This is a genomic window from Cryobacterium sp. TMT4-31 (assembly GCF_004403385.1).
Lineage (GTDB): Bacteria > Actinomycetota > Actinomycetes > Actinomycetales > Microbacteriaceae > Cryobacterium > Cryobacterium zongtaii.
This window is the reverse complement of record NZ_SOGI01000027.1, coordinates 1-92,430: the sequence shown is the minus strand read 5'-3', so window position 1 is coordinate 92,430 and position 92,430 is coordinate 1. Positions and strand designations below refer to the sequence as shown.

Annotated in this window: 84 protein-coding genes; 56 read left to right on the top strand and 28 right to left on the bottom strand. The window is 68.5% G+C overall.

What is annotated here, in order from left to right:
• Positions 1 to 498: FHA domain-containing protein (locus E3T19_RS18895; protein ID WP_166788807.1), on the top strand; the 498-nt coding region annotated here is incomplete at its 5' end.
• On the opposite strand, the gene E3T19_RS06130 is transcribed toward E3T19_RS18895, so the two are convergent.
• A complete protein-coding gene (locus tag E3T19_RS06130; protein WP_166788806.1) occupies positions 495 to 2,168 on the bottom strand; it encodes an MFS transporter in 1,674 nt (557 codons plus the stop codon). The genes E3T19_RS18895 and E3T19_RS06130 overlap by 4 nt on opposite strands.
• 252 nt (positions 2,169 to 2,420) lie before the next feature.
• On the opposite strand from E3T19_RS06130, the gene leuC reads away from it, so the two are divergent.
• From leuC to E3T19_RS06100, 6 genes are all read left to right on the top strand, one after another.
• A complete protein-coding gene (gene leuC / locus E3T19_RS06125) occupies positions 2,421 to 3,923 on the top strand; it encodes a 3-isopropylmalate dehydratase large subunit (RefSeq protein ID WP_134408351.1) in 1,503 nt (500 codons plus the stop codon).
• A gap of 11 nt (positions 3,924 to 3,934) precedes the next feature.
• Complete coding sequence (gene leuD / locus E3T19_RS06120) at positions 3,935 to 4,543, top strand: 3-isopropylmalate dehydratase small subunit (RefSeq protein ID WP_088456509.1); 609 nt, start codon at positions 3,935 to 3,937, stop codon at positions 4,541 to 4,543.
• An 89-nt stretch (positions 4,544 to 4,632) separates the two neighbouring features.
• Positions 4,633 to 5,955, top strand: coding sequence for a UDP-N-acetylglucosamine 1-carboxyvinyltransferase (gene murA / locus E3T19_RS06115; protein ID WP_165787962.1), 1,323 nt, complete (start codon positions 4,633 to 4,635; stop codon positions 5,953 to 5,955).
• A gap of 7 nt (positions 5,956 to 5,962) precedes the next feature.
• Positions 5,963 to 6,775 (top strand): lysophospholipid acyltransferase family protein, encoded by an 813-nt coding sequence (locus E3T19_RS06110; protein ID WP_370289979.1) that lies wholly within the window; start codon positions 5,963 to 5,965, stop codon positions 6,773 to 6,775.
• A complete protein-coding gene (locus tag E3T19_RS06105; RefSeq protein WP_088456508.1) occupies positions 6,765 to 7,892 on the top strand; it encodes an NAD(P)H-dependent glycerol-3-phosphate dehydrogenase in 1,128 nt (375 codons plus the stop codon). Before E3T19_RS06110 ends, E3T19_RS06105 begins: the two co-directional genes overlap by 11 nt.
• Positions 7,795 to 8,922 carry a D-alanine--D-alanine ligase family protein gene (locus E3T19_RS06100; RefSeq protein WP_134408350.1) on the top strand — a complete coding sequence of 376 codons (1,128 nt, stop codon included), beginning with the start codon at positions 7,795 to 7,797 and terminating at the stop codon, positions 8,920 to 8,922. Before E3T19_RS06105 ends, E3T19_RS06100 begins: the two co-directional genes overlap by 98 nt.
• Before the next feature lie 203 nt (positions 8,923 to 9,125).
• Here E3T19_RS06100 and E3T19_RS06095 read toward each other — a convergent pair whose 3' ends face one another.
• Entirely contained in the window at positions 9,126 to 9,656 is a 531-nt protein-coding gene (locus E3T19_RS06095) for a DUF3515 domain-containing protein (RefSeq protein ID WP_103460009.1), read from the bottom strand.
• A gap of 24 nt (positions 9,657 to 9,680) precedes the next feature.
• Here E3T19_RS06095 and thiL point away from each other — a divergent pair, with 24 nt between their 5' ends.
• The gene (gene thiL, locus E3T19_RS06090) at positions 9,681 to 10,670 is read left to right on the top strand and encodes a thiamine-phosphate kinase (protein WP_134408349.1); all 990 of its coding nucleotides are present in this window, start codon (positions 9,681 to 9,683) and stop codon (positions 10,668 to 10,670) included.
• A gap of 26 nt (positions 10,671 to 10,696) precedes the next feature.
• On the opposite strand, the gene E3T19_RS06085 is transcribed toward thiL, so the two are convergent.
• Both E3T19_RS06085 and rsmD read right to left on the bottom strand, forming a co-directional pair.
• Entirely contained in the window at positions 10,697 to 11,275 is a 579-nt protein-coding gene (locus E3T19_RS06085; protein WP_241980042.1) for a flavodoxin domain-containing protein, read from the bottom strand.
• A 53-nt stretch (positions 11,276 to 11,328) separates the two neighbouring features.
• Positions 11,329 to 11,904, bottom strand: a complete 576-nt coding sequence (gene rsmD, locus E3T19_RS06080; protein WP_088456504.1) for a 16S rRNA (guanine(966)-N(2))-methyltransferase RsmD — start codon at positions 11,902 to 11,904, stop codon at positions 11,329 to 11,331.
• 84 nt (positions 11,905 to 11,988) lie between these two features.
• On the opposite strand from rsmD, the gene E3T19_RS06075 reads away from it, so the two are divergent.
• The 9 genes from E3T19_RS06075 to mutM all read left to right on the top strand — a co-directional run bounded on the left by E3T19_RS06075 (position 11,989) and on the right by mutM (position 22,205).
• Complete coding sequence (locus E3T19_RS06075; protein ID WP_134408348.1) at positions 11,989 to 14,226, top strand: ATP-dependent DNA helicase RecG; 2,238 nt, start codon at positions 11,989 to 11,991, stop codon at positions 14,224 to 14,226.
• 85 nt (positions 14,227 to 14,311) lie between these two features.
• Positions 14,312 to 14,800, top strand: coding sequence for a pantetheine-phosphate adenylyltransferase (gene coaD, locus E3T19_RS06070; protein ID WP_088456502.1), 489 nt, complete (start codon positions 14,312 to 14,314; stop codon positions 14,798 to 14,800).
• Between the two features lie 140 nt (positions 14,801 to 14,940).
• A complete protein-coding gene (locus tag E3T19_RS06065) occupies positions 14,941 to 15,876 on the top strand; it encodes an AAA family ATPase (RefSeq protein ID WP_370028266.1) in 936 nt (311 codons plus the stop codon).
• A 36-nt stretch (positions 15,877 to 15,912) separates the two neighbouring features.
• Positions 15,913 to 17,328, top strand: coding sequence for a DUF58 domain-containing protein (locus tag E3T19_RS06060; protein ID WP_134408347.1), 1,416 nt, complete (start codon positions 15,913 to 15,915; stop codon positions 17,326 to 17,328).
• Complete coding sequence (locus tag E3T19_RS06055; protein ID WP_133160245.1) at positions 17,325 to 19,625, top strand: DUF3488 and transglutaminase-like domain-containing protein; 2,301 nt, start codon at positions 17,325 to 17,327, stop codon at positions 19,623 to 19,625. The genes E3T19_RS06060 and E3T19_RS06055 overlap by 4 nt, the downstream gene beginning before the upstream one ends.
• Before the next feature lie 11 nt (positions 19,626 to 19,636).
• On the top strand, positions 19,637 to 20,209 hold the full coding sequence (locus tag E3T19_RS06050; RefSeq protein ID WP_370291435.1) for a DUF177 domain-containing protein: 573 nt from the start codon (positions 19,637 to 19,639) through the stop codon (positions 20,207 to 20,209).
• Positions 20,210 to 20,211: 2 nt separating this feature from the next.
• Positions 20,212 to 20,415, top strand: a complete 204-nt coding sequence (gene rpmF, locus E3T19_RS06045; protein WP_066596228.1) for a 50S ribosomal protein L32 — start codon at positions 20,212 to 20,214, stop codon at positions 20,413 to 20,415.
• Between the two features lie 134 nt (positions 20,416 to 20,549).
• Positions 20,550 to 21,227 (top strand): ribonuclease III, encoded by a 678-nt coding sequence (rnc, locus tag E3T19_RS06040; RefSeq protein WP_088456498.1) that lies wholly within the window; start codon positions 20,550 to 20,552, stop codon positions 21,225 to 21,227.
• 3 nt (positions 21,228 to 21,230) lie between these two features.
• Positions 21,231 to 22,205 carry a bifunctional DNA-formamidopyrimidine glycosylase/DNA-(apurinic or apyrimidinic site) lyase gene (gene mutM / locus E3T19_RS06035; protein ID WP_134408346.1) on the top strand — a complete coding sequence of 325 codons (975 nt, stop codon included), beginning with the start codon at positions 21,231 to 21,233 and terminating at the stop codon, positions 22,203 to 22,205.
• Here the strand turns inward: mutM and E3T19_RS19550 are convergent.
• On the bottom strand, positions 22,156 to 23,277 hold the full coding sequence (locus tag E3T19_RS19550) for a GNAT family N-acetyltransferase (protein WP_134408345.1): 1,122 nt from the start codon (positions 23,275 to 23,277) through the stop codon (positions 22,156 to 22,158). The genes mutM and E3T19_RS19550 overlap by 50 nt on opposite strands.
• Positions 23,278 to 23,412: 135 nt before the next feature.
• Here E3T19_RS19550 and smc point away from each other — a divergent pair, with 135 nt between their 5' ends.
• Positions 23,413 to 26,952 carry a chromosome segregation protein SMC gene (gene smc, locus E3T19_RS06025; protein ID WP_134408344.1) on the top strand — a complete coding sequence of 1,180 codons (3,540 nt, stop codon included), beginning with the start codon at positions 23,413 to 23,415 and terminating at the stop codon, positions 26,950 to 26,952.
• Positions 26,953 to 26,979: 27 nt separating this feature from the next.
• On the opposite strand, the gene E3T19_RS06020 is transcribed toward smc, so the two are convergent.
• The 11 genes from E3T19_RS06020 to E3T19_RS05970 form a co-directional block, all read right to left on the bottom strand.
• Positions 26,980 to 28,392, bottom strand: coding sequence for an FAD-binding oxidoreductase (locus tag E3T19_RS06020; RefSeq protein ID WP_088456494.1), 1,413 nt, complete (start codon positions 28,390 to 28,392; stop codon positions 26,980 to 26,982).
• Positions 28,393 to 28,506: 114 nt separating this feature from the next.
• Complete coding sequence (locus tag E3T19_RS06015; RefSeq protein ID WP_240632196.1) at positions 28,507 to 29,499, bottom strand: NAD(P)/FAD-dependent oxidoreductase; 993 nt, start codon at positions 29,497 to 29,499, stop codon at positions 28,507 to 28,509.
• Positions 29,492 to 29,821 carry a ferredoxin gene (gene fdxA, locus E3T19_RS06010; RefSeq protein ID WP_088456492.1) on the bottom strand — a complete coding sequence of 110 codons (330 nt, stop codon included), beginning with the start codon at positions 29,819 to 29,821 and terminating at the stop codon, positions 29,492 to 29,494. The genes E3T19_RS06015 and fdxA overlap by 8 nt, the downstream gene beginning before the upstream one ends.
• On the bottom strand, positions 29,818 to 31,224 hold the full coding sequence (locus tag E3T19_RS06005) for an FAD-dependent oxidoreductase (RefSeq protein WP_088456491.1): 1,407 nt from the start codon (positions 31,222 to 31,224) through the stop codon (positions 29,818 to 29,820). The genes fdxA and E3T19_RS06005 overlap by 4 nt, the downstream gene beginning before the upstream one ends.
• A 71-nt stretch (positions 31,225 to 31,295) precedes the next feature.
• Positions 31,296 to 32,216 (bottom strand): ABC transporter permease, encoded by a 921-nt coding sequence (locus tag E3T19_RS06000; protein WP_088456490.1) that lies wholly within the window; start codon positions 32,214 to 32,216, stop codon positions 31,296 to 31,298.
• Positions 32,206 to 32,946 (bottom strand): ABC transporter ATP-binding protein, encoded by a 741-nt coding sequence (locus E3T19_RS05995; RefSeq protein ID WP_198414946.1) that lies wholly within the window; start codon positions 32,944 to 32,946, stop codon positions 32,206 to 32,208. The genes E3T19_RS06000 and E3T19_RS05995 overlap by 11 nt, the downstream gene beginning before the upstream one ends.
• Positions 32,947 to 32,999: 53 nt before the next feature.
• Positions 33,000 to 34,073, bottom strand: coding sequence for an ABC transporter substrate-binding protein (locus E3T19_RS05990; RefSeq protein WP_134408342.1), 1,074 nt, complete (start codon positions 34,071 to 34,073; stop codon positions 33,000 to 33,002).
• Positions 34,070 to 35,443 (bottom strand): sulfate adenylyltransferase subunit 1, encoded by a 1,374-nt coding sequence (locus E3T19_RS05985; protein ID WP_088456487.1) that lies wholly within the window; start codon positions 35,441 to 35,443, stop codon positions 34,070 to 34,072. Before E3T19_RS05985 ends, E3T19_RS05990 begins: the two co-directional genes overlap by 4 nt.
• On the bottom strand, positions 35,443 to 36,414 hold the full coding sequence (cysD, locus tag E3T19_RS05980) for a sulfate adenylyltransferase subunit CysD (RefSeq protein ID WP_134408341.1): 972 nt from the start codon (positions 36,412 to 36,414) through the stop codon (positions 35,443 to 35,445). Before cysD ends, E3T19_RS05985 begins: the two co-directional genes overlap by 1 nt.
• Positions 36,396 to 37,121: a phosphoadenylyl-sulfate reductase gene (locus E3T19_RS05975; RefSeq protein ID WP_088456485.1), complete on the bottom strand. Its 726-nt coding sequence runs from the start codon at positions 37,119 to 37,121 to the stop codon at positions 36,396 to 36,398. Before E3T19_RS05975 ends, cysD begins: the two co-directional genes overlap by 19 nt.
• Complete coding sequence (locus E3T19_RS05970; RefSeq protein WP_134408340.1) at positions 37,118 to 38,920, bottom strand: nitrite/sulfite reductase; 1,803 nt, start codon at positions 38,918 to 38,920, stop codon at positions 37,118 to 37,120. The genes E3T19_RS05975 and E3T19_RS05970 overlap by 4 nt, the downstream gene beginning before the upstream one ends.
• A 141-nt stretch (positions 38,921 to 39,061) precedes the next feature.
• Between E3T19_RS05970 and ftsY the strand changes: the two genes are divergently transcribed.
• Positions 39,062 to 39,937 carry a signal recognition particle-docking protein FtsY gene (gene ftsY, locus E3T19_RS05965; RefSeq protein WP_088456483.1) on the top strand — a complete coding sequence of 292 codons (876 nt, stop codon included), beginning with the start codon at positions 39,062 to 39,064 and terminating at the stop codon, positions 39,935 to 39,937.
• Positions 39,938 to 39,947: 10 nt separating this feature from the next.
• Positions 39,948 to 40,454, top strand: coding sequence for a DUF2004 domain-containing protein (locus E3T19_RS05960; RefSeq protein WP_088456482.1), 507 nt, complete (start codon positions 39,948 to 39,950; stop codon positions 40,452 to 40,454).
• Positions 40,455 to 40,527: 73 nt separating this feature from the next.
• On the opposite strand, the gene E3T19_RS05955 is transcribed toward E3T19_RS05960, so the two are convergent.
• Entirely contained in the window at positions 40,528 to 42,039 is a 1,512-nt protein-coding gene (locus E3T19_RS05955) for an MFS transporter (RefSeq protein WP_134408339.1), read from the bottom strand.
• 48 nt (positions 42,040 to 42,087) lie between these two features.
• Between E3T19_RS05955 and E3T19_RS05950 the strand changes: the two genes are divergently transcribed.
• From E3T19_RS05950 to E3T19_RS05940, 3 genes are all read left to right on the top strand, one after another.
• On the top strand, positions 42,088 to 42,696 hold the full coding sequence (locus tag E3T19_RS05950; RefSeq protein WP_088456480.1) for a TetR family transcriptional regulator: 609 nt from the start codon (positions 42,088 to 42,090) through the stop codon (positions 42,694 to 42,696).
• A 12-nt stretch (positions 42,697 to 42,708) separates the two neighbouring features.
• The gene (ffh, locus tag E3T19_RS05945; protein WP_088456479.1) at positions 42,709 to 44,274 is read left to right on the top strand and encodes a signal recognition particle protein; all 1,566 of its coding nucleotides are present in this window, start codon (positions 42,709 to 42,711) and stop codon (positions 44,272 to 44,274) included.
• 63 nt (positions 44,275 to 44,337) lie between these two features.
• Positions 44,338 to 45,126: an LLM class F420-dependent oxidoreductase gene (locus E3T19_RS05940; protein ID WP_134408338.1), complete on the top strand. Its 789-nt coding sequence runs from the start codon at positions 44,338 to 44,340 to the stop codon at positions 45,124 to 45,126.
• Between the two features lie 34 nt (positions 45,127 to 45,160).
• On the opposite strand, the gene E3T19_RS05935 is transcribed toward E3T19_RS05940, so the two are convergent.
• Both E3T19_RS05935 and E3T19_RS05930 read right to left on the bottom strand, forming a co-directional pair.
• Positions 45,161 to 46,717 (bottom strand): HNH endonuclease signature motif containing protein, encoded by a 1,557-nt coding sequence (locus E3T19_RS05935; RefSeq protein ID WP_134408337.1) that lies wholly within the window; start codon positions 46,715 to 46,717, stop codon positions 45,161 to 45,163.
• Positions 46,718 to 46,814: 97 nt separating this feature from the next.
• On the bottom strand, positions 46,815 to 48,020 hold the full coding sequence (locus E3T19_RS05930) for a glutamate--cysteine ligase (RefSeq protein WP_370028126.1): 1,206 nt from the start codon (positions 48,018 to 48,020) through the stop codon (positions 46,815 to 46,817).
• A gap of 282 nt (positions 48,021 to 48,302) precedes the next feature.
• On the opposite strand from E3T19_RS05930, the gene rpsP reads away from it, so the two are divergent.
• The 11 genes from rpsP (at position 48,303) to E3T19_RS05875 (ending at position 55,618) form a co-directional block, all read left to right on the top strand.
• Entirely contained in the window at positions 48,303 to 48,719 is a 417-nt protein-coding gene (gene rpsP, locus E3T19_RS05925) for a 30S ribosomal protein S16 (RefSeq protein WP_103432055.1), read from the top strand.
• A 2-nt stretch (positions 48,720 to 48,721) separates the two neighbouring features.
• Positions 48,722 to 48,958 carry an RNA-binding protein gene (locus E3T19_RS05920; RefSeq protein ID WP_088456475.1) on the top strand — a complete coding sequence of 79 codons (237 nt, stop codon included), beginning with the start codon at positions 48,722 to 48,724 and terminating at the stop codon, positions 48,956 to 48,958.
• Between the two features lie 21 nt (positions 48,959 to 48,979).
• Positions 48,980 to 49,642, top strand: coding sequence for a ribosome maturation factor RimM (gene rimM, locus E3T19_RS05915; protein ID WP_134408336.1), 663 nt, complete (start codon positions 48,980 to 48,982; stop codon positions 49,640 to 49,642).
• Between the two features lie 94 nt (positions 49,643 to 49,736).
• Complete coding sequence (locus E3T19_RS05910; RefSeq protein ID WP_088456473.1) at positions 49,737 to 50,594, top strand: formate/nitrite transporter family protein; 858 nt, start codon at positions 49,737 to 49,739, stop codon at positions 50,592 to 50,594.
• A gap of 10 nt (positions 50,595 to 50,604) precedes the next feature.
• Positions 50,605 to 51,387 carry a tRNA (guanosine(37)-N1)-methyltransferase TrmD gene (gene trmD, locus E3T19_RS05905; RefSeq protein WP_134408335.1) on the top strand — a complete coding sequence of 261 codons (783 nt, stop codon included), beginning with the start codon at positions 50,605 to 50,607 and terminating at the stop codon, positions 51,385 to 51,387.
• A gap of 10 nt (positions 51,388 to 51,397) precedes the next feature.
• The gene (locus E3T19_RS05900) at positions 51,398 to 51,955 is read left to right on the top strand and encodes an MFS transporter (RefSeq protein WP_088456471.1); all 558 of its coding nucleotides are present in this window, start codon (positions 51,398 to 51,400) and stop codon (positions 51,953 to 51,955) included.
• A gap of 204 nt (positions 51,956 to 52,159) precedes the next feature.
• Positions 52,160 to 52,504: a 50S ribosomal protein L19 gene (rplS, locus tag E3T19_RS05895; RefSeq protein WP_088456470.1), complete on the top strand. Its 345-nt coding sequence runs from the start codon at positions 52,160 to 52,162 to the stop codon at positions 52,502 to 52,504.
• A gap of 111 nt (positions 52,505 to 52,615) precedes the next feature.
• Positions 52,616 to 53,362 carry a signal peptidase I gene (gene lepB / locus E3T19_RS05890; protein WP_088456469.1) on the top strand — a complete coding sequence of 249 codons (747 nt, stop codon included), beginning with the start codon at positions 52,616 to 52,618 and terminating at the stop codon, positions 53,360 to 53,362.
• Between the two features lie 34 nt (positions 53,363 to 53,396).
• Positions 53,397 to 54,041: a ribonuclease HII gene (locus E3T19_RS05885; protein WP_134408355.1), complete on the top strand. Its 645-nt coding sequence runs from the start codon at positions 53,397 to 53,399 to the stop codon at positions 54,039 to 54,041.
• A 25-nt stretch (positions 54,042 to 54,066) separates the two neighbouring features.
• A complete protein-coding gene (locus E3T19_RS05880) occupies positions 54,067 to 54,390 on the top strand; it encodes a DUF2469 family protein (RefSeq protein ID WP_066596196.1) in 324 nt (107 codons plus the stop codon).
• Positions 54,391 to 54,427: 37 nt separating this feature from the next.
• Positions 54,428 to 55,618: a dipeptidase gene (locus tag E3T19_RS05875; protein WP_134408334.1), complete on the top strand. Its 1,191-nt coding sequence runs from the start codon at positions 54,428 to 54,430 to the stop codon at positions 55,616 to 55,618.
• A gap of 20 nt (positions 55,619 to 55,638) precedes the next feature.
• Here E3T19_RS05875 and E3T19_RS05870 read toward each other — a convergent pair whose 3' ends face one another.
• A complete protein-coding gene (locus tag E3T19_RS05870; protein WP_134408333.1) occupies positions 55,639 to 56,082 on the bottom strand; it encodes a nitroreductase/quinone reductase family protein in 444 nt (147 codons plus the stop codon).
• A 117-nt stretch (positions 56,083 to 56,199) separates the two neighbouring features.
• Here E3T19_RS05870 and E3T19_RS05865 point away from each other — a divergent pair, with 117 nt between their 5' ends.
• The 4 genes from E3T19_RS05865 (at position 56,200) to dprA (ending at position 60,078) form a co-directional block, all read left to right on the top strand.
• Entirely contained in the window at positions 56,200 to 56,724 is a 525-nt protein-coding gene (locus E3T19_RS05865) for a DUF1269 domain-containing protein (RefSeq protein WP_088456467.1), read from the top strand.
• A 140-nt stretch (positions 56,725 to 56,864) separates the two neighbouring features.
• Positions 56,865 to 57,221, top strand: coding sequence for a YraN family protein (locus E3T19_RS05860; protein WP_103479632.1), 357 nt, complete (start codon positions 56,865 to 56,867; stop codon positions 57,219 to 57,221).
• A complete protein-coding gene (locus E3T19_RS05855; protein WP_134408332.1) occupies positions 57,221 to 58,756 on the top strand; it encodes a YifB family Mg chelatase-like AAA ATPase in 1,536 nt (511 codons plus the stop codon). Before E3T19_RS05860 ends, E3T19_RS05855 begins: the two co-directional genes overlap by 1 nt.
• On the top strand, positions 58,753 to 60,078 hold the full coding sequence (gene dprA / locus E3T19_RS05850) for a DNA-processing protein DprA (protein ID WP_088456465.1): 1,326 nt from the start codon (positions 58,753 to 58,755) through the stop codon (positions 60,076 to 60,078). Before E3T19_RS05855 ends, dprA begins: the two co-directional genes overlap by 4 nt.
• 103 nt (positions 60,079 to 60,181) lie before the next feature.
• Here dprA and E3T19_RS05845 read toward each other — a convergent pair whose 3' ends face one another.
• A complete protein-coding gene (locus E3T19_RS05845) occupies positions 60,182 to 60,898 on the bottom strand; it encodes a hypothetical protein (protein WP_134408331.1) in 717 nt (238 codons plus the stop codon).
• A gap of 215 nt (positions 60,899 to 61,113) precedes the next feature.
• Between E3T19_RS05845 and E3T19_RS05840 the strand changes: the two genes are divergently transcribed.
• Together E3T19_RS05840 and E3T19_RS05835 are read left to right on the top strand one after the other, a co-directional pair.
• Positions 61,114 to 62,052 (top strand): phosphodiesterase, encoded by a 939-nt coding sequence (locus tag E3T19_RS05840; RefSeq protein ID WP_088456463.1) that lies wholly within the window; start codon positions 61,114 to 61,116, stop codon positions 62,050 to 62,052.
• Positions 62,053 to 62,164: 112 nt separating this feature from the next.
• The gene (locus E3T19_RS05835) at positions 62,165 to 63,136 is read left to right on the top strand and encodes a tyrosine recombinase XerC (protein WP_088456462.1); all 972 of its coding nucleotides are present in this window, start codon (positions 62,165 to 62,167) and stop codon (positions 63,134 to 63,136) included.
• 24 nt (positions 63,137 to 63,160) lie between these two features.
• On the opposite strand, the gene E3T19_RS05830 is transcribed toward E3T19_RS05835, so the two are convergent.
• Positions 63,161 to 63,886, bottom strand: a complete 726-nt coding sequence (locus tag E3T19_RS05830; RefSeq protein ID WP_134408330.1) for a M23 family metallopeptidase — start codon at positions 63,884 to 63,886, stop codon at positions 63,161 to 63,163.
• A 324-nt stretch (positions 63,887 to 64,210) separates the two neighbouring features.
• Between E3T19_RS05830 and rpsB the strand changes: the two genes are divergently transcribed.
• The 9 genes from rpsB (at position 64,211) to E3T19_RS05785 (ending at position 71,032) form a co-directional block, all read left to right on the top strand.
• Complete coding sequence (rpsB, locus tag E3T19_RS05825) at positions 64,211 to 65,137, top strand: 30S ribosomal protein S2 (protein ID WP_088456460.1); 927 nt, start codon at positions 64,211 to 64,213, stop codon at positions 65,135 to 65,137.
• Positions 65,138 to 65,148: 11 nt separating this feature from the next.
• On the top strand, positions 65,149 to 65,976 hold the full coding sequence (tsf, locus tag E3T19_RS05820) for a translation elongation factor Ts (protein WP_088456459.1): 828 nt from the start codon (positions 65,149 to 65,151) through the stop codon (positions 65,974 to 65,976).
• Between the two features lie 191 nt (positions 65,977 to 66,167).
• A complete protein-coding gene (pyrH, locus tag E3T19_RS05815) occupies positions 66,168 to 66,884 on the top strand; it encodes a UMP kinase (RefSeq protein WP_088456458.1) in 717 nt (238 codons plus the stop codon).
• A 31-nt stretch (positions 66,885 to 66,915) separates the two neighbouring features.
• Positions 66,916 to 67,470 (top strand): ribosome recycling factor, encoded by a 555-nt coding sequence (gene frr / locus E3T19_RS05810; RefSeq protein ID WP_088456457.1) that lies wholly within the window; start codon positions 66,916 to 66,918, stop codon positions 67,468 to 67,470.
• Between the two features lie 14 nt (positions 67,471 to 67,484).
• Entirely contained in the window at positions 67,485 to 68,465 is a 981-nt protein-coding gene (locus E3T19_RS05805) for a phosphatidate cytidylyltransferase (protein WP_088456456.1), read from the top strand.
• A gap of 46 nt (positions 68,466 to 68,511) precedes the next feature.
• Entirely contained in the window at positions 68,512 to 69,060 is a 549-nt protein-coding gene (locus tag E3T19_RS05800; RefSeq protein ID WP_240632194.1) for a DivIVA domain-containing protein, read from the top strand.
• 57 nt (positions 69,061 to 69,117) lie between these two features.
• Positions 69,118 to 69,876, top strand: a complete 759-nt coding sequence (locus E3T19_RS05795; RefSeq protein WP_240632193.1) for a lytic transglycosylase domain-containing protein — start codon at positions 69,118 to 69,120, stop codon at positions 69,874 to 69,876.
• A gap of 55 nt (positions 69,877 to 69,931) precedes the next feature.
• Complete coding sequence (locus E3T19_RS05790) at positions 69,932 to 70,231, top strand: hypothetical protein (RefSeq protein WP_088456454.1); 300 nt, start codon at positions 69,932 to 69,934, stop codon at positions 70,229 to 70,231.
• A 72-nt stretch (positions 70,232 to 70,303) separates the two neighbouring features.
• Entirely contained in the window at positions 70,304 to 71,032 is a 729-nt protein-coding gene (locus E3T19_RS05785) for an alpha/beta hydrolase (protein ID WP_088456453.1), read from the top strand.
• 104 nt (positions 71,033 to 71,136) lie between these two features.
• Here the strand turns inward: E3T19_RS05785 and E3T19_RS05780 are convergent, their stop codons facing one another.
• Complete coding sequence (locus tag E3T19_RS05780; RefSeq protein WP_088456452.1) at positions 71,137 to 72,186, bottom strand: AI-2E family transporter; 1,050 nt, start codon at positions 72,184 to 72,186, stop codon at positions 71,137 to 71,139.
• A 28-nt stretch (positions 72,187 to 72,214) separates the two neighbouring features.
• On the bottom strand, positions 72,215 to 73,828 hold the full coding sequence (locus tag E3T19_RS05775; protein ID WP_088456451.1) for a hypothetical protein: 1,614 nt from the start codon (positions 73,826 to 73,828) through the stop codon (positions 72,215 to 72,217).
• 269 nt (positions 73,829 to 74,097) lie between these two features.
• Here E3T19_RS05775 and E3T19_RS05770 point away from each other — a divergent pair, with 269 nt between their 5' ends.
• On the top strand, positions 74,098 to 75,906 hold the full coding sequence (locus tag E3T19_RS05770) for a hypothetical protein (RefSeq protein ID WP_134408329.1): 1,809 nt from the start codon (positions 74,098 to 74,100) through the stop codon (positions 75,904 to 75,906).
• Positions 75,903 to 76,868 carry a tetratricopeptide repeat protein gene (locus E3T19_RS05765; RefSeq protein WP_134408328.1) on the top strand — a complete coding sequence of 322 codons (966 nt, stop codon included), beginning with the start codon at positions 75,903 to 75,905 and terminating at the stop codon, positions 76,866 to 76,868. Before E3T19_RS05770 ends, E3T19_RS05765 begins: the two co-directional genes overlap by 4 nt.
• A gap of 83 nt (positions 76,869 to 76,951) precedes the next feature.
• Here E3T19_RS05765 and glgB read toward each other — a convergent pair whose 3' ends face one another.
• Both glgB and E3T19_RS05755 read right to left on the bottom strand, forming a co-directional pair.
• On the bottom strand, positions 76,952 to 79,168 hold the full coding sequence (glgB, locus tag E3T19_RS05760; RefSeq protein ID WP_134408327.1) for a 1,4-alpha-glucan branching protein GlgB: 2,217 nt from the start codon (positions 79,166 to 79,168) through the stop codon (positions 76,952 to 76,954).
• Positions 79,165 to 81,243, bottom strand: a complete 2,079-nt coding sequence (locus E3T19_RS05755; protein WP_174776705.1) for a maltotransferase domain-containing protein — start codon at positions 81,241 to 81,243, stop codon at positions 79,165 to 79,167. Before E3T19_RS05755 ends, glgB begins: the two co-directional genes overlap by 4 nt.
• Before the next feature lie 94 nt (positions 81,244 to 81,337).
• Between E3T19_RS05755 and glgP the strand changes: the two genes are divergently transcribed.
• Positions 81,338 to 83,926: an alpha-glucan family phosphorylase gene (gene glgP / locus E3T19_RS05750; RefSeq protein ID WP_088456447.1), complete on the top strand. Its 2,589-nt coding sequence runs from the start codon at positions 81,338 to 81,340 to the stop codon at positions 83,924 to 83,926.
• 22 nt (positions 83,927 to 83,948) lie between these two features.
• Here glgP and ybaK read toward each other — a convergent pair whose 3' ends face one another.
• Positions 83,949 to 84,440 carry a Cys-tRNA(Pro) deacylase gene (gene ybaK / locus E3T19_RS05745; protein ID WP_134408326.1) on the bottom strand — a complete coding sequence of 164 codons (492 nt, stop codon included), beginning with the start codon at positions 84,438 to 84,440 and terminating at the stop codon, positions 83,949 to 83,951.
• The gene (gene glgX / locus E3T19_RS05740) at positions 84,437 to 86,494 is read right to left on the bottom strand and encodes a glycogen debranching protein GlgX (protein WP_088456445.1); all 2,058 of its coding nucleotides are present in this window, start codon (positions 86,492 to 86,494) and stop codon (positions 84,437 to 84,439) included. The genes ybaK and glgX overlap by 4 nt, the downstream gene beginning before the upstream one ends.
• Positions 86,495 to 86,583: 89 nt before the next feature.
• Here glgX and E3T19_RS05735 point away from each other — a divergent pair, with 89 nt between their 5' ends.
• The 4 genes from E3T19_RS05735 to E3T19_RS05720 all read left to right on the top strand — a co-directional run bounded on the left by E3T19_RS05735 (position 86,584) and on the right by E3T19_RS05720 (position 92,413).
• Positions 86,584 to 87,807 (top strand): cysteine desulfurase family protein, encoded by a 1,224-nt coding sequence (locus tag E3T19_RS05735; protein WP_134408325.1) that lies wholly within the window; start codon positions 86,584 to 86,586, stop codon positions 87,805 to 87,807.
• Positions 87,808 to 87,810: 3 nt separating this feature from the next.
• On the top strand, positions 87,811 to 89,007 hold the full coding sequence (mnmA, locus tag E3T19_RS05730) for a tRNA 2-thiouridine(34) synthase MnmA (RefSeq protein ID WP_198415727.1): 1,197 nt from the start codon (positions 87,811 to 87,813) through the stop codon (positions 89,005 to 89,007).
• Positions 89,000 to 91,321, top strand: a complete 2,322-nt coding sequence (ligA, locus tag E3T19_RS05725; protein WP_134408324.1) for an NAD-dependent DNA ligase LigA — start codon at positions 89,000 to 89,002, stop codon at positions 91,319 to 91,321. Before mnmA ends, ligA begins: the two co-directional genes overlap by 8 nt.
• Before the next feature lie 87 nt (positions 91,322 to 91,408).
• A complete protein-coding gene (locus E3T19_RS05720; RefSeq protein ID WP_088456441.1) occupies positions 91,409 to 92,413 on the top strand; it encodes an NAD-dependent epimerase/dehydratase family protein in 1,005 nt (334 codons plus the stop codon).
• Positions 92,414 to 92,430: the final 17 nt, after the last annotated feature.

Below are 92,430 nucleotides of genomic sequence, written 5' to 3'. Positions count from 1 at the left end.
ACGGTGGGAGCCGCCCCGCTGGCCGGTGCCCCCGCGGTCGCGCCGCCGGGGGCCGCGCCGGTGCTGTCCATCCCCGCGTTTGTTCCCACGTTCCCCGGCTCGCCGCCGCCGCGCACTCCGCTGCCCGCGGTCGCTCCGCAGCGCGCGGCTGCCTCGCAGGCCGCATCCGTCTGGCAGCTCACCCTTGCCGACGGCCAGATCATTCCGGTGACGGGCTCGCTCGTGCTGGGCCGCGACCCGGCCCCGGTCACCCGCCGGGCCGCGACGATGGTCAGCGTGATCGACCCGGCCCGGTCGGTGTCGAAGTCGCACGCCCTCGTCGAGCTGGTCGACGGGGAGCTGTGGGTCACCGACCTGCACTCCACCAACGGCGTCAGTGTCGGCGACGTGCACGGCGAACGCACTCCCGTGAATCCGGGCGTCCGCACCGCGATGGGCGCCGGCGTCAGCCTCTCCCTCGGTGAATTCGCGGTGCAGGTGTCGCGGCCCGACGCCTAGGGCTGTCCGGCTGTGCTGTCCGTGCTCGAGCCGGTTCCGCCAGGGCCCGTGCTCGAAAGCGGCGGAGTCTTGGGCAGCCGCAGTGCAGCAGCTAAGCCGAGCAGTCCGGCGAGGGCCAGGCCGGCGTAGACCACGGTGAGCGCCGTCTGCCGGGCCTCGGCGTTGATCTCGATGATCTCGGCCTGTTGGTCGGCGGGCAGCTCCGCGACGGCGTTGCCGAGCTGCGCGTCGCTGATGATCTGAGCCTTCTCGGTGACCGCGGTGTCCAACTGGGACTGTTCGGAGGAGGAGAAGACCGGACTCTCGTCGATCAGGCTTGTCGCCGTCAGGACGAACACCGACAGGATGAGCGCCCCGGCCAGGGACGTGCCCAGGGATGCGCCGATGTTCTGGGAGGTGTTGATGACCCCGGACGTTTCGTTGGAACGCTGCGGTTTCACCGACGACATGATCAGGTTCTGATTCTGGGAAGCGATGGTGCCCGCACCGAAACCGACCAGCGCCAGCCCCAGGATGAACTCGGTGCCGCTCGTCGCATCCCTGGCCAGCACCCCCATAGCCGCCGCGCCGAGCACGATGATGGCGAAGCCGGCGAGGATCACCGAGCGCGGCGCGAACCGGCGGCTGAACACCCGCCCGCTCACCGCCGCCGACAGGAGGACGGCCAGGGACAGCGGCAGCAGGGTGAGCCCGCTCTGGATCGCCGAGTAATTCAGTTCCATCTGCACGTAGAGGGAGAGTGCGAAGATCGCACCGGTCAGAACGAGGTACTGCAGCAGCTGCACGGCCGACCCCGACGAGACGGCGCGGATGCCGAAAAGGTTCAGGTCCAGGAGCGTGTCGTGGTGGTGGCGATCCCGGCTTCGTTCCACCAGGACGAAGACGAGGAGGAACACCAGGCCGATCGACACGAGGATGACCGTCGGTGAGATCTGGCCGGCGGTGAGCACGACCTGACCGAAGATCTCAACGTCAACGCGACTGATGAACAGGCCGTAGGCTGAGGCCATCACGATGCCCAGAACCGCAGTGATGAGTCCGGCGGAGCTGAGGATGAACCCCGGCCAGTCGAAGCGGGGTTTCCGGCCCAGGAAGGGCGCATCCTTGATGATTTTCAGCTGGGTGAAGATGAACAGCGCCACGAGCAGTTCGCTGGCGAAGGCCAACCGCCAGGAGAGGTACGACGTGAACAGGCCCCCGATGATCGGGCCGATCCCCGCGGCGATCCCCGCGATGGCGGCGAAGCCGGCGTAGGCCTTCGCCCGGGCGGGGCCGGCGGCGAAGTTCGACACGATCAGCGACATCATGGCCGGGAGCATCATGGCCGCGCCCAGCCCCTCGAGGAATGACCAGCCCAGGATGAACACGGTCAGCGTGGGGGAGAGCGCGGTGATGGTCGTGCCGACCGAGTACACGCTGAGGCCGATCACGAAGGCGCGCTTGCGGCCGATGATGTCGCCCACCTTGGCGCCGGCGATCATGAAGGCGGCCATCACCAGGGTGTACAGCGTGATGGCGTTCTGGATGCCGGTGACCGTCGTGTCAAAATCCTCCACGAGGGTCGACAGCGACACGTTCATGAACGTGGAGTCGACGACGATGATGAACTGGGCCAGCAGGATCACGATGAGCACCCTGCCAGTGGTCTTCGGAGCGGTCACGGTCGTCATGCGCACACCATACGTCGACCGTCCCCCACGGCCATGGCCCGCCGACATCCGTGAACCGTGAGAAGCCCACCAGGATGCGCGATTTTTAGGGGCACAGCTCACAGTTCGCGGACTTTAAAGCGCGTGTTAGCCTGAGGTGTGCTGCAACGTCGACTTCTTCTTCTGTGCCGCGACGAGTCTCGTATCTAACAGGCCCACTCGTCGCGGAGTTTGTCGTTGGCTGACCACCGTTCCCGAGGAAGACGCACGAACATGACTAACGCAGTGATCACCGATCCACCCACGCCGGACATCCGCCCCCGCACGCTGGCCGAGAAGGTGTGGGACAAACACCTGGTAGCCAAGGGCGAGAACGGCACCCCGGACCTCATCTACATCGACCTGCACCTCGTGCACGAGGTCACCAGCCCCCAGGCCTTCGACGGCCTGCGCCTGGCCGGTCGCCCGGTTCGCCGGCCCGACCTGACGATCGCGACCGAGGACCACAACACGCCGACCCTGGCGATCGACCGGCCCATCGCCGATCTCACCAGCCGCACCCAGATCGAAACGCTGCGCCGCAACTGCGCCGAGTTCGGCATCCGCCTGCACTCCCTGGGCGATATCGAACAGGGCATCGTGCACGTCGTCGGCCCGCAGCTGGGCCTGACCCAGCCGGGCATCACGGTCGTCTGCGGCGACTCGCACACCTCCACCCACGGGGCCTTCGGCGCCATGGCGCTGGGCATCGGCACCAGCGAGGTGGAGCACGTCATGGCCACCCAGACGCTGCCGCTCAAGCCGTTCAAGACCATGGCCATCACCGTCGACGGCACCCTGCGTCCCGGCGTCACCGCCAAGGACATCATCCTCGCCGTGATCGCCAGGATCGGCACCGGCGGCGGCCAGGGCTACGTGCTCGAATACCGTGGCAGCGCCATCCGCGCGCTCTCCATGGAGGGCCGCATGACGATCTGCAACATGTCGATCGAGGCCGGCGCCCGTGCCGGTATGGTCGCGCCGGACGCCACCACCTACGCCTACCTCAAGGGCCGCGCCCACGCGCCGGCCGACACCGATTGGGACGACGCCGTCGCGTACTGGGACACGCTGGCCACCGACGAGGGCGCCACCTTCGACGCCGAGGTGATCCTCGACGCCGACACCCTCGAACCGTTCGTGACCTGGGGCACCAACCCCGGCCAGGGCGTCTCGCTCAGCGACACCGTGCCCAACCCAGCCGAGATCGCCGACGCCAACGAGCGCAGCGCCGCCGAACGCGCCCTCGAATACATGGACCTGGCCGCCGGCACCGCGATGAAGGACATCCGCGTCGACACCGTGTTCCTCGGCTCCTGCACCAACAGCCGGGTCGAAGACTTGCGCGCCGCCGCCGAGATCATCAAGGGCAAGTCCATTGCCGACGGCGTGCGGATGCTCGTGGTGCCCGGGTCCGCCCGCGTGCGGATCGAGGCCGAAGCGGAAGGCCTCGACCAGATCTTCCTCGCGTTCGGCGCCGAATGGCGTTTCGCCGGCTGCTCGATGTGTCTGGGCATGAACCCGGACCAGCTGGCTCCGGGGGAGCGCTGCGCCTCCACCAGCAACCGCAACTTCGAAGGACGGCAGGGCAAGGGCGGACGCACCCACCTGGTCTCCCCGCTGGTGGCCGCGGCCACCGCCATCCGCGGCACCCTCTCAAGCCCGTGGGACCTCGTCCAGGACGGCACGCTCGGCCACGAGGCCGTTCCCGCCGTTTTCGTCCCCGCCAGCGTCTAGGAGCAGTCGTCATGCAGAAATTCACCACCGTCACCGGTGTCGCCGTTCCCATGCGCCGCTCGAACGTCGACACCGACCAGATCATCCCCGCAGTGTTCCTCAAGCGCGTCACCAAGACCGGATTCGAAGACGCCCTCTTCTACGGTTGGCGGCAGGATCCTGAGTTCATTCTCAACCAACCCGCCTACCAGAGCCCTAAGGTCCTGGTAGTCGGCGCCGACTTCGGCACCGGATCTTCGCGTGAACACGCCGTCTGGGCGCTGCGCGATTTCGGCTTCGATGTGGTGCTGAGCCCCCGATTCGGCGACATTTTCCGGGGCAACTCGGGCAAGCAGGGCCTACTGGCCGGCCAGATCAGTGAGGACGACGCCGAGACCCTCTGGGGGATCCTCGAGGCGAACCCCGGAATAGAACTGACCGTGGATCTGGTTGCCTCTACTGCCAGTGTCGGCGACCTCACAGTCTCATTCGAGGTCGACGAATACACTAGATGGCGACTGCTGGAAGGCCTGGACGACATCGGCCTGACCCTGCGCGACGAAGCGCGAATCGCAGAATTCGAATCCCACCGGGAGCCCTGGCGCCCCCGCACTCTCCCCGCAAGGCAGGTAAATTTGTGATCATCCTCGGCGAAAACAATCAGGTCCGCGAAAACGTTCAAGAGAATGCAGAGCGCGGAAACGCGCAGAGTCACGGAGCCAATGTAGGCCTGGTCGGCGACAAGATCACCATCCGCGGCGGCCGCCCCCTGGTCGGTCGCATCGAGGTCAAGGGTGCCAAGAACCTGGTCACCAAGGCCATGGTTGCCGCACTCCTCGGCGAAACCCCGAGCATCCTGCGTGACGTGCCGAACATCAGCGACGTACGCATCGTGCGCGGCCTGCTCGAGGCCCACGGCGTCAAGGTGACCGAGGGCGACGAGCCCGGCAGCCTGCAGCTGGACCCGGTGGACGTGGAGAGCGCGCACTACGCCGACATCGACGCCCACGCCGGCTCCTCTCGCATCCCGATCCTGTTCTGCGGCCCGCTGCTGCACCGCCTCGGCGAAGCTTTCATCCCCGACCTCGGCGGCTGCCGCATCGGCGACCGCCCCATCGACTACCACCTTGAGGTGCTGCGCAAGTTCGGCGCCGTCGTCGAGAAGCAGGAGAGCGGCATTCGCATGTCGGCGCCGAACGGCCTCAAGGGCACCAAGGTGGAGCTGCCGTACCCGAGCGTGGGCGCCACCGAGCAGGTGCTGCTGACGGCCGTGCGTGCCGAGGGCATCACCGAGCTCAAGAACGCCGCGATCGAGCCCGAGATCATGGACCTCATCAACATCCTGCAGAAGATGGGCGCCATCATCACGGTCGACACCGACCGGGTCATCCGCATCGAGGGTGTCGACAGCCTGCAGGGCTACCAGCACCGCGCCCTGTTCGACCGCAACGAGGCCGCCAGCTGGGCCGCGGCCGCGCTGGCCACCGACGGTGACATCTTCGTCGGGGGCGCCAAGCAGGCCGAGATGCTCACCTTCCTCAACGTCTTCCGCAAGGTCGGCGGCGCGTTCGACATCCACGACGACGGCATCCGTTTCTACCACCCGGGCGGCGACCTCAAGCCCGTCATCATCGAGACGGATGTTCACCCCGGCTTCATGACCGACTGGCAGCAGCCGCTCGTGATCGCGCTCACCCACGCCCACGGCGTGTCGATCGTGCACGAAACCGTCTACGAGCAGCGCTTCGGCTTCGTCGACGCCCTGGTCGAGATGGGCGCCACCATCCAGATCCACCGCGAATGCCTCGGCGGGCACCCGTGCCGCTTCGGTCAGCGCAACTTCAACCACTCCGCCGTCATCGCCGGCCCGACCAAGCTGGTCGGCGCCGACATCGAGGTACCCGACCTGCGCGGTGGCTTCAGCCACCTCATCGCGGCCCTCACGGCCGAGGGAACCTCCACCGTGAGCAACGTGGGAATCATCAGCCGCGGGTACGAGAACTTCATCACCAAGCTGCGTCTGTTGGGGGCTGACTTCGATCTCGAAGGATAATGGCACCGTGCCAGATACAGACGTGCCAGATTCCAACGCGCCAGATTCCCCGTCGTTACCGGTGACGAAGTCCGGCCGGGTGCGCTCCGAGAAGAGCAAACCCTCGATTTTCTGGCTGCTTGCCGTGCTCGTGCTGCCGCCGATGAACCTGGCCGCGCGCTACAAGATCACCGACGGCCACAAGTTCCCCCGTGAGGGCGCGTTCGTTCTCTCGCCCAACCACTACAGCGAGATCGACCCGATCGTGATGGGCATGGTCAGCTGGAAGCTCGGCCGGCTGCCGCGGTTCCTGGCCAAGGCGTCGCTCTTCAAGCTGCCCGTTGCCGGCTGGCTGCTGAAGAAGTCCGGGCAGATTCCGGTGCAGCGTGGCGGTTCGGTGCGCGGCAGCGAGCCCGTCAAGGCCGCCCGTCGGCTCGTCGAACGCGGCCAGATGGTGGTCGTGTACCCGGAGGGGTCCCTCACCCGCGATCCGGGCATGTGGCCCATGCGCGGCAAGAGCGGCGCCGTGCGGATCGCCCTGGAGCAGGGCATCCCCATCGTGCCGGCGGCGCACTGGGGCACCCAGCAGCTCATGGAGCGGTACTCCAAGAAGCTGCACCTGTTCCCGCGCAAGACCATCCTGGTCAAGATTGGCGACCCGCTCGACCTGGCCGAGTTCCGCGGCCGCAACCTCGATACGGCGACGCTGAACGAGGCGACCGCCGTGGTGATGGACGCCATCACCGCCCTGCTCGAGGACCTCCGCAACGAGACCGCACCGGCCAAGCGCTGGAACCCCTCTGAGCACGATCAGAAAGAGACCGGCCGTTTTGAAGCCTAAAGTCCAGCCAGGCACCCGCGTTGCCGTTCTCGGCGCCGGAAGCTGGGGCACCACGTTCGCGAAAATCCTCACCGACGGCGGAGCGGATGTGGTGCTCTGGGCCCGCCGCCCCGAGCTGGCGAAGGAGATCACCGAGGGCCGCCGCAACAGCGACTACCTGCCCGGCATCAACCTGCCCGTGGGCCTCCGCGCCACGTCCAGGCTCGATCTGGCCCTCGCCGGCGCCGATCAGGTCTTCGTCTCCGTGCCCAGCCAGTCCCTGCGCGAGAACCTCATCCAGGCCGAACCGTTCCTGGCGCCCAACGCCATCATCGTGTCGCTGATGAAGGGCGTCGAACGCTCCTCGGGTCTGCGGATGAGCGAGATCATCGAGCAGGTCCTGCCGATCGACCCGGCCCGCATCGCCGCGATCTCCGGGCCCAACCTCGCCCTGGAGATCGCCAAGGAGCAGCCCACGGCCGCCGTGGTGTCCTCGTCGAACCTGGATACCGCGCACGCCGTGGCCCTGTTGGCCACCACGAAGTACTTCAGGTCGTACGTGAACACCGACGTCATCGGCACCGAGTTCGGCGGCGTGCTCAAGAACCTCATCGCCGTGGCGATCGGCATCGTGGACGGCGTCGGCTACGGCGAGAACACCAAGGCGTCGATCATCACCCGCGGGCTCGTGGAGATGACGGACTTCGCCGTGGCCTACGGCGCCCAGCCGGAGACCCTCGCGGGTCTGGCGGGCCTCGGCGACCTCATCGCGACCTGCCAGTCCCCGCTGTCCCGCAACAACACCGCCGGCCGGCTGCTCGGCCAGGGCTACAGCTACAACGACGTCATCGCGCAGATGCAGCAGACCACAGAGGGACTCGCATCCGTGAGCCCGATCCTCGAGTTGGCGCGTGCCAAGGGTGTCGACATGCCCATCGTCGAACAGGTACGCCAGGTGCTGGCGGGTACGCTGAAGCCGCGGGATATTGCGCCGCACCTCACGACTGACTCCGGCGCACCGCAGGGTGAAAGGACCATTGATGACGGACAAGCTCACGGTAGCGCTGCTGTTTGGGGGGCGTTCAAGCGAACATTCGATCAGCTGCGCCACAGCGGGCGGGGTACTGGCCGCAATTGACCGGAACCGCTACACGGTCATCCCGGTAGGCATCACCCGCGACGGCACCTTCGTGCTCGAAGACGACGATCCGACCAAGTTCGCGCTGACCGCCGCCGCCCTGCCCGAGGTCACCGACAACGGGACCCGGGTGCTCTGGCCCGACAGCGCGCGTAGCCGCGAACTCATCGTCGTGGACGACTCCGGCCGCCGGAGCCTCGGCCCGATCGACCTGGTGTTCCCGATCCTGCACGGACCATACGGCGAAGACGGCACCGTGCAGGGGATGCTCGAACTCGTCGACCTGCCGTTCGTCGGCTCCGGTGTGCTCGCGTCAGCGTTGGGCATGGACAAGCACTTCACCAAGACCGTTCTGCAGCACTCAGGGCTGGCCGTGGCCCCCTGGCGAACCATCACCGCGGACGACTGGGCCGACGCGCCGGGGTCGGCTTACGCCGCCCTGGAGGAGCTGGGGCTGCCCGCCTTCGTGAAGCCGGCCAGAGCCGGCTCCAGCGTCGGCGTGAGCCGGGTCGCCAACTCCGACCAGCTGGCCGAGGCGATGGCCGTGGCGCTGGCCGAGGACGACAAGGTGCTCATCGAGGCGGGCCTGGTGGGCCGCGAGCTCGAGGTCGCCGTGCTGCAGGGGCGCCCCGGCGAACCGGCGCATGCCTCCGTTGCCGGTGAGGTCGTCGTCACCGGCCGCGACTTCTACGACTTCGCCGCCAAGTACCTCGACGCTGCGGGCATCGAACTGCTCTGCCCGGCGGACCTCGCCCCGGCGGACCTGGCCGAGATGCAGGACATCGCGGTGCGGGCGTTCGAGGCCATCGACGCCGGCGGCCTGGCCAGGGTGGACTTCTTCCTCACCGCCGACGGCTGGGTGATCAACGAGATCAACACCATGCCGGGCTTCACCCCCATCTCGATGTTCCCCAGCTGCTGGCTGGCCAGCGGGTACACCTACCCGCAGCTGATCGACGAGCTCATCGAGGTGGCCCTGGCCCGGGCAGCGCACAAGCGCCGCCGCACCTCCGCCGTCGTCACCGAGTAACGCAGACGCCGCCACCACTTGCCGTGAAACGCCCCCTTCAGCTGCTTTGAAGGGGGCGTTTGCCGTGAGTCGATGGGTGCGCCCTCCACGACTTTCCGCAGGATTCCCCTTCAGCTGCCCTGAAGGGGGTATTTCCGGCAACTCGATGAGGGGCGCGCGGGCCCGGGCACGGCATCCGCGGCCTCCGCGCGGCGGAGCCCTCCTCAGGGCGCAGGCGTCTCGCTGGGCAGGGTCACGTCGTCGGCGCTGAGGCACTGCTTCGAGGCGGGAACGTTCGCGACGGCCGCGGCGAGGTCGACCAGGGTGGTCGATCCGCTGACCAGCTCGGAGTCGAGGTAGACCTCCGTGGCCGGTTCACGCCCATAGGTGGTGTACCGGTACATGGGCGCCTCACTGTCATCCTCGATCCAGTCGACTCCGTTGATGCTCACGCACGGCAGCGTGGTGGGTCCGGGCACCTCGACGCCGCAGGTGAGCAGCACCGCGCTGGGGTCACCCCAGGCGCCGGTGGCCTGAGCGTTCGTCTCCCGCTCGGGCTGGTCGGCCACGGTCGTCGGCAGGCGCACGATGATGTCGGCGCAGGCGGGGTTCTCCGCATCCGCTGCCGGTTGCATCGGAACCGCGGCGGCACACCCTGTGAGCACAACGGCGGAGGCCGCGAGCAGCAGCGCTGTCGCGGCGCGGACACCGGTGCTGTGGCGGAGCCGGCGAGAGAGGGTGAACTGGAGAGTCATCACATTCAGGTTACCGTTTGAAGCATGACCAATGCTCCCGACCAGACCCTGGCTGACCTCAGCGAGGGCGAGGTGCTCGCCCGCATCTTCCCGCGGCTGCCGCACGCCGACACCGAGTTGCTCGGACCCGGTGACGACGCCGCCGTGCTCTCCGCGGCCGACGGCCGGTTCGTCGTCACCTGCGACATGATGATCCAGGGCCCGGACTTCAGGCTGGCCTGGTCGACGCCGCACGACCTGGGCTGGAAGGCCGCCGCCACGAACCTGTCCGATGTCGCCGCGATGGGCGCGAGGCCCACAGCGCTCGTGGTGGCCATCGCCGCTCCGCCGTCCACACCGATCTCGGTCATCCTCGGCATCGCCGACGGGTTGCGCGACGGCTGTGAAGCGTTGGCTCCGGGCTGCGGGGTCGTGGGCGGTGACCTGTCCGCCTCCGACGCCCTCACTCTCTCGATCACGGCCTTCGGCGACCTCGAGGGTCGGGCGCCCGTGCTGCGTTCCGGTGCCCGGCCGGGGGACATCGTTGCCCACGCTGGACGTCTGGGTGACGCCGGCATCGGCCTCGGGCTGCTGTTCCGCTTCGGGGTGGACGCCGACGGAGTGCCGAGCCGCGCGGCCGCCGATGCCCTCAAGCTGCGCGAGCCCCGGTTCGTCGAGGCGCAACTGGCGCCGGTACCGCCGATCCGGTTGGGCGCTGTCGCGGCGGCCGCCGGAGCGACGGCCATGCTCGACGTGTCCGACGGGCTGGCTATCGATGCGGGCCGGCTCGCGCGGGCCAGCGGCGCCGGCGTCGATTTTGATTCAGCGGCGCTCGGCGACCAGCGGGAGCTGGCCCTGGGCGGGGGAGAGGACCACGGCCTGCTGGCCATCTTCCCGCCCACCGCGGAGCTCCCCGTCGGATTCCGGCGCCTCGGCACCGTCACCGGCGAGTCCGGGATCGTGCTCGTGGACGGTGAGCCGCACACCCAGGGCGGTTGGGACCCGTACCGCGGCTGGGACGGCGCCACCACCTGAGGCACCCTCCCCAACGATGAGCCGGCTCAGGCGGGCGTGACCAGGGCGCGGGCGATCTCCCTCGCCCAGGCTTCGATCTCCGGCCAGTCGCGGAAGTCGCCGGCCGGGATCTTCTCGGCCGCGCCGGGGAACTTTCGAATCACCCTGTGCCCCAGGCTGAGCACATCCGGATCGATGGCTCCGAAGAACACCCGGTGACCGACCGGCCGCACGCTGTTGGTGAAATCGGCGATCTCCGCGGGCACGGTGCTCTCCCGCACATCGGTGCCGTCGGCATCCGTGGTCGCCGATCCGAGCGGGCCGCTGCTGAACAGCCAGACCCGGTGTTCGAGAAGGGTGGGCTGGTAGCGGTGCACGAAGGTCGTGGCATCTTTGAGCCAGTGACCCATGTACACGGCGCTGCCCACCACGAAGGCGTCGAAACCCGCCACATCCTCCGCGTGCGGGGGCTGTGCGGCATCGTAGACGCGGGCGTCCAGGCCGGCGAGGCCGAGTTCGGCGCCGATCCGTTCGGCGATGCCCAGGGTGGCGCCGTACTGGCTGGCACAAACAACCGCTACACGCACAGCGTCGACCTTTCGAATGCGGTGGACGACGGTGCCCACACATCAACCGTAGGCGCAAAAATCCGTTCTGACCAGCCCTCTTCAGGGGTTTCCTACACCGGGCCGGCCACCCCGGCGTACCAGAGGGTGGTGTCGCCGTAGTTCTTGCGGCGTTCCACGACGAGGCCGGGTCCCCAGGTGGGTTCCGGCGACCGGGACGAGCGTTCCACCACCACGAGGGCGTCCGGGTCCAGCAGCGGCGCCAGGGCGGCGAGGTTCGCGGCCAGCTCGGCGTCCGGGAGGTCGTACGGCGGGTCGAGGAAGACCAGGTCGAAGCCGTCCGGGGTGCCGGCCAGGAAGGATTGCACGGCCTGGCTGGACACCGAGATAGCGAGGTTCGCGCCCTTCGGGGCGGCCTTCTGCACCGCGGCGGCGTTCTTACGGCAGGTCTGGCTGGCCGCGAAGCCGTTCTCGACGAGGGTGACGACCCTGGCGCCGCGGCTGGCGGCCTCGAGGCCGAGTGCGCCGGAACCGGCGTACAGGTCGAGCACCCTGTAGTCACGGATGGCGTCGCGGGCGTCGAGTGCCGAGAACAGTGCCTCGCGCACCTGGTCGCTGGTGGGCCTGGTGCCCTTGGCCGGCACGGTGAGGGTGAGGGAGCCGGCGAACCCGGCGACAATTCGCGTCATTTGTCTTCGAGCCTAGCCTTCGCGCGCCATCCACAGTCTGCGGGGTCGGTGCCCGGCGTCGGTGCTGACGTTTAGCATCGGAGTATGACCGGTTCGGATGCCGCCACCTCGCACGGGGACGCCGCCGACGACCCCGGGGCGCTGACCCTCGATTCGGCCCTGCGGGGCGTTCTCGGCCAGGGCCAGGCGACCCTGCTGGACAAGGCCTTCGGCATGGCGACGGTGGGCGACCTGCTCAGCCACTACCCGCGCCGATACGCCCGGCGCGGCGAACTCACCACGCTGGCGGCGTTGCCGCTGGACGAGGCCGTGACAGTGCTGGCCGAAGTGCTGTCCGTGACGGTGAAGAGCCCCGGCAGCCGGCAGCCGGGCAAAAAGTCACCGCACCGGACGGAGGTCATCATCTCCGACGGGCGCGGCATGCTCTCGCTGACCTTCTTCAACCAGCCCTGGTTGTCCAGGACCCTGCGCCCCGGCATGCGGGCGATGTTCTCCGGCAAGGTCACGATTTTCAACAAGACCCGTCAGCTCGCCCAACCCGACTACGAGATCGTGCCGGGCAGCGACGACCCCATGGACGCCACGATCTCGCCGGAGGATGCCGCAGAGGCCCGCCTGTGGGCCGACCGGCCCATCCCGATCTACGGTGCGACGGCTGCTGTGACGAGCTGGCAGATCGCCAAGCTGATCGTGAAGGTCCTCGAGAGGCTCGGCCCGGTCGAGGACCCGATCCCCGAGCGGATGCGCCGCGAACGCGGCCTGCTCGAGCACCGGGACGCGCTGCTGCGCATCCACCGCCCCACCACCGACGACGACTGGAACGAGGCCAGGGAGACGCTCCGCTTCACGGAGGCGTTCGTGCTGCAGTGCGTGCTGGTGCAGCAGCACACCGAGCACCGCGCCCTGCGGACCCGGTCGCGGCAGCCGGTCCCCGGCGGTTACCTCGAGCGGTTCGACGCGACGCTGCCGTTCGCCCTCACCGTCGACCAGGAGATCACCGGCGCCGAGATCCTGCGAGACATTGCCCTGACCGCCCCGATGAACCGGCTGGTCCAGGGCGAGGTCGGCTCCGGCAAGACCGTCGTGGCCCTGCGCGCCATGCTCGCGGTGGCGGACTCCGGCGGCCAGGCGGCGCTGCTGGCCCCCACCGAGGTGCTGGCCGGGCAACACCTGCGCTCGATAGCCCGCATCCTGGGCCCCGACCTCACCGCCGAACTGATGCCCACCCTGCTCACCGGGCAGCTCCCCGTCGCCGAACGGCGGAAGGCACTGCTGCGCACGGTGTCCGGCCAGGCCCGCATCGTGATCGGCACACACGCCCTGCTCAGTGACACCGTCGGGTTCTTCGACCTCGGCCTGGTCGTCATCGACGAACAGCACCGTTTCGGCGTCGACCAGCGCGAGGCCCTGCGACAGAAGGCCGAACTGCCGCCGCACGTTCTGGTGCTCACCGCCACGCCCATTCCCCGCACCATCGCGATGACGGTGTTCGGTGACCTCGACGTGAGCACCATCGCCATGCTCCCGTCCGGACGCCCGGGGATCGAGAGCTTCGTGGTGCCCCTCGACGAAAAACCGGCCTGGGTGGTGCGGGTGTGGCAGCGGGTGTCCGAGGAGCTCGCGCTCGGCCGCCAGTGCTTCGTGGTGTGCCCCGCGATCGCGCCGAAGAAGCTCGAACAGGGCGAGGAGATCGACTTCGACGCCACCCCGATGACCACCGTCGAAGAGCTCAACGCCGAGCTGCACCGGCATCCGCTGCTGCGGGATGCCCGGATCGAACCGCTGCACGGCGCCATGACCGCCGACGAGAAGGACGACACCATGCGGGCCTTCGCGGCCGGTGACATCCAGGTGCTCGTGGCCACCACCGTCATCGAGGTCGGCGTCGACGTGCCCAACGCCTCGGTGATGGTCGTGATGGATGCCCACCGCTTCGGCGTGTCCCAGCTACACCAGTTGCGCGGCCGGGTGGGCCGCGGCGGCGTGCCCGGGCTATGCCTGCTGGTGACAGCGGCGCCGTCGGGGTCCCCGGCCCGGGACCGCATCGAGGCCGTCGCGAACACCCTCGACGGGTTTGTCCTGGCGCAGGTCGACCTCGAGCAACGGCAGGAGGGCGATGTGCTCGGCCGCTTCCAGTCCGGCGGCCAGTCGTCGCTGCGCCTGCTCCGCGTGGCGACCGACGGCGACATCATCGCCGACGCCAGGACCGCCGCCCGCGAACTCATCGGCGGGGACCCGGAGATGCGCACCATGCCGGCGTTGCGGGCGGCCGTGCGCCGCCGGCTCGACGACTCGGAGCGCGCCGCGCTCTCCAAAGGCTGAACGGGTCACCGTCAGCGTCTGAACGTCTGGGAAATCCGGCCGGACCGGGCAGCGGGCGCTGCAAGCTGGCGCTAGGGTGAACCGTATGCGCAGGATCGCCGTCGTACCTGGTTCATTCGACCCCGTCACACTGGGGCACCTCGATGTGATCCAACGAGCGGCGGGACTGTACGACGAGCTGCACGTTCTTGTGGTGCACAACCCGGCCAAGTCGGCGCTTCTGCCGATCACCCAGCGGGTCTCCCTCATCGAGCGGGCGATCATCGAGGCCGAACTGCCGGGAAACATCATCGTCAGCTCCTGGAGCATGGGCCTGCTCGTCGACTATTGCGTCGACGTGGGCGCCAGTGTGCTGGTCAAGGGCATCCGCTCTCAGATCGATGTGGCCTACGAGACCCCGATGGCCATCGTGAACCGCAACCTCGCGGGCGTCGAAACCATCTTCATGCTGCCGGACCCCGCTCACGCCCACGTGTCCAGCTCCCTGGTGCGTCAGGTTGCCGCCCTCGGCGGTGACATCGCCCCGTATGTGCCGCCCGCCGTCGCGGCCTTTCTGAATCGACCGCTCGCATGAACGCATTTCCGGGACGGTGGGTCTCGGAGTCGGCCGTGGCCGGCACGACCACCGTCGGTGCGGCATCCCGCAGCGCCATCGACGGGGACGGTGAAACCGACGTGGCTCTCGCCGACGTGCAGGGAGCCGCCCTCGCGATCATGCGCAACGTCGAGTCCGTCATCGACGGCAAGCATTCGGCCGTGCAGATCGCGCTCACGGTGCTCCTCGCCGAGGGACACCTCCTCATCGAGGACGTGCCCGGAGTGGGCAAGACCATGCTCGCCAAAGCGCTCGCCAAGTCCGTGGACTGCAGCGTCAGCCGCATCCAGTTCACGCCGGACCTGCTGCCCTCGGATGTGACGGGTGTGTCGATCTACAACCAGTCTGAGCGGCGGTTCGAGTTCAAGCCCGGCGCCATCTTCGCGAACATCGTGATCGGCGACGAGATCAACCGGGCCAGTCCCAAGACCCAATCCGCGCTGCTGGAGTGCATGGAGGAACGCCAGGTCACCGTCGACGGACACAGCTATCCGCTGGCGCGCCCGTTCGCCGTCGTCGCCACCCAGAACCCCATCGAGATGGAGGGCACCTACGCCCTCCCCGAGGCCCAGCGCGACCGTTTCATGGCGCGCATCTCGATGGGTTACCCCGACCCGGCCTCCGAACTCTCGATGCTCGACTCCCGCGACCTGACCAGCCCGCTGTCCAGGATCGACGCCGTGGTCACCGGCCCCCAGCTGCGGGGCATGATGTCGGCCGCACGGAGCGTGTTCGCCTCCGGGGCGGTCAAGGAGTACGCCGTCGCCGTGGTGCGGGCCACCCGGGACGACCGCGACCTGCGGTTGGGGGCGAGCCCGCGGGCTACCCTGCAGCTGATCAGGGCCGCGAAGGCCCAGGCGGCTCTGCACGGCAGGGAGTATGTGCTTCCCGACGACATCGACTCGCTAGCCGTCGCCGTGCTCGGGCACCGTTTGGTGCCCACCACCCGGGCACTGGGCCATCGATCGCAGGACAGCGCCCTGCTCATCGAGGAGACGATCAGGCGCATCCTCGCGGCCACGCCCGTGCCGACGGGGTCGCAGGGCCGCCTGTAGCGGGCGGCACACTATCGGAGTCATCATGGGCCATAGATGCAGGTGGACGTGACGCAGATGAGCAAGACGCAGAGGGGCATGACCCGGACGGACCTGACCGGGCGACGCGGCCGGGCCCGCCGATTGGTTCGCCCCACAGTGCGCGGGGCCGTTTTCCTGGGCGTCGGGGCGGTGCTGTTCGCGGTCGCCTGGGCCTACGACGAACGCGACCTCCTGTTCGTGGCCGGGGTGCTGCTTCTGGTCCCGACAGTGGCCCTCGGCTTCGTCCTCGTCCATCCGGTGCGCGTGTCCGTCACCCGCACGTTCAGGCCCGGCACCGTGACAGCGGGGTCCAGCGCCACCGTGACGATCCAGATCCGCAATCTCGCCCCAACGCCCCTGCTCGGACTGCGCTGGCGCGACGCGGCGGTCAGGGGCGTCAGCGTGCCGCCGAGCCAGCCGCTGCGGTCCCTCGCACCGGCGCGAGCCGGGCGCTCGAGCGCCGCAGACACCGCGGTGGTGAGCTATCAGCTGCATCCATCCCGGCGGGGGGTGTATCCGATCGGACCGCTGATGCTCGGCCGGTCGGACCCCTTCGGACTCGCCTACAGCGAGTGGCCGATCGGCTCACCGCATGATTTGACCGTGACGCCCAGGGTCACCTCGCTGCCGGGCAACGGTGTGTCGATCACACGGGGCGAGGGCTCCCGCCATGAACGTGTTCGGCATCTCAACAATGACTCGGATGAATTGATCGCCAGGGAGTACCGGCCGGGGGACCCGATGCGCAGGGTCAACTGGCCGGCGACCGCCCGGCATGGCGAGATCATGGTCCGGCAGGAGGAACAACGCAGCCATCCCGAAGCGCGCGTCATCCTCGACACCACCCGCGGAGGGCGGGGCGCCGACCGCGGGCACGACGCCGAATTCGAGCTGGCCATCGAGTTGGCCGCGTCCGTCGCCGTTCATCTGCTCGAGGGCGGGTTCAGACTCGATGTGGTGGAGCTCGGCCCCTGCCAGCTCCTCCCCGTGCGGCCAGTGGCGGGGGACTCCAGGGTTCCTCACGATCCGGACAACGGCCGGCGAGGGGGCCTGCGCGGCGACGACCCGGCTTCGTTCACCGGTCCGGAAGGCGTGCCCGCGCTTGTCGATGCCCTGGCGATCGTGGTCCGACGTGACCGCGTGACCCACGCCGCGATCGATGACGGCCTCGGCCACCGGCCGGCAGCGACTCTGGGCCGTCAGGTTCCGTCCTTCGCGGTTCTCGTCGATATCGGCCCCGCCGACACGCGTGACCTGGTCGCCTTGCGCGGCCTCTGCCAGCCCGCCGTCGCGTTCGTGTTCGACACCATGAGCGCCGACTCCATCGAACGCCTGAGCGAGGCCGGCTGGCAGTGCGCGCTGGTGGATACGTCGGCACCGGTCGCGGTTGCGTGGGCGCAGGCCGGGCAGGACACGGCGGCGACGCGATGACCAGAACTGAAATCGTGCGCTGGCCGCTCACCCTGGCGCTGCTGGTGCTGCTGATGACCGGATGCACCGCCCTGGGCGCCGTCCTGGCCGGATCGTCGTGGTGGTTGGTGCTGTTGATCGTGGCGAGCGTCGTGCTCGTCGGTTCGGCAGGGCTGCGTCGGGCGGGGGTGCACAGTGTGGTCGTGCCGCTGCTGGCGACGGGTGGGCTCATCGTGCTACTCACACTGTTCTTCGGTGGCGGGACCGGGCTGCTCTGGCTGGTTCCCACCGGCGATACCGTCGCCCGCTTCACCGAACTGGCCACTGACGGGGTGCGCTCCATTCAGACGCAGGGCACTCCGGCCCAGGTGCTGGACGGCATCCTGTTCCTCCTGGCCGTGGGAGTGGGCTTGTTGGCGATCCTGATGGACATCCTCGCGATCGGTCTGGGCCGGCCCGCGTTGGCCGGGATCCCGGCCCTGGTCCCCGTTGCGGTACCCGGTTTTGTGGTGTCCACCGGTGCGGACTGGGTCGCCCTCGTTGCGACAGCCGCCGCGTATCTGCTCCTCCTGCGCATCGACGTGCATCTGCGTGGGATGCGGGTCAACCGGCAGGCCGGCGGGCGCGGAACAGGGATCACGGGTGCGACCGGGGCCGTACGCGGAGCCATCGCCATCGCTGCCATCGGCATCGTCGGCTCCCTGATCTTCAGCCTGTCGGCGCCCGTGATCTCCGGCGGAGCCTTCGGCTCGCGGTCCGACAGCGCGCTCTTCGGTGCCGGAGTCAGCCAGATGATCGAACTCGGCCAGGACCTGCGCAGGCCCAAGGCCGGTCCCGCGCTGCACTACCGCACAACGGCCGTCGAGCAGCCGTACCTCGCACTGCTCACCCTCGATGACATCAAGGGCACCACGTGGCTGCCGAGGGCCGTCGAGGTCGATGAGGACCTGACCGTCGACTCCATAGCGAATCCGCCGGGGCTCTCCCAACGGGTGGCCAGGACCGAGGCCAACACCATCATCGACATCGACGGGGTCCGCACCGACATGCTGCCGGTCCCCGTGCCCGCAACGAGCGTCGATGGGCTCACCGGGGACTGGTTCTGGAACAACGACACCCGAGCCATTTCGAGCACCGACAGCACGACCATCGGCCAGCGCTACGCGGTGACGTCCCTCGAACTGCAGCCCACCAGGGAACAACTTCGTGAGTCCGGCACCCGGTACCCCGTCGACATCGAGCCGAGTCTGTTCCTGCCGATGGGAACACCCGGGATCATCGGTGACACCGCCCGCATCGTCAGTACGGGTACGGAGTCGAACTACGACGCCGCGGTGGCCATCCAGGATTACCTGCGCGGAAGTGAATTCAACTACGACACCGAGGCTCCGGTCGATGAGGGGTACGACGGCGGCGGGGCCGATGTCATCGCCACGTTCCTCGACGTGAAACGCGGCTACTGTGTGCACTTCGCCTCGGCGATGGCCCTGATGTCGCGCAGCCTGGGCATCCCGGCCCGGATCGTGCTGGGGTACCTCCCCGGCACCCGGACGGCCACGGCCGTCGACGGCATCAACCGGTACAACGTCGACTCGCACGACCTGCACTCCTGGCCGGAGCTCTACTTCGTCGGGGTCGGCTGGGTGCCTTTCGAACCGACCCCTGGGCGGGGCACGGTTCCGGACTACGCCGCGCCGGAGAGCTCGACGGCGTCCGGTGCGCCGTCCGCGGGTGAGGCGCCGTCGGTCGTGCCGCGGGCCAACGACAACCCCGGATTCGAGGGTGGCCCCGTGGACACTCTGGCGGCCGAGGAGGATGAGTTGCCCAACATTCTCGCCCGGATCGGGCTCGTGGCGACGGGTGTCCTGCTTCTCCTGCTCGCCCCCGGCGTGTTCCGCCTGGCCCGGCGGCGGCGGCGGCGGCGCCTTCTGGCAGCGGATCGGGCCGGCGCGGTGCTGGCCTGGCGTGAGCTGTCCGATACCGCGGTGGATCACGGGCTGGAGGTCTACGACACCCTCACCGCACGGGAGCTGGCCGACAGTATCCGGGACCGGCCCGGTGTGGGCGACAGTCCCCGGGCCCGCGAGGCGCTCGAGCGGATGCTGGTGGCCACCGAACAGGCGCACTACGCCCGCCGGGACGGGTCGCCAACGAACCCGGGTGCCGGGCTGCTGGCCGATCTTGATGTCGTCGTTCACGCCGTGCGGCACGGTTCCCGGGCCATCCAGCGGGCCAGGGCCCTGGTGTTCCCGACGTCGCTGACCTCGTCGGCACTGCGCCGGATGGGCCTGGCCACCGGCACGCCCGGGGGCGCGTAGAATTTTCCCTTGTGATCAAGTTCAAGAAGACCCCGTACAAGGTTGACGTTCGCGACGTCATCAACCGCCCGGGAACGATGTACGAGCGCAACATCGACATCGTCGTTCCCAACGACCTCGGTGAAGCGCTCGTTGCCGTGAAAGCCGGCTCCACCCTCGAGGCCGATCTGCGTCTGGAATGCATCCACGAGGGCATCCTGGTGACCGCCGATGTCACCGGAAAAGCCGCCGGAGAGTGCGGAAGATGCCTGATTGACATCGAATTGCCTGTCCGAGTTCATTTTGTTGAACTTTTCGCGTACGCTCTTGATGAAGCTTATGAGTGTGCGGTTCAAGATGACCACGTGGATCTTGAACCTCTCATCAGGGATGCAGTGGTGTTGTCACTGCCGTTCCAGCCGGTTTGCCGGCGGGATTGCCCAGGTCTCGACCCAGAGACCGGGGAACGGCGTGCCACTTCCCCTGAACTCGAACCGAGTGAAGTGCCGGATCCGAGATGGTCCGCACTATTGGAATTCCAAGCTTCCGAAAGCATCAGCACGGATGAGCACATCCATGCTGTACCGGATAGAGAAGAGAAGTAGTCATGGCAGTCCCGAAGCGCAAGCAATCACGCTCCAACACCCGCTCACGCCGTTCCTGCTGGAAGGCCGAAGCCCCCACCCTGGTGAAGACCATGGAAAACGGCAAGGTTGTCTACAGCCTCCCGCACCGCGCGAAGGTCGTCACGGACGCCGCCGGCACCGCACTCTTCATGGAGTACAAGGGCCGTAAGGTCGCTGACGTTTAGTCAGAGCTTCAACCAAGGGGTGGTGCGCAACCGTGTCAGGTTCTGACGCAAATCCCGGAACAGATGCTCCTGCAGCGGTCTCTGCTGCAGGAGTTTCTGCTGCCCGGGGACCGACAGGGGCGCCGGAGAATCCGATGGCGGCCCTGCAGGAGATTCTTGGCGTGCAGGTCGACGCCGGTCTTCTCGAACTCGCGTTGACACACCGCTCATACGCGTACGAGAACGGTGGCTTGCCCACGAACGAACGCCTGGAATTTCTGGGCGACTCGATTCTGGGCCAGGCGGTGACCGTGATGCTGTACCGCGATTACCCGCAGCTGCCGGAGGGCGACCTTGCCAAGCGCCGGGCCAGCCTGGTGTCCACGGCCGCCCTGTCCGAAATCGCCCGCGGTATCGGCTTGGGTCGTTTTGTGCGCCTCGGACGTGGGGAAACCCTCACCGGTGGCCGCGACAAGTCGTCGATCCTGGCCGACACCGTCGAGGCGCTCATCGGCGCGGTCTACCTCGACACCGGCGTGGACTCCGCGACGCGTTTTGTCATGCGGCTGTTGCAGCCCATGCTGGCGGACCCCGGCCACTTCGGGATCTCGATGGACCCCAAGACCAGCCTGCAGGAAGCCGCCGCGCGGTTGGGAGCCGGAGTTCCGGTGTACACCGTCGCCGAAAGCGGACCGGACCACTCCAAAGTCTTCGTGGCCACCGTGAGTGTCGGCACCGCCGTGACGGCCACCGGCGAGGGCACCAGCAAGAAGCATGCCGAGATGGCCGCGGCGCTTGAGGCGTGGACCCGCCTGCGTGCCGTGCGCCGCTGACACGTGCCTGAACTTCCCGAAGTCGAGGTCGTGCGGACCGGCCTGGAAACCGCCGTGTCCGGCGCCGCGATCACGGGTGTCGAAATCTTCGACGAGAGGTCCCTTCGTCGCCACGACCGCTCGCTCGGCGATTTCGAAGCGCTCGTGACCGGCGCCCGGATCGAGGCCGCCGTGCGCCGGGGCAAGTTCCTCTGGTTCCCGCTGGCCGTCGCACCGGGGGAGGCGCCGGGGTCGGGCGCGCGCCGGGCCATCGTGGCCCACCTCGGGATGAGCGGACAGGTGCTGTTGCGTACCCCGGGTGAGACCCCGGAAAAGCTGCTGCGCATCCGCCTAACCCTGCAGAACCCCGAACACGGTGAACTGGCCCTGCACTTCGTGGACCAGCGCATCTTCGGCAGCATGGCCGTCGACACGATGCAGGCCACCGACGACGGCCGGTCGGCCGGTTACGCAGGGCCCGGCATGGCCCCAGGCCGGCCAACCACCGGTACCGCGGATGCGCTCCCGGCCTGGTCCGGCCTCATCCCCAGCCAGGTGGCGCACATCGGCCGGGACCCGCTCGACCCGGCGTTCTCCGCCCCGGCCTTCTACCGAGCGCTGACCCGCACCAGGTCAGGCATCAAACGGGTGTTGCTCGACCAGCAGGTCGTCAGCGGGATCGGCAACATCTATGCGGACGAGGCACTCTTCGACGCCCGGGTGCACTTCGACCAGCCGGCCGCGACGCTGTCCGCGGCGAGCGCCCGCCGCCTACTCACCGCCGTCCGCGCGATTCTGCTGCGGGCGTTGGCCGAGGGCGGCACCAGCTTCGACGCCCAGTACGTGAACGTCAACGGCCAGTCCGGCTACTTCGCGCACAGCCTCAACGCCTACGGGCAACACGGCAAGCCCTGCCCCCGCTGCGGCACCGACCTCGTGCGGGTCAAATTCATGAACCGCTCGTCGCACTACTGCCCGCGCTGTCAGCGGCTGCGCTGACCTTCCGCCAGGCACCCTCGTAGCCCATCGGAACGAAACCGAGCGCCTCGTTGACGTCGAGCATGTAGCGGTTCTCTTCGGCGTTGAACGTGGTCACCGCCGGATGCCAGGGATGCTCACGGGCCAGGCTTTGCAGATTGGCCAGCTTCATGAGCATGCCGAGCCGGTGTCCGCGGTGTTCCCGAAGCACCAGTGTGTCCTCCTGGGTCACGGCCCGGCTGGTGTCGCCGGGCACCGACAGCTCGGTGAAACCGGCCAGGCGACCGCTGGGCCGGTGCAGGACAGCGGTCACCAGCGTCCGGCCAGGGCCTGCCGCGTACGCGTCCTGTTCGCTGCGTAGCCGCTCCACGCTCCACACGTCTTCAGGCTCTTCCAGACCCGCCGTCGGGGCATCCGTCGACATGCGGGTGTACAGCAGGGCCATGTCCTCGAGCCAGCGCTCCGGGGTGCGCCCGGTCCAGGACAGCAACGCATAATCCTCGCCGGCGCGGGCCGCCGCCTCCCTGAGCTGCCGGGCGAGGACGGCGGGGTCCACCGGCAGTTGCAGCCGGCTGCCGCGTTCCACCTGCTCGAGCCGGTACCCCCTGTGCAGCAGAAAACGCACCTCGGGGTTGGCCAGCGGCACCGAACCGAAACCCGTGGGCGGGACGAGGCGTTCGCCGGGGCCGGGCGGGGAAACCGCGTAGATCACCGTGCTGCTGCGGTGCTCGGCGGCGGCCAGGGTCTCCAGGACGTCCAACAGTGCGCTGCCGATGCCCCGGCCCCGCCATTCGGGCAGGACCTCGACGGTGAACCAGGCGAACTCCGACGACGGGTCCGCCTGCGTCTCGTAGGCGGCCCGGCCCACGATCGCCCCCGCGACGCGGGCCACGAACATCCGACGAGGAGAGTGCTCGGGGGTGAGGTAGCCCGGCAGCAGTTCCTCCGCCGACTGGGCCAGCTCACCGGTGCCGTACGCGTGGGCCTCCACCCGGTTGCGCACGTCGACGGCCGCGACGAACTCCGGCCAACCCGTCGCGCCGGGCGCCGCCGGAACGCTCAATTCATCGATGCCCAACGAATGACTCTCCATGTCCGCAGAGCCTAGACCCGGTGTCGCGGAACTGACACACTCCCGGGGGATCTCGAGGCGGTCAGATCCCAGTAAACGAGCGGCGGTCCGGTACCGTGGACTGAGTCAGACACTTTAGCGGGAAGGACGAGCGGGTTGTACCTGAAGAGCCTCACCCTCAAAGGTTTCAAGTCCTTCGCGCAGTCGACGACCTTCGCGTTCGAACCCGGCGTCACCTGCGTCGTGGGTCCCAACGGCTCCGGCAAGTCCAACGTCGTTGACGCCCTGGCCTGGGTGATGGGCGAGCAGGGGGTGAAGACGCTCCGTGGCGGCAAGATGGAGGACGTCATCTTCGCCGGCACCTCCACCAGGGGACCGCTTGGCCGCGCCGAGGTGATCCTGTCGATCGACAACAGCGACGGGGCGTTGCCCATCGAATACGCCGAGGTGACCATCTCGCGCACCCTGTTTCGCAACGGCGGCAGCGAGTACGCCATCAACGGCCGCACCTGCCGGCTGCTCGACGTGCAGGAGCTGCTCAGCGACTCCGGTCTCGGCCGGGAGATGCACGTCATCGTCGGCCAGGGCCAGTTGGATGCCGTGCTGCGCGCCAGCCCGGAGGAACGCCGCGGTTTCATCGAGGAAGCCGCCGGAATCCTCAAGCACCGTCGCCGCAAGGAAAAGACCGTGCGCAAGCTCGAGGCCATGCAGACCAACCTCACCAGGCTCAGCGACCTCGCCGGGGAGATCCGCCGGCAGCTCAAGCCGCTCGGCCAACAGGCTCAGGTGGCCAGGCAGGCCCAGCAGATCGCCGCCACCGTGCGGGACGCGCGGGCGCGGCTGCTCGCCGATGATGTGATCGTGCTGCGCAGGGCCCTTGACGCCCACGGCCGCACCGAAAGCGAACGGCACTCCGAACGCCTGGTGGTCCAAGAACAGCTCGACCACAACCAGGTGCGGGTGCGCCGGCTGGAGGACGCGCAGGTAGGCGATGCCGTGGACATCGCCCGGCGCACGGCGTTCGCCCTTGAATCCGCCCAGGAACGGCTGCGCGGGCTGTACACCCTCGCCAACCAGCGGCTCGCCCTGCTGGGCACCCAGGCTGAACCTGTCGAACGGGCCGCGAGCGTCACCCCGCAGCGGGTCGAGGATGCCGCGGCGGAAGTGGACCGCCTGCGGGCGGGCATCGCGACGGCCGAGGACGCCTGGGCCAGGGCACGCACCACGACGGCCTCGGTGCGCCGCGACTTGGACGCCGTCGACGACGAGATCGCAGCACAGTCCGCCCTCGTCTCCCGTCATGACCTCGAGGTGTCCCAGCTCGCCGGCGAGTCCGACACCGCGGCGTCCCGATTGGCCGCTGTGCGCGGGGAGGTGCTGCGCCAGCAGGATGCCCTCGACTCCGCCCGCGATCGACTCGCCGCATCCCGCCAGCAGCTGGCCGACCTCGACGAGGACGCCGACGACGCGGCGAACGATGTCGACCTCGACGAGGTCGTGGACCTAGCCCAGGCCGAGGTGTCGCAGGCCGAGGCCGAGATCGAGCGGCTCCGCGAGCTCCTGCACGGGCAGGAGCGGGAGCGGGATGCGCTGGGGGCCCGCACGAGCGCCCTCACCCTGGCACTCGGCCAAAAAGACGGTTCCTCCGCCCTCCTCGAAGCCGACCTGGCCGGCATCCGCGGTCTGGTCGCCGAGGTCATGAGCGTGCGCCCCGGTTTCGAGCGCGCCGTCGCGGCGGCGCTCGGCTCCCTCGCCGATGCCGTGGCTGCCGATGACCGGGATGCCGCGGTCGCCGCGGTCGGACACGCAGACGCGCTGCACCTCGGCCGGGTGGAACTGGTGCTCGCCGGGGCCGCCGACGCCGGGTCCGCCGGGTCTGCTGCTCAACCGGACCTCTCCGGCCTGCCGGGAGTCGTGGCCGCGCACACCGTCGTCGACGCACCGCCCGGCGTGCTCGGGCTGCTCGAGGGCACCCTCATCGTCGACGATCTGACCGCCGCCGTCGCGGCATCCGATGCCCTGGCCTCGTCCGGGCAGGGATCGACAGCCACCATCATCACCCGCGCGGGGGATGTGCTCACCGCCCACGCGTTGCGCGGCGGCTCCGGTGCCGCCCCCAGCAAACTGGAACTCGTCACCGAACGTGACGAGGCCGCGCACCGACTGGCCGAGGTGACGAGCCTGCTCGGCATCGTCTCCGGCGATCTCGGCGAACAGCGCACCCTCCTGGCCGGCGCTCGGGACCGGTCCAGGTCGGCCCAGGCCCGGCTCCGCGAGCACAACACCCTGGCGGCCGCCCGCGCGGACCGGCGCAACCGACTGACCGTGCAGGTCGACGCCGCGGCCGCGGAATTTGACAGGCTGTCGGCCGCGGCCGAGCTCGCCGCCTCAGGAGTCGCCGAGGCCGAGAGCGCCGCCAGGAAAGCAGCCGCCGCTCTGGACATCAGACGCTCCACGCCGCGGCCCATCCTCGACGTCACCGCCCGCGACGCCCTGTACGCAGAACTCGAGCGGGCCAGGGAGACCGAGATCGAGTCGCGTCTGCAGGTGGATACCGCCAAAGAGCGCCTGCGTGGCGGCCAGGCCCGCGTTCTCTCCCTGACCCGGCAACTCGAATCCGACCGGGCCGAGGCGGACGCCGCCGCCCGCCGGGCCGTTCTCCGCCGCCGGCAGGTGGATGCAGCATCCGCCGTTGCCGACGCGCTGCCGGCGGTGCTCGCGTCGGTCGACGTCGCCGTGGCCCAGGCGCGGCAGCGGCTGGCCGTCGCCGAGGCCGAACGGACCAGCCAGAACGACGAGCTGAGCACCCTCCGTCGGGCCGAGAGCGAACTGCGCAGCCGGTTGCAGGCCATCACGGAAAACGTACACGGCCTCGAACTGGCGATCTACGAGAAAAAACTGCAGTTGTCGGCGCTTCTCGAGCGCGCCGCCAGCGAACTGGGCCTGGTGGAGGACGTCCTCGTCGGCGAATACGGCCCGGACCAGCTCGTGCCCGCCGACGGCGAGGCCTCATCGGCCACGCCGTACGACCGGGAGGAGCAGCGGGCGCGCCTGGCGGCCGCCGAACGCAAGTATGCCCGTCTGGGGCGGATCAACCCGCTCGCGCTCGAGGAATTCGCGGCGCTGGAACAACGCCACCTATTCCTCACCGAGCAGCTCACCGACCTCACCACCACCAGGGCCGATCTGATTACCATCATCGAGGACATCGACGTGAAGATGGGGACCATTTTCGCCAGCGCTTTCGAAGACACCCAGGCGGCCTTCGCCGAGGTGTTCCCGGTGCTGTTCCCCGGTGGCAGCGGCAGCATCCAGCTCACCGACCCCGCGAACATGCTCACCACCGGGATCGAGGTGTCGGTGAAGCCGGCGGGCAAGAAGATCGAGCGGCTGTCGCTGCTCTCCGGCGGCGAACGGTCGCTGGCCGCTGTGGCCCTGCTCATCGCGATCTTCAAGGCCAGGCCGAGCCCGTTCTACATCATGGACGAGGTCGAGGCCGCGCTGGACGACGCGAATCTGGGCCGGCTGCTGACCATCTTCGAGGATCTGCGGGCCACCAGCCAGCTCATCGTCATCACCCACCAGAAGCGCACCATGGAAATCGCGGATGCGCTGTACGGCGTCTCGATGCGGCAGGACGGAGTGTCCGCTGTGGTCGGCCAGCGCATCGTGCGTGAGACGGAACAGGCGTCCTGAGCCACGTCTCGTGTCGCTACGTCTCGGCTAGGCCGGCAGCGGCCGGTTGCTGCGGAACAGGTTCTCCGGGTCGACCCTCGCCTTGATCCCGGCCAGGCGTTGCAGATCCTCCGGCGTGAACGCCACGCCCAGATCCTGGCCGGCCGCGAGCATCGTCGGCACGATGCGGGGCACACCCACGGCATGCACGGTGTCCTCCAGCGGCTGGAACACCAGATGGCGGTCGGAGGCGGCCGGAACCGGCGCGCCCGGCGGCAGGATCGCCGCCGCGAAGAGCATGAACCCGGCGTCGAGGTGGCCGACGACTCCGTCGGCGCCGACCGTCGGGTCGCCGATCAACCCGCCCAGCGGGCGCAGCTGCAGCAGGGACAGTCCGGCGTAGCTCGCGGTGTGGAACGCCTCGACGAGGCTCGCGATGGTGGCGGTGTCGAGATCGCTGACGGTCCTGGACCAGTCCAGCGTCGCCGAGGGCTCCTGCGGTTCACCGGATACCTCGCCCAGCTGGCCGATCGAGAACGGCCGGCACAGGTTGGCGATGACCGGGGCGATCGACACGAGCGGAGCGAGCAGGGCGCTCCCCGCCGCTTCCGACCCCACAAAAACCGCATCAACCTGGGTGAAGCTCCGCCCGCGCAGAAGCTCGGGCACCTGCTCGACGTCGGGCAGGTTGATCAGGCCCAGGAACAGGCTCAGTTCCGGCGGCGCATCCAGCAGGATGTCGGCCGCGGCTCCGAAGACCACCTCGGCCGATTCGGCGGGAAACAGGATCTTGCCGCCGAAGAGGTCGGCCGCCGGGTACAGCTCGATCTCCAGGGCGGTCACCACGCCGAAAAGCCCGCCGGCGCCTCGCAGGCCCCAGAGCAGATCCGGGTCGCTGTCTTTGGTGACGCGGCGCAGCACCCCGGTGGCGTCGATCAGCTCGACGGCTCGAATCGAGTGCGCGGCCAGCCCCTGCCACCGGCTGAACCAGGAGTGCCCGCCGGAGAGCAGGTACCCCGTGACGCTGACGTCGGGGTTGGTGCCGGCCAGAGCGATCAGGCCGGTGCCGTCGAGACGGTTGAGCAGGGTGACCCAGGGCACGCCGGCGCCGACGCGTGCGAACCGGGCGACGACATTCACGGTGACCTCGTCGAAGGCACTGGTGCGCACGAGGATCTGGCCGGCGAGGTCGGCGGCGGCGCCATGCCCCCGCGGCTGCACGGTCACTCCCAGGCCGGCCTCCCTGGCCGCGACGATGACCTGCCTGAGGTCGCGCACAGAGCGCGGCCGCACGACGGCGCTCGGCTGCTGGTCGACGGCGAGGTTCCACGGGGCGCGGGCGTCGTCCCAGCCTGCTTCGCCGGGCAGCACCAGAGCGCCTTCGAGAATCCCGCTGAGGGCGATGAGGGCAGGATGCGCGCCGGACGCCGGCGATTGCATGGGCTGTGGTGGGGTGCTCATGGGCGTCCTTTCGACGGGCGATGCTTTCACCGACGCAAGGCCGACCCGCGCGGCGACTACCGTGACGATACCCAGCACCGCGGCGGCCCGCCACCCCGGGCGCCGGTGCACCTGTCAGTGTGCGGTGCTTACCCCCAGCAGGTCCTGGCTGATGATCGCGGCCGTGCGGGCACCGGCGCCGGCCGCCACGATCAGCTGCTGGGGTCCGGGCGCCGCGACGTCCCCGGCGGCGTAGAGCCCCGGCACGCTGGTGCGCCCGTTGCGGTCGGTGAGCAACTGGGCGTGCGCGTCCCCGGCGACGTTCAGCCCGGTCAGGAACTCCACGGCGGGATGCCAGAGCGGCCGCACGAACCCGCCGGTGACCGGGATCCGGTCACCGCCAGACACCCGCACCGAGGCGAGCCGCCCCCGGTCGCCTTCGAGGTCGGTGATGCGGCGTCGTTCGACGCTGATGCCGCGCCCGCGCAGCACCCGTTCCTGGCCGGCGGAGACGGCGCCGGTCTCGTCGCTGAAGAGTGCGCCGTTGGTGAACACCGTCAGCGTGCGGGTCCACTGGGAGACCAGGAGCGCCCGGGCGAACAGGTCCTCGGTCTCGCCGATCAGGGCCAGCGGTTGATCACCCAGCTCGTAGCCGTCGCAGGCGGCGCAGCTGAACAGGCTCATGCCATAGAACCCGCGGATGTTGGGAACATCCGGAAGCGTCTCGCGCAGCCCGGTGGCCACGAGCACCGCGCGGCTGGCCACGGTTCGACCGGCACTTGACGGGCTTCCGAGCGTCACGGTGAACGGGTGCGAGTCGTCCTCCTCGGACAGCTCGCGGGTTCGCCGGACCGCGCGCACCGAGGTACGCCGCAAGATCTGGGCGCCTGGATAGCCCTCGACCTCTGCCCTGGCCAGCCGGCGCAGCTCGTGCGGAGGGACCCCGTCCCTGGTGAGGAAGCCGTGCGAGATCATGGTCGCCGCGTTCCGGGGCCGGTCGCTGTCGATGACGAGCACGGTGAGGCGGGCCCTGCTCAGGTTCAGCGCCGCCGAGAGGCCGGCAGGACCGGCGCCGATCACGACGCAGTCGTAGCGGTCCTGGTCGTCGTGCTCCAGGGCCTCAGCCACCGAGTGCGCCCTGGCGAGGCAGCTCGGCGATGACCGGGTGGTCGTAGCCGAGCACACCGGTTTTCGCGGCGCCGCCGGGGGAGCCGAGCTCGACGAAGAAGTCCACATTGGCCCGGTAATAGTCGGACCAGGCTTCGGGCAGGTCGTCCTCGTAGTAGATGGCCTCCACCGGGCAGACCGGTTCGCAGGCGCCGCAGTCGACACACTCGTCGGGGTGGATGTACAGGGACCGTTCGCCCTCGTAGATGCAGTCGACCGGGCACTCGTCGACGCAGGCGCGATCCTTCACGTCCACGCAAGGCAGCGCGATGACATAGGTCACGAGGACACCAGCGAGACTTCGGCGGCGATCAGCACCTGCTCGTCGCGGGGCACGACCTTCACCCGTTCCCGGGTCACCTCCGACAGGTCGGCATCGCCGAGGGCCCGTTCGTGGGCGTCCAGGGCCAGCCAGCCGGGCCAGGTGGTGTAGCGGATGCCGCGCTCGCCGAGCAGTCGCAGGACGGCGTCCTGGGCGGGGTCGGCCGGTTCAGGCAGCAGTGCCAGGTCCTCGACCAGGTGGGTGATCGTCTCCAGTGCGTCGCCCTTGGTGTGGCCGATCAGCCCGACCGGGCCACGCTTGATCCAGCCCGTGGTGTAGAGCCCGGGCAGGGGCGTGCCGTGCTCGTCGATGACGCGGCCTTCGTCGCTGGTGATGACGCCGCGGGCGTCGTCGAAGGGCACATCGGGCAGCGCGCTGCCGCGGTAGCCGACCGCGCGGTAGACGGCCTGCAGCGGGTAGTCGAGGATCTGCCCGGTGCCGCGCACGCCCCCGTCGCCGGTCGGCGTGGTGCGTTCGAAGCGCATCCCCTCGACTCTGTCGGTGCCGTAGACCTCTACCGGGCTGTGCAGGAAGTGCAGGTGCAACCGCCGGGGCGCTCCGGTGGGCTCCCGGGTGAGCCAGCCGTTCAGGGTGCGGCTCATCACCTTGACCTGGTTGCTGGATGCGGCCAGGCGGGCCTCGGAGTCGGCGTCCCTGGGGAAGTCCTCCTCGTAGACGATCACGTCGACGTCGGGGATATCGCCGAGTTCGCGCAGCTCTATCGGGGTGAACTTCACCTGGCCGGGACCGCGCCGGCCGAAGACGTGCACGTCGGTGACCGGCGAGCCCGCCAGGCCGTCGTGCACGTTGGCGGGGATGTCGGTGCTGAGCAGGTCGGCGGGGTGCTTGGCCAGCATCCGCGCCACGTCGAGGGCCACGTTGCCGTTGCCGATCACCGCGATGTCGGTGGCGTCCAGCGGCCAGTCCCGCGGCACATCCGGATGCCCGTCGAACCACGAGACGAAGTCGGCCGCTCCGTAGGATCCGGGCAGGGTGATGCCGGGGATCGGCAGGTCGGCGTCGCGGATCGCCCCGGTGGCGAAGATGACGGCGTGGTAGTGCCGGCGCAGGTCGGCCAGGCTCAGGTCGGTGCCGTAGCCCACGTTGCCGAGGAACCTGATGGTGCCGGCATCGAGCATCTCGTGCAGGGAGGTGACGATGCCCTTGATGCGGGGATGGTCGGGGGCCACGCCGTAGCGGATCAGGCCGTAGGGGGCGGGCAGGGTGTCGAACAGGTCGATGCCGACCTCACCGCCGGTCGCCCGCACGGCCGTGCCGAGGATGTTGCCGGCGTAGATGCCGGCGGGGCCGGCGCCGATGATGGCGACGCGCAGTGGCTGGGGCGCGGAGGGCGTCCGGGTCATGAGTGGCCTTTCGAAAGAGCGGGGTCGGACGTGCGTGACGGGGTGGGGTGAATCGGTGGGTCCTGGTTCGCCTACCGGCGCGCGCCGGGGGTGAGGCCACGGCGGCGCAGGAGCCGGCGCTCGAGCGGGGCGAAGGCGGTCAGTTCCACCAGAATGCCCACGGCGAGGATGACCAGGATGGTCGCGAGCACCGCGGAAAGGTCGGCGAGTTCCCGGCTCTGCTGCAGCATGGTGCCGAGCCCGAATCCGATCGAGCCGCCTACCACGATGATCTCCGCAGCCATCAGGGACCGCCAGGCGAAGGCCCACCCCTGTTTGAGCCCGGAGAAGTACCCGGGCAGGGCGGCCGGGAGCACGACCAGGGTGGCGAGTTCGATGCGGGAGGCGCCCAGCACGGTGCCGACCTTGCGCAGCTGCGGGGGAACCTGGTCGATGCCGGAGACCAGCCCGTTCGCGATCGACGGGACGGCGCCCATCAGCACCACGAAGTAGACGGTGGCGTCGGTCAGGCCGAACCAGATGATCGCGGCGGGCACCCAGGCCACGGACGGCAGCACCTGCAGACCGGACAGGAGCGGCCCGAGGGCACGCCGGAGCAGCCGCCACTCGGCCAGCAGCAGCCCGAGCGGTGTACCGATCGCGACGGCGATGAGGAAGCCGGCTCCGCCGCGGGACAGGCTGGTGAGAACCGCCTGCTGCAGTCGGCCGTCGTTCCACTGCTCGACAAGCGACCCGGCCACGTTCACCGGGCCCGGTGCCAGGTCGGGTCGGGGCTGGGCGATCACGGTGTAGAACTGCCAGGCCACGATCAGCGCCACCACCAGCAGGACCGGTGGCAGCACCCCGCCGAGAAACCGGCGCCAGCGGCCCTTCTCGGTCAAGGGCACGGTCTGGAGGGCGTCCAAACCTGATTCGAGGCGTCGGAGCTCGTCGTGATCACCGACGCTGCGGGGCGCGGCGGAAGAACTGTGCAGCTTGGTGTCAGGCAGCATTGCGGCGGATCTCCTCTCGTAGCTGGTCGGTGATCTCGATGGCCAGGCGGGACACCTCGGGGGACTCGATCCGCCGGGTCCCGGTGTCGTCGATGCGCCATTCGTTGGCGATGCGGCCCGGGCGAGAGGACATGAGCACCACCCGCTGGCCGAGCCGGGCGGCCTCGCGCACGTTGTGGGTGACGAAGATGATGGTGCGGCCGGTCTCCCGCCAGACCCGCTCCAGTTCCTCGTGCAGCAGGTCCCGGGTGATGGCGTCGAGGGCCGCGAAGGGTTCGTCCATCAGTAGGACCTTGCGGTCCTGGGCGAGGGCCCTGGCCAGGGCCACTCGCTGGCGCATGCCGCCGGAGAGCTCGTGCGGGCGTTTCTGGGCGGCATCGGCGAGGTTGACGAGGTCGAGCAGCTCCAGGGCCTGGGCGCGGCGCTGGGATCTGGGCACCCCCCGGAGCTTGAGAGCGAGTTCGACGTTGCGTCCGGCGGTCAGCCACGGGAAGAGCGCCGACTCCTGGAACATCACCGCCGCGTTGCCGCTGGTCACGGTGACCGTGCCCTCGGTCGGGTGTTCGAGACCGGCGATGATGTTGAGCAGGGTGGATTTGCCGCAGCCGGAGGCGCCGAGCAGGCAGAGGAACTCGCCGGTTGCCACGGTGAGGGTGATGTTGTCCAGAACGACAGGGCCGGTCGGTCCGAACCGTTTGCCGAGTGAGTCGATGCGGATTGCCGGAGTCACACCGAGAGGCTGCGTGGTCGGTGCCTGGGGCGTGTCGGTGACGGTCTGCACGATTACTCGGTTCCGAGCCCGGCAGCGGCGACCGGTTGCCCGCCGGCCGCCGTGAGGACCCTGTTCAGCGGTGCCAGGTCGAAGAGCCCGTCCAGGCTCCCGGTTTTGGCGGTGCCGACGTCGACTCCGGCCTGCAGCAATGGAGGGAAGGCCGCCGCGAGCGGGTCGGTCGTGAACGTCACGCCGGTGAGGGCGCGGGCGAGAACTGCGTCCGGCAGCGGCGTTCCGGTGTCCGCAACGAGGGTGCGGTTGATCGCGGCGGCGGCCTGGTCGGGGTTGGCGGTGAGCCAGTCGACTGATGCCGTGTGGCCGGCGACGAGATCCTGCACGGTTTCCGGATGCGCGGCCAGGAAGTCGGTCCCCACCACCAGCACCGTGGTCGGGAACGCGCCGTCCGGCCAGAGCGAGGCCTCATCGACGAGGACGGTGGCACCGGCCTCGAGGATGAACCTGGACACCCAGGGTTCGGGGAGCCACGCGCCGTCGATCTTGCCGCTCTGGAAGAGGGTGAGGGCCTGGGCGTTGTCGGTCGGGGCGATATCCACGTCGACGTCGCCGCCGGTGGTGCTTGTCGAGTAGCCCTGCTCGCCGAGCCAGGAGCGCAGCGCGACATCCTGCGTGTTGCCCAACTGCGGGCTGGCGATCGTGGTTCCAGCCAGGTCGCTCGCGTCGGTGATTCCGGGTCGCACGACCAGCGCGGCCCCGCCGCTGGTGGCCCCGGCCACGATCCGAACCGACTGGCCGGAGCTCTGCACAAAACTGTTCACCGCGGGGTTGGGGCCCAGGTAGGCCGCGTCGATGGCCCCGGCGCTGAGGGCTTCGATGGCGGCGGGGCCGGCGCCGAAGACCTGGGTGGTCAGCGTGGTGTTGCCGAGCGCATCCGCCAGCAGCCCCTGATCCAGCCCGACCAGTGCCGGGGCGTGGGTGACGTTGTCGAAGTAGCCCAATCGGAGCTCGGCGGCCGGCCCGGCCGGTTCCGCGGCACTGCGGGAGACGGAGCATCCGCCCAGCAGCACTGGAATCAGGGCGGCGGCCAACAGGAGGCGGCCGGCCGGACGGGCGGTGCGGGCGCTCATGCCTGCCCTCCGGTTCCGGCAGCAGTCCCGGCAACCGTCCTGGCATTGGTCCCGGCAGCCGTCACGATTCCGGCGGCCAGTGTCGCGCCATCCTGCGGCTGGATCACCAGGAACGCGCCGGCTCTTCGGTTCGCCGCGTAGGTTTCCACCGGGAGGGCGGCGGACAGCCGCACGGTGACCTGTCCGATGTCGTTGATCTCGAGCGCTGGAGCGACTTCGAGGTCCAGGGTGTCCAGGTTGAGCCGGCCGGTGATGGTTCCGACGATGGCCTGCACGGTGTGCGTGCCGAACTTGACCAGCACCCGGGCGCCGGGCTGCAGGGCCCGGGGGTCGAGCCAGAACAGGTCGGCGGCCAGCTCCTTCACGGGTTCGGGCATGGTGCCGGCCGTGCCGATGACGGCGCCGCGGGCGATGTCGAGGTCGTCGCGCAGCCGCAGGGCGACCGACTGCGGTGCCACGGCCTCGTCGAGTGCGATTCCGGCGAAGTCGATGCCGGTCACGACGGTGCTGGCGCCGCCGGGGGTCACCGTGACGGTGTCGCCCACCCGCACGGTTCCTGACGCCACCTGGCCGGCGTACGCCCGGTAGTCGCGGTAGTCCGCGGCGTCTTCCGGCGCAACGGCGACGGCGCCCTGGGGGCGCAGCACGAGCTGCACCGGCAGCCTGAACGACTCCACATTCGTGGCGACGTCGTCAGCGGCGGGCAGGGTCTCCAACAGCTCGAGCAGGCTCGGGCCGTCGTACCAGGGCGTGTTCGGCGACCTCTCGACGACGTTGTCGCCCACGAGGGCCGAAACCGGGATGACGTGCACAGCGCCCAACCCCAGCTCGTCGGTGACCCGGCGCACGGCCGCGGCGACAGCGCCGAACGCGGCCTCGTCGTAATCCTGCAGATCGATCTTGTTCACCGCGATGACGATGTGGGGCACCCGCAGCAGTTTCACGACGGACAGGTGCCTTCGAGTCTGTTCGAGCACGCCCTTGCGCGCGTCGATGAGCATGATGACGGCATCCGCCGTGGTGGCGCCGGTGACCATGTTGCGGGTGTACTGAACGTGGCCGGGGCAATCGGCCAGGATGAACGAGCGCTGATCGGTGGCGAAGTACCGGTAGGCAACGTCGATGGTGATGCCCTGCTCGCGCTCGGCCCGGAGCCCGTCGGTGAGCAGCGCAAAATCGATGCCGCCGGCCGCGCCGCCGAAGCCGCGCTCGGTGGAGGTACGGGTGACGGTGTCGAGCTGGTCGGCGAGGATCGCCTTCGAATCGTGCAGCAGCCGGCCGACCAGGGTGGACTTGCCGTCGTCGACGGAACCGGCGGTCGCGAATCTGAAGAGGGTGCCCTCTGAACGTTCGAGCTGTACCTGAGTCATTAGAAATACCCGTCCTTCTTGCGATCTTCCATGGCGGCTTCTGAGATCCGGTCATCGGCGCGGGTCGCGCCGCGTTCGGTGATGGTGCTCACGGCGATTTCGCGTACGACGTCCTGCACGGATGCGGCGTCGGAGTCGACGGCGCCGGTGCAGCTCATGTCGCCCACGGTGCGGTACCTGACCGTGCGCGAGACGACGGTCTCATTGGCCAGCGGGGCGCTGACCGGGCCGACGGCGCGCCACATGCCGTCGCGACGGTAGACCTCGCGCTCGTGCGCGTAGTACAGCGGGGGCAGCCTGATGCCCTCCCGCTCGATGTAACGCCAGACGTTGAGCTCGGTCCAGTTGCTGATCGGGAACGCCCGTACGTGCTGGCCCACAGTGTGGCGGCCGTTGTAGAGGTTCCAGAGTTCGGGGCGCTGGTTGCGCGGGTCCCACTGGCCGAACTCGTCGCGGAGCGAGAGGATGCGCTCCTTCGCACGGGCCTTGTCCTCGTCGCGGCGGGCACCGCCGAAGACGGCGTCGTGGCGGCCGGCGGCGATCGCGTCGAGCAGCGGCAACGTCTGCAGGGGGTTGCGGGTGCCGTCGGCGCGTTCCGTCAGGCGGCCGTCGTCGATATAGTCCTGCACCCTGGCCACCTCGAGGCGGAGACCCAGACGGGCCACGGTCTCGTCACGGAACTCGAGGACCTCGGGAAAGTTGTGCCCGGTGTCCACGTGCAGGAGCGGGAACGGCACCTTCCCCGGCCAGAACGCCTTCGCGGCCAGGTGCAGCACGACCACCGAGTCCTTGCCGCCGGAGAACAGCAGCACGGGGCGTTCGAACTCGGCGACCACCTCACGGATGATGTGTATCGCCTCGCTCTCGAGCACGTCGAGCTGGCTCAACCCGGTGCTGTCGGTGGAAGCGGCGCGGTCGATGGCGCGGTCGATGGTGGGGGCGGGGAGAGCGTTCACAGGTGGAGTCCGCATTCTGTCTTCGCCAGGCTGGCCCAGCGTCCGGATCGGGGATCGTCGCCTTCGGCGACGGGTTTGGTGCACGGCGCGCAGCCGATGGAGGGGTAGCCCTGGGCCATCAGCGGATTGATCGGCACGTTGTGCGTGCCGGCGTAGTCCAGGATGTCCTCGAAGCTCCAGGCGGCGAGCGGATTGACCTTGACGAGGCCGTTACGTTCGTCCCAGGCGATCAGCGGCGTGTTCGCCCGGGTGGGCGCCTCGTCGCGGCGTACGCCGGTGAACCAGACCTCGTAGCCACCGAGCACCCGGTGCAGGGGATCGACCTTGCGCAGCGCGCAGCACAGGTTCGGGTCCCTGGCGAACAGCTCGGAACCGTGCTCGGCGTCCTGCTCGGTCACCGTGCGCTCGGGCAGCACGTCGACTATGCGTACGGGCAGCAGCCTGGCCACGTCGCCCCGGGTGTCGTGGGTCTGGGCGAAGTGGTAGCCGGTGTCGAGGAAAAGCACGTCAACGCCGGGCAGTCGCCGGGACACGGCGTGGGGGAGCACGGCGTCGGCCATCGAGCAGGCGACCGCGGCGGCCTCCGCGCCGAAGTTGCGGGCCACCCAGGCGATGACCTCGTCGGCGGATGCCTCGTCCAGCTCGGCAGCGCCGGCCGCGGCCAGGGCGCGCAGCTCGTCGGGGGAGCGGCGGGTGCTCGTGGGAGTGCCGGTGCTGCTCATAACAGAGCCTCCTCGTTTGCGCGGTGCGCCCAGACCGCGAAGGTCTCGGTGTCACCCCTGTCGGCCAGGAAACGGAGGACGATGCGCTCCACATAGTCCGCGAGGTCGTCTGCGGTGACCTTGAGACCACGCACGGTGCGGCCGAGGCCGGCCTCATCGCGGCCGACGGAGGCCAGGCCCCCGCCGAGGTGCACCTGGAAACCGGGGACCTGGCCGCCGTTCCCGTCGGCGAGGAGCTGGCCTTTGAGGCCGATGTCGGCGGTCTGGATGCGGGCGCAGGAGTTGGGGCAGCCGTTCACGTGCAGGCTGATCGGTTGCGGCACGTCGATGCCGGCCAAGCGTTTCTCGAGTTCGAGAACGGCGTCGGTCGCGGTCTGCTTGGTCTCGACGATGGCGAGCTTGCAGAACTCGATGCCGGTGCAGGCGATGGTCGTACGGCGGAACAGGCTGGGGCGGGCGGCGAGGCCGAGCGTGTCGAGGGCGGTGATGAGCGGTTCGACGTCTTCTTCTCGGATGTCCAGAAGTACGAGTTTCTGGTGCGGCGTGGTGCGCAGCCGCCCGGAGCCGTGCTGCTCGAGGAGGTCGGCGAGTCGTGTGAGCATGGTGCCGGAGACCCGGCCGACAAACGGGGTGACACCGATGTAGAACCGGCCGTCGATCTGCTTGTGCACGCCGATGTGGTCACCGTGCTGGGTCGGCGTCGGGGCGGGCGGGCCGTCGGGCAGTGCCTCGAACAGATACTCGTCTTCAAGGACCTGACGGAATTTCTCCGGCCCCCAGTCCGCCAGCAGGAACTTCAACCTGGCCTTGTTGCGCAGGCGCCGGTACCCGTAGTCGCGGAAGATGGAGGCAACGCCGAGCCACACGTCGGCGACCTTCTCGGGTGAGACGAAGGCACCCAGGCGCTCGCCGAGCCGGGGGTTGGCCGAGAGGCCGCCACCCACCCAGAGGTCGTAACCGAGGCCGAGCTCCGGATGCCGCAGGGCGACGAAGCCGACGTCGTTGATCTCGTGCACAACATCCTGGCTCGGGTGCCCGGTCAGAGCGGTCTTGAACTTGCGGGGGAGGTTCGCGAGTTCGGGGACCCCGATGTACCGCGCCGTGATGTCGGCGATCGTGCCAGTCGGGTCGAGGAGTTCGTCGACGGCGATGCCGGCGACGGGGGAGCCGAGCACCACGCGAGGCACATCGCCGCAGGCTTCGGTGGTCTGCAGGCCGACGGCCTCGAGGCGGCGCCAGATTTCGGGAACGTCCTCGACCCGGATCCAGTGCAGCTGGATGTTCTGCCGGTCGGTGAGATCGGCGGTGTCCCGGGCGAATTCCTCGGAGATCTGACCGATGACCCTCAGCTGGCCGGTGCTGAGCTGGCCGCCGTCGATGCGCACCCGCAGCATGAAATAGGCGTCTTCGAGTTCGTGGGGTTCGAGGGTCGCGGTCTTTCCGCCGTCGATACCGGGCTTGCGCTGAGTGTAGAGGCCCCACCAACGGAACCGGCCGTGCAGGTCCGTGCTTTCGATGGAGTCGAACCCGTCTCGGGAATAGATCTTCTCGATCCGCTCGCGCACGTTCAGCCCGTTGTCTACTTGCTTCCAGGCCTCGTTGCCGTTGAGCGGCTCGGTGCCGTCGACTTTCCACTGGCCGTTCGGCCGGGAGGCGGGTCGCGGACGATGGCCGGCCTCGGTCTGCGGCTGGGTGGTCTGGCTCTGTGGCACTGAGGTCCTCCTCGTTGAACGCGGGCGCTGCTCCGCCAGGCTGCGCGGCGTGCTGGGAAATCTACCGAGCCTGCGCCGCAACGTCATGGCGAGGCGTCACAGCCGGTCACGCTCCGTAGCGGGGCGTCACGAAGGCGCGGCCGACGCCCCGAGTGAATATGGTGTCGCGGTGCGCACTGGTGCCCGGCGTCGACGGCGGGGTCGGCAGCCGAGCCATAGGCTAGGGGCATGGCAGAACGCACCCCGTGGTCCCTCTCCGGCGCATTGCGCGGAGTGTTCGCGAAGAAAACCATCGACGCCGATACCTGGGATGACCTCGAGGACTCGTTGATCCAGGCCGATTTCGGCCCCGACATCACCGATGCGATCGTGGCAGAGCTGCGCGCCAAGGTGTCGCGGTACAACACCACGGACCCCAAGGACCTGCACCGGATGCTCCGCGAGGGCATCGAGGAGCGCCTGGCGAAGCTCGATCCCACGCTGAACCTCAGCGCCCGGCCTGCCGTGGTGCTCGTGGTCGGTGTCAACGGGGTGGGGAAGACCACCACCATCGGAAAATTCGCCAAGTTCCTGCGCGTCCACGACCGCAGCGTCCTGATCGGGGCCGCCGACACCTTCCGTGCCGCCGCTGTGGAGCAGCTCGCCACCTGGGCGGAACGGGCCGGCGCGGACATCGTGAAACCGCAGGCCCAGGGCCAGGACCCGGCATCCGTTGCCTTTCAGACCGTCGAACGTGCCGTCAACACGGGTACCGAGATCGTGATCATCGACACCGCCGGCCGGTTGCAGACCAAGGGCGGGCTGATGGATGAGCTCACCAAGATCCGTCGGGTCATCGAGAAGCAGACCCCGATCTCCGAGGTGCTCCTGGTGCTGGATGCCACGACCGGCCAGAACGGTCTCGCGCAGGCGGAGGCATTCATCGAGCACGCCGGGGTGACCGGCCTCGTGCTGACCAAGCTCGACGGGTCGGCCAAGGGCGGTTTTGTCCTGGCCGTTCAGGAAAAAACAGGAATTCCCATCAAACTCGTCGGGCAGGGTGAGGGAATCAACGACCTCACCGGTTTCACCCCGCACGTTTTCGCACAAAAACTCGTCGGATAGGACGCCCCTCATGACCATCGAACATGACTTTTTCGGAATCCTCGGCAGCGACGACGACAGCGGCGAGGTGTACTGGTCCGATACCGCTGAGCTGGGTGACCAGAACGTCGAAATCGACGTGAGCTCACCCGACGAAGACTCGGTGTCGGTTGAGGCCCTCGATATCGTCGCGGCCATGATCAACGCCCTGGAAGACCTCGATTCGCAGGCTCGCGAATCACTCGTCGCCGATCTGAGCGCCGAGGTCTCGGTCACCAGCCAGTTCATCGTCGCGCAGTTCGAGGAGCTCGACGCCGAGGTGCTCGAGGACGCCCTGATCTGGGACTCCGGGGACAAGCAGATCGATTACCTGCGCTCTCTCCAGTTGCAGCGCATCGGGTTCCACCCGCATCACGTCGGCAACGACCAGCATTTCGCGGTGCTCGACTACTCGATCAGCCCGCACGAGACCGATGCCCTGCTCGTTGTGACCCTGGACGTACACGGCGACACCATCGTGATCGCCGCCGACAGCTGATATTCGGCCTCGTCACATACCGAAGGCCCCCGGAGCGATCCGGGGGCCTTCGATGTGTGCGGAGCGTGGCGATTCAGCCCAGGTGCATGGCCGACTCGGTGCCGAGCAGGTCCTCCGGCTTCGGGCGCACCATGAAGAACGCGACGGGGGCGGCCACCAACACGCCCACGGCGGCCCAGAAGAAGGCGGCCTGATAGCCGTCGACGAAGGCCTCCAGCTGGGCGACGGGGGTGCCGTCGCCGCCGGCCAGCGAGGCCGCAATGGCCGAGGTGTAGAGCACTGTGAAGACCGCGGAGCCGATCGATCCGCCGATCTGCTGCACGGCGGTGACCGCGGCGCTGGCGGCGCCGGCGTCGTGGGCGTCGATGCCGGCCAGTGCCACGTTTTGCAGTGGCACAAAGATCATCGCCAGGCCCGCACCCATCAGAATGAGGCCGGGCAGCACCTCAACGACATAGCTGCCGTCGACGGTGATGCGGGAGAGATAGAACAGCCCGGCGGCCACGACGACAGGTCCCACGGTCATCGGCACGCGAACGCCGATGCGGGGCAGGAACTTGGACAGCACAGTGGCGCCGACCATGATCGTCGCGGTCATCGGCAGGGAGGCCAGTCCGGATTCCAGCGGCGAGAAGCCCAGCACGATCTGCAGGTGGAAGGTGAGGAAGAGCAGGCCGCCCAGCAGTGCGGCGCCGGTGAGCGTGCCGGTGATGAACGCGCCTCCGCGCACCTTGTCGGCCAGGATCCGCAGCGGCAGCAGCGGGTGGTTGGACCGGCTCTCGACGAGCACGAAGAGGCCCAGGAGCACGACGCCCAGCGGGATGAAGACGAGGACCTGCCAGGCCGACCAGCCGTTCTCGGCCTGGGCGAATCCGAAGACCAGCGAACCGAGTCCGAGAGCAACCAGAATCGCGCCGGGCACGTCGTACCGGGTGTTGCCGTGGGCCTTGCTCTCCCGGATGATCGGGATGGCCGCGGCGATGGCGATGATCGCGATCGGCACGTTCACGAGCAGGCACCAGCGCCAGCTGGCGTACTCGGTGAGCACCCCGCCGAGCACCAGGCCCACCGCGGCGCCACCGCCGGCGATCGCACCGTAGACCGAGAAGGCCTTGATACGGTCCTTGCCACCGGGGAAATTGACCGTGAGCAGGGCCAGCGAGGCCGGGGCCAGTAGCGCGGCGAACAGGCCCTGCAGGCCGCGGGCTGCCAGGAGTTCCCAGGTGCTCTGCGCCATGCCGCCGAGCGTGGAGGCGACCGCGAAGCCGGCCATGCCCACGATGAAGGAGCGCTTGCGGCCCCAGTAGTCGGCAATGCGGCCGCCGAGGAGCAGCAGCGCGCCGAAGACCAGGGCATAGAGGGTGACGACCCAGGTGCGGTCGCCGTCGCTCATGCCGAGGTCGCTCTGGGCGTGAGGGAGGGCGATGTTGACGATGGTGCCGTCGAGCACGACGGTCAGCTGGGCGAGGGCCACGATGGCCAGCAGCCACCACCGGCGGGGGTGGTGAGCGTGGGCTTCGGTAGAGGAGTCGGGCGATGGAGGGGTGGAAACCGGGGAAACGCCGGTCGCGCTCGATTGTGACATGCCGAGAACTATACCAAACGAACTAGTTCGTTTTGTTACACTGTTGGCATGAAAAGAGTCGATTCACCGTCCGGGCTGCCGCCGACGGAGCCAGCGCCCACACGTCAGCGCATCCTCGAGGCCGCGAGGGTGGAATTCGCCGCTTACGGGCTCGCCGGTGCCCGCATCGACCGGATCGCCCGCAACGCCTCGGCCAGTAAGGAGCGCCTCTACGCCTACTACCGGCACAAGGCGGACCTCTTCAGCGCGGTCCTGGAACTGAACCTGATCGAGTTTGCGAGCGCGGTGGAGCCGGGCGCAGGGGAGTCCCTGCCCGAGTTCGCGGGCGCACTCTACGACTACTCGGTCGCGCATCCGGAGTACCTGCGGATGATCGACTGGGCCAATCTGGAGGGCCAGGACCTGATCAACCCGCCGCTGGCCCTCGTCGAGGATTTCCACGCCGAGCGGGTCCGCGCGGTCATCGCACTGCAGGCGGGCGGAAGCGTCGACGCATCCTGGGACCCCGACCACCTCAACGCCCTCGTGTTCGGGATCGTCTCGTGCTGGATCCACGAGCCTGCCGCCGCCCTGGCCGCCGCCCGGGCGCCGGATCCCGCCACCGTCGCCGCCCGGCGGGCCAGTGCGGTGCGCGCTGTCGAACGATTGATCGGTTAAACTAAGACCACAATGGCTACTTTTGGAAACCTCTCAGATCGCCTCGCCGAGACGTTTAAAAATCTCCGCACCAAGGGCAAGCTCAGCGCCGCGGATGTCGACGGCACCGTCCGCGAGATCCGGCGCGCCCTTCTCGACGCCGACGTGGCGCTTGAAGTGGTCAAGGACTTCACCGGCAAGGTGCGCGAACGCGCCCTCGGCGACGAGGTCAGCAAGGCGCTGAATCCGGCCCAGCAGGTCGTGCAGATCGTCAACGAGGAGCTCATCCAGATTCTCGGTGGCCAGCAGCGCCGCCTGGAATTCGCGAAGAAGCCGCCGACCATCATCATGCTCGCCGGTCTCCAGGGTGCGGGTAAGACCACCCTGGCCGGCAAGCTCGCCAAGTGGCTGGCAAAGGACGGCCACACGCCGATCCTGGTCGCCGCCGACCTGCAGCGTCCCAACGCCGTCACCCAGCTCGAGGTCGTCGGAGCGCAGGCGGGTGTGCCCGTGTACGCCCCCGAGCCCGGCAACGGCGTCGGCAACCCGGTCAAGGTGGCCCGCGACGGCGTCAAGTTCGCTCAGCAGAAGCTGCACGACGTGGTCATCGTCGACACCGCAGGACGTCTCGGCGTCGACGCCGAGATGATGAAGCAGGCCGCGGACATCCGCAAGGCCATCGACCCCGACGAGGTGCTCTTCGTCATCGACGCCATGATCGGTCAGGACGCAGTGGCGACGGCCCGTGCATTCCAGGACGGCGTCGACTTCACCGGTGTCGTGCTGTCCAAGCTCGACGGCGACGCCCGCGGTGGTGCGGCACTGTCGGTGGCGTCGATCACCGGCCGACCGATCATGTTCGCGTCCACGGGAGAGGGCCTGGACGACTTCGAACCGTTCCACCCCGACCGCATGGCCAGCCGGATCCTCGACCTCGGTGACATCCTCACACTGATCGAGCAGGCTCAGGGTGCGTTCGATGAGGACGAAGCGCGCAAGATCGCGGAGAAGTTCTCCACCGACACCTTCACCCTCGACGACTTCCTCGGCCAGATGCAGCAGCTGCGCAACATGGGCTCGATCAAGAAGATGATGGGCATGCTGCCCGGCGCCGGCGCCATGAAGCAGCAGCTGGACAACTTCGACGAGCGGGAGATCGTGCGCACCGAAGCGATCATCCAGTCGATGACCAAGGCCGAGCGGGTCACACCCAAGCTCCTGAACGGTTCACGGCGCCTCCGCATCGCGCGCGGTTCCGGGTCGACCGTCACCGAGGTGAACCAGCTCGTGCAGCGGTTCGAACAGGCCGCCAAGATGATGAAGACCGTGGCCAAGGGCGGCATGCCCAACATCCCCGGCATGGGTCCGATCCCCGGCGGTATGGGCGGCAAGCGTCCCCAGGTGCAGCAGAAAAAGAAGGGCTCGAAGTCGGGCAACCCGGCCAAGCGTGCCGCGGAGAATGCGGCAATCGCCTCCGGTGAAAAGGTCGGCGGCGCTCCCGCCGCCGGCGGCTCAGGTTTCGGTCTGGGCGGCGGAGCCAAGGCCGGCGGACCGTCGGCCGAGGAGATGGCGGCACTGCAGAAGATGCTCGGCCGCTAAAGCGCCCGGATGTCGCATGCCGGCGTCGCCGAAATGGGTGTGGCCGGGGATTAGGATCTTGCAATGACCTCTCCCCAGCCCCGCCCCGTGCGCCTCGGCGTGCAGATCGCCCCGCAGCACGCCGACTACACGTCGATCCGGAACACCGTTGCGGCGGTCGAAGCCCTCGGCGTTGACGTCGCCTTCAACTGGGATCATTTCTTCCCGCTCTCCGGCGACCCGGAGGGGCTGCACTTCGAATCCTGGACCCTGCTGGCCGCCTGGGCCGAACAGACCAGCGTCATCGAGATGGGCGCACTGGTCAACTGCAACAGCTACCGCAACGCCGACCTGCAGGCGGACATGGCCCGCAGCATCGACCACATCAGCGGCGGCCGCTTCATCTTCGGCACCGGCTCGGGCTGGTTCGAACGCGACTATGACGAGTACGGCTACGACTTCGGTACCGTCGGCACCCGCCTGGACGCCCTCGCCGCAGACCTGCCTCGCATCGAGGCGCGCTGGGACAAGCTCAACCCGGCGCCGGTTCGCGACATCCCGGTACTCATCGGCGGTGCGGGTGAGAAGAAGACGCTGCGTATCGTGGCGCAGCACGCGGACATCTGGCACTCGTTCTCCACCCCAGAGGTCCTCACCCACAAACTCGGCGTCCTGGGCACCTGGTGCGACACCGTCGGGCGTGATGTCAGTGAGATTGAAATCTCCACCGAACTGCGCGGCAAAACCACCGAGGAAGCTGACGAACTCTATGGACTCGGCACCACCCTGTTCACCCTCGGAATCTCCGGTCCCGCCTACGATCTCGCGCCCGTGGAGGACTGGCTCGCCTGGCGCGACAGCAAAAACGCCTGATATAGGCCCGGTGAGGTGGCCTGTCCTCGTCGGGTCAGAACGGCGGGTTTTCGGGCACCGGCGGGGTCGGCTTCCGGGTCGGCCGCTGCCGGGGCATCAGGTAGGTCTCGTCGGCGGGCCGCTTCCAGGTCTTCGGCCCCATCACCGGTGGCCGTGGCCGGGGTGGTCCCATCGGGTTGGCGGGGTCGGTGCGGTAGCTGCGTTTCCCGGGGGAGGTCCAGTGCAGGATCCCGTCGGGTTCCTGGGTGACTCGCCACTGGCTGAGGTGTTTGAGTCGGTGGTGGGGTTCGCAGAGGTGGGCGAGGTTGTCACTGTCGGTGTTGCCGCCGCCGGCCCAGGGGTCGGTGTGGTCGACGTCGCTGGTCACCGCGGGTCGGGAACAGCCCGGGAACCGGCAGGTTTCATCGCGCACCCGCAGGTATTTCTTCATGGCCTTGGTGTTCTTGTGCTGGGTTTTGCCCAGCGAGAGCACCACCCCGGTTTCCGGGTGGGTCAGCAGCCGGGTGAAGCTCGGTGCGTGCCCGGCGATCTCCCGCGCGGCCTCGGGGGAGATGGGCCCGTACCCTTCGAGGGTGGCGGGTTCCTCGTCCAAGCCCAGCAGGGTCAGCACGGGCACCGTCACCATGACCGTGCCGCGGATGCCACCACCCATCCCGTCGGGCGTGATTCCGTCCAGCAACAGGGCGGCGGTGATGTCGGCGCGGAGCTGGTCGAGGGTGCGGGTCGGGGAGTCGTCGGCCGGGTCCTGCGCGATGCCGAAGGCCGCGCCGTTGCTGCTGGCGTCATCCGTTTGGTCGGCCGGGCTCGGGTCGCCGAGGTGCTTGAGCTTCACGGCCATCGTGTTGATGCGGTCGTAGGCGGCCTTGGTGTCGTGCGCGGTGCCGTACCAGTGCAACCAGGCCATTCCATCCGGGGCGGCCTCCCAGTACGAACGCCGGTCGGCCAGCGCGTTCCGGTGCCGGGTCACGATCGACTCCGGGTGCAGTCTCTCCCGTAGCCGGCGGGCCTTGTCACGGAACCGGCCCACCGGCAGGCGTTTCGCGTCGGGCAGCACCTTCTCTTCAAACGCCGCCTGGCCCCCATCGGGCAGGGTGAGTAGCTGCCCGAGCAGGGTCGTGGCGTGCCGGTAGCTGATCTCGCCTCTGGAGAACGCCGCGAACGTGGCCGGTGCGTAGGAGCTGAGGAATCGGGCTTCGTCCAGTTGCCGGTCGATGGTGCGCTCGGCCACCCGGGTCAGACACGCCGTCTCACTCACGATCGTGCGACGGGCGACCTCCCGGTCGTCCCACCGGTTGTAGGTGGCGGCGCGGGCCTGGTCCTCGGTCATGCTGGCCGCGTTGTCGTCGGTGAGGCGGATGTTCGCCGGGTTGCCGTGCAACCGGGAGGCGACCTGGGGTTGTTCGCTCCAGTCCTGCAGGTCCAGCAGGTGCTCGATCCGGCGGGCCTGGGCCCGGGCGATGAGGCGGTCATCGGCCGCGATCCGTTCGGTGTGCCGGACCAGATCGGTCTGGACACGGTCGTCCAGGGTGAGCTCCGGAGAGTAGTCGTCATCGTCCGGAGCTGGCGGTAGTACCTCGTCAGCGATACTCATACTGAGATCGTCTCACCTACCACCGACACTCACCCCGCCCCGGTCACGGCATCCGCGAACCGTGAGAAAAGCCCCAGAATTCGCGAGTCTTTGGTGCTTAATTCCCGGTTCGCGAGGGTGGGGCCGGCGGGAGCAGACCCTCGCGGAGCTCGCGGCTGAGGGCGGCGACCACGGCGGGGAGGTCACCGTTGTGCGTGGCCGCCACGGCCAGCTGACGCTGGTAGCTGGCACCGTGGTCGAGGATCAGGTTCAACTGCAGCAACTCGGTCAGGCAGCCGAGGCGCTCGGCGGTGGGGGAGAGCACCTCGACGAGGCGGCGCACCTCGTCGGTGACCATCCGCTCGGTGCCGGTGGAGCTCACTATGATCTCGGCCGCCAGCCCGTACCGGGCCGCCCGCCACTTGTTCTCACGCACGAACCAGGGCTGCATGGTGGGCACCGGCCGGCCCTCGTCGATCTCCGTCGACATCCACTCGACCACACACTGAATGAACGCGGCGATCGCCCCGAGCTCTTCCACCGTCGATACTCCGTCGCAGGCGCGCACCTCGATGGTGCCCCAGCGCGGCGACGGGCGGATGTCCCAGCGCACTTCGGAGGCGTCCTCGATAATTCCGGTCACCGTGAGGTCGTTGACGTACTCCTCCCACGCGGCCCAGTCCTCGAGGCGCCAAGGCAAACCGGCCGTCGGAAGCTGCTGGAACATCTGGGCGCGGTTGGAGGCGTAGCCCGTGTTGACCCCGGCCCAAAACGGGCTGGACGCGCTGAGCGCCTGCAGGTGCGGCACGAAGCTCAGTAGGCCGTTGAGGATCGGGATGACCTTGTCGCGGTCCTCGATGCCCACGTGCACGTGAATGCCCCAGATCATCATGTTGCGACCCCACCACTGGGTGCGGTCGATGAGCTTGTGGTACCGCTTCTTATCGGTGACCTGCTGGTCGAACCATTGCCCGAACGGATGTGAACCCGAACAGATCGGGTCGACGCCCAGAGGGTCGGTGATGGCACGCACCTCGGCGACCTGCCCGGCGACGTCGCCGACAGCGCCGGCCACGGTGTGGTGCACCCCGGAAACGAGCTCAACGGTGTTCAGGAGGAGCTCTCCGGTGATGTGCGGGTGTGGGGAGCCGTCCGGCCCCCTGAGAGCGTCGAGTACCTCGTCGGCGATCGACACGAGGTCTCCGGTCGCGCGGTCGACCAGGGCGAGTTCCCACTCGATCCCCACCGTCGACCGCTCGGAGCGAGCGAATTCGATTCCCACTCTTTCGATACCCACGGTGGTGCCCTTCGTGCTTCGAGTCATGCTTCGAGGCCCCGATGCGGGGCGATGTGGCACAATCCTGACAGCTAAACCGTGCCGGCGCGGTTCGCCGCGCTACACGGGGTCACGGTGTCGGCCGGATTGCCCGAAGCAACTCGGCGCACGATTATCACAAAGTGCTCGATGTCTGACACAATGATTAGTCGAGTTCCGTTATGCCCGACCCTCTAATCCGGCGTAACACGAACCTTATTGAGCTTGTGCCGAGTGTGCCCCCACGCTCACGGCTGTCAGTTCGCCAAACATCTAAATCACAGGAGAATTGTGGCTGTCAAAATCCGTCTGAAGCGCATGGGCAAGATCCGTGCACCGTACTACCGCATCGTTGTCGCCGACTCGCGCACCAAGCGCGACGGCCGCGTCATCGAAGAGATCGGCATCTACCACCCCACGCAGGAGCCTTCGGTCATCGAGGTCAAGTCCGAGCGTGCCCAGTACTGGCTCTCCGTCGGCGCCCAGCCGACCGAGCAGGTTGCGGCACTCCTCAAGCTGACCGGCGACTGGGGCATCTTCAAGGGCGACAAGAACGCCGTCTCCACCGTCAAGATGAAGGAGCCGAAGGCTCCCTTCGTCGCCGACGAGAAGAAGAAGCCGGTTCTGAAGCCCAAGGCTGACAAGCCCGCGGCCAAGGCCCCGACCGACGACGTTGCCGCCGAGGCAACCGAAGAGGACAAGGCGTAATTTTGCTCGCTCCCGCGCTTGAGCACCTCGTCAAGGGAATCGTTGATCACCCGGACGACGTGCACGTTGTAGCCCAGAACTCACCCCGTGGTGAGGTGCTCGAGGTTCGTGTGAACCCCGAGGACCTCGGCCGGGTGATCGGCCGCGCCGGTCGCACCGCCAAGGCGCTGCGCACTCTCGTGGCCGCTCTGGCCGATGGCAAGCGCGTTCGGGTCGACGTTGTCGATACCGACAACTGAGCGGGTAGTGACTAGCCCCTCATGAGCGACGACAGCACGACCCCGGCCACCCAACTGCGGGTGGGGCGCCTCACCAAGGCCCATGGCCTCAAGGGCGCCATCAAGCTGGAGCTGTTCACGGACGACCCGGGACGACGTTTCGTCCCGGGCGCCGTGTTCACACTCCAGGTGCCGACCAGCTCACCCTGGCACGGCAAGACCATCGAACTCGTCGAGCTGCGCTGGTACAACCAGCACCCCGTCGGGTTCTTCAAGGGGGTCCCGGACCGCGAAGCCGCCGAGGCCCTGGCCAAGGCGATCCTTTGGATCGACCAGGACTCGGCCGAGCAGACCGACGAAGAAGACGCCTGGTACGACCACCAGCTGGTGGGACTCGCCGTCGTGCGCGACGGCGTGCAGATCGGCACGCTGACGCGCCTCGAGCACCTGCCGGCCCAAGATCTCCTGATCGTGAAGACCGCCAACGGCGAGGTGATGATCCCGTTCGTCAAGGCGATCGTTCCCTCGGTCGACGTCAAGGCCGGCGTCATCACGATCACTCCGCCCCCCGGGCTGCTCGAAGAGCTGCCTGAGGAACCCGACACCGACGACTCGACGCCCGAAGACGCGGCGCCGGCAGCGGATGCGGAACCCGACTCAGACGAACCGGCAGCGACGCCGACTCCTGACGGTCAGGACGCATAGACGCGCCCTGATCCAGTTCACGGGAAGAGGCGCGCCGCGCCACACCTCCTTCACGTTCGTTGACATCGCGGCCGTTGAAGTGGAGTACCGTCGCATGTCCTACGTTAAACCGGATCACCTGATCGATCAGCTCGTTCATTCCGGAGTTGTCAAGACCAACCTCACCGCACGTCAGATGTTCGTGCGCGGCACGCTCTCCGGAGCGATCCTCGGCGCGGCCACGACCCTGGCACTGACCGCGGCGGCCCAGACCGGGCTGCCGATCGTCGGCGCCCTCGTGTTCCCCGTCGGGTTCGTTGTGATCCTGATGCTCGGCCTCGAACTGGTCACCGGCAGCTTTGCGATCATCCCGCTGGCGATCCTCGAGGGCCGCACCACCATCGCCAAGGGCCTGAAGAACTTCGCCGTCGTCATCCCGGCGCATATCTTCGGCGCCGGTCTCTACGCCGTCCTGTACGTGGGTGTCATCACCTACCTCGGGACGGACACCACCGACCCGATGATCCAGGCGATCATCAACATGGCCGAGCACAAGGTGCTGCCGTACGCGACGATCGGTGCCGGCGGCGTCCTGGTCGCCATCATCAAGGCCATGCTGTGCAACTGGATGGTGGCGCTGGGCACCATCATGTTCTACACATCCACCTCGGCCTCCGGCAAGATCCTGGGCATGTGGCTGCCTGTGCTCACCTTCTTCGGCCTCGGCCTCGAGCACGCCGTCGTGAACATGTTCGTCATCCCGGCGGGCATGCTGCTCGGCGCCGACATCAGCTTCGGCGACTGGTGGGGCTGGAACACCGGCCCGGTCCTGATCGGCAACTTCCTGGGCGCCGTGCTCTTCACCGCCCTGCCGCTGTACTTCTCTCACCGCACCAAGGTCAACCGCGCGGCGGCCCTCGAGGCCGAAGACGATGGCGCGAGCGCGCCGGAGCTCACCGTCACCCACTCGTAGAATTGCCCCTATGCGCATCGACATCATCAGTATCTTTCCGGAGTTCTTCGGTGTGCTGGACATCTCCCTTCTCGGCCGCGCCCGCCAGGCCGGCCTGATCGACCTCGCCGTGCACAACCTGCGCGATTTCACCCACGACAGGCACAACACCGTCGACGACACCCCCTACGGCGGCGGCGCCGGCATGGTGATGAAGCCCGAACCCTGGGGTGAAGCGCTGGACAGCATCCTGCCCTCGGTCGAGGACGCGGATGCCGGCGCGCCGGAGGGCGGCGCCGGCCCGGTGCTGATCTTCCCCTCGCCCGCCGGAGAACAGTTCACCCAGGCGATGGCCCGCGAACTCGCCCACGAGCCGCACCTGGTCTTCGGCTGCGGCCGCTACGAGGGCATCGACCAGCGTGTGGTCGACCACTTCGCCGGCCGAGGCCGGGTGCGCCTGGTGAGCCTGGGCGACTACGTGCTCAACGGGGGAGAGGTGGCCGTGATGGCCATGATCGAGGCCATCGGCCGGCTCATCCCCGGCGTGGTGGGCAACCCGGAAAGCCTGGTCGAGGAATCGCACGAGGACGGCCTGCTGGAGTACCCCAGCTACACCAAGCCCGCCAGCTGGCGTGGCCTGGAGGTGCCGCCGGTGCTGCTCAGCGGCAACCACGGCGCCATCGCGGCGTGGCGTCGTCAGCAGCAGATCGAGCGCACCCGGTTGGTGCGCCCCGACCTCCTGCCCGCCGACGACGCGGATGCCGCCCTTCAGCCTCCAGCGAACTCCAAGGCTCGGCGGGCCCCCCGCGGGTAATCTGGGGACTGTGATTCTCCGCAGGGTCTTCTACTACTGGCAGTTCGTAGCCGTCGGCGCGCTTCCGCTCTGGCTGATGGTCGCCGCGTCGATTTTCGGATCCTCGGCCTGGGAGGTTCTCGGCGCCACCTTCGGTGCCATCGCCATCGGTTTCGGCCTCCTCGTCGTGAGCCTGCTCTTCCTGGCCCGCAAGGAGGTGCGTGCGGTCAAGGCGGTGTCCTGGGCGGATGTCGGGGTGCTGGCCCTCTGGCACGTACTGATCGTGCTGATGGGCGTGTTCTCGGTGACGGCGCCGTGGCTGTCCGTGCTGGTGGTCCTGGTCGGTCTCGGCGCCTTCTGGTTCGCGCTCTGGGAACTCTTCGACGCCGCTCGCACCCGAGTGCGCGAAGCCATGGTCTACATCGACGAGACCGCCAGGTTCGGTACCGTCCCGGCCGGGCCGAACCAGTTCCCGCCGATGAACGACCGGTCCGGCGTTCGTGCGGACGGGGCCCGGCAGGATCCGGCGCCCACGACGCCCGCCGACCCGTCGGTGATCATCATCCGGGAGAAGCTGACCGACCCGTAAAAGGTGCCGTCGGCCGAGGGTTTGGCGAGCGGCTGGTTTAGTGGCAGAATTAGCGTTTGTGCCGCGGCATGTCTCTGCCACAGGGGAGCTGCATTCATATCGGCACGCACACACTCAATTGGTCGCCACCAACTCACCTTCGGTGAGAGGGCGGGGCGCCACTGAAACGTCCTCGACCTGTGGCGGGTACAGAGAGCGAACAACATGCATATTCTCGACCAGGTGGACGCAGCATCGCTGCGTTCAGACATCCCGGAGTTCCGGGCCGGCGACACCGTCAAGGTACACGTCAACATCGTTGAAGGCGCGCGCTCGCGTGTCCAGGTCTACCAGGGCGTCGTTATCGGCCGTTCCGGCGAAGGCGTCCGCGAGACGTTCTGCGTCCGTAAGGTCAGCTTCCAGGTCGGCGTCGAGCGTACCTTCCCGGTGCACTCCCCGGTGATCGACCACATTGAGGTCGTCGTCCGCGGTGACGTGCGTCGCGCGAAGCTGTACTACCTGCGCGGTCTCCGTGGCAAGAAGGCCAAGATCAAGGAAAAGCGCGACTAAATAACAGCGCCTATCCCGATTCGCCAGGTCTAAGCCTGAGCGTATTCGCAGCCGCTGGATTTCCCCCTGAGCTCCTCCCCGCTAAACTGGGCGAGGAGCTCAGGCGGTTAAATGACAGACAACACTCTGCCCTCGCGATCGCATCGCCTGGAACCAGATTCGCCGCGCAAAAGGCGCGGCGTTGCGATATTCATTCGCGACCTTCTCATCATCTTCGTGGTGGCACTGCTCATCTCGTTCCTAATCAAGACGTTTCTCGTGCGGTCGTTCTACATCCCGTCGGGGTCGATGGAAAGCACCCTGCTGGTCGACGATCGCATCATCGTCAACCAGCTCGAACCCGCCCTGGTGCCCGTCTCCCGCGGTGACGTCGTCGTCTTCCGCGATCCGGGCGGATGGTTGCCGGCGCAGCCGCCCCTCGAACAGAATCCGATCGTCGCGGCGCTCGACTGGACGATGTCGGTGGTCGGACTGTCCGCACCGGACAGTAACGACCACCTGATCAAACGGATCATCGGTTTGCCCGGAGACCACGTGGTCTGCTGCAACACGCTGGGCCAGATGAGTGTGAACGACATACCACTCAGCGAACCGTACGCGCAGCTGCCGGCGGGTGAGACGAGCGTGTCCAAGGACGCGTTCGACGTCGTCGTTCCAGAGAATTCGCTGTGGGTCATGGGCGACAACCGCTACGACTCCCTCGACTCCCGCTACCACCCCAACGCTCCGGGCAAGGGGTTCGTGCCGATGGACAACGTTGTCGGCCGCGCCCTCGTGATCAGCTGGCCGCTAGAACGGTGGAGCTGGTTGGACGATTACCCCGAGGTGTTCCGCGGGGTCGAAGAGGCCGACAAGTGACCGTTCCCCAGCCGACGAAGCCCCTCCAGTCATGATGGCTGTCGTCGAGCCAACCCTCGACGTGGAGCTGGCGATGCTCGCTGCCGGCGCCAGCTGTGTGATCGGCTGCGACGAGGTCGGCCGCGGTGCCCTCGCTGGCCCCGTCGCCGTGGGCCTCGCGGTCGTGACGGCCGACGTCGGTGCCTTCCCGGTGGGCTTGCGCGACTCCAAACTCCTGAGCGAGCCCCGCCGGGAGCGGCTGGCCCCCCTGGCCGCGGCGTGGGTGCGCCACAGCGCCGTGGGGTTGGCGTCGCCGCAGGAGGTGGACACCGTCGGCATCATCGCCGCACTCGGCCTGGCCGGCAAGCGAGCGCTTGCCCAGCTGCACGCCGACGGCGTGGACATCGTCGGCGGAGTCGTGCTGCTGGACGGCAACGACGACTGGCTCAACAAGGCCCTCAGCACCCCGCTGTCCGTCGTGACCCGTATCAAGGCCGACCAGGACTGTGCGTCGGTGTCCGCGGCATCCGTGATCGCGAAGGTGCACCGGGACCGGCTGATGATCGCGGCCGACCTCGCCACCCCCGGCTACGGCTGGACGGGCAACAAGGGCTACGGCAGCGCCCAACACATGACCGCCATCGGTGCGTTGGGGGCCAGCGAACAGCACCGGCTCAGCTGGCTCAAGATTCCGGCTTGAGAACTGCGCGTAAGATTGACTCACCATGGAAGAAGATGAGTTCGAGGACTACGACCGCGAGGTCGAGTTGGCCCTATACCGCGAGTATCGAGACGTTGTGGGGCAGTTCCAGTACGTCGTCGAGACTGAGCGCCGCTTCTACCTCGCCAACGAGGTTGAACTCGTGCGCCGCGACACCGAACACGACTTCTACTTCGAACTGACGATGAAGGATGTCTGGGTCTGGGATGTCTACCGCTCCGACCGTTTTGTGAAGTCGGTGCGAGTGCTGACGTTCAAGGACGTCAACGTGGAGGAACTGGCGTCGAAGGAGTTCGAACTTCCCAAGGAACTCGCGCTCGACGAGTAGCCCCGCCGGCCCGCCGCGTGGCTGCTAGCGTGTGCGGATGACAGCTCGCACCGACTCGTCTAGCGCGGTCCCTTTTGGCACCGCCCCGTCCAGCAGCGCCCCGTCCAGCAGCGCCCCGTCCAGCAGGGCCCCGTCCAGTGCTGACGCGTCCAGCGCTGACGCCCTGGCCACGGTGGCCGCGGCCCTGGACCTGGCTCCGCTCATTGACGGGCACAACGACTGGGCTTGGGAGTGTCGCGAGAACCGGGACTACTCCGTCGAGGGTCTCGACGGCGCCCTGGCCACTGACACCGATATCGACCGGCTCCGAGCCGGCCGGGTGGGCGGTCAATTCTGGTCGGTGTACGTGGAAGACACCCTCGACGGAGCCGACGCCGTGCAGGGCACCCTGGAGCAGGTGGACTGGGTGTACAGACTCGCCGCCCGGTATCCGCAGACCTTCGTGATCGCCACGAGTGCGGCCGATGTGGAGGCCGCTCGTGCCAGCGGCCGCGTTGCCTCGCTGTTGGGCGCCGAGGGTGCCCACTCGCTCAACGATTCTCCCGCCGTGCTGCGGATGCTGGCCAGGCTCGGCGTGCGCTACCTCACCCTCACTCACGTGCACAACACGAGTTGGGCCGACTCCGGCACCGACGAACCGGTGCACAACGGCCTGAGCCCGCGCGGTGTCGAGTACATCCGGGAACTCAACCGGTTGGGCATGCTCGTTGACCTCTCGCACGTCTCCCCGGCGACGGCGCACGCGGCCCTCGACGTCACGAGCGCCCCGGTGATCTTCAGCCACAGCTCCTGCTCCGCCGTCACGGCCGACCCACGCAACGTGCCTGACGATGTGCTCGCGCGCCTGGCCGACAACGGCGGCGTGCTGATGGTCACCTTTGTGCCGCAGTTCGTCTCGGCGGAGTATGCCGGCTGGTTCGGCGGCGACCGGAGCACGCCCGCACCCCGGGTGACCGTGGCGCAGGTAGCCGATCACGTCGAGTACGCGCGCGACGTCGCCGGCATCCGCCACATCGGGCTAGGCGGGGACTTCGACGGCACCGACGAGTTCCCCGAGGGCCTCGAGGGCGTCGACGGTTACCCGGCGCTGCTGCTCGAGCTCGCCCGGCGAGGCTGGACCGCTGCCGAGCTGGCCGCCCTGGCCGGCGCCAACGTGTTGCGGGTTCTGCGGGCGACGGATGCCGCCTTCGCCGGACACGACGTGGAGCTCACCCGGCTGACCCGCTGACCCTGCGCCCGGATCCCGACTCAGGGGGTGCGCGGCTCGCAGATGACGACGGGAATGTCCCGACGGGTCTTCTGCTGGTAACCGGCGTAGCCCGAGTAGGCGCGCACGATCGCCGGCCACAGCGCCGCCTTCTCCGTCGCGGTGGCCGTGCGGGCCCGCATCGGGCGGGTGACCCCGTTCTCGGTGAGTTCCACCTCGGGGTGGGCGACCAGGTTGAGGTACCAGAACGGGTTGCGGTCGTCGCCGCCCTTCGACGCGATCAGCACCACCCGGTCCGGCTCGTGGATCGGGGCGGTGAGCATCGTGGAGCGTCGCTCGCCGGTCTTCCGTCCGAGTGTGTGCAGTTCCACGACGGGCATCGGCCCGATTTTCCAGCCCAGCCGGCCTCGGGAGAGCACCAGCAGCGTGCGGTGTACGGCGTTCATGGCTCGCATCGACAGGTCGGTCAGGCGGTCGGAGATCATGGCATCAGCCTACGGTCGCGCCGGCTGCCCTGCGCGTTGACACCCGGACGGGGGCTGGGTACCGTCCCCTGCGACAGCGACCCATTTCCGAAATCCCACGTGAAATAAGGAGTTTCCATGTCCGACGAATCCGTCTTCCTCTATCTCGGTGTGTACCCCAACGCGGCAACGGCCGAGTCCGACCTCGAGGTTGTGCGTGAACTGCACTCCACCAAGGTGATCGGAACCTACGACGCCGCCGTCGCCACCAAGGAGGCCGATGGCTCGGTGCAGGTTCACCGCAAGACCAGCAAACATGCCGGCTGGACCGGCGTGGCCGCCGGCGCTGTTGTCGGCCTGTTGTTCCCCCCGGCGATCATCGGCAGCGCCATCGTCGGCGGAGCAGCCGGCAGCGTTGTTGGGCACTTCTGGCGGAGCCTGGACCGTGGTGACATCAAGGAACTCGGCGAGCTGCTCGATTCCGGCGAGGCCGCGCTCATCGTCGTGGGCAAGGACCGGCTCGACGAGGAATTCCGCAAGGCGGGCCTCGTGGCGCAGAAGCACCTCCAGAAGGAGCTGAAGGTCGACGCGAAGGAGCTCGACAAGGAGCTCGCGCAGGCCTCCAGGGAAATGCAGGCGGAGGGGCGCTCCGACACCGTTTAGTCCGGTCGGTTCAATCCGGATCAGCCGAACACCGAGAGCCCGCTCCTCCACAGGGGGCGGGCTGCGCTGTGTGTGCACAGGCTCGACACCGCCGTCTCGCGTCCGAGACCGGTCCTCGCATGCTGGTCGCGGAGGTGCTCGTGGCACGCAAAGACGATTTGGGCCGGCGCGGCGAAGACTGCGCCGCGGAGTACCTGGCGCGGGCGGGGTACACGGTGGTGGAGCGCAATTGGCGGTGCGGGCAGGGTGAGATAGACCTGATCGTCGCCAAGGATGGCGACATTGTGTTCGTCGAGGTGAAGACCCGCTCAGGCACCGGATACGGGCATCCGTTCGAGGCCATCACGGTGGCCAAGCTGGCCAGGCTGCGCCGGCTGGCCGGGGCCTGGTGCGCACAATTCGAGCCGAGGGCGCGACACATCCGTATTGACGCCATCGCGGTGATCGCCCGCCCGGGCCACGCACCGAGTGTCGAACACCTCGAGGGTGTGTTCTGATGGGCCTGGCCCGCACCCACTCCGTCGCCCTGATCGGCCTCGCCGGGTCGCTCGTCGAGGTCGAGGCCGACATCTCCAGCCAATTGCCGGGGATGCGGCTGATCGGGCTGCCGGACGCGGCCCTGGCCGAGGCCGCCGAACGGGTGCGCGCCGCGGCCAAGAATTCCGGCTGTGCGCTGAACGGGCACCGGCTCACCGTGAACCTCTCGCCCGCCGCCCTGCGCAAGCACGGCTCCGGCTTCGACCTCGCCATCGCGGTGGCCTGTCTGGCCGCGGACGGGGTGGTGCCGGCCGCGTCGGTGGGCGCTGTGGTGCACATCGGTGAGCTCGCCCTGGACGGGCGCTTGCGGCCGACGCCCGGCATGCTGCCGGCGGTGATCGCCGCGGCGCGGCTCGGGCACCGCGCGGTGATGGTCCCGGCCGGCAACGCCGAGGAGGCGGCCCTGGTCCCGGGGATCCGGGTGGTGGGGGTGGCGTCGCTCCGTGACGCGCTGATCTGGCACGGCGCCAGATTGGAGCCCCAGGACGTGGAGGTGCTGCGTGCTCCCGTTGAGGACGACCCGGCCGACGAGAGCCTCGACCTGCTCGACGTCGTCGGCAACGACGAGGCCATCCTGGCCCTGCAGGTGGCTGCGGCCGGCGGTCACCATCTCTTCATGCTCGGGCCGCCAGGCGCGGGCAAGACCATGCTCGCGGCCCGTCTGCCGGGGCTGCTGCCCGACCTTGGCCCGGCCGCGTCTCTGGAGGTGAGCTCGCTGCGGTCGCTGAGCGGCCGTCCGGTGGGGCGTTCGTTGATCACCAGGCCCCCGTTGGAGTCGCCACACCACACCATCACGGCGGCCGCGATGGTCGGCGGCGGCAGCGGGCAGATCCGGCCGGGTGCGGCGGCGCGGGCGTCCCACGGGGTGCTCTTCCTGGATGAGGCACCTGAGTTCTCCGGTGCGGTGCTCGACGCTCTCAGACAGCCCCTGGAATCCGGTCGGATCAGCATCCACCGGGCGAACGCCATCGCCCATTTTCCCGCCAGATTTCAGCTGGTGCTGGCCGCGAACCCGTGCCCGTGCGGCCAATACGGCGCCGGCGATCAGGAATGCAGCTGTCCGCCGAACGCGCGGCGCCGTTATCTCGCCCGCATCTCCGGCCCGCTGTTGGACCGCATCGACATCCAACTCACCGTGACCCGGGTGACCGCAGCGCAATTACGCATCTCGGCCGACGGCGGCCGGTTGTCCAGCGCGGTGGCCCGCAGCCGCGTTCTGGCCGCGCGGGAAACCGCGGCAGAGCGGCTGGCCGGAACGCCCTGGACGGTGAACTCGCAGGTGTCAGGACCCTGGCTGCGCAGTTCCGAGAGACGGTTGGGCGCCCCGGTCACGGCGATGCTCGACCGGGCCCTAGAGAGGGGTGGGATCACCATGCGCGGCTACGACCGGATACTCCGGGTGGCGTGGTCTGTTGCGGATTTGACCGGAGTCGCCAGACCCGGGCCAGACGAAGTGGGGCAGGCCCTGTACCTGCGGAAGGGAATGGCGTCATGACACTGTTCGGAATCGACGAGGCGGTGGTGACCTCGCTCACCGCCGGCGTTCGCCCGGCCGCCGCCGCACCCGGTGAGGAGCAGCCGGCGGATGCCCGGCCCGCCGATGCCGAGCTCACTTCTGCGCGGCTCTCCGACCTTGGGGAGGTATTCGCCCGAGCGGCCTGGACCACGATCGCCGAACCGGGGGACGGGGTCGCCGGCGCCGTGGTGGGCCTGCTCGGCGCGGCGGCGGCCCTTCGCTCGGTGGTGGAGGCGTGGCCCCCGGACCGACTGGCCGGCACGCTCACGGACTCCGTCGGCGAGCACGAGGCGAGTGATCCTTCCGGACTCCGCCCGGAGCTGGAGCAGGCACTCGCCCGATGGCGACCACGATTGTCGTCGACCGAGGTGATCCGGTCGCTGCAGCAGGCCCGGCGCACGGGAACGGCACTGCTCCTGCCCAACGACCCGCTCTGGCCCCGCGCTGTCGACGACCTGGGCCGGCACGCCCCGCTCGCCCTGTGGTGGCGGGGTCAACCGGATGCCCTGGCGGCGCTCCGCCACTCCATCGCCCTGGTCGGCGCTCGCGCTGCGACAGGGTACGGAGAACACGTGGCGATGGAGGCGGCGGCGGGATTGGTCGACCGGGGACTCGCTATTGTGTCGGGGGCGGCCTACGGGATCGACGGAATGGCACATCGGTCGGCGCTGGCCAGCAACGGAGCGACCGTCGCTTTTCTGGCCGGGGGAGTTGACCGCTTTTACCCCAGCGGACACGACGCCCTACTCACCCGCATCGTCGAGGCCGGCGCCGTGCTGTCCGAGCTGCCCTGTGGGGCGCCGCCCACCAAATGGCGGTTCCTGCAACGCAACCGGCTGATTGCCGCTTCGAGTGCGGCCACCGTGGTGCTCGAAGCGGGCTGGCGCTCCGGATCGCTCAATACGGCCGGGCACGCAGCAGCGCTCGGACGCCCGCTCGGCGCTGTTCCCGGCCCGGTCACCTCGCCCACCTCGGCCGGCTGTCACCGCTTACTGCGGGACTACGACGCCATCTGCGTCACCAGCGCCGCCGATATGGCCGAGCTCATCGGCCTGGGCGTGGATTTGGAGCTGGACGTGCCCGGGACGGCCGGCCGGGATGCTGAGGGAACCGTGCCGCGGGAACGCACGAGCGATCAGGTGCGGGTATTCGATGCGCTCAGCGTGCGGGCGCCTCGCGTAGCCGCCGACATTGCCCGGCGCTCCGGACTGTCGACAGTGGCGGTGCTCGGGGCGCTGGGCACCCTCGACCTCGAGGGCTCGGTGCGGGAACGAGCGACCGGCTGGGTCAGGGTCACCTGAGTCGCCGGCCTAACTGTTCCCCGTCCGGACACATGTTCCCGGCACACCGGGCGCACTTGTCCGGAGCGGCAACAGTTGTGCTCCGCGCAGGTCTGGGCCTGCGTTACCGGGCTGCAAAGGCCTTCTGGGTGGCGGCGTTGGTGAGCTGGGCGAACTCTTCGGCCTGGACGGGGGACATGGACGGTCCGGTGGTCATCGTCGACACGACCAGGTCACCGTCGGCGACGAAACAGATCGAGCCGGCGAACGCCTTATACCCGAAGGTCATTTTTATCTGGCGGCAGGCCAGGGAATCACCCTCGATGGCGGCCTCGCCGCCTACTAATTCGTCGATCTCTATCAGCGTGTCTCGACCGTTTTCCGTCGTTGCCAGGGGTTCGGTGCAGGAGGCTAGCTCTGCGCTCAAGTCCGCTATGACCTGTTCACCGTCTTCGACAATGAACACCCCGGTACTCAGGGTCTGATCGAGTGTCTCCCGCGTGAAGGTGTGTCCGTTGAGGTTGTCGGCTTCGTCAATGGACAAGGCACTCGCGAAGTCCAGTGCACACAGGTCCCCTGTTGACTTGTCGGTGGAGACTTCCGCATCCTCTGAGTCGGTGCTGCTGGACGGCTCCAGGCTCCAGCCACCGGACGGCAGGTCCGCGACGGTGAGGGCGAGGGGCGCGAGATCGTCCGCCTCGGGGCCGGCCTCCGCGGCTGGCGCCTCACTGGTGTCCGGTACCGCGAGGGTTTCGTCAGCCTGAGAACAGCCCGTCACGAGAGAGAGTGTGAGCGCAACCAGAACACAGGCATAGCGTTTCGAAACCAACAGGACCCCCAAGAACAGTGTGAACAGATGGCACCATCTAACCGTGCCGTACTGCGCCGGCCCCGCAGGCGTCGGGAGTCGGCGCGCCGATATCCGAGGTGACAGCCGGTGTCGCAGTACCCGGGATCTCCTCGGAGTCGTTGTCGGCGCTACGCCCTAGGGTGTTCCTGACGGCGCGTCACACCGAGGGCGTCGATTCAGTCCGTCGGATCAGCGAGGGGTAGCTCATGACCGGAACAGACACTGTACAGATGGGCCAGTACCGGCCGGCCTCCCACCTCATCGTGCACCTCAGCGACACTCACTTCCTCGGCACGGGCGCGGACGGATCCGGGCGGTTGCTGTACGACGCCGTCGACACCGACAGCACAGTGCATCGCGCGATGGCGCAGCTGGAAGCCTCCGGCCTGGCCATCGACGCCCTCGTCTTCACCGGAGACATCGCCGACCGAGGCGAGGCGGATGCGTACCGCCGGGTGCGCGACATCGTCGAGGCGTCCGCAGAGCGGATGGGCGCTGCACTGGTCTGGGTGATGGGCAACCACGATGAACGGGCGGCGTTCCGCACCGAACTCCTGCGTGTCGAGGCCCACGACGGGCCCGTCGACAGGGTCGTCGACGTCAACGGACTGAGAGTGATCTCCTTGGACACCAGCGTGCCCGGGTACCACCACGGCGAGGTCACCGCCGACCAACTCGCCTGGCTGCGCGACGTGCTCAGCGAACCCGCCGAACACGGTTCCCTGCTCGCCCTGCACCACCCACCGGTACCCACGGCCCTGCCGCTGATGACCATCCTGGAACTGCGCGACCAGACGGCGCTGGCCGAGGTGTTGGTGGGAAGCGATGTACGCGCGATCCTCGGCGGTCACCTGCACCACGCCACCACGGGACTGTTCGCCGGGATCCCGGTGTCCGTCGCCGCGGCCACCTGCTACACGATCGACGCGGCAGCCCCGCCACGCCAGCTCACCGGTGTCGGCGGTGGCCAGTCGATCAACCTTGTGCACGTCTATGCCGACCAGGTGGTGCACTCGAATGTTCCCCTGGGCGCGTTCGACGTGGTCACCCGTTTCGGTCCGGCCTACCTCGACCGGATGGAGGCGCTCAGCCCGACAGACCGGCTGGCGGCGTTCTCCCGACACGTCGCACAGCCGGCCGGGTAGCCGAGACCGGGGGAGGATCACCGTGAGTGGGCGCCGTGCGGGAGAGCGGGCGAATGACGGCGATTCCCGCGTCGGTGCCGGCATCCCGCCCGGCGCGCGAGATGCTGGAGGCATGCATCTCGACCCGGCGATCGACGGCTTCGCCCGCTATCTCGCGACCGAACGCGGTTTCTCCGTGAACACGGTGCGCGCGTATTGCGCCGACCTGGCCGGGTTGGCCACCTTCGCCGAAGATCGGGCGGTGGACACCGTCGACGGCCTGACCCTGGAACTCCTGCGCGACTGGCTGTGGACGGGAACGCAGGCCGGACTGGCGCGGGCCACCATCGCCCGGCGCTCCGCCTCGGCGCGCGGGTTCACCGCCTGGCTCACCCGGGACGGCGTGCTGCCCAGCGACCCCGCCGTGCGGCTGCGTTCGCCGAAACCCGGCCGCACCCTGCCGCGGGTGATCAATCGCAGCCAGATGCAGGAACTGCTCGACCGCCTCGAGGCCGCCGCGGGCGCCGACGACCCGGGAGCCGTGCGTGACCTGGCCATCATCGAACTGCTCTATGCGTCCGGCCTGCGGGTCTCCGAACTCGTCGGACTCGATGTGGGGGACGTCGACCTGTCCCGCCTGACGGTGCGCGTCACCGGCAAGGGCGACAAGGAACGCGTTGTGCCGTTCGGCGTGCCGGCGCAGAGCGCCATCGTGCGGTACCTGCGGGCGGCACGTCCGGTGCTGGCCGCCGCGGTTCCGGCCGAGACGACGCGGTCAGAGGCGACGGGGGGCACGATGGCCGTTCGGCGGGCCGCCGGGGCCGACCCGTCCGCCCTGTTCCTCGGCAGCCACCGGCAGCGCCTCGGGGTGCGCGCCGTGTACCGCCTGGTCGCGGCCCTGCTTGAGTCGATGCCCGGCACCGGTCCGGCAGGTCCGCACGCCCTGCGCCATACGGCGGCCACGCACCTGCTCGACGGTGGAGCCGACCTGCGCGCGGTGCAGGAGATGCTCGGCCATGCCAGCCTCGGCACGACCCAGATTTACACCCACGTTTCGGCGGAGAGACTGCAGCAGAGCTACCGGCTCGCGCACCCCCGCGCCTGACGCCACTCCGTGAGAGTGCGGGCGTCAGCGGGCCGGGATCGGCACCGGGCCGGTCGGCGGGAGTGGCAGCAGTATCGCGCGCGCCAGCCCGCCAAGAAAGAGCATCGGCGAAATGTACTGACCGTGCCGGCGCACCCCGAAGTGCACACAGCGCGCGGTGCAGTGCGAACCCGTCGCCACGACGCCCACGACCTGCCCGGCCAGCACCCGATCACCCTCGCTCACCGTGGCCGTGACCGGCTCGAAGCTGGACACCAGGTCCTCACCGTGCTGGATTGACAGAACGGGCCGGTCCACGACCGTGCCCGCGAAGGTGACCACCCCGTCGGCGGGGGAGCGAACCGGGTGGCCTTCACCGGCCACGAGGTCGATACCGCGGTGCCCGGCCGCATACCGGCTGGTCGGCGCCTCGAAGGGACGCGTCAGCTCCCGTGGTGGTCCGACGGGCCAGGCCCATCCGGCCGGCGCCGCCTGTCCGGGCAGGGCAGCACCGAGTGTCGCCGACACGGGAACCGCAACTGATGCCGCGGCACTGTGCTCCGCAACGACAGGCACCGGCGCAGAGGCCAACGCCGGCGCCGGCGAGCCGGACAGGCTTGGTGCGCCGGTGAGTAGTGCGGCCGCGATGGCACAGACCGGCAGCGCCGCGAGACGGAACAGAGCCTGCGCCGGGCGCCGGCGAGACCGGAACCTGTGCAGGGGAGAACGGGTGGAGGCGAGGCGTTTGTCGGGGCGTCCTGTCGCTGTCATGGCTCCACCATCGGACGACGGCGAGGTCGGGAGGCGGGCCGCGGGCCCGGCTGTGCCAAACGTGTGAAAGAACCGGCTGTGGAGGAGTGGCTGCGGGGGAGCGCGTTGGTGCGCGGCCGGGGTCGGCCGGGTGCTAGAGTTCTCTGAGCAGCGCTTTGTGCGCTGACTACGCGTGCCCATTCGGCCAACACATCCACTCGGTCCTGACTTTTCACGAAGTCGGGCGGTTGTGCGCCGGGCACCAGGAGTAGTGATCATCCGATCACGACACAAACCGATGGGCGTTTTCTGCTGTGCAGAAACGTCGGATAAGGAGTACGGCTCATGGCCGTCGTAACCATTCGCCAGCTGCTCGACAGCGGCGTGCACTTCGGGCACCAGACCCGCCGTTGGAACCCGAAGATGAAGCGCTTCATCTTCACCGAGCGTTCCGGCATCTACATCATCGACCTGCAGCAGTCGCTCGGGTTCGTTGACAAGGCCTATGACTTCGTCAAGGAGACCGTCGCCCACGGCGGCACCATCCTCTTCGTCGGCACCAAGAAGCAGGCGCAGGAATCGATTTCGGAGCAGGCGACGCGAGTCGGCCAGCCCTACGTCAACCAGCGCTGGCTCGGTGGCCTTCTCACCAACTTCCAGACCGTTTCCAAGCGTCTGGCCCGCATGAAAGAGCTCGAAGAGCTCGACTTCGAGGACACCGCCAAGAGCGGCTTCACGAAGAAGGAAATGCTCATCAAGAAGCGCGAGCTCGTCAAGCTGCACAAGAGCCTCGGCGGAATCCGCAACCTGACCAAGACGCCGTCCGCGCTCTGGGTTGTCGACACCAACAAGGAGCACCTCGCCATCGACGAGGCGCGCAAGCTCGGCATCCCCGTCATCGCGATCCTCGACACCAACTGCGACCCCGACGACGTTCAGTACCCGATCCCGGGTAACGACGACGCCATCCGCTCCGTTGGCCTGCTCACCCGCATCATCGCCGACGCCGCGGCCGAGGGCCTCATCCAGCGTCACCAGAAGCCGGAAGAGGGCGCCGAAGTTGAGCCCCTCGCCGCGTGGGAAGCCGAGCTGCTCGCAGCTCCGGCCGAGACCACGCCCGAGCAGTCCTCCGCTGACACCGAGAAGGTCGCCGACGAAACCGTCGCCACCGAGCAGGTTGCAGAAGAGGCACCCGCAGCAGCAGAGCCCGCAGCGGCCGAAGCCGCAACCGAAGAGGTTGCAGCCGACGCTCCCGTAGCCGACACCAAGTAAGGACAACAGGTATGGCAAACTTCAACCTCGAATCCGTCAAGATCCTGCGCGAGCGCCTCGGCACCGGCATGGTCGACACCAAGAACGCACTCGTCGAAGCCGATGGCGACATCGAGCGCGCGGTTGAGATCCTGCGTCTCAAGGGTGCAAAGGGCAACGCAAAGCGCGCCGACCGTTCCACCTCTGAGGGCCTCGTGGCCGCCAAGGTGATCGGAAACACCGCTTACCTGCTCGAGCTCGCCTGCGAGACCGACTTCGTCGCCAAGGGCGAGAAGTTCGGCGCTCTTTCCGAGAAGGTTCTGGACGCGGTTTCCGCTGCCGGCGCCACCAACGTCCCCGAGGCGCTTGCCGCTCCGGCGGATGGCCAGACCGTCGGAGACCTCATCAACGGCGAAGCCGCGATCATCGGTGAGAAGTTCGAACTTCGCCGCGTCGCAGCCGTCACCGGTGACAACTTCGAGATCTACCTGCACAAGACCAGCAAGGACCTGCCCCCGCAGGTCGGTGTCGTTCTCGGCTACACCGGTGAGGATGCCGCAACCGCGCGCAGCATCGCCCAGCACATCTCGTTCGCGAACCCGGAATACCTGGCTCGCGAAGACGTCCCCGCAGAAGCCGTCGAGGCCGAGCGTCGCATCGTCACCGAGATCTCCGAGAACGAGGGCAAGCCGGCCGCCGCGCTGCCCAAGATCGTTGAAGGCCGCGTCAACGCGTACTTCAAGCAGGTCGCACTTCTCGAGCAGGACTATGCCAAGGACAACAAGCTGTCCGTGGCGAAGGTGCTCGCTGACGCGGGTCTGACCGTCACCGGCTTCGCCCGGTTCAAGGTCGGCGCGTAACCAGCTCCGCCGCAACCGGCACAGCAGTAACCAGTAAGGCAGCATGAGACAGAAGGAGATCGGATCGCCTCGGCAATCCGGTCTCCTTCTTCTCTGCCCGGCTCCAGGTGGGCCGCAGCAGGGGTATAGCCCACCGGTGCTCAACCGGTAGTTTTAGAATCACGATCCACAACGGAAGGACGCTCACGGGCATGTCAGATACAGGTACCAAGCGCAGAGTCCTCCTCAAACTGTCGGGCGAAGCATTCGGGGCCGGAAGCCTCGGTGTCAACCCCGACGTCATCAGCAGCCTGGCCCGGGAAATCGCCGAGGCCGCCAAGAGCGTCGAGATCGCGATCGTCGTCGGCGGCGGCAACTTCTTCCGCGGCGCCGAACTCTCCCAGCGCGGCATGGACCGAGGCCGCGCCGACTACATGGGCATGCTGGGCACCGTCATGAACGCCCTCGCCCTGCAGGACTTCCTGGAACAGGCCGGAGCGGAGACCCGCGTGCAATCCGCCATCGCCATGACCCAGGTCGCCGAGCCGTACATCCCGCGACGCGCCGAGCGTCACTTGGAAAAGGGCCGCGTCGTCATCTTCGGCGCCGGCGCCGGACTGCCCTACTTCTCCACGGACACCGTGGCCGCGCAGCGTGCCCTTGAAATCGGTGCCGAGGTCGTCCTGGTCGCCAAGAACGGCGTCGACGGTGTCTACTCAGACGACCCGCGCACCAACCCCGACGCACACAAGATCCACAGCATCACCTACCAGGATGCGCTCCAGCGCGGCCTCAAGGTCGTCGACTCGACGGCCTTCAGCCTGTGCATGGACAACAGCATGCCCATGCGGGTGTTCGGGATGGCTCCGCACGGCAACGTGACGGCCGCCATTCTCGGCGCCGAACTGGGAACCCTCGTCTCCAACTAGGATTATTGAAGCCACCGAAGAAGGAGTCACCGTGATTACGGATGTCCTGACCGACACCACCCAGCGCATGGATAAGGCCGTCGAGGCCGCGAAGGAAGACTTCGCCACCGTGCGTACGGGGCGAGCAAACCCGCAGATGTTCCAGAAGATCCTGGTCGACTACTACGGCACCCCGACGCCCCTGGGGCAGCTTGCCTCGCTGCAGAACCAGGAAGCTCGCACGCTCCTGATCACCCCGTACGACAAGAGCGCCCTGCGCGACATCGAGAACGCCATTCGGGACACCCCGAACCTCGGCGCCAACCTCGGCAACGACGGTATCGTCATCCGGGCTTCGCTGCCCGAACTGACGAACGACCGCCGCAAGGAGTACGTCAAAATCGTCAAGACCAAGGGTGAGGATGCCAAGGTCTCCGTTCGCAACCTGCGCCGCAAGGCCAAGGACGAACTCGACGCGCTCAAGAGCGAGGTCGGCGACGATGACGTGGCCCGCGGAGAGAAGGAGCTCGAGCAGATCACGAAGACTCACATCGACGCGATCGACGACGCCCTCAAGCGCAAGGAAGCCGAACTCCTCGCTATCTAGCGGAGGCTAAGCGAATGACGGATCAGCCAGGGCCCACCCAGCCACCCCAGCGGGGTCGCGGCACCGGCCGCGCCGAGTTTCGGGCACAGGTGCAGTCCACCAAGGCCGACATCGAACGCCAGGTGCAGGCCACCAAGGCGCAGCTGGATGCGACGAACGAACGCATCGAGGCCCGCACAGGGCGCAACCTGATTCTGGCGACCCTGATCGGGCTGGTCCTGGGCGGCGCGATGCTCGTGAGCCTGATCTTCATCAAAGAGCTGTTCATGATCATGGCCTTCGTGGTCGTGGGGTTCACGGCCTTCGAACTGGCCGAGGCTCTGCGCCGGGGCGGCCGGAAGGTGCCCCGGATCCCGGTGCTGGCGTCGGCGGTGGCCGTCGTGCCCGCCGCGTTCTACTGGGGTGCCGGCGGCCAGTGGCTCGCCACTCTGGGCGGCATCCTGCTGATCACCCTGTGGCGGCTGGCCATGCTCGCCTTCCCCAGGCACCGCGCACCCCGCAGCGTGGTGCTCACCGACATCGGCGGCGGCTTCCTGATCCAGGTCTACGTCGTGTTCCTGGCCAGTTTCGCGGTGCTTCTGGTCACCCAGGAGGGCGGCCAGTGGTGGACGCTCGCGTTCCTGCTACTGGTGATCTCCGCTGACACCGCCGCGTACGCCGCAGGCCTCTCCTTCGGCAAACACCGGATGGTGCCGTCGATCAGTCCCAAGAAGACCTGGGAGGGCTTCGCCGGAGCGGCCATCGTGTGTGTGGTCGTCGGCATCCTGCTGGCCATCTTCATGCTCGGCGAGCCGTGGTGGTTCGGTCCGATCTTCGGTGTAGTGATCCTGATCACAGCCACCTTCGGTGACCTGGCGGAATCGCTGATCAAGCGGGACCTCGGCATCAAGGACATGAGCTCCTGGCTGCCGGGCCACGGCGGTTTCCTCGACCGTCTGGACTCCATCCTGCCGTCAGCGGCCGCGGCCTATGCGCTCTACCTCATCTTCGCCTGACCCGGCTGCTTTCGACACTCGGCGTCCGGTGGGGCAGAATGAGGCGGTGAGCACTACGTTTCCGCGAACCAGTAAAAAGATGCTCGGCTACAACCTCAAGCAGGTCGAGGAGTTCCTCGAGTCGACTCGGCACGCGTACGACGATGCGGGTGGGACGGACCAGCTCACCGCAGCCGACATCCGTCACACGGCCTTCGCCATGCAGAAGGGCGGCTATTCGCCCAGCCACGTCGACGCCGCCCTGGAGCGTCTCGAGGACGCTTTCGCGCTGCGGGAGCGGGAACGCGCCACCGGCGAATCCGGCTCGCAGGCCTGGCTGGACGAGGCCCGTCAGACCGCGCAGGTGATCATCAACCGCCTCGGCCGACCGGCGGGTCACCGGTTCTCCCGCACCAGTATCTTCAGCACCGGCTACAACAAAGCCGATGTCGACCGCCTCGCCGCGAAGCTCGTCACCTACTTCCAGGACGGCCACCCGGTCACCGTCGACGATGTGCGCACGGCGGTCTTCCGCCCGCAGCGGACCGGCTACAGGGAGGCCCAGGTCGACCTGGTTCTCGACAGTGTCGTGGACGTGATGCTCGCCGTTCGGTGACACATCGCGTGTCGTTACCTGGCCGTTACCCGCGAAGTGGGTTAGGGTCTAATCATCGTGGGTAGACATCTCAACATTTCCGCGCCCGTTTCGGGCGCGATGCCGGTGAGCACACCGGGCACCAAATCGCTTCGTGCACCCTTCGGGAACCTGGCCGTGCAGACGCCCGCCCGGCCGATCCCGCGGAGCATGCACCGCCCGCGCTCACGCAGCCACGTAGCGCTGTCGCTGTTCGCATTCACCGCTGCTGCCGCCTTCGTGCTCGTCACCGTGGTCGACCCGTACTCCGGGGCGACGGCGTCACCGTACTTCCAGGTGCCCGGCGCCGCGTCCGACCGGTACAAGGGCGAGGCCGCTCAGTCCCTGCTCGTGGCCAGCACCGTGGCCAACGCTGTCGTCATCGACAGCTACACCATCAACGAACCCGAGCCGGAACCCGCACCGGCCCCCGTGGCCGCCGCGTCGACGACGTCGCCGGGCCCCGTCAGCGCCGCACCGGCTGCCGTCCCCGACCCGGGCTCCGCCCAGGCATACGCCTACGGCGCCGTCGCGTCCCGCGGCTGGGGCGAAGACCAGTACAGCTGCCTGGTGTCGCTGTGGAACAAGGAGTCCGGCTGGCGCGTCAACGCGATGAACTCCAGCAGCGGCGCTTATGGGATCCCGCAGTCACTGCCCGGTTCGAAGATGGCCTCGGCCGGCTCCGACTGGGAAACCAACGCCGGCACCCAGATCGAATGGGGCCTGGGCTACATCAGCGGCCGCTACGGCACCCCCTGCGGCGCCTGGGGCCACTCCGTCGACGTCGGCTGGTACTAGTCACCCGACCCGACCGGCCCAGCTGGGCCCTTCGAGCCAGGGTTAGACTTGCACCATGCCGCGCAGCAACCGCCCCAAGGGCCGCAGAGCCGGCACCGGCGAAGACGAGACCGACGATCTCTCGCGCATGCTCGCCGGCTGGCGCCGCACCGAGGTGAAGCGCGACGGCGTGTGGCATGTGCAGCCGATCAGCGCCGCCCAGGCGGGGAAGACCTACCTCTGCCCCGGTTGCCTGCTCGACATCAACCCCGGAGTGGCCCACATGGTCACCTGGCGCGGCGACGGTGTGACCGGCGACGCGGCGGACCTCGCCGCCCGGCGCCACTGGCATCTGCACTGCTGGAAGATCAAGTAACCCGAGCGTTTCGCGCAGGCGTTCACCCCCCCNAGGCGCCCCCCCCCCCCCCCCCCGACGAGGAGCACCACCATGGCCGGACCAGTCGAGATCCGCGGCGGCATCGACCTGCCCGCAACCCGCGAGCAGATCGAGCTGCACACCGACGACGGCCTCACCCTGGTGGGCGAGCTGGCCACGCCGGCGAGTCGGCCCGCCGTCGCCACCCTGGTCACCCTGCATCCGCTGCCCACGCACGGCGGCTTCATGGACTCGCACATCCTGCGGAAGGCCGCCGGACGGCTGCCGGCGCTGGCCGACCTCGCCGTGCTGCGCTTCAACACCCGTGGTACCAGTTCACCGCGGGGGACCAGCGGGGGCAGCTTCGGACACGGCGACGCCGAACGTGCCGATGTGGCCGCGGCCATGGCCTTCGTCACGGAGCGTGGCCTGCCTGATCCCTGGTTCGTCGGTTGGTCCTTCGGCACGGAACTGGCGATCAAGTACGGCCTCGACCACCCGATCCACGGCGCGATCCTGCTGTCGCCACCGCTGCATCGGGCAACGGATGCCGAACTGGCGGCCTGGGCGGACGACGAGCGCGAGCTCGTGGTGCTGGTGCCCGAACACGACGACTACCTCCGGCCCGAGGAGGCCCGCACCCGGTTCGCGAGCGTTCCGAACGCCCGACTGATCAATGTGGACGGCGCGAAGCATCTCTGGGTGGGGGAGAGCCAGACCCGCCGGGTGCTCAACGAGATCGTCGCCGCGGTGAACCCGGCAGCCGGCCCACTGCCGGAGACCTGGGCCGGCGAACGCTGAGCCGCCCGGCTCTGAGCGGCCGAGCTCTGAGCCGCCGCGTAAGCAACCGGCGGGCGTCCGGCGCTCAGGAGCACCGCGCCGCTTGACAGGGCGCTCCTGAGGCTTTACAGCTCGTTCTGGCGGGGGATCACGACCTGCTTGATGATCATGATGACCGATGCCGCGACCGGGATCGCGATCAGGGCGCCGAGGATGCCCAGCAGCGACCCGCCGGCGAGGGCTGCCACCACCACGACGGCGCCGGGCACGGCGACGGCGCGGTTCATGATGTTCGGGCTGAGAACGTAGGCCTCGAGCTGCATGTAGACCAGGTAGTAGATGCCCGCGACGAGCACGGTGAGCCAGGAGCTGCCGATACCGGGAATCGCGCAGGTGGCGACGATGATGACGGATCCGGTGATGGTGCCGACCAGCGGGATGAGCGAGAACAGGAACGCGATCACCGACAGCAGGGCGGGGAAGGGGGCGCCGATGATCGACAGGAAGATGAAGCTGAAAACACCGTTGCAGGCGGCCAGGGCGCCCTGTCCCACGATGAACCGGCCGACGGCCGTGGTGATCTGCTCGCTCAGGTCCGCGAAGCGTTCCCGCTTGGAGGCGGGGACCAGCTGGTAGGTGGCTCGCTTCATGGTGTTCAGTGACGCCGTGAAGTACAGGGTCAGGATCAGGATGATCAGGCCGCCGAACAAGCCGCTGACGATGGCGAAACCGGATTGGACGATGGTGGACGTGATCTCCGTGAGGTTGCCGCCGAGGTATTTCGTGACCGCCTCGACGATCTCCTGCACATCAAGGGCCGGGAACTGCTTCTGCAGGTCGACGAGGAAAGTCGCTGAATTCACCGACTTCACCAGGGCCGGAATGCGTTCAGACAGGTTGGAGATCTGGTCGGCGATGATCGGGACGATGGCGAAGATCACCCCGGTCAGCGCGCCCAGCACGGCGACGAGCACCGTGAGGATGGCGGCCCACCGCGGGAACTTCTTCTTCTCGAGCCACGAGACCGCCGGGTCGAGTCCCAGGGCCAGGAACAGGGCCGCCCCGATGTAGGTGATGATCGTGGACAGCGAGACGATCGAGCTCAGGATCAGCACCCCGAGGCCGACACCCAGGGTTCCTACCAGGCCGAGCCGGAAGGCGTTTTGGATCTTCACTGTTGTCTCCACTTGCTCGGCGTTGTGACTAGTCCTGGTCAGCGTTCACTTTCTCCGCCTGGGTCAGGACGCTGCGCAGGCTTTCGAAGTAGCCGGCGACCGACTCGCGCTCAATCCTAATCTGCGCCAGACGGTCTTCAGCGTCGTTGACGAGTTCACGAGTGCGTGTCTCCGCATCGGCGACGAGGGCCGCCGCGCGATCCTCGGCATTCCGCACGATGCGTTCGGCCTCATCGTCGGCCTTCGCCTTCGCCGTCTTCGCGTCGGCGCGGGCACCGGCATCCAGTTGTTCGTTGAGAGTGCGCAGTTCCACGGTGCGGGCGTTGGTGACGGCGAGCTGAGCCGAGGAGTCGTCCAGGTAACGCTGCGTCTGAGCGACGGCCGCCTGGTGACGGGCCAGGTGGTCCTGCTCGGCTTCGTCCCTGCGCGCCTTGAGCTCCACCTCGAGGTCGGCTCGGATCTGGTCGATTTCGCGTCGCAGCTTGGCCGCCTCGTGCTCGCCGCGCTTGCGGGTGGCGGTGAGATGGTTGTCCAGATCGATTCTGGCCTGCTCGCTGTCGGCGTCGAAGTCCGCCTTGGTCTGCTCGAGTTCCCGGGCGAGGTCGGCCCTGGCCTGCTCGATCTCGGCGGCGAGGTCGGCGTGCGCCTTGTCGAGGTCGCGGTTCACTGCCGCCCGATCTCGGTCCAGCTCCCGGTCGAGGTCGGTGTGCGCCTGCTCACCCTCGATGGTGAGATCCGCGCGAGCCTGTTCGATCTCCCGGGCGAGGTCGGTGCGACCCTGCTCGATCTCCACGGACAGGTCTGAGCGGGCTTGTTCGGTCTCGTGGGCCAGATCGATGCGGGCCTGTTCGGTCTCCCGGGCCAGGTCGATGCGGTCCTGTTCGGTCTCGGTGGCGAGGTCGATGCGGGCCTGTTCGGTCTCGCGGGCGAGGTCGGCACGCTGCTGGTCCAGTTCATGGGCCACTTCCGCGCGCGTCAATTCGGTTTCCCGGGTGAGACCAGCGGCGATTTCCCTCGCTTCGGTGGCCTCGCGCTGAGCGACGACCCGCACCTCAGCGGCCTCCCGTTCGGCCTCGGAGCGAATGGCGGCGACCTCACGCTTGACCGTGGCCCGGAGCTCCGCCGCCTCGGTGGCGACGGCGCCGCGGATCGCCGCGGCCTCCTGGAGGGCATCCTGGGTGAGCTGTTCGTGGGTCTGCCCAGCGCGGGTGAGCAGATCGTCTGCCTCGACCTGGGCATCGGTGAGCAGTCGGTGGGCCTTGACGGTGGCGTCGGACACCGTTCGTTCGGCGTGTTCGGAGGCTTGGCGCTTCAGCGCGTCGATCTCGGCGGATGCGGAGGCGCGCAGCTTCTCGGCGTCGATATCGGCCTGGGCGATGACCCGGGTTGACTGCTCCTCGGCGACGCGCAGGGTGTTCTCGAGCTTGGTGCCCAGCCCGGAGAAGGTGGGACTGCCGACCTCTTCGATCTCGGCATTGAGGTCGTCGATTCTGGCCCCCAGTCGTTTGACTTCCTTGGCCGACTCGGTGCTCTGGGCGTTGGCCTGGATCAGGTCGCGCCGAAGTCCCTGGATGGCCTTGTCGACCTCGTCCTTGTCGTACCCTCGGAATACCTGGGTGAAGTCAGCCTCGTCGGTCGCCACGTTGTCTCCTCATAAATGGGCCTGACCCCGAGTCAGATACGGACGGAGCAGACCGTGCAATTTTAGTGCCCGGACACTCTGCTCCCCATCCCGCCTTCGGGGGAAAGGAGGCTGTGGAGGGAGGGGAATCACGCGAAAAGCCGCTATTAGGCACCTCTCAGGAGCGTCCACTATCGTAAGACGTCCGTGTCTGTTGCTTCCCGGCCCCGACAAGCGGTGGCAGTCGTTGTGATTCGCAGCCATCGGCAGGCAACACAGGAGGGTTTTACGTGCGTTTCGTCTTTGCCATTTTGGCATTCGTCCTCGCCGCGCTGATGATCGCATTCGGCATCGCGCAGCGGACAGTCTTTCTCGAACCTGCTTCCACGAGCCTGAGCGCGACGGTCGACGACGGTGCGCCGTACGCGGTGATCGACGGCGCGGCCCTGGGCACGTTCCCCGGCAGCCAGACCATCACGGTTTCCGGCTCCGACAGCGTCTTCGTCGCCTACGCGCGTACCGCGGACATCCAGGCCTGGATCGGCGCTGACGAGTACGCGGCGGTGGGCCTCGATGCCGACACCGGGAAATTGACTGTTACCCCGGCGACGGGAACCGCCGTCACGCCGGCGGCGGAAACCGAAGCGGCCCCGCTGGCCACCGACCCTGCCGGCTCCGACCTGTGGTTGGAGGAGTACACCGGTGACCGGTCGCTGACCACCACGATCAGCGCGCCGGCCGGGATCTCGGTGCTTGTCGCCTCCGACGGGACCGCCCCGGCGCCGACGGATATCACCGTGGCCTGGCCGACGGACAACGCGACACCGTGGGCCGGTCCGCTGATCGTCGGGGGAGCTCTCATCGGTCTGCTCGGCTTCGTGATCTACCTGCTGGGCCTGTTGCACTTCCGCCGGTCCCGCCGTCCGCGGCGCAACGTGCCGCGCGGGCCGCGCATGCCCAGGCTGCCCCGGGTGCCGCGCCCCAAGACCATCAAGGCGAGCGAGATCACCGGTCCACGCCGGTCGATCGGCCGGTCCATGATCGCCGTTCCCCTCGTGCTGGTCTCCGGCCTGGTGCTCAGCGGATGTTCGCCGGAGTTCTGGCCGACCGTCGCTCCGGAGGCCGCCGCCACCGCAACGGCGACGCCCTCGCCCAGCGCCGAGGATATCGAGGCTCCCGTGGCCGACGAGGCTCCGGAGCCCGCTGTGACGGTGCCGCAACTCGAGCGCATCGTTGGCGACATTGTCGCGCTCACGGCGGAGGCCGACGCGAACCTGGATGCCGACAGCCTGGCCACCCGGTTCACCGGCCCCGCGCTCGAGCAGCGTCTGGCCAACTACAAGGTCCGCGCCGCCGATGCGTCGTACGCGGCGACCGTGGCGCTGCCGGATTCCCCGCTGACGCTGACGCTTCCCCAACAGACCGATGCCTGGCCGCGCGTGGTCATGACGGTGCTGCAGTCGGCTGATGAGGCCTCGGTGCCCACCATGGCGCTTATTCTCAAGCAGGAATCTCCGCGGGAGAACTACCTGGTCGAGTACGCCGTCCAGCTCGAGGCATCCGCCAAGGTTCCGAGTGTGGCCCCGGCCACCATCGGAGCACCGCTGATCGCCCCCGACAACAAGTTCATGTCGATGGCGCCCAACGCTGTTGGCCCGGCCTACGCCGACATCCTGCTGAAAGGCGAGGCGAGCCCGTCGTTCCCGCTCTTCGAAGCCAAGGGCGACACCGCCCGCACCCAGCTGGGCTTGGAGTACAAGGAGAAGCAGCTGTTGGAGCTTGAGGACACCGGCACGATGGAGTTCACCAATGCCGTTGGGAGTGGCGAGATCATTGCCCTTGCCACGAACGACTCCGGCAGTATCGTGGCCGTGAGTGTGAACGAGATCACCACGGTGACTCCCGTCGCGGGCAAGGCGACCATCACCCCGAAGGAAGGCCCGAGCAAGGCGCTCTCCGGTATCGAGGAGACCACCAAGGGCATCCAGAGCACCTATAGCGAGCAGCTCCTGTTCCACGTGCCTGCCGCCAATTCAACCGACAAAATCGTTCTCCTTGGCTTTAGTCAGGGACTGATCAATTCCGTGGAGCTTCCATGACCGTTGTCCCCCCAGCCGGCGCCAACCTGCGCGGCGCCGTCGACCTGTCCTCGCTCGTGAACCGCCCACCGGCGGCCGCGGCCGGCGTGAGCACCGGGACCGCGCCGGATGGCGCCGTCGCCGGTGTCGTTCCGGTACCGAATTTGGTGCTCGAGGGTACCGACACCAACTTCGCGGAGCTGCTGGAACTGTCGAAGATCGTGCCGGTGATTGTGGACCTGTGGGCCACCTGGAGCGAGCCGGCCACCCAGCTCACCCCGGTGATCGAGAACCTGATCAGGGAGTACAACGGCCGCTTCGTGCTGGCCACCGTCGACATCGACACGAACCCGCAGCTCGCCCAGGCGTTCCAGGCCACGTCGGTGCCGACCCTCGCCGCGGTGATCAACGGTCAGCCGGTTCAGCTTTTCGACGGGGTACTCCCCGTGGTGCAGATCCGCGAGGTTTTCGAGCGGGTGCTTGAGCTGGCCGCTCAGCACGGTGTGGCCGGGGTGGCCGAGGCCGCCGAGACGCCCGCCGGCCCGCCGGCCGAGCCCGTCGAACCCGAACTGCCACCGCATCACCGCGAGGCCTACGAGGCCATCGAGCGCGGCGACTACGCCGCCGGCATCGACATCTACAAGCTCGCCCTGGCCCGCGACCCCCGCGACACCATGGCCACCGCCGGTCTCGCCCAGGTCAGCCTGCTCGCCCGGCTGCAGGGCAAGACCATCGCCGAGGTGCGTTCGGCTGCCGCTGACGACCCGGCGAACCTGGACGCTCAACTCCTCGTGGCCGACCTGGACCTGTCCGGTGGACACATCGAGGACGCCTTCGACAGGCTGCTGGGCCTGTTCCCCGGCCAGGATGCTGCGGGCAAGAACGTCATCCGCCAGCGCATGCTCGAGTTGTTCGAGGTCGTCGGTACCGATGACCCGCGCGTGCCGCCGGCCCGCAAACGCCTCACCGCGCTGCTCTACTAAACGCGGGAACGCGAAAGCGCCCGTGTGGCTGCCTCAGGCGACTGAGGCGACCAGGCGGGCGCTTTCGCGTGGCCTGAGCGATGTCAGCGGCGCAGGCGCAGCCAGAGGGCGCCGAGCGGCGGCAGGGTGAGGGTGGCGGATGCCGGCCGGCCGGCCCACGGCTCGGCGAACGCGGTCACCTCACCGAGGTTGCCGACCCCGGAGCCGCCGAAGTTCTCGGCATCGGTGTTGAGGATCTCCTCCCAGGCGCCGGGCAGGGGCAGCCCCACCCTGTAGCCGGTGTGCGGGGCTCCGGAGAAGTTGTACAGGCAGACCACCGGCGTGCCGTCGTGGTCCCAGCGCACGAAGCTGACCACGTTCTCCGCAGCGGCGCCGCCGTCGAGCAGCTCGAACCCGCCGGGTTCGTTGTCACGCTCCCAGAGGCTGGGCGTGTCCCGGTACACCCGGTTGAGCTGGCCGACGAGGTTGAACAGGCCACGGTGACCGGGCTGGTCGAGCATCCACCAGTCCAGTCCGCGCTCTTCACTCCACTCGGACCGCTGGCCGAACTCCTGCCCCATGAACAGGAGCTGCTTGCCCGGGTGCGCCCACATGAATGCGAGGTAGACCCGCACGTTGGCGAGCTGCTGCCACGGATCTCCTGGCATCTTGCCGATCAGGGAGCCCTTGCCGTGCACAACCTCGTCGTGGCTGATCGGCAGCAGGAAGTTCTCGCTGAACGCATAGACGAACGAGAAGGTGATCTCGTTGTGGTGGTACGCGCGGTGCATCGGGTCTTCGCTCATGTACTCGAGCGAGTCGTGCATCCAGCCCATGTTCCACTTCAGCCCGAAGCCCAGGCCGCCGCCGGAGGTGGCCGCGGTGACACCGGGCCAGTTGGTGGATTCCTCGGCGATCATGATGGTGCCGGGGTTGCGCTTGTATGCCGTCGCGGTGATCTCCTGCAGCAGGCTGATCGCCTCGAGGTTTTCCCGGCCGCCGAACTTGTTGGGTTCCCACTCGCCGTCCTTGCGCGAGTAGTCCAGGTACAGCATCGAGGCGACCGCGTCCACCCGGAGGGCGTCGATGTGGAACTCCTCGAGCCAGTACAGCGCATTGGCGACGAGGAAATTGCGCACCTGCATCTGGCCGAAGTCGAAGACGTAGGTGCCCCAGTCCATCTGCTCACCGCGGCGCGGGTCCGGGTGCTCGTACAGGGCCTGCCCGTCGAAGCGGGCCAGGGCGAACTCATCCTTGGGGAAGTGTCCCGGAACCCAGTCCATGATCACGCCGATGCCGGCCTGGTGCAGCCGGTCGATCAGGTAGCGCAGGTCGTCGGGGTGGCCGAACCGGCTCGTCGGAGCGTAGTAGCCGGTGACCTGGTAGCCCCAGGAGCCCCCGAACGGGTGCTCGGACAGCGGCATGAACTCCACGTGCGTATACGCGAGTTCTTCGAGGTAGCTGATCAACTCGTCGGCCAGGGCCCGGTAGCCCAGCCCGGGCCGCCAGGAGCCCACGTGCATCTCGTACACGCTCATGGCCCGGTTGTGCGGGTCGGTGGCGCTGCGTTCGGCCAGCCAGGCGGCATCCTGCCAGGTGTAGGCGGTCTCGCCCACCACCGACGCGGTCAGCGGCGGCACCTCGGTGTAACGGGCCATCGGGTCGGCCTTCTGCACCCACTCGCCGGCCTGGGTGAGGATCTCGAACTTGTAGTTGGAGCCAGCGGTCAGGCCGGGCACGAAGAGTTCCCAGACGCCGGTGCTGCCCATGTTGCGCATCGAGTGCAGCACGCCGTACCAGCTGTTGAAGTCACCGATCACGCGCACGGCACGGGCGTGTGGCGCCCAGACCGAGAACGAGGTGCCGCTGACAGGCTTGGTCACGCCGGTGAAGGTGCGCACGTGGGCGCCCAGTACGTCCCAGAGACGTTCGTGCCGGCCCTCGCCGATCAGGTGCAGGTCGAGCTCGCCGAGCGTGGGCCGGTAACGGTAGGGATCGTCGCTGATCCAGGCCGGTCCGCCCTCGTAGTGCGCTTCGATCTCGTAGTCCTGCGGGCCGATGGTGCTGACACCCTGCCAGATGCCGTAGCCCAGATGGGACAGTTCGACGCGGGCGCCGGTGGACAGCACCGCGACGACCTCGATGGCCAGGGGACGCAGGACCCGGATGACCGTGATCGGGTCGGTGATGTTCGGCAGGTCCAGCAGGTGCTGGCCGAGCACCTCGTGCGGGTTGTAGTACGAGCCGACCGAGACCGTCTCGAGGATGTGCGCTGAGAAGGTGGGCAGTTCGTCGGCGGGGCGGCCGGTGGCGTGTTTCATTCGGCCAGTCCGTTCTGGTTCGGTGCCTGTGGGATCCGCACGTGCAGGATGTGCACGGGTTCGGTGAAGGCGTCCAGGCGCACGAAGTTGTCCGCGGACCAGGTCCACACGGCGCCGGTGATGAGGTCCTCGACCTCGAAGTGGGAGCCGAGGGGGAGACCGAACCTGGTCACATCCAGGTGCACCACGGTCTCACGCACCGAATGCGGGTCGACGTTGGCGACGATGATGAGCGCGTCGGTGCGACCGTCGTCGGTGAACTCACCGGCCAGGTACTTGCTGTAGACGAGGATCGAGTCGTCGTCGCTGGAGTGGATGTCGAGGTTGCGCAGCTGACGCAGGGCCGGGTGGGCGGCACGGATGCGTCCCAGCTGGGCCAGGAACGGCGCCAGCGACCTGCCGAGCGCTTCAGCCTTCGCGAAGTCGCGGGGCCGAAGCTCGTACTTCTCGTTGTCGATGTTCTCTTCGGCACCGGGACGGGCGACGCTCTCGTAGAGTTCGAAGCCCGCGTACAGGCCCCAGGTGGGCGCCGCCGTCGCGGCCAGGGCCGCACGGATCTTGAACGCCGCCGGTCCGCCGAACTGGAGGTACTCGGAGAGGATATCGGGAGTGTTCACGAACAGGTTCGGGCGCAGGAAGTCCGCGGTGTCGTGGGCCAAGTCGTCGAAGAACTCCTCGAGCTCCTCCTTGGTGTTGCGCCAGGTGAAGTAGGTGTACGACTGCTGGAAGCCGACCTTGGCCAGGCCCTGCAGCAGCGCCGGACGGGTGAACGCCTCGGCCAGGAACACCACGTCGGGCGATTCCCGGTTGATGGTGCCGATCAGCCACTCCCAGAAGTCCAACGGCTTGGTGTGCGGATTGTCGACCCTGAAGATGTTCACGCCAACGCCGACCCAGTAGCGCACCAAGCGCAGCACCTCGGCACGGATGCCGGCGGGATCGTTGTCGAAGTTGATCGGGTAGATGTCCTGGTACTTCTTCGGCGGGTTCTCGGCGTAGGCGATGGTGCCGTCCGGCAGCGTGGTGAACCACTCCGGGTGCTCGGTGACCCAGGGGTGGTCCGGCGAGGCCTGCAGGGCCAGGTCGATGGCGACCTCGATGCCCTCCGTGCGGGCGGCGTCGAGGAAGAAGCTGAAGTCGTCAATGGTGCCGAGCTCCGGGTGGATGGCGTCGTGTCCGCCGGCAGCCGAGCCGATCGCCCACGGCGAACCCGGGTCGTTCTCGCCGGCGTCGAGGGTGTTGTTCGGGCCCTTGCGGAAGGACCGGCCGATCGGGTGGATCGGCGGCAGGTACAACACGTCGAAGCCCATCGCGGCGACGCCGGGCAGGCGGGCGGCCGCGGTGCGGAAGGTTCCGCTCTGCCAGCTGCCGTCTTCTCGCCGCACGGCGCCCTCCGAGCGGGGGAAGAACTCGTACCAGGAGCCGACGCCGGCGCGGGTGCGTTCGACCCGCACGGTGCGCTCGGCGGAGAACGAGTCGAGACTGGCGAGGGGGCGCACGACTGCTGCCGCGGCCAGGGCCGGATCGGTGACGACGGCCAGCCGGACCGCGAGGGGGAGCTTCGTATTGGCCAGGGTCTTGGCGGCGGCGGCGAACAGCCGACGTTCCACGGTGGGACGCTTGAGGTCCTTGCCGGCGGAGGCCAGCAGTGTCGAACCGATCAGGAACATCAGCTCGACGTCTATGCCGGCGGGGATCTTGATGGCGGCGTTGTGCACCCAGGTGGTGAAGTCATCCGCGTAGGCACGCACCCTGTAGGTGTACGAGCCCTGCAGGTCCAGGCGCACCTGGGCCTCGTACCTGTCGGTGCCCGGGGCGCCGGGGCGCATCGGATGCTGGGTCTGGGTGCCGTCCGGCGCCGTGAGATGCAGCATCACGCCGATGGCGTCATGCCCCTCCCTGAAGGCGGTCGCACCGAACGGCACGACCTCGCCGGCGAAAGCCTTCGCCGGCCAGAGATTGTCGTTCAGCTGCGGGGACAGGTCGAGGACGGGGATTCGACCGACTTTGGTCGGAACATCCGCGATGCTCGGAGTTGAGAGGGCGGTACCGGTTCGTTTTGGTGTCTTAGCCACAAGACGACCGTAGCGCGAACGGGGGCCGAATCGGTGGTCACACGCGCGCACACCTGTTACCCGGTGGACACGTTGCGCCCCTAAAGTAAGGTTCGTGAAGGCGATCCGTAAATTTACCGTCCGTGCAGTCCTGCCAGAGTCGCTTGCCGCGCTCGATGAGCTGGCCGGCAACTTGCGCTGGTCCTGGCACGAGCCCACCCGGCAGCTCTTCGAGCACATCGCCCCGGAGCTGTGGCGCAGCATCGGCACCGACCCCGTCGCCCTGCTCGGCGCCGTCGACCCGGCCCGGCTGGCGGAACTCGCCCTGGACCACGACTACGTCGCCGGCGTCAACCTGGTGCGCGACGACCTGCGCGCCTACCTCAACGAACCGCGCTGGTATCAGGGCCTCGAGGGGGCGAAGCCGGCGTCGATCGCGTACTTCTCGCCCGAGTTCGGCATCGCGGCGGCGCTGCCGCAGTACTCCGGCGGCCTGGGTATCCTGGCCGGGGACCACCTCAAGAGCGCCTCGGACCTCGGTGTTCCACTCGTCGGCGTTGGCCTGTTCTACAAGGCCGGCTACTTCAGCCAGGCGATCTCGAGCGACGGTTGGCAGCTGGAGAGCTACCCGCTGCTGGACCCCGACGGTCTGCCCCTGTCGGTGCTGCGCCGGGCGGACGGTTCGCCGGTGCAGGTGTCCCTCGCCCTGCCGGACGACCGAACCCTGCACGCTCGCGTGTGGGAGGCCAGGGTCGGCCGCATCCGGCTGCTGATGCTGGACACCGATATCCCGGAGAACACCGACGAACTGCGCCAGGTGACCGACAGGCTCTATGGCGGCGGCGGCGAACACCGGCTGCTGCAGGAACTGCTGCTCGGCATCGGCGGGGCCCGTGCCGTGCGCCTGTGGAGCCACCTCAACGGCCGCGACGAGCCCGAGGTGTTCCACACCAACGAGGGACACGCCGGATTCCTCGGCTTGGAACGCATCTCCAGCCTCATCGGTGAGGGTCTGAGCTTCGCCGAGGCGTTGCAGGTAGCCCGTGCCGGCACCGTTTTCACCACGCACACCCCGGTGGCTGCCGGAATCGACAGGTTCGAAACCTCCCTCGTGCGCCGCTACTTCGAGACCGACCTGCTGCCCGGTGTGGCCGTGGACGACCTGCTGGGTCTGGGCGCCGAGAGCTACCCGGGCGGGTCGCCGGATGTCTTCAACATGGCCATCATGGGCCTGCGGCTCGGACAGCACGCCAACGGCGTCTCGAAGCTGCACGGTGAGGTGAGCCGGCGCATGTTTAGCGGCCTCTGGCCGGGCTTCGACGCCAGCGAGGTGCCGATCACCTCGATCACCAACGGGGTGCACGCCCCCACCTGGACGGACCCGGCGCTGAAGGCCCTCGCCGCGAATCGGCTCGGTACCACCGACACCTCCACGGCCGACTGGGCATCGCCCGCGGTGAGCGACCAGGACCTCTGGGAGGTGCGCGGCGATATGCGCCGCCAGTTCGTCGAGGACGCCCGTCGCCGCATCGGCGCGGCCTGGCTGGTGCAGAACCCCGGCGGTCTGGTGCCGGCGTGGATCAACCAGGTCTTCGACCCCAACGTGCTCACCATCGGCTTCGCCCGTCGGGTGCCCACCTACAAGCGGCTCACCCTGATGCTGCACGATCCCGAGCGGCTGCGCGCCCTGCTGCTGCACCCCGAGCACCCCGTGCAGATCGTCATCGCCGGCAAGTCGCACCCCGCCGACGAGGAGGGCAAGCGGCTGATCCAGCGGATCGTGCAGTTTGCCGCCGATCCTGAGCTGCGCACCCGCATCGCGTTCCTGCCCGACTACAACATCGGTATGGCTCAGCTGATGTACCCGGGCACCGACGTGTGGCTGAACAATCCGCTGCGCCCGCTCGAGGCCTGCGGCACCTCCGGCATGAAGGCGGCCCTGAACGGCGCCCTCAACCTGTCCATCCTCGACGGCTGGTGGCCGGAGTACTTCGACGGTCAGAACGGCTGGGCCATTCCCTCTGCCGACGCGAGCACCAACTCCGCCGAGCGCGACCGCCTCGAGGCCGACGCCCTGTACGAGCTCATCGAACACCAGGTGGCGCCGCCGTTCTACGAGCGCAACGCCGATGGCGTGCCCGAACGCTGGGTCGCCAACATCCGCCAGACCCTGGCCGGGCTCTCGCCCGAGTTGAACGCCGGCCGGATGGTGCGCGAATACGTGGAGAAGCTCTACCGCCCCGCCGGTGTCTCCGAGGCGCGGCTCTCGGCCAACAACTTCCGGGCGGCCCGCGAACTCGCGGAATGGAAGGCCCGCATCGGGGGAGCCTGGCCCGGCGTGGCCGTCGAGCACGTGGAGTCCGGTGGCGTCGCCCCGGTGCCGCAGGTGGGCGATGAACTGCGCCTGCGCGCGCACGTGCAGTTGAACGGCCTCGCACCCGAGGACGTGACGGTGCAGGTCGTCTACGGCAGGAGCACCGGCGGTGACGACCTCACCGACGTCAGCACCCAGGCCCTCGAGCCGATCAACGACGTGCTGGGGCAGGACGCGACCGAAACCGTGACGCCCGGCGCGCCCACCCTGTTCACCGGAACCGTCGAACTCGACAGGTCCGGCGGCTTCGGCTACACCGTCAGGGTCGTGCCGCGGAACGACCTGCTGATCAGCGCGGCCGAGATGGGGCTGGTGGCCGTCGCCGGCTGACCTCGCCCGCGGGCCGGCGTCGTCAGCGGTCCCGGCCGATCGCGGCCACGACGGCGGCGGTGACGGAGACGAGGTCGGCGGGGGAGAGCTCGAGGTCGAAGCCGCGGCGGCCGCCGGAGACGAAGACCGAGTCGAAGAGCTCGGCCGTCTCGTCGAGCACCGTCGTCAGCCGGGTCTTCTGTCCGATCGGGCTGATGCCGCCCACGACGTAGCCCGTTTTGCGCTCGGCCACCTTGGGGTCGGCCATGACGGCTTTCTTCGCGCCGACCGCCGCGGCGAGGGCCTTGAGGTCCAGCTGACCGGAGACGGGCACGATCGCCACGACGAGGGCACCGTCGGCGTCCGCCAAGAGGGTCTTGAACACCTGGTCGGGATCCAGCCCGAGCTTGTCCGCCGCCTCGAGGCCGTAGCCGGCCACCGCCGCATCATGCGGGTAGTGGTGGGCGGTGAACCGGATGCCGGCGTGCAGCAGCGCCACAGTGGCGGGTGTGCCGCCGGCATCCGGCTTGGTCATGCCCGGGCTTCCTCGGCCCGCAACAGCAGCATCGAGGTACCCCCCATGGTGAGGCGGGCGCCCGGCATGTGCGAACTCTGCACCTCGCGGATGTCGTCGTGACTGGAGTCCCAGAGCACCGTGTAGCTGGAGACCCCGGAGTGGATGGGCAGGGTCACCTCGGTGGGCGACTCCAGGCCGTGAACGATCAGGAGGATGCGGTTGAACGCCTCGTGCTCGGGGGTGCTGGCCGCGAGATACTGCAGGGTGCGTTCCTGGGGGGAGTTCCAATCGGCCTCCGACATCGAGGCTCCGGCGGCGTTGTACCAGTCCATCTGGCTGGCGCTGGGGGTGGTCTGGCCCGGCCGGCCGAACCTCACGGGGCGCAGGGCCGGGTTCTCCCGGCGCAGGGCAAGCAACTGCCGGGTGATCCGGTGCAGGTCCTGCTGCCAGTCGTCGAAGTTCCAGTCCAGCCAGGTGAGCTCGCTGTCGTGGCAGTAGGCGTTGTTGTTTCCGCGTTGGCTGCGACCGAACTCGTCCCCGGCGGTGAGCATCGGCACACCCGCGGAGAGCAACAGGGTGCCGAGCAGGTTGCGCATCGCCCGCCGACGGGTACGCAACACCGTGACATCGCGAGTGGGCCCCTCGACACCGTGGTTGAACGAGTTGTTCCCGTCGGTGCCGTCCCGGTTCGCCTCACCGTTGCCGACGTTGTGCTTCACGTTGTACGCGGTGAGGTCCGCCATGGTGAAACCGTCGTGGGCGGTGATGAAGTTCAGCGAGGCGACCGGGCCGCGCTCCAGCGAGAAGGTGTTGGCCGACCCGGCCAGACGGGAGGCGAACCGGCCGATGCCGCTGTCTGAGGTCGAGTGGTTGCGCACGGCGGCGACGTCTGTGAGCCAGAAGGACCGCATCCGGTCGCGGTACCGGTCGTTCCACTCCGACCAGCCGGTCGGGAAGTTGCCGGTCTGCCAGCCGCCCATGCCCACGTCCCACGGTTCCGCGATGAGCTTCACCCCGGCCAGTTCCGGGTCGTCGCGGATGGCGGTGAGCAGAGGGTGGTCCGGCGTGTAGTGCACGTTCTCGTCGCGTGCGAGGGTCGCGGCCAGGTCGAACCTGAACCCGTCGATCTGCACCTCGTTGGCCCAGTACCGCAGAGAGTCCAGCACCAGTCGCATCGGCACGTCGTGGCCGAAGTTGACCGTGTTGCCGCAGCCGGTGACGTCGATGTAATGACCCTTGGCGTTCTGCCGGTAGTAGGTGGCGTTGTCGATGCCCCGCAGGCTCGTGACCGGTCCGGCCGGGCCCTCCTCGGCGGTGTGGTTGTACACAACGTCGAGGATGACCTCGAGGCCGGCCTCGTGCAGCAGTTTGACCATGCCCTTGAACTCGCGCAGCACCGCCTCCGGCCCCTCGGACTGGGAGGCCTGCGTGGCGTAGTCGGCGTGAGGGGTGAAGAAGTTGAGGGTGTTGTAGCCCCAGTAGTTCGACAGGCCCTGCTTGATCAGGCGCTGTTCGGAGACGAACGACTGCACCGGCAGCAGTTCAACGGCGGTCACCCCGAGGTTCTTGAGGTACGCGATGGTGCTCTCGTGTGCCAGTCCGGCGTAGGTGCCGCGGAGTTCAACGGGCATGGCCGGGCTGAGCTTGCTCAGGCCCCGGACGTGCGCCTCGTAGACCACGGTGTGATCCATCGGCGTGTTGGGCTTGACGGCTCCGGCCCAGTCGAAGGCGTCGTCGACCATGGTGGACTGCCATTGGTCGGGTCCCACCCGGGCCAGACCCCGGGCGTACGGGTCGATCAGGGTCTTCTCGGGGTGGAACGAGTGCGTGGGACCGGCTGGACCGGAGACCCGGATGCCGTAGCGGCGGCCCGCGGTGAGGGTGCGGCTACGGCCGACCCAGACGTTGTGGGCGTCGCGCACCATGGGTACGGTGCGCACGATCCAGTTGGGGTCGGTGTGGTCGAAGATGCACAGTTCGATGGCCTCGGCGTGTTCGGACCAGACGCGGAGTTCCCCGCCATTGCTCGTAGCGCGGACGCCCAGATTGCGGAGGGTGTCTGCTGAAGTCATGAGATCTAGAGTAATCAGTGCGGACGGTGTATAAAGACCAGCCCGCACCGGCCCATCCACGGGACCCGAACCAGCCAGGAGGCGAGCACATGTCGGTGCATTTTGACCACGCGTATCTCGACCACGCCGCGACGGCACCGATGCTGCCGGCCGCCATCACCGCGTACGCGGAGGCGATGGCTGTCGTCGGCAATCCGGCGTCCATCCACAGCCAGGGCCAGAACGCCAAACGGATGCTCGAGGAGGCCCGCGAACGGGTCGCCGCGAGCGTGCACTCCGACCCCATCGAGATCGTCTTCACCGGCAGCGGCACTGAATCGGTGAACCTGGCCATCAAGGGCCTGTACTGGGCCCGGGCGCCCCGCACCCGGATCCTCGTGCCCGGCGGAGAGCACCACGCCACCGTCGACACCGTGGAATGGCTCGCCCAGCAGGAGGGTGCGACGGTCCAGTGGATCCCGCTGGACACGCTGGGCCGCATCGACCTCGCCGCCCTCGCCGCGGCCATCGCTGAGGACCCCGAGGATGTGGCCCTGGTGACCCTGCTGGCCGCCAACAACGAGGTGGGCACCCTGCAGCCCGTCGAAGACGTCGCGGCGCTCGCCGCGGCACACGGCATCCCGGTGCACGTGGACGCCATCTCCGCCTACGGTCACGTGCCCATCGACTTCGCTGCCCTGCACGCCACCGGAGTGTCGGCGCTGAGCGTCTCGGCGCACAAGATCGGCGGCCCCGTCGGCATCGGCGCCCTGGTGCTGTCCCGCACGATCACCGTGGTGCCGCTGATCCACGGCGGCGGCCAACAGCGCAAGGTACGCAGCGGCACCCAGGACGTGGCGGCGGCGGTGTCGTTCGCGGTCGCGGCGACAGCCATGACCGCCGACCTCGACGCCGAGAACCGGCGCCTGCGAGTGCTGCGCGACAGTGTGATCGCCGGCGTTCGCGCCGCGGTGCCCTCCGCCGTCTACAACGGCGACCCCGACTCTGCAGATTCGGGCACAGCCGGGCGTCTGCCCGGCAACGCCCACTTCACCTTCCCCGGCTGCGAAGGCGACTCGCTCCTGTTCCTGCTCGACGTCGCCGGGGTGTCGGTCTCCACGGGATCCGCCTGCCAGGCCGGCATCCCGGAGCCATCGCACGTGCTGCGTGCCATGGGCCGTAGCGAGGCCGAGGCCCGCAGCGCCCTGCGGATCACGCTGGGCCGCACCTCGACCCAGGCCGACGTCGACGCCTTGCTGACGGCGCTGCCGGTGGCCTGGGCGCAGGCGATCGGCGCGGGAATGGCCGACTCGGCGCCGCGTGCGTACACTTAACCAGTGAAGATTCTGGCAGCAATGAGCGGTGGGGTGGATTCCGCCGTGGCCGCAGCCCGCGCGGTCGAGGCAGGGCACGAGGTGGTCGGGGTGCACCTGGCCCTGTCGCGCATGCCCGGCACGCTCCGCACCGGCAGCCGCGGCTGCTGCACCGTCGAGGACTCGATGGACGCCCAACGGGCCGCGAACATCATCGGCATCCCGTATTACGTGTGGGACTTCTCCGAGCGGTTCAAGCTCGACGTCGTCGACGACTTCATCGCCGAGTACGCCGCCGGACGCACCCCCAACCCGTGCATGCGCTGCAACGAGAAGATCAAGTTCGCCGCCCTCCTCGAGAAGGCCCTGGCACTCGGGTTCGACGCCGTCTGCACCGGCCACTACGCCTCGATCGTGACGGATGCCGACGGCAACCGGGAACTGCACCGGGCCAGCGCCTGGGCCAAGGACCAGTCCTACGTGCTGGGCGTGCTCACCAAGGAGCAGCTCGCGCACTCGATGTTCCCTCTGGGCGACACGCCGTCCAAGGCCGAGGTACGCGCAGAGGCCGCCGAACGCGGATTCTCGGTGGCGAACAAGCCCGACTCCTACGACATCTGCTTCATCCCCGACGGTGACACCCGCGGTTGGCTCGGCGAGCGGGTCGCCCCGGAAACCGGCGACATCCTGGACCGCGAGGGCAACAAGCTCGGGCAGCACGAGGGCGCCGTGGCGTTCACCGTGGGACAGCGCAAGGGCCTCTCGATCGGCACCCCCGCCGCCGACGGCAAGCCCCGCTTCGTGCTCGAGGTACGCCCGGTGTCCAACACCGTGGTCGTGGGCCCCAAGGAGGCCCTGGCGATCAAGGAGATCGCCGGCACCAAGTACACCTGGGCCGGACTGCCCCCGGAGCACCCCGAGATCGAATTCGCCTGCGACGTGCAGATCCGTGCGCACGCCGACCCGGAGCCCGCCGTGGCCCAGGTCATCTGCGTGCCCGCCGACCCCTCCGCGACGCCGCCGGTCGAGGCGCACACCGAGCTGCGCATCCTGCCGACCGAGCCGCTGACCGGCGTGGCGCCGGGCCAGACCGCTGTGGTCTATGTGGGTACCCGGGTGCTCGGGCAGTGCACGATCGACCGCACGATCAGTGCCGTTCCGGTCAAAAGCGACAACGTTGCAGGCCCGGTTCCCGCCGACTCCGCGACGATCAATGCCTGACGCGACGGGAGCGTCACCGGCCGCCGCGCTGGCCGCCGCCGGCGAGGAGGCCGCCAGCCTGACCACGCGCATCCTCGAGGCCCGCGACGCCTACTACGAGCGTAACCAGGTCATCGTCTCCGACGCCGACTACGACGGCCTGATCCATCGCCTCGAAGAACTCGAACGGCTCTTCCCCGAACTCGCCAGCCAGGACAGCCCCACCCAGACCGTCGGCGGCCGCGCCGAGACCACCCTGTTCGACCCGGTGCAGCACGCCGAGCGGATGCTCAGCCTCGACAACGTGTTCTCCATCGAGGAGTTCGAGGCCTGGGCGGCCAAGGTGCAGGTGAGCGCCAACCGGGCCGTGCACTACCTCTGCGAACTCAAGATCGACGGCCTGGCCATCAACCTCCGCTACGAGAGGGGGGTGCTCGTCAGCGCCGCCACCCGCGGCGACGGCGTGGTCGGCGAAGACGTCACCGAGAATATCGCCCTGGTGCCCGGAATTCCCGCCCGGCTGAGCGGCACCGGGCATCCGCCGCTGATGGAGGTACGCGGAGAGGTCTTCTTCCCCGTCGAAGCGTTCCGGGAGCTCAATGCCGCGCAGAGCGCCGCGGGCGAGCGGGTGTTCGCCAATCCCCGCAACGCGGCCAGCGGGTCGCTCCGGCAGAAGGCCGAGAGCAAGAACGCCGACCAGCTTGCCCTGATGAAGGCCAGGCTCGGCCGGCTGCGGATGCTCGTGCACGGCATCGGCGCGTGGGCCCAGCCCGGCGCCGAGTCGCAGTCCGCCGTGTACGACCTGCTCGCCGGCTGGGGTCTGCCCACCAGCACCCACTACAGGGTCGTCGCGACGCCGGCAGAGGCATCCGCGTTCATCGAGTACTTCGGCGAGCACCGCGGCAGCGTGGAACACGAGATCGACGGCATCGTCATCAAGGTGGACGAGCTCGCCCTGCACGACGAACTCGGTGCCACCAACCGCGCGCCGCGCTGGGCGATCGCCTACAAGTACCCGCCGGAGCAGGTGAACACGAAGCTGCTCGACATCGTCGTGAGCGTGGGCCGCACCGGCCGGGCCACCCCGTTCGCCGTGATGGAACCCGTCAGGGTCGCCGGTTCCGTCGTGCGCCAGGCCACCCTGCACAATCAGGATGTCGTGAGGGCCAAGGGCGTGCTGATCGGCGACACCGTCGTGCTGCGGAAGGCCGGCGACGTGATCCCCGAGGTCCTCGGGCCGGTCGTGGAGCTGCGCGACGGCACCGAACGCGAATTCGTGATGCCAGCAGACTGCCCGGTCTGCGGCACTGGGCTGAAGGCCGCCAAGGACGGCGACATCGACCTGCGCTGCCCGAACGCGCGGAGCTGCCCGGCCCAGGTCTGCGGCCGGGTCGAGCACATCGGCTCGCGGGGTGCCCTCGACATCGAGGTGCTCGGCGAGGTGACCGCGGCGGCGCTGACCCAGCCCACGGTTCCCGAAACGCCGCCGTTGGACACCGAGGCCGGCCTTTTCGATCTCACCATCGAGGATCTGTTGCCGATCAGCGTGGTCGTGCGGGACCCCGAGACCGGCCTGCCCCGCGAGGACGAGGACGGCACCGTGCGTCAGCGCACCCCGTTCCGGCGGAACCCGTCCGCAGCCGAGAAGAAGGCGGGTCTGGACGGCCCGCAACCGTCGTCCAACGCCGTGAAGCTCATCGCCGAGATCGAACTGGCCAAGACCAAGCCGCTCTGGCGCATCCTGGTCTCACTCAACATCCGTCACGTCGGGCCGGTGGCCGCACGGGCCCTGGCGAACCACTTCGGCTCTCTCGACGCCATCCGTTCGGCGTCGCGCGACGAGCTGGCCGAGGTCGACGGAGTGGGCGGCATCATCGCCGACGCCGTGATCGACTGGTTCGAGGTGGACTGGCACCGCGACATCGTGGAGCGATGGGCAGCGGCCGGGGTGCAGTTCGCCACGCCGGGGCACCCGGGCCCCGGTGCCGCTGCGGCGGCCGGTGGAGTGCTCACCGGGCTGACCGTCGTGGCGACGGGCTCGCTGGAGGGCTTCACCCGCGAGGGCGCGTCGGAGGCGATCATCGCCGCCGGCGGCAAGAACGCCTCCAGCGTGTCGAAGAAGACCGACTACGTGGCCGCCGGCCCCGGCGCCGGCTCCAAACTGGCCAAGGCCGAAGCCCTGGGCGTGCGCATCATCGACGCCGACCAGTTCCGGCTGCTGCTCGAACACGGCCCGGCCGGCCTGCCAGACGCCGCCCCGGCGGATCCCCCGGCCGAGAGCGGTGCCGAACCTGAGCCAGTCGCCGCGGCCGAGCCCGGCCGCGACACCGACTAGGCTCCCGCCGGCGGTCGCTCGTCGTTCCGCTGTGCCCAGAGCGAAACTCTCTTGCCGGGGGGAGCGCTGGTTGGGTTAGCTGGCCGCATGCGATTCCTCATTCTCGGCGGAACGGCCTGGCTCGGCAGCACCATCGCGACGGCCGCGATGCACCACGGTCACAAGGTCACCTGCCTGGCCAGGGGCGAATCCGGGAACGCCCCGGCCGGCATCCGCTTCGTGCGGGGCGACCGCGACCAGGCCGGGGCGTACGCGGAGGTGGCGGCCGAAGACTGGGATGTGGTCGTGGATGTGTCGCGGCAGCCCGGGCAGGTCGCCTCGGCCGTGGCGGCGCTGGGCGACCGGGCCGCCGCGTACACCTTCGTATCGTCGGGAAACGTCTACGCCGACACCGCCGTGCCGGGCCAGGACGAGAGCGCTGAGCGTGTCGGTGCGCAGAGCGGTGACGTGATGGAGTCGATGGAGACCTACGGCGAGGCGAAGGTCGCCTGCGAGGACCGGCTCCTTGCGGGGTTCGGCGCCGACAGGTCGCTCATCGTGCGGTCGGGTCTGATCGGCGGACCCGGCGACGTCTCCGACCGCAGCGGGTACTGGCCACTGCGGTTCAGGGAGCCCGCCGGTGCCGACGGGAGTGTGCTCGTGCCCGACGTTCCGGGGCTGCTGGTTCAGGTGATCGACGTGCGCGACCTGGCGGAATGGATCGTCGACGCCGCCGAGGACCGCACAGCCGGGGTGTTCAACGCGACGGGGGAGACCGTGGCGCTGGCCGAACACCTGGCCGTGGCGAGGAGCGTGGCCGGACACACCGGCCCGGTCGTGGGCGCGGATGCCCGATGGCTACTGGATCACGAGGTCGGGCCGTGGTCGGGGCCACGGTCCCTGCCGCTGTGGTTGCCCCTGCCGGACTACGCCGGGTTCAATGCCCGAGACAGCGGTGCCGCCCGCGCCGCCGGACTGGTCACCCGCCCGCTCGCCGAGACCCTCGCTGACACGCTGCGCTGGGAGCGCCTCAGGGTGCCGCAGGGCCCGCGCCGGGCGGGACTGTCCGACGCCGACGAGGTGGCCCTGCTCGCCGCCCGCGCCGCCGGCTGATGCCCCCGCGCCCGCCC

Bases quoted from the DNA above. Each gene is read 5' to 3' on its own strand.
- E3T19_RS06130 (WP_166788806.1), bottom strand. From the start codon at position 2,168: ATGACGACCGTGACCGCTCCGAAGACCACTGGCAGGGTGCTCATCGTG.
- leuC (WP_134408351.1), top strand. From the start codon at position 2,421: ATGACTAACGCAGTGATCACCGATCCACCCACGCCGGACATCCGCCCC.
- leuD (WP_088456509.1), top strand. From the start codon at position 3,935: ATGCAGAAATTCACCACCGTCACCGGTGTCGCCGTTCCCATGCGCCGC.
- E3T19_RS06100 (WP_134408350.1), top strand. From the start codon at position 7,795: ATGACGGACAAGCTCACGGTAGCGCTGCTGTTTGGGGGGCGTTCAAGC.
- E3T19_RS06095 (WP_103460009.1), bottom strand. From the start codon at position 9,656: ATGACTCTCCAGTTCACCCTCTCTCGCCGGCTCCGCCACAGCACCGGT.
- thiL (WP_134408349.1), top strand. From the start codon at position 9,681: ATGACCAATGCTCCCGACCAGACCCTGGCTGACCTCAGCGAGGGCGAG.
- rsmD (WP_088456504.1), bottom strand. From the start codon at position 11,904: ATGACGCGAATTGTCGCCGGGTTCGCCGGCTCCCTCACCCTCACCGTG.
- E3T19_RS06075 (WP_134408348.1), top strand. From the start codon at position 11,989: ATGACCGGTTCGGATGCCGCCACCTCGCACGGGGACGCCGCCGACGAC.
- coaD (WP_088456502.1), top strand. From the start codon at position 14,312: ATGCGCAGGATCGCCGTCGTACCTGGTTCATTCGACCCCGTCACACTG.
- E3T19_RS06065 (WP_370028266.1), top strand. From the start codon at position 14,941: ATGCGCAACGTCGAGTCCGTCATCGACGGCAAGCATTCGGCCGTGCAG.
- E3T19_RS06060 (WP_134408347.1), top strand. From the start codon at position 15,913: ATGCAGGTGGACGTGACGCAGATGAGCAAGACGCAGAGGGGCATGACC.
- E3T19_RS06055 (WP_133160245.1), top strand. From the start codon at position 17,325: ATGACCAGAACTGAAATCGTGCGCTGGCCGCTCACCCTGGCGCTGCTG.
- rpmF (WP_066596228.1), top strand. From the start codon at position 20,212: ATGGCAGTCCCGAAGCGCAAGCAATCACGCTCCAACACCCGCTCACGC.
- rnc (WP_088456498.1), top strand. From the start codon at position 20,550: ATGGCGGCCCTGCAGGAGATTCTTGGCGTGCAGGTCGACGCCGGTCTT.
- E3T19_RS19550 (WP_134408345.1), bottom strand. From the start codon at position 23,277: ATGGAGAGTCATTCGTTGGGCATCGATGAATTGAGCGTTCCGGCGGCG.
- E3T19_RS06020 (WP_088456494.1), bottom strand. From the start codon at position 28,392: ATGAGCACCCCACCACAGCCCATGCAATCGCCGGCGTCCGGCGCGCAT.
- E3T19_RS06005 (WP_088456491.1), bottom strand. From the start codon at position 31,224: ATGACCCGGACGCCCTCCGCGCCCCAGCCACTGCGCGTCGCCATCATC.
- E3T19_RS06000 (WP_088456490.1), bottom strand. From the start codon at position 32,216: ATGCTGCCTGACACCAAGCTGCACAGTTCTTCCGCCGCGCCCCGCAGC.
- E3T19_RS05990 (WP_134408342.1), bottom strand. From the start codon at position 34,073: ATGAGCGCCCGCACCGCCCGTCCGGCCGGCCGCCTCCTGTTGGCCGCC.
- E3T19_RS05985 (WP_088456487.1), bottom strand. From the start codon at position 35,443: ATGACTCAGGTACAGCTCGAACGTTCAGAGGGCACCCTCTTCAGATTC.
- cysD (WP_134408341.1), bottom strand. From the start codon at position 36,414: ATGCGGACTCCACCTGTGAACGCTCTCCCCGCCCCCACCATCGACCGC.
- E3T19_RS05975 (WP_088456485.1), bottom strand. From the start codon at position 37,121: ATGAGCAGCACCGGCACTCCCACGAGCACCCGCCGCTCCCCCGACGAG.
- E3T19_RS05970 (WP_134408340.1), bottom strand. From the start codon at position 38,920: ATGACGTTGCGGCGCAGGCTCGGTAGATTTCCCAGCACGCCGCGCAGC.
- ftsY (WP_088456483.1), top strand. From the start codon at position 39,062: ATGGCAGAACGCACCCCGTGGTCCCTCTCCGGCGCATTGCGCGGAGTG.
- E3T19_RS05960 (WP_088456482.1), top strand. From the start codon at position 39,948: ATGACCATCGAACATGACTTTTTCGGAATCCTCGGCAGCGACGACGAC.
- E3T19_RS05955 (WP_134408339.1), bottom strand. From the start codon at position 42,039: ATGTCACAATCGAGCGCGACCGGCGTTTCCCCGGTTTCCACCCCTCCA.
- E3T19_RS05950 (WP_088456480.1), top strand. From the start codon at position 42,088: ATGAAAAGAGTCGATTCACCGTCCGGGCTGCCGCCGACGGAGCCAGCG.
- ffh (WP_088456479.1), top strand. From the start codon at position 42,709: ATGGCTACTTTTGGAAACCTCTCAGATCGCCTCGCCGAGACGTTTAAA.
- E3T19_RS05940 (WP_134408338.1), top strand. From the start codon at position 44,338: ATGACCTCTCCCCAGCCCCGCCCCGTGCGCCTCGGCGTGCAGATCGCC.
- E3T19_RS05935 (WP_134408337.1), bottom strand. From the start codon at position 46,717: ATGAGTATCGCTGACGAGGTACTACCGCCAGCTCCGGACGATGACGAC.
- E3T19_RS05930 (WP_370028126.1), bottom strand. From the start codon at position 48,020: ATGACTCGAAGCACGAAGGGCACCACCGTGGGTATCGAAAGAGTGGGA.
- rimM (WP_134408336.1), top strand. From the start codon at position 48,980: ATGAGCGACGACAGCACGACCCCGGCCACCCAACTGCGGGTGGGGCGC.
- E3T19_RS05910 (WP_088456473.1), top strand. From the start codon at position 49,737: ATGTCCTACGTTAAACCGGATCACCTGATCGATCAGCTCGTTCATTCC.
- trmD (WP_134408335.1), top strand. From the start codon at position 50,605: ATGCGCATCGACATCATCAGTATCTTTCCGGAGTTCTTCGGTGTGCTG.
- rplS (WP_088456470.1), top strand. From the start codon at position 52,160: ATGCATATTCTCGACCAGGTGGACGCAGCATCGCTGCGTTCAGACATC.
- lepB (WP_088456469.1), top strand. From the start codon at position 52,616: ATGACAGACAACACTCTGCCCTCGCGATCGCATCGCCTGGAACCAGAT.
- E3T19_RS05885 (WP_134408355.1), top strand. From the start codon at position 53,397: ATGGCTGTCGTCGAGCCAACCCTCGACGTGGAGCTGGCGATGCTCGCT.
- E3T19_RS05880 (WP_066596196.1), top strand. From the start codon at position 54,067: ATGGAAGAAGATGAGTTCGAGGACTACGACCGCGAGGTCGAGTTGGCC.
- E3T19_RS05875 (WP_134408334.1), top strand. From the start codon at position 54,428: ATGACAGCTCGCACCGACTCGTCTAGCGCGGTCCCTTTTGGCACCGCC.
- E3T19_RS05870 (WP_134408333.1), bottom strand. From the start codon at position 56,082: ATGATCTCCGACCGCCTGACCGACCTGTCGATGCGAGCCATGAACGCC.
- E3T19_RS05865 (WP_088456467.1), top strand. From the start codon at position 56,200: ATGTCCGACGAATCCGTCTTCCTCTATCTCGGTGTGTACCCCAACGCG.
- E3T19_RS05855 (WP_134408332.1), top strand. From the start codon at position 57,221: ATGGGCCTGGCCCGCACCCACTCCGTCGCCCTGATCGGCCTCGCCGGG.
- dprA (WP_088456465.1), top strand. From the start codon at position 58,753: ATGACACTGTTCGGAATCGACGAGGCGGTGGTGACCTCGCTCACCGCC.
- E3T19_RS05840 (WP_088456463.1), top strand. From the start codon at position 61,114: ATGACCGGAACAGACACTGTACAGATGGGCCAGTACCGGCCGGCCTCC.
- E3T19_RS05835 (WP_088456462.1), top strand. From the start codon at position 62,165: ATGCATCTCGACCCGGCGATCGACGGCTTCGCCCGCTATCTCGCGACC.
- E3T19_RS05830 (WP_134408330.1), bottom strand. From the start codon at position 63,886: ATGACAGCGACAGGACGCCCCGACAAACGCCTCGCCTCCACCCGTTCT.
- rpsB (WP_088456460.1), top strand. From the start codon at position 64,211: ATGGCCGTCGTAACCATTCGCCAGCTGCTCGACAGCGGCGTGCACTTC.
- tsf (WP_088456459.1), top strand. From the start codon at position 65,149: ATGGCAAACTTCAACCTCGAATCCGTCAAGATCCTGCGCGAGCGCCTC.
- pyrH (WP_088456458.1), top strand. From the start codon at position 66,168: ATGTCAGATACAGGTACCAAGCGCAGAGTCCTCCTCAAACTGTCGGGC.
- E3T19_RS05805 (WP_088456456.1), top strand. From the start codon at position 67,485: ATGACGGATCAGCCAGGGCCCACCCAGCCACCCCAGCGGGGTCGCGGC.
- E3T19_RS05790 (WP_088456454.1), top strand. From the start codon at position 69,932: ATGCCGCGCAGCAACCGCCCCAAGGGCCGCAGAGCCGGCACCGGCGAA.
- E3T19_RS05785 (WP_088456453.1), top strand. From the start codon at position 70,304: ATGGCCGGACCAGTCGAGATCCGCGGCGGCATCGACCTGCCCGCAACC.
- E3T19_RS05765 (WP_134408328.1), top strand. From the start codon at position 75,903: ATGACCGTTGTCCCCCCAGCCGGCGCCAACCTGCGCGGCGCCGTCGAC.
- glgB (WP_134408327.1), bottom strand. From the start codon at position 79,168: ATGAAACACGCCACCGGCCGCCCCGCCGACGAACTGCCCACCTTCTCA.
- ybaK (WP_134408326.1), bottom strand. From the start codon at position 84,440: ATGACCAAGCCGGATGCCGGCGGCACACCCGCCACTGTGGCGCTGCTG.
- glgX (WP_088456445.1), bottom strand. From the start codon at position 86,494: ATGACTTCAGCAGACACCCTCCGCAATCTGGGCGTCCGCGCTACGAGC.
- E3T19_RS05735 (WP_134408325.1), top strand. From the start codon at position 86,584: ATGTCGGTGCATTTTGACCACGCGTATCTCGACCACGCCGCGACGGCA.
- ligA (WP_134408324.1), top strand. From the start codon at position 89,000: ATGCCTGACGCGACGGGAGCGTCACCGGCCGCCGCGCTGGCCGCCGCC.
- E3T19_RS05720 (WP_088456441.1), top strand. From the start codon at position 91,409: ATGCGATTCCTCATTCTCGGCGGAACGGCCTGGCTCGGCAGCACCATC.